This window comes from Kluyvera georgiana, assembly GCF_050990895.1.
Taxonomy (GTDB): Bacteria; Pseudomonadota; Gammaproteobacteria; order Enterobacterales; family Enterobacteriaceae; genus Kluyvera; species Kluyvera georgiana.
This window is the reverse complement of sequence record NZ_CP158865.1, coordinates 2305642-2420984: the sequence shown is the minus strand read 5'-3', so window position 1 is coordinate 2420984 and position 115343 is coordinate 2305642. Positions and strand designations below refer to the sequence as shown.

The window sequence follows — 115343 nt, the reverse complement described above, 5'->3', positions numbered from 1 at the left end:
CATTGGCGGGCGCGGCGCGTCTGACCAGGAAGGCGGGATGGCGTCGATGGTCTACGCTGGCAAAATTATTAAAGATCTGGGGCTGGAAGACGAATATACCCTGCTGGTGACCGGTACTGTGCAGGAAGAAGACTGTGATGGACTTTGCTGGCAGTACATTATCGAACAGTCCGGCATTCGTCCGGAGTTTGTGGTCAGTACCGAACCGACCGACTGCCAGATCTATCGTGGCCAGCGCGGACGCATGGAGATTCGCATCGATGTCTCCGGCGTCAGTTGCCACGGCTCCGCGCCGGAACGCGGCGATAATGCCATCTTTAAAATGGGGCCCATTCTCAACGAACTGCAGGATCTTTCCCATAAGCTGGGCAACGACGAATTCCTGGGTAAAGGCACCCTCACCGTATCAGAAATCTTCTTTACCTCACCAAGCCGCTGCGCGGTAGCCGACAGCTGTGCCGTCTCCATTGACCGCCGTCTGACCTGGGGCGAAACCTGGGAAGGCGCGCTGGAGGAAATTCGTGCCCTGCCTGCGGTACAAAAAGCCGGTGCGGTGGTCTCTATGTACAACTATGACCGTCCATCATGGACCGGGCTGGTGTATCCGACCGAGTGCTACTTCCCAACCTGGAAGGTGGAAGAGAATCACTTCACCGTGCGTGCGCTGAGCAATGCCTATGAAGGCCTCTTCGGCAAAGCCCCGGTGGTCGATAAGTGGACCTTCTCCACCAACGGCGTCTCGATTATGGGCCGTCACGGCATTCCGGTCATTGGCTTTGGTCCAGGTAAAGAACCGGAAGCCCACGCGCCAAATGAAAAAACCTGGAAGTCTCACCTGGTCACCTGCGCCGCAATGTATGCCGCAATTCCGCTGAGCTGGCTGGCCACCGAGTCACTGTAGTCCTCTATTCCTCCCGCCGCTCGCGGCGGGAGTCTGGAGTTTATATGCGCGTACTGATTAAAAACGGCACTATCGTCAACGCCGACGGACGGGCCAGACAGGACCTGCTCATTGAAAATGGCCTGATCAGCCAACTGGCCGAAGAGATAACCGTTGAACAACCCTGTGAAGTCATTGACGCCAGCGGCTGCTACGTGATGCCCGGCGGCGTGGATGTTCATACCCATTTCAATATTGATACCGGTCTGGCCCGCAGCTGCGACGATTTTTTTACCGGCACCCGCGCAGCGGCCTGTGGCGGTACGACCACGATTGTCGATCATATGGGATTTGGCCCAGCGGGCTGTCGATTGCGCCATCAACTGGAAACCTATCTCGGTTACGCCGCCTACAAAGCGGTAATTGACTACAGCTTTCACGGCGTCATTCAGCACATCAATCATGCGATCCTCGATGAAATTCCCCTGATGGTCGATGCGGGGATCAGCAGCTTCAAACTCTATCTAACCTACCAGTACAAGCTGAGCGATGACGACGTACTTCAGGTGATGCGTCATCTGCACAGCGCTGGCGCACTCACTACCGTGCACCCGGAAAATGACGCCGCCATTGCCCGTAAACGTGCTGAATTTCTTGCACAGGGTAAAACCGCGCCGCGCTATCACGCCCTGAGTCGACCACTGGAATGCGAAGCGGAGGCTATCGCGCGCATGATTAATCTGGCGCAGCTCGCCGGCAATGCGCCGCTGTACATCGTGCATCTGTCGAACGGACTGGGGCTGGAATACCTGAAGCTGGCCCGCTCGCGTCATCAGCCGGTGTGGGTAGAAACCTGTCCGCAGTATTTGTTGCTTGATGACCGCTGCTATGAACGTGAGGATGCGCTGAAATATCTGCTCAGCCCGCCGCTGCGCAACGCCAGCAACAATGATGCGTTGTGGTGCGGTGTGCGCGATGGTTCCATCGATGTGATAGCCACCGATCATTGTGCCTTTTCAATGGCCCAGCGTCAGCATCTGTCAAACGGCGATTTTAGCCGCTGCCCGAACGGTCTGCCGGGGGTAGAAAACCGTCTTTTACTGCTGTTCTCTCACGGCGTGATGACCGGACGTATTACGCCCGAGCATTTCGTCGCCCTCACCAGCGCTAACCCGGCGAAGCTGTTCGGCCTGTGGCCACATAAGGGCGTGCTGGCGGCTGGTGCGGACGGCGACGTCGTTATTATCGATCCGCGCCGAACCACCACTATTCGTCACGAAATGCTGCACGACAACGCCGACTATTCACCGTGGGAAGGTTTTATCTGCCAGGGCTCTATTCGCCAGACGCTATCGCGCGGCCGGGTCATCTTCAGTAACGGCACCTTCTGCGGCGTCGCCGGTCAGGGCCGTTTCCTGCGGCGCAGCCCTTTTTCTTCCGCTCCGATTCCCATGAGCGGAATACCCATTTAAAGAGAGGATGTCATGAGTAAAAAAATCGTACTCGCTCTGGGCGGAAACGCGCTGGGCGACGATCTGGCCGGGCAAATGCAGGCCGTTAAACAAACCGCGCAGGCGATTGTCGACCTGATTGCTCACGGCCACCAGGTGGTGGTGACGCACGGCAACGGCCCACAGGTGGGGATGATCAACCTGGCCTTTGAAGCCGCGGCAAAAACCGATGCCCATACGCCAATGCTACCGATGTCCGTTTGTGTGGCGCTGAGTCAGGGATATATCGGTTATGACCTGCAAAATGCGATACGTGAAGAGCTACTGTCACGCAATATGCATATTCCGGTCGCCACGCTGATTACTCAGGTAGAGGTAGACGCCAACGACCCGGCATTCAACAACCCAACCAAACCGATTGGTTCCTTCTTCAGCAAAGAAGAGGCGGAACAGCTGGCCCTGAAGGGCTACATACTGAAAGAGGACGCCGGGCGCGGATATCGCCGCGTGGTCGCTTCACCGCAGCCTGTCGATATTATTGAAAAAGAGACGGTGAAAGCGCTGATGGATGCCTGCCATGTGGTGATCACCGCCGGCGGTGGCGGGATCCCGGTGATCCGCGAAGGTAACCATTTGCGCGGCGCCAGCGCGGTTATTGATAAAGACTGGGCTAGCGCGAAGCTGGCGGCGATGATTGATGCCGATATGCTCATCATCCTGACAGCGGTGGAGAAAGTGGCCATTAACTTTGGTAAACCCAACGAACAGTGGCTGGATAAACTCACGCTTAGCGACGCCGACCGCTTTATTGCAGAAGGCCACTTCGCAAAAGGTTCCATGCTGCCGAAGGTGGAGGCTGCGGCCTCTTTTGCCCGTTCTCGTCCGGGGCGTAAAGCGTTGATTACCGTTCTGAACAAAGCGAAAGAAGGTATTGAAGGAAAAACCGGCACGATCATCGAGGGATAAAAACGTCACAACGTGACGCCGGGGTTAGGCTTTGAGCCTCCCCGGCGTGGGTTTATGCCTCTACCGGGCGACGATTCTGCTGTTTAATGCGCTGGTTTGTTAGCGTCATGAGTGCCTCCAGCACGCCACCGCCAATCGCCCTCGCCTTATCCGATACGCTGGTATAGTCCGCGTTGTCACCTCGAGGGTCGATATCACCGATTTTAAACCCAATATCCACCACCAGACCGTCATTCAACAGCCCGCGCACCATGCCACTCAGCGGCGCCAGGATCTCAATGTCACCAACTGTCGCAATCACATCACCTTCGTTTACCAGGTCCCCCAGCTTCACGCGAGCGCGCATCACGCCCGCACCGGGCGCGCGGATCACTCGTTTTGCGGTGTGCCCCATAATATTTCCCGGCACGCCGGTGTTCTCCTGCGCGCGGCCCTGATAGATAACCTGCCCCAGCCAGTGTCCGCGGTTGGTTTCAATCACCGCATGACAGTCGGTTCCGGCACAGAAACCCGGGCCAAGCGCAATCACCGATGGGGCCAGACCACAGTGAGTCCCCAGATTCTCTTTCGCAAGGATCGCATCGACCACACAGTCTGGCTTCAGCTCACGCAGCGATTCGCACAGCGGATCAACCAGCACCGGAACGGTACCGCTCTCCGCCACCCGCATAGCCTCCTGTACAGAAACAACGCGGCGCGCGCTGACGCCTTCTACCGTCATTTCACCGTCAAAAACCGCCTGGGCAAAGGCCACTGTACGGCGAATTACCGTCGGTTTCTCCACCTCCAGCATCACCACTTTAAAACCGGCATGCCACAGTCGCAGCGCAACCCCCGTCGCAATGTCTCCCGCCCCGCGAATAGCCACCCGCAGCGGCTGCGTTGGAGAGTCGCTGGCCATCATCAGCCCGCCAGGTGCGTGATTTTTAACCTGTAGTATTTCCGCCAATACGCTGATGGCGATTTCATTCGGCGTCTCGGCGCCAATGTTATAGCCCACCGGTGCGTGCAGCCGGGCGATGTGTTCCTCTGCAACGCCATTCTCGCGCAGCTGGCGTAAAAACACCTGCACTTTACGACGGCTGGCGAGCAGGCCCAGCCAGGCGGTAGGCTGCACGATCAGCTTATCCAGCGCTTCGCGATCCTGATTATTGGTGGCGATCAGCACATAGTTATCCGGCTGAACGGCCAGTTTATCCACGGCTGCGCCAAAGCTCTCGGCGTGGACCAGTTGGGTGAACGGCGGGAAATGTTCAGGATTGAGGCTTTCCGGATAAATATCCGCCACCGCAAGTTCAAAACCCAGCAGCGCAGCGCTGTGGGCTACTGCACGATTCACATGACCGGCGCCAATCAATACCAGTCTGGGGCGCAGGCCATGAACGCTGATGTAGACTGACATCGCACCGCCGCAATCCGAACCCACCGCATCGGCCCCGGTACGGGCCATTCGGCCATGAAACATGCGCGAAGCCTTTTCGCGCAGGGCATCGAGGGCCTCATCAATGACCCGGCGCTCAACCATGCCGCCGCCGATGGTACCGACAATACTGCCGTCATCACGGATCAGCATCTGCGCGGAATGTCGGGGAGTGGAGCCACGACTGTCGACGATCTGTGCCAGCGCGAACGGACGGTTTTGTGCTTCGAGTCTTGCCGCTTCTGAGAAAATATTCATAACAACCTCAAATGGATATCCCTTCATTACCCCAGAATGGAGTCACTTTCTCACTCGTCTGCGCGTAATCGCCGGGCGCGACTGGACCGACCCGGCCCAGATGGCGTCGACATCCTTTCTCATTATCAAATTGCCAGACTGCAAATTCTCATTTTGAGAAAGTTGGTTGAGCAACCAAATGCGCCGACAGCCGCTCGGTACACCTTTAAATGCGCCATTCGGATGCTGAACCAGGCGATGCAGCATCGGCCACGTGAGCACGTCATGTGCAGTGGCCCCGGTAATGCAGGAAAAAAGTGGCCAGCGGTGGACATAGGCTGGCCCAATCGGTTTTCCGAGCATCCCTGCCCCTGTAATGGCAACTACGCAACAACAGGAATGAGGGATGCAAGGTTCGTGCACATCTGGTGCTTTAAGTGCAAAACCGTGAGCGCCGTCAGCTTCTACCAGCACCACGTCCACCAGTCCACTCGCCATGAGCGCGTCCAGTTGGGCTGGCGTGAAGCCTCTGACCTTTCCTGACTCCGGCAGCCAGGCTGAAAAACAGGCCTGTAGCGGCTGTTGCCAGAATGCGGAGGGCAGCGTCTGCGGAGCGAGACAGAGGGTTACCGGCAACGTGTTGGGCACAAACATGTGGGTGGTGGTGGTCAACAGCACGCGACGTCCTGCCTGCTGAAACAGTTCCGCCAGCCAGAACAAGGTACTGGTTTTCCCCCCCGCCCCCACGGCGGCAATCAGTAAAGGGCTGGCAGTGGCATTTAAATCACATAACAGATCGTCAACGTGCGGTATATTTTCCATGTTACGCCAATTCCCTGGATTGAGGAGCAAAGATAAAAATGGAGGTCGATTGCATTATTACCGCCGCTGGGCTGTCCTCTCGGATGGGGCAATGGAAAATGATATTACCCTGGCAGGATGGCACAATACTTGATGCAAGTATTAAAAATGCGCAGCGCTGCTGCTCGCATATTATTTTAGTGACGGGGTTTCGGCATCGGGAACTCATGACACGTTATTCAGACATACCCAATATGACCCTGATTTATAATCCAGACTTCCGTCAGGGACTTTATTCTTCAGTGAAGGCGGGTATTCAGGCATTACGCCATGATTATTGCTTTATCACTCACGGTGATTTGCCCTGCCTCGACGATGGCGTTTTTCATGATCTTTGGCAGCAGCGCTTCGAAGGCACGCTGTTGCCTTATTACGCGGGCGCTCCGGGGCACCCCATTCTCACGTCTACCGGTAATTTGCAGCAGTGCTTAAGTGCCACCCACCAAACCTCGGTACGACAATGTTTACTCACCGGCCCCTATCGTAAGCTAACGCTCAATAATCCCGCAATCATCCTCGATATTGATACGCCGGAAGACTTTATTCGCTTAAATAAGAGCACCAATAAATTAATGCACAAATGATATTATCAATTTGATAGACCGCTATCATTATTGATAAATAAGTAAACCGCCTTTGTGTGAGTGATTTTAATTCTCATCAACTAGCTGAATCACGCTGCATTATGCCGTTTTAACTTTAGATCTCTCTCACATTTCCACACTAATTATCTCTATTATCTCAATATCTGGTGTGATTGTTGCTGACCTCCTCTTATCCGTCGGAATTATCGCAATACCGGCCACTATGATTTAACAGGTAAGTCTAAGGAGAGGATTATGGGCGATATCATGCGTCCCGTTCCGTTTGAGGAACTTTTAACGCGTATTTTTGATGAATACCAGAATCATCGTTCCATCTTTGGTATCCCGGAACAGCAATTTTACACGCCAAACGCCCCGCATAAGGTCAGCGTATTTGGTGAAACCTGTGCAACGCCGATTGGCCCGGCTGCCGGGCCGCATACCCAGTTGGCGCAAAACATTATTACGTCCTGGCTGACCGGCGGACGGTTTATCGAACTCAAAACGGTACAGATCCTCGACCGCCTGGAACTGGAAAAACCCTGTATCGACGCCGAAGATGAATGTTTCAATACCGAATGGTCCACCGAATTTACCCTACTGAAAGCCTGGGATGAGTATCTGAAAGCGTGGTTTATTCTGCATCTGTTGGAGGAGATCCTACCGCTGACGCCGGTCAAAGACGGCAAGTCGTTTATCTTCAATATGAGCGTGGGCTATAACCTCGAAGGTATCAAACAGCCACCGATGCAACAGTTCATCGACAACATGATGGACGCAGGATCGCAGCCAAAATTTGCCCAGTATCGCGATACACTGACCCGCTGGCTGCAGAAAAATCGACCAGAAAAAGCGGCGCTGGCGAGCCGCATTCCGGCAAAACTGGTTCAGGGCGTCACGCTCTCCACGATGCACGGCTGTCCGCCTGACGAAATTGAAGCCATCTGCCGCTATATGCTGGAAGAGAAGCAGCTGAATACCTTCGTGAAACTCAACCCGACGCTGCTGGGCTTCGCGCGGGTACGTGAAATTCTCGATACCTGCGGCTTTGGCTATATCGGCCTGAATGAAGCCTCCTTTGACCACGATCTGAAAATTGAGCAGGCGCTGGAGATGCTTAAGCGTCTGATGACGCTGGCCAAAACTAAACATCTTGGCTTCGGCGTGAAGCTGACTAATACCCTCGGTACGGTGAACAACAAGGGCGCGCTACCGGGCGACGAAATGTATATGTCCGGGCGCGCGCTGTTCCCGCTGTCGATCAACGTGGCCGCTCTCCTGTCGCGTGAGTTTGACGGCAAGCTGCCCATCTCCTACTCCGGCGGCGCCAGCCAGCTTAACATTCGTGATATTTTCGAGACCGGCATTCGTCCGATCACCATGGCCACCGACCTGCTCAAACCCGGCGGCTATCTGCGATTAAGCGAATGCATGCGCGAACTGGAACAGGCCGATGGCTGGCAGATGACGCAGGTCGACGTGAAGCGCCTGAACGCGCTGGCGGAAAAAGCGGTCAGCATGGAGTATACCCAGAAGCACTGGAAGCCGGACGATCGTATCGATGTCGGTGAAAAATTGCCGCTGACTGACTGCTACGTTGCCCCCTGCGTGAGCGCCTGTGCCATCAAGCAAGATATCCCAGAGTACATTCGATTGATGGGTGAACAGCGTTATGTCGACGCGCTGGAACTTATCTATCAGCGCAACGCGCTGCCGGCCATTACCGGCCATATCTGTGACCACCAGTGTCAGTACAACTGTACGCGCCTCGACTACGACAGCGCGCTGAATATTCGTGAATTAAAGAAAATCGCCCTCGAAAAAGGCTGGGATGAATATCAGCGTCGCTGGCATAAACCAGCCGGTTCCGGTACCCAGCATCCGGTGGCGGTGATTGGCGCAGGGCCAGCAGGTCTGGCTGCGGGGTATTTTCTCGCGCGCGCAGGTTACAGTGTCACGTTATTTGAACGCGAAGCCAACGCGGGCGGCGTGGTGCGGAATATCATTCCGCAGTTCCGTATTCCCGGCGAGCTTATCCAGCAGGATATCGACTTTGTGGTGAGCCACGGCGTCAACATTGTCTACGGCTGCGACCCGCACCTGACGGTGGAAAAACTCCAGCAACAGGGCTTCCGCTACGTTCTGGTCAGCACCGGTACCGATAAAAATAGCGGCGTGAAGCTGCAGGGCGATAACCCGAACGTGCGTAAATCGCTGTCTTTCCTGCGCGAATATAACCGCGGCGATAACCTGCAGTTAGGTAAGCACGTGGCCATTATAGGCGCGGGGAATACCGCGATGGACTGTGCCCGTGCCGCCCTGCGCGTGCCGGGTGTCGAGCAGGCAACCATCATCTACCGCCGTTCGCAGCAGGAGATGCCTGCCTGGCGCGAAGAATATGAAGAAGCGGTACACGATGGCGTCACCTTCCGCTTCCTGAATAATCCAGAGCGATTCGATGCCGACGGTACGCTAACCGTACGCGTCATGGCGCTGGGTGATGTCGATGAAAAAGGCCGTCGCCGCCCGGTAGAGACAGCAGAAACCTGTACGCTACAGGTCGACACGCTGATTACCGCCATTGGTGAAAAGCAGGACGGTGAAGCGCTCGCTGCGATGGGCATTCCGCTGGACGTAAACGGCTGGCCGGAAGTGAACGCCGACGGTGAAACCAGTAAATCGGGCGTTTTCCTGATTGGCGACGTTCAGCGCGGCCCGTCGTCAATTGTTTCTGCCATCGGTAACGCCCGCCGGGCAACGGATGCCATTCTGGCGCGAGAAAACATCCGCAGCCACCATGGTGACAAGCACTGGAACAACGTCGATCCCGCCGAAGTTTACCGGCGTAAAGGGGCCATCGTGGTTGCCAACGTCGGCAAAGACGATCGCGATGCTTTCGTTGCACAGGAAGCCGCCCGTTGCCTGGAATGCAACTATGTGTGCAGCAAATGCGTGGATGTTTGCCCGAACCGTGCCAACGTTTCCATTGCCGTTCCCGGCTTTGAAAACCGCTATCAGACGCTGCACCTTGACGCCTACTGTAATGAATGCGGCAACTGCGCCCAGTTCTGCCCCTGGCAGGGTAAACCGTACAAAGACAAAATCACCGTTTTCAGCCTGCCGCAGGATTTCACCAACAGCAGCAATCCAGGCTTCCTGGTTGAGGGAAATCGCGTCCATATTCGTCAGAATGAACAAACCTGGCTGCTGACCCTCGACGACAGTGGGGAGTTCAATCAGATACCACCGCAGCTGGACGCCATGTGCCGCATCATCAGCCATGTCCATCGTCATCACCACTATCTTCTGGGGGCCGTTGAAGTATGAGCCAGTTACTGCTGAAAAACGCCACCATCGCCCAACTCTATCCGGCAATGGTGCAGGAAAATGTCGATATCGTGATTGAACATACGGATATCGTCGCGGTCGGGCACGATCTTTGCCATCAATACCCGCAGGCAAAAATCAAAGAGATGCACGGCAAGCTGGTGATGCCGGGGATGGTCTGTTCCCACAACCACTTCTATTCGGGATTATCGCGCGGCATTCAGGCCAATATCGCCCCGAGCCCGGACTTTATCTCCACGCTGAAAAACCTATGGTGGCGGCTGGACCGCGCGCTGGACGAAGAATCGCTGTACTACAGCGGGCTTATCTGCGCGATGGAGGCGATTCGCAGCGGCTGTACGGCGGTCATCGACCATCATGCCTCGCCAAATTACATTGCCGGGTCGCTCAGCCAACTGCGTAACGCTTTCCTGAAAGTCGGTCTGCGCGGCATGACCTGCTTTGAAACCACCGATCGTAACGGCGGTCAGCAAGAGCTACAGGCCAGCGTGGAAGAGAATATCCGTTTTGCGCGCGAAATAGACCGCGCGCGGGAAACGGGGAAAGAGCCCTATCTGGTCGAGGCGCATATCGGCGCACACGCGCCGTTCACCGTGACCGATGAGGGTTTATCCATGCTCAGCGAAGCGGTAAAAGCGACCGGGCGCGGGCTGCATATCCACGCGGCGGAGGACAGTTACGACGTCTCGCATAGCCACCATCACTACGGTAAAGATTTGCTGGTTCGCCTGGCGGAATTTGACCTCATCGACAGTAAAACGCTGATTGCTCACGGCCTGTATCTCTCTGATGCCGATATCGCCTTGCTCAATGAGCACGATGGTTTCCTGGTTCATAACGCGCGTTCCAACATGAATAACCACGTGGGCTATAACCACAAGCTCACCCGCTATCGCAATCTGGCGCTGGGTACCGACGGCATAGGTTCCGACATGTTTGAAGAGCTGAAGTTCGCCTTCTTTAAACACCGCGACGCCGGTGGCCCGCTTTGGCCAGACAGCTTTGCTCGCGCGCTCAGCAATGGTAATACCCTGCTCAGTCGCAACTTCAATGCACAGTTTGGCCGTATTGCAGCGGGATATAAAGCGGATCTCACCGTCTGCGATTATCTGCCGCCTACCCCGCTAGTGGCGGAGAACATCGCCGGACATATCGCCTTTGGCATGGGATCGAGCAGCGTGCACAGCGTGATGGTCAACGGCGTGATGGTGTATGAAAACCGTGAGTTTACCTTCGACTGCGAGCCGATCTTTGCCGAGGCGCGCAACGTAGCGGCGAAGATGTGGAAACGGATGGATGGGCTAGACTGATCCACAATCAATGGCCGGTAAACGCAAGGTTTACCGGGCCAACTAAAACAAATTGCTATACCTATTGTTGCCGGGGAAGCCACTCGTCCCCGGCAATCACGTCAGAACGCGGTGGTTATCTTGCGCTGCTTTTGCATTTCCGCCAGCGCCTCGCCGGTGATTTTGCTTAACGCAGAGGTTGGGCAGACGTCAATACAGGCCGGGCCGCGCTCGCGGTCATGACACAAATCGCACTTCACAATTGTTGCCAACTGATTTTTGCTCACCTCTACGGTAATCACACCAAACGGACAGGCCACCACGCAGCTCTGGCAACCAATACAGCGGGCGGCATCGGCTTCCACTCGCTCGTCCCCCATGCTTAATGCGCCAACGGGGCATGCCCCCACACAGGGGGCATTTTCGCATTGATGGCACATTACCGGCACGCTAAGCGTATCCAGACGCAGCACCGTTAAGCGCGGCGCGAACGCCGCGTGTTCTGTGGCATGCTCCAGCGCGCAGGCTATCTCGCAGGTGCGACAGCCGATACAAGCCGCTGGATTTGCCATGATAAAGCTGGTCATGCCTCCTCCTTGCTGTTGAACAGCGTCAACATTTCACTGGCGGCCTGACGCCCCGCCGCCATCGCCGTGACGACAAGGTCTGCGCCGTGTACCGCGTCACCGCCGGCAAAAATCTTGTCGTTGCTGGTTTGCGTGGTGCCGCGACCGGCTCCACCGGTACGGATTTGCCCCCAGCGGTCCAACTGTACGCCCTGGCCGCGTAGCCACGGCATATCGTGGGCCTGGAAACCAAATGCCATGATCAGCACATCCGCCTGTAGCTCAAAGCCAGAGCCGACAATCGGTCTCGGGCGACGACGTCCGTCCGGGCCCGGCTCGCCCATGTCGGTGCGGATCATGCCGACCGCGCTGACCTGCCCCTTGCGGTTGCGCTGGATATACTGCGGCTGGACGTTGAACTGGAATTCCACGCCTTCCTCCCGCGCGTTGACCACCTCTTTTTTTGACCCCGGCATGCTCAGCTCGTCACGACGATAAGCGCAGGTCACGCTCGCGGCCCCGCGTCGCACTGCCGTACGCAGGCAGTCCATCGCGGTATCGCCGCCGCCCAGCACCACAACGTGCTTGCCCTGGATGTCGATAAGCGGATACTCAGGACTCTCTTCCAGACCCATCACCTCACGGGTACTGGCGATCAGGAACGGCAGCGCCTGGATCACGCCCGGCGCGTCTTCACCTTCGAGCCCCGCCGCCATCAGGCCATAGGTACCGACGCCGAGGAACACCGCGTCGTAACTGGCGACTAAATCGTTAAAGTCGACATCACGGCCAACTTCCTGGTTCAGATGGAATTGAATGCCCATTTCGCTGAAGATCGTCCGGCGCATACCGAGGATCCCTTTATCCAGCTTGAAGGGCGGGATGCCGAACGTCAGCAGCCCGCCAATTTCCGGATGCTTATCAAAAACATCCACCTGCACGCCCGCACGCGCCAGCATATCAGCGCAGCCCAACCCCGCAGGCCCCGCACCAATAATGGCAACCCGCTCCTTACGCGGCGTCACGCCAACCACCTGCGGACGCCAGCCCATCGCCAGCGCGGTGTCGGTGATGTAGCGTTCGAGATTACCAATCGCGACCGAGCCGCCCTCGTTTTTCAGCGTACATGCCCCTTCACATAAACGATCCTGCGGGCAAACGCGGCCACAGATTTCCGGCAGCGAACTGCTTTGGTGGCATAGTTCCGCCGCTTCAATGATTTTTCCTTCATTAACCAGGCGAATAAAATCGGGAATGTGGTTGTGGAGCGGACAGGTCCAGTTGCACCACGCTTTCTGCGCGCAGCTCAGGCAGCGCTCGCTCTCATATTCGGCGTCTGAACAGGACAAACCGTAATAAATCTCCTCGAAATCCGTTTTGCGCTGCGCGGCGTCCATCTTCCTGGCCCCGACGCGAGGCGGTTTTGCCAGAAACATTTCGCGACGGCCAGGCTGACGCGGTTGCACCGGCTGTCCGAGCACAGTACGCGTCTGGCGTTCACGGCGTAATTTTTCGAGCTGTTGTGCATCCATCAAGCGCAGCGCCTGCGTTGGGCAAGTTGCCACACAGGCCGGTTGACCGCTGGGATGTTCGCTACACAGGTCGCATTTCTGCGCCAGCGGCGGCGCGTCTTCGTTGGCTGCCACCATTTCGATGGCCCCGAATGGGCAGCTGATGACGCAGTTCTTACAGCCAATGCACTTTTCCTGCTTCAGCTGGATGCTGTTATCGGCGAAATAAAGGGCGTCTGTTGGGCAGGAAGCCACGCAGGGCGCGTCATTACAGTGGCGACAGGTGGCGGTACGGCTCTCTTTGCGGAGGAAAACAACATGAATACGCGGCATGAAATCGTGGCGATGTAGCGGCCAGTTATCCTGATGATGGGCGGTAACGCAGGCAATCTCGCAGGCATGACAACCAATACAGCTGGTAGCATCAGCAACAATAAATCGGTTCATTGGCTTCCCTTTTATTATTCAGATATTCTTCAAGGGTCGCGATGCAATATTCAGGCGCTTTCTTCCTTTCTTGCTAAATGAAGTTTATTTTTGCCAACGGCATCAAAAAATGATGATGAAATCGCCGCAAAAAAAATTACGCTATCAGCATGATATGAATCATATTGCGAGTCATAATGATTAAACCTTCTCATTCTGAGAAATAGCACTACCCGTCCTCTCATAAAAGCCTGCTTTCAGCGTTAGGCAATGTCACTTTCTGTGATTAAAAACGCATTTCCACAATCAAATCACCATCGGATAAAAAACTGGCATTACCTAAGCATAGATCTCAGAGATTTCATCGCTGTTCGTTGATAACACCGTTAGCCATGAATGGCCAACGGTGAAACATTAAGGAGAAACATATTATGAGCGCCATTGATTCTCAGCCACCATCGGTCACTGGTAGCAACAAAGCGGTAGATGAGGTGGAGCGTGTCCTTCCCCCGGGCAAGCTGGTCATTCTTGGATTACAGCATGTCCTGGTGATGTACGCGGGAGCTGTTGCCGTTCCCCTCATGATTGGCAACCGGTTAGGGTTAAGTAAAGACACCGTTGCCCTATTGATAAGCTCCGACCTCTTCTGCTGCGGCGTAGTGACACTATTACAATGTATTGGCATTGGCCGATTTATGGGTATTCGTCTGCCGGTGATTATGTCAGTCACGTTCGCCGCAGTCACGCCGATGCTGGCGATTGGCGTGAATCCCGATATTGGGTTGATGGGTATTTTCGGCGCAACAATCGGTGCGGGGATTATTACCTCGCTTATTGCGCCGCTGATCGGTAAATTAATGCCGTTATTTCCGCCTCTCGTTACCGGTGTTGTTATTACTTCTATAGGTTTAAGTATCATCCAGGTTGGTATTGACTGGGCGGCGGGTGGTAAAGGTAACCCGGAATATGGCAGTCCCGTTTATCTCGGCATTTCATTTGCGGTATTACTATTTATTCTACTGGTAACCCGATTTGCGAAAGGTTTTATGTCTAACGTCGCGGTGCTGCTGGGGATTATTTTCGGCTTTATCCTGTCAATGATGATGAATGAGGTCAGCCTCGCTGGATTATACGACGCGAAATGGTTTGCCATTGTGACTCCGCTGGCGCTCGGCACCCCGATTTTTGATCCGATCTCTATTCTTACGATGACTGCCGTGGTCATCATCGTCTTTATTGAATCGATGGGGATGTTTTTAGCCCTGGGTGAAATCGTGGGTCGCAAATTAACGCCGCAGGATATCGTACGTGGTTTACGTGTCGATGGTTTTGGAACGCTATTTGGCGGCATTTTCAATAGTTTCCCTCACACGTCATTCTCGCAGAATATTGGGCTGGTGGGTGTCACCGGTGTTCATAGTCGTTGGGTCTGTGTCGCGTCCGGCGGGATCCTGATTTTATTTGGCATGGTACCTAAAATGGCAGTGCTGGTGGCCTCGATTCCGCAGTTCGTCCTCGGGGGGGCGGGGTTGGTCATGTTTGGCATGGTTCTGGCGACAGGGATCCGTATTCTGGCCCGCATCAACTATTCAACTAATCGTTATAACCTCTATATCGTCGCAATAAGTCTGGGGGTTGGCCTCACGCCAACGCTTTCCGCCGATTTTTTCTCGAAGTTCCCCAGCGCGTTACAACCGCTGCTGCATAGCGGAATTATGCTTGCCACCTTCAGCGCCGTAACGTTGAACCTGTTTTTTAACGGCTACAACAAGCATACCGGCCTGATTCCCGATTCTCATGTTTCTCACCGCCAGCCGCGCACCATGCGCATGCTGCTGCTGATGCGTAAGGTCAAAAAACAGCAAAATCAGGAAGAATAATCGCTGATTCGCAGGCGTCGTTCGGCGACGCTTGCCACACAGGGAGGCCACCATGCTATTACGTTTAACGATCGCCGCTTTCGTGCTGGTACTGCTCAGTATGCCGGTTGTCCAGACGGCTGTGGCATTAGGAATTCAGAGTCGGTTTTGCTGGTTTTCCTTTTTTTAGCCGTTTCATCGACCGACCCTTTTTAAGGAGAAGATGTTCACCATGAAAAACGTCACTACCATATGCCCCTACTGTGCCGCTGGTTGCAAAATAAGGCTGGTTATCGACGACGGTAAAATCGTGCGCGCCGAAGCGGCGATGGGCAAAAATAACCAGGGTACGCTATGTCTGAAAGGCTACTACGGCTGGGATTTTGTCCACGATACCCGCATTCTGACGCCACGTTTGCAAACGCCGATGATACGTCGCCAGCGCGGCGGCAAGCTGGAAGCCGTTTCGTGGAACGAGGCGCTGGATTATGTCGCCACGCGGCTTAGCGAGATCAAAGCCCAATATGGCCCCGATGCCATTCAAACGACCGGATCTTCGCGGGGTACCGGCAACGAAACCAACTATGTGATGCAAAAGTTCGCCCGCGCGGTCATCGGCACGAATAACGTCGACTGCTGCGCGCGCGTCTGACACGGCCCTTCGGTTGCAGGTCTGCACCAATCGGTCGGTAACGGCGCCATGAGCAATGCCATCACCGAAATTGATAACAGTAACCTGGTGTTTATCTTCGGCTACAATCCGGCAGATTCTCACCCTATCGTCGCCAATCATGTGCTTAATGCGAAGCGAAACGGCGCAAAAATTATTGTCTGTGACCCCCGGCGTATTGAAACCGCCCGGATTGCCGATATGCATCTGGCCCTAAAAAATGGTTCGAATATCGCGCTGTTAAACGCCATCGGCCACGTCATTATTGCGGAGGATCTCTACGACAAATCTTTTGTTGCCCAGCGGTCTGAGGGTTTTGAGGAGTACCGCAAAATTGTCGAAGGCTATCCGCCGGAGTCGGTTGAAGAGATTACCGGCGTTAGCGCGCAGGATATTCGCGCGTGCGCCCGACTGTATGCCCGCGCCACGACGGCCACCATTCTGTGGGGTATGGGCGTCACTCAGTTCTACCAGGGCGTAGAGACGGTGCGCGCGCTAACCAGCCTGGCGATTCTGACCGGCAATCTGGGCAAAGCGAGCGTCGGCGTCAACCCGGTTCGCGGGCAAAATAACGTTCAGGGAGCCTGTGATATGGGCGCCCTGCCGGATACCTATCCGGGCTATCAGTTCGTGAACGTCGCCGAAAACCGCGAGAAGTTCGCAAAAGCCTGGGGCGTCGAAAACCTGCCGGCGCATACCGGCTATCGTATTAGCGAGCTACCGCATCGTGCGGCCAATGGGGAAGTCCGCGCGGCGTACATTATGGGCGAAGATCCGCTACAAACCGACGCCGAGCTGTCGGCGGTGCGTAAGGCGTTTGAGACGCTGGAGCTGGTGATTGTGCAGGACATTTTCATGACCAAAACCGCCGCAGCGGCCGACGTCATCCTCCCCTCGACGTCGTGGGGTGAACATGAGGGTGTTTATACCGCCGCAGACCGCGGATTCCAGCGTTTTTTTAAAGCGGTAGAGCCGCAGTGGGATCTGAAAACCGACTGGCAGATTATCAGTGAAATTGCCACCCGTATGGGCTATCCGATGCACTACCGCAATACCCAGGAAATTTGGGATGAACTAAGGCTGCTATGTCCCGATTTCTTCGGCGCCACCTATGAGAAAATGGGCGAACTCGGATACGTACAGTGGCCATGTCGGGATGAATCGCCGGAGGATAAGGGAACCTCATGGCTGTTTGAACATCGCTTCTCCACGCCCAACGGGCTGGCGAAACTCTTCACCTGTGATTGGGTGGCGCCAATCGATAAATTAACCGAAGAATTTCCAATGGTGCTCTCTACGGTACGTGAAGTGGGACACTACTCCTGCCGTTCGATGACCGGCAACTGTTCGGCGCTCTCGACGCTGGCCGACGAACCGGGTTACGCGCAGATCAATACCGCCGACGCAGCGCGTTTAGGTATTGTCGATGAAGCGCTGGTGTGGGTGAACTCGCGTAAAGGGCGAATTATTACCCGGGCCAAAGTCAGCGAAAGGCCCAATAAAGGGGCGATTTACATGACCTACCAGTGGTGGATCGGCGCCTGTAACGAGCTGGTCGCGGAAAATCTTAGCCCCATCACCAAAACGCCGGAATACAAGTATTGTGCGGTACGGGTAGAGGCGATTGCCGATCAGGCGGCAGCAGAACGCTATGTCATAGAAGAGTATGCGAAGCTCAAAGCACAGCTGCGGGAATGCAGCGAGAGTCACGCGTAACCGGCGTTGGGGAGGTTTCAACCTCCCCGGCGCGCCATACCCGCATTATGACTTTAAGGCGTGGTGGATTGAATCAAGAATCGGCTGGTAGCCGGTGCAGCGACAAATATTCCCTTCCAGCACATCCTTTAGCTGTTCATCGCTCGGCTGCGGGACGTCTTCCAGTAACGCAGTGGTGCTTACCAGCACGCCCGGCGTACAGAATCCGCACTGAACGCCGCCTTTCTCAACAAAGGCTTTCTGCAATTTTTGGGTGATCGGGTTATCGTTTAACCCTTCCAGGGTGGTAATTTCGGCCTCGTCGCATTGTTCTGCCAGCACCAGGCAGGAACAGACCGCTTTGCCGTCCATCATCACCGTACAGGCACCGCATTCACCAATAGAGCAACCTTCTTTTGTCGCGGTTAGCTTCAGCGTGTTGCGAACCAAATCCAGCAGACGCATATTGCCTTCTACTTTGGCTTCCACCAGTTTGCCGTTGACCTTAACTTTAATGATACTCATCGTTTTATCCTCGACAGGGCGCAGAGCGCCCTGCTTTCATTGATTATTGAGTGGATGCCTGCGTCATCATGTCGCGGAACATGCTGACAAAAACCGGCTGCTTATAGGCGGCAGACCAGCGTTTGCCGATCGCGGCATAAATCAGCTTGTCCAGTACCTCGCAGGCGCTATCAATGGTTTGCGGCGTGATGCGCTGACCCAGCAGACAACGCTCAACGTCGAGCAGACGCTGCGGTTTGCTGAACAGCGCACCGTCAACCAGGCGGCAGTAGCTCACGGTACCGTCAGCGGCGAACTCCAGCAGCGCGGTTAAGCTCTGACGGGTAATGTTCAGCGCGTTGCGTCGTCCAAGCTGATGATAGAATCCCTTCGCTTTTGGATGCGCTGGCGGCGGAAGGATCACGCAGGTGAGCAACTCATCCGGCTGGCGTTGGGTTTTGTAGCCTGAGAGCAGGAACTCGGCCAGCGACATGCGCCGCGTGGCAGCGTGGGAACGCAGTTCAACGCTGGCGTCGTAGAGAATCGATGGTGGGATTGAGTCGCCGCACGGCGCGGCGTTGACGATATTGCCGCCGATGGTGGCGCGGTTACGAATCTGATGAGAGCCGACGGTATGACAGGCCTGCACCAGCAGCGGGTAACGTTCACGCAACAAAGGATGATCGGTAATACGGTTAAAGGTAACCGCCGCACCAATAGACACCTCATGGCTGTCCGGATCTTCCGTCACCTGGGTCAGTTCACTGAGACGAGAGATATCAACCAGCTTCATCGATTTGGTTTGCAGACGCCCCTGAACTATCACATCGGTACCGCCCGCGATAGCCGTGACACCGTCACTTTTCAGTAGTGACAAGGCTTCATCCAGCGTCTTCGGCCGCGTCACGGTCACGTCGGTCAGCCGTAGCACCTGCTTTTTGTTCTCCTGCTCAATCATCAGTTCACTCTGCCGCGCCGGTTTCTTCAGGTTGTAGCCAAGAATCACCTGTTCCAGCGTCAGCGGCAGCTTATTAAAACGCGTGCCTAGCGCAAAGCTCACGGCGTTATTGATGGCCGCCGCCGCCAGCTCAGTCGCCGGTTCGCCGATACCTTTTGCCCCCAGCGGGCCCGCTTTATCCGGGTTTTCCACCCCGATCACCGTAATGGCGGGAATGTCTTTGATGGTTGGCAACAGGTAGCTATCAAAGTTCTCCGACTTCACCTGCCCATGCTCAATGTTAAAATCTTCCAGCAAGGCGTACCCGAAGCCCTGTGCCACGCCGCCGCACACCTGGCCTTCAAAACCGACAGGATTAATCACATGCCCCACATCATGCGCGGCGGTGACGTGCAGCAGGTCGGTCTTACCCGTGCTGATGTTCACCCGCACTTCCGCCACCTGGCAACCATACACCCATGTGAAGTACGGGCTGCCGCAGCCTTTTTCCTCATCCCAGTGAATCGGCGGCGGCACAAACCAACCGTATTCCGTCAGGCTGACGCTAGCCCATTTGGTTTTGTTGACCGCGTCATTAAACGCAATCCGCTGGCTATCATCCTGTTTATTGATGATAAAACCGTCCTGCCAGCGGGTATCTTCAAGCCGCGTCGCGCCGATGGTCTCACCCACGACGCTCAGAATACGTCGCTTTATCTTTTCTGCCGCGTCCAGAATTGCCCCGCCGCCCACCATCGTCCCGCGCGTGGCCGCTGTCGATCCCCCGTCACCAATGACCGAGGTCGGCGGTTCACTAAAGTGAATATCGCACAGCGCAATCCCGAAGGCTTCTGCAGCGATCAAAGACATGGTGGTTTGTAACCCCTGACCATTCTCCGACACCGACGTGGAGAGGTTAACGCTGCCGTCCTCATTCACCTGAATCAATGCCGTTGAGGTATCGACCCCTTCCGCGCCAATGGAGCAGCCGCGATAGCTGAGCGCTAACCCAATGCCGTAACGATAGACGCCCCCCTGTTCGTTCAACACATGGTAATGCTTACGCTTGGCCATAAACTCTGCCGAGGCGGCGGCCTTTTTCAGCACCTCACGTGCCGACACGGTATGCTGATCGAAAACCTGGCCAGTTACGGACGTATCACCTTGACGTAACGCGTTGATTTCACGTATCTCAACCGGTGAAATATTCAGATACTCGGCAATTTCATCCATCAACGATTCATTCGCATAAACCACCTGCGGTGAACCAAAACCGCGCATCGCCGAGGTATAACTGTTGTTGGTGTATATCGCTTTCACATCGATATGCACGTTAGGAATGGCGTAAGGCCCTGCCGCCTGTACGGAAGAACGCCAGGTGACAAACGGCGATGAGGCCGCATAGCCGCCGCTGTCGGCCAAAATATCGACTTTCATTGCCTGAATACGTCCGGCATCGCTAAAGCCGACTTTGTATTTCATTTTGTACGGGTGGCGCTTGCAGCTTTCAATGATGGAATGTTCGCGGGTATAGGCGAACTTTACCGGTTTTCCGGTCAACCGTGTCAGCAGCGCGGAGCGGCAGGCAAGATGGTCAATCACATCGTCTTTACCGCCAAATGAACCGCCCATCACCGCGCGCTTGACGTTAATCTGGCTCTGCGGGCAGCCCATAAATTTGGCCACAAAGCTGCGCACCCGGTGCGGGTTCTGAATGGAACCTGAAATAATCAGGCTGCCATCGGTAGGATCAAGCCAGGTCAGCACCACTTCCGGCTCAATATAGGCGTGTTCCTGGAATCCCACCTCATATTCACGCTCAAGGATATGCCGGGAATCGGCAAATCCCTTTTCGATATCACCTTTAATCGTGTGGTGATGCGCAGCAATATTGTCATCACGATGCGGATGAATTCGCCGTGCATCCGGCGCCAGCGCGGATTCCACGTCGGTTAGCGGCGCATAAGGCGTGTAGCGCACGTGGATTTTGTCGGCTGCTTCGCATGCCGCCTCATAGGTGGTCGCGGCGACAACGGCGATAACGTCGCCGTGAAAGACCACCTCATCTTTGACGATAGGCAGGTAATCTTTAACGATAACGCCGACCACCGGCGTGCCGGGAATATCCTGCCAGGTCGCAATCCTGACTACGCCCTCTACCGCCAGCGCCTCGTTGAGATCCAGCTCTTCGATTTTGCCCGCTGGGATATCCGCATAGCGGCAAACGCCGTAGAGCATATCCGGCAACGTAATATCATCGCCGTATATGGCGGTTCCTTTGACTTTCGCCAATCCATCCACGCGTCCTGGCGACGCTGAACGCAAAGCACACATAACGTTCCCCCTTATTATCAATCCTGTAAGTCGTTACGGGAAAAGCCCATCGTTACGTACGAATCCAAGATTTGTGCCAGAAATCAACGAGGTGGATGTTAGAGTGCGTTTTTGTGATTGCGCCCGCGTTAATGGTAAATCACAGGGCGAAAACGGTCTGTCGAACGAGGAATGGGCAGAATTCGTGCCGTGCTGTACGGAAATTATCAAAGTAATAATCGGTTTTTATCAAAATTATAATGGCTTAGCGCGCATTAACCGAACATTCGCTGGTCAGGGTCAGTAAAGGTCACGCTCCCTGCTGGCTAAGCGATTGACTTCGCCGCAAATAGTACGAAAATGTTCCCCACTCGTGACAACCCGAATAACGGCACCTATGACTTCCAGCTCTTTTCGTTTTTCCCGCCTCTCCACCCTGAAAAAGGCCAGCGCGCTGATCCTTGCCGCGTTCTTACTGGTTAGCTGCGATTCGAAACAATCGACGACGCCATCCTCTACCGTGAAACCGGGTAGTTCACAGCAGAGCAACGAACCGATGCGTGGCGTCTGGCTGACGACGGTCTCGCGTCTGGACTGGCCGCCGATAAGTTCCATCAGTGCAGGAAACGCCAGCCTGCGCGTTGAACAACAGCAGGCAGCGCTGCGAGCGAAGCTGGATAACTTGAAAAGCCTCGGTATCAACACCGTTTTTTTCCAGGTGAAACCGGATGCGACGGCGCTGTGGAAATCGGACATTCTCCCCTGGTCTGATGTGATGACCGGGAATATTGGCGAATATCCTGGCTACGATCCGCTGCAGTTTATGCTCGACGAAGCGCACAAACGCGGCATGAAAGTCCATGCCTGGTTCAACCCGTATCGGGTTTCGACCAATACCAAACCTTCTACCGTCACCGCGCTCAATAACACTTTGTCTATGACGCCTCCGAGCGTGTTTGTGTTACATCGTGACTGGATTCGCACGGCCAGCGATCGTTTTGTCCTCGACCCTGGCATTCCGGAAGCGCGTGATTGGATCACCAGCATCGTTGCCGAGGTGGTTTCACGCTATGACATCGATGGCGTGCAGTTTGACGATTATTTCTATACTGAAACCGCCGGTTCCTCTCTAAACGACACGGTTACCTTCCGTCGTTACGGTCAGGGGTTTGCTTCTAAAGCAGACTGGCGTCGACACAATACGCAGGAATTAATCGCCCAGGTCTCCCGCACCATTAAACAGTTGAAGCCGAATGTCGAGTTTGGCGTGAGTCCTGCCGGCGTGTGGCGTAACCGTTCGCACGATCCGGCGGGTTCGGAGACTCGCGGTGCGGCAGCCTACGATGAATCCTATGCTGATACCCGTCAGTGGGTGCAACAAGGTCTGCTCGATTATATCGCCCCGCAGATTTACTGGCCGTTTGCCCGTGATGCAGCGCGTTACGACGTGCTGGCCAAATGGTGGGCTGATGTGGTTAAACCGACCAACACGCGCCTGTATATTGGCATCGCGCTGTATAAAGTGGGTGAACCCTCCAGGAATGAGCCAGACTGGACCATCGAAGGCGGCGTGCCCGAGCTGAAAAAGCAAATCGACCTGAATGAATCAGCTGCCAACATCAACGGTACGATTCTGTTCCGTGAAGGCTATCTGGAACAGCCGCAAACGCAGAAGGCCGTCGATTATTTAAAAAGCCGCTGGGGGAAATAATAACCACAAGGAATCAGCCACTACTGGCTGATTCCTTTAATAAAAATAGAGATAAGTTACATCGGTGTGAATTATATTCATTAATATCTTCTTATCTCACGAATAATAAGAAAAAAAGCTTGCAGCCGCCGCTGCGGTCCCCGTAATATTGAAAACAAGCATTATGAATAAATAATAAAAAGACCTCATCCCTCTACATTTCCTTCCCGTTTGGATACCCAATAATTCGCCCATTAACGTTCGCGTTATTCTCGATATATATGAGTACTATGACTAAAGACACCGTAATATCTCGTCCTCAATGGACGAAGAAGGACACCATCTGGATGATGGGTGTGTATGGCGCTACCGTCGGAGCAGGTACGCTTTTCCTGCCGGTAGAAATCGGCACGCGTGGTCCGCTCGTCTTTATTCTCCTGCTCCTACTCGGTTTCCCGCTATCGTTAGTGCCGCATGTACTGATTTGCCGTGTTTTTATGCGTGATAACGCTGGGCAAACGCAAAACGACCGCACGCTGCCGCTCTTTGGCTCTTTCTTCAGCGCCAAAGGCCGTCAGGCGATGAAGCTGTTTTTCTGTGTTGCGCATTATCCAGTCACGTTGGTGTACGCTGTTTCGCTCATAAACGCCCTCAGCCATTTTCTGAACGAACGCCTTCATTTTACCGGCTTCAACCGCGCGTCACTGACGCTGGTGGTGCTCGCTATTTTGCATCTCGTTCTCAGTAAAGGCCGCGATAAAGTGGTCAGCACCATGAGCGCACTGGCGCTGCCGTTTGCCATCGCCATTATCGTGGTGGCCGCTTCGCAAATCCCGGCGTGGAACATCAGCAATATTACCCACGCCTGGCAACTGACACACGCCACTTCGGTAGGTAATTCGCTGAAGGATTTGTGGCTAACGCTGCCGCTGATCGCCTTTTCACTCTGCTCCGCGCCGCTGATTCCGGCGTTGGCATCCTGGTATCGCGAACCGGGCAACGGTGGGGAAACCCAATCCGTTCGCGTTATTCGTCGCGCCTATGGTCTGATATTTTTCAGCATTATTTTCTTCGTGCTGAGCTGCATTTTAAGCACCCCGCGTGAAACCTTCGAAATGGCCAAAGCGCAAAACCTCAACGTGCTGTCGGTTATCGGCGGTAATGACGGTATGAATGTGATGATCTATCTGGCACCACTGATTGCGATTCTGGGGATGACTAAATCATTTTTAGGTATTTCAATGCCGGTGGCCGAAACATTTAACGTCTTAGCAACGGACCTGTTGGGCATTAAGCGGACCAGCCATATTAAGCAGATTAAATTAATGATTTCGGTCTTAATGTTTATTGTCACATCGCTGGTGGTTTATATTAACCCGGATGTCATTAATATGATCGAAACGCTTTGTGGTCCGTTAATCGCTATTTTCTTGTTTATTATTCCTACCTGGCTAATCTTTACCCGGGCTGCGCTGAAACCGATGCGCGGTGTGATCTCAATCATGGTGATGGTCAGCGGAATTCTGACGGTATCAGCGCTGCTTTACGGGATGTTCTGAAAACAAACTGATTCAAGGGTGGCATAGCATCCTATGCCACCCTTCACGAATTAACGATAAACGTACATCCCGCCTTCCTTACCGCGGCTGAACAGCACCTGCCAAAGTTCGATATCACGGGCGCGAAATGCGCCAGCACAGGCACACAGGTAGTAGTTAAACATTCGACGAAAACGTGGAGTGTAACGTAGGGCCAGTTCGGGCCAGGCATCGTTAAAACGTTGATGCCACGCCATCAACGTTTTGTCGTAATCACTGCCAAAATTGTGCCAGTCTTCCATGATCAGTCGTTTTTCGCTAACGCTGGCGATTTGACGAATCGACGGCAGACAGCCGTTCGGAAAAATGTACTTGTTGATCCACGGGTCGACGTTTACGCCGCTTTCATTGCTGCCAATGGTATGCAACAAGAACAGTCCATCTTTCTTCAGACAGCGATCGACTACGCTAAAGTAGGTGTCATAGTTTTTCGGCCCGACGTGCTCGAACATTCCCACAGACACAATGCGATCGTATGTTTTATCCAAATCGCGATAATCCTGAAGCAGGATCGTAATGTCTAAACCTTCGCCACGCTGCTGTGCCATTTTCTGCTGTTCTTGCGAGATGGTCACGCCATCAACGCTAACGCCATAGTGTTGCGCGGCGTAGGCTGCCAGTCCTCCCCAGCCGCAGCCAATATCCAGCAGACGCATACCGGGCTTGAGCTGTAATTTTTCACAAATCATCTTCAGCTTGGCGTTCTGTGCCTGTTCAAGCGTATCCGCTTCTCGCCAGTAAGCGCAGGAATACTGCATGTGGGGATCAAGCATGCGAGCGAAGAGATCGTTGCCAATATCATAGTGTTCTTTGCCAACAATCCAGGAACGCCGACGCGACTGAAGATTAAATAATCGTGCACCGGCAATGCGCAGAATATCTTTCAGATTTCCCGGCATCTGTTTATCCAGTTTGCCTTTGAGAATTTTATAGAACAGAACATCCAGTCGGTCACAATCCCACCAACCGTCCATATAACTTTCGCCAAAACCAAGAGAACCCTGCTGAAAAACGCGCTTAAAAAAATCAGCGTGATGGACCTGAATATCCCAGGGGCGCGAACCGTTAATTTTGATATCCGCCTGCTGAAGCAGTTCGTTAGCCATTCGCGACCAATTATCATTCAATTCTTCAACATTTATTACGTCAGAGCAAACCGTCGCCATAATCCTAATCCGTCATCAACATTATATTCTGCGTGAGATTATCATTGATAACACGATGGTATGTATTATGATGTCAGGACATTATTTATCGAGTAGACGCCATTATGGTCGACAAGCGCCCCCCTTTTACCAGCATACAGCCTAAGAAGTGGTTTTCATCGCAGGACGATTCGATGAAAGAGCTGCCGCAGTCGGTTTATTTTCGCTCGTATGTGCTTGAAGCCAATAATCATGTTGCCGACCACAGCCATGCCTTCGCTCAATTTCACTTTGCCCGTACCGGCAGCATGCGCATCGATGTAGCAGGAAAATGTTGGGTGATTCCGGCGCATTATGGAATCTGGATCCCGCACAATATCACGCATGCGGTATGGGCGCTGGATGATGTCCATCTGGAGAGTGTGGATATCGAACCGGCATTTTTACCCGTGCCGATTAACGAGTGCAAAATGGTGACAATCAGCGATTTTGCCCGCGAATTCATTCATTATGCCACCACAAACACGCCAGAGCGCTATGACATTTCCGGTAAAGAGGGGCAACTGGTGAGCGTGCTGCTTGACGTTATTTTGCAGCTGCCGGAGGTGGAGTTGATGCTACCGTGGCCGCATAATGCCGCACTGATAGAAGTATGCAGAACGATTCAGGAATCGCCGGGACTGGAGCATTCAATGGAATATTGGGCCGATCATCTGGGAATGTCGACCCGTACTTTTTCCCGCCATTTCAAAAAAGAGACCGGTCTTCCCTTTAGCGCATGGAAACAGAAAATGCGAATTCTGGAATCGGTCATGCTGCTGAAGAAAAATAAGAATGTCACTGCCGTTGCTCTGGAAGTGGGTTATTCCAGCACGGCTGCATTTAGCTATGCTTTTCGCCAGGCATTCGGTGTTCCGCCATCCGGTTACTAATGGATAGGTTTGCTTCGTGGATTATATTTATAGATAAACGCACTCGATCTCCCGGTGATAAGCTGGATTTCTTTAATGCTATATCCCTGCTGTAGCAACTGCTGAATTCTTATTTTATCCCGCTCAATGTGTTGCCTCTTATCGTTTCCTGTAAGTGCAACCGCAGGCGATTTTATTAGTAAATGTAAACTGCAGGTATCTATTTTCTCCGCTGCCAGTCGGCACTGGGTTTTATCGGCGTCAAAATGTGTCGAGACTTCCCGCCAGATACGTAAAGCGCGGCGGTAAAAACCTTTTGTTTCGTTAAGTTGGGCGAGCACAATGAGTGCATTAACTTCTGCGGACATAATCAAAGACCCAGTAATGAATGAATAGTACGCGTATGCGCTATGGCTGACTTCATTTGTATGATAAATACAAATTCCCTTCACTGTCTACGGACAACCAGCTCTTTTTACATACTGATTTTTCATACTTTCCATGCCTGAATGGCATTGTTTCGACAGCAGATAGAAAAAAATTGGCCCAATTTCATCGAAAACTGGCTTTCAGCCAATGGCTGAGTTTTTAGCGCTGCCCCATACTCTCTTCACTGACCGCAATACAGGATTTTGATGATGAACATCATGCAAATACGCAATGCAACTCAATTGATCGCTTATGCGGGTAAACGTTTCCTTATTGACCCAATGCTGGCGGAAAAAGACGCCTATCCAGGCTTTGCAGGCACCGCACGCGCTCACCTTCGTAACCCGTTGGTCGAGTTACCCGTCCCCATCGAGCGCCTGCTGGATGTAGACGCCATCATTGTGACACATACTCATCCCGACCATTGGGACGATGCGGCGGCGGCTGCGATTCCGAAATCCATGCAGATTTACGTTCAGAATGCCAGCGACGAGGCCATTCTCCGCGCTCAGGGGTTTACCCAATTACGCCAGCTTTCCGACACCAGCCGGTTTGGCGATATCATGTTGACCAAAACCCATGGTCAACATGGCTCTGACGCAGCCTATGCGATTCCTGAGCTGGCTCAGCGTCTTGGGGAGGCCTGCGGTGTGGTATTCCAGCATCCTGATGAAAAAACGCTCTATCTGATTGGCGATTCAATCTGGACCAAAGGTATCGAAGAGAACCTGCGCCGTTATCAGCCCGATGTGGTTATCATGAATACCGGTTGGGCACACCTGCTGGGCTTTGGCCCCATCATCTTCGGAATGGAAGATGTCCTCAAAGCCCACTGCCTGTTACCGCAGGCGCAGATCGTCGCCACTCATATGGAGGCTCTCAATCACTGTCTTGTTACGCGCAGTGCCTTGCTGGAATACGCGCGAGATAATGAGATTGAAACCTTTGTCAGCGCTCCTGCAGATGGTGACACTGTCACATATTAACGAGAGAAAACGCTATGACCGCCACCTCGATTGCTATCGTCGCCAGCGAAGGCTTCAGCACATTCCATTTTTCGGTGCCGCTGATTCTCTTTGGCGATAGCGTCAGCAGTGAAAAGCGTTTCACACGCTATATATGCGCAGAAACGCCAGGGATGATCTGGTCCAGGGAAGGCACAGCGGTCATCGCTGATGCTGATTTTTCTACCCTTGCTCAATGCGAGATCGTCATTGTTCCCTTCTGGCGGAATGTGGATGAAAAACCCTCACCCGCGCTGCTTGACGCGCTGGTCGCTGCACGTCATAACGGCGCCACGCTGGTCGGTCTGTGCCTCGGCACCTTCGCATTGGCTTATGCAGGGTTACTGGACCAGCATCGCGCCGTGACTCACTGGGAGTATGAAAACGCGTTTCTACGCTTATTTCCCCACGTGCAGCTCGACGTTAACGTGCTTTATACCGACGACGATGGTCTTATCACCTCCGCCGGTACCGCCGCGGCGCTGGACTGTTGTCTCTATGTTATTCGTCAGCGTTTTGGCACAAAGGTCGCCAACCAGATAGCCCGACGTATGGTCACACCGCCTCATCGGGAAGGCGGCCAGGCACAATACATTGAGCAAACGTTGTCGCAACGGAGCTACGATAAGCGCATCACTAACCTGCTGGATTTCTTACAGCAGAATCTCGGAACACCGCTCAGTATTGATACGCTAGCCGCACGCGCAGCGATGAGTCGCCGTTCCCTGACCCGCCATTTCCAGAAGGCCATGGGGATGTCAATTGGTGAATGGGTGACAGCAGAACGACTACGACGTAGTCAATGGCTACTGGAAAGTAGCCAGCTGTCTATTGAACAGGTTGCGGAACGTGCGGGCTTTCAGTCATCTATCACGTTTCGTCAGACCTTTCGTGAAAAAATGGGCGTCAGTCCCGGCGAGTGGCGTAAAACGTTTCAGGGTTGAAACGGCCAATGTTATCCACAGAAACGGTGCACAACCTTGTGGGTAATTAGCCTAAAGCCGTTGATTATTGGCATGTTCATGCAATGGACATGGGCGCAGCAGGTTCTGCGCCCGTATTGACAGTTTTCGCTATGCCTGTTTTAACTTACCAGCTAAAAGAACGAACCAGCGACAGGTCCCAGGCGGTAGCAAACAGTGAAATGAACAGGATGATGTTCACAGTAGTCTCGATGCGCCTTTCCATTTTGATTCTCCTCATGTCGCTGCAACCATTAAACACGGAAAACCTAATAATTTATTCTGTGTATCTGGTTTAAAGCCTAACACAATATCGTACGTAATCATCCGCGGCGATGAATTCATCATAAAGCTTACGCGCAGGATTATGAATACGAGTATGCCAGTAGAAACGTGACCATCCCTGCTCTTTACCCTCATTTAGCACGAATTGCATGAGCTGACGAGCAATGCCTAAGCCGCGAAATGCCGGATCAACAAACAAATCTTCCAGATAGCAAATCGGTGAACTGACCCAGGTACCTTCATGTAAAACACACAGCGCAAAGGCCGCCACGCGTCCATCCACCACGGCAACCCGGCCAAAAATAGGCGATTCAGGACTCAGTATCCGCTGCCAGGTATGCTCGGTGATCTCATCAGCAAGATTGCTGCCATAAAAGTCGTTATATCCTTTCCACAGCGCGAGCCACTGGGCTTTATCTTCTACCTGAATGGGACGGTTCACGACGTTCACGGGTCACCTCTTAGCTGAGTTGATAATACTTGTCGACGGTAAGGCGCGCAGGTATCTCCGTAGCATCGTTCATTTGCAGCAGGTCGATCTCGATGGCATTGCAGATAGCATCCAGCGGTAAATCATTATTTTCCATACCGAAGGGTTCTTCAAGCTCTTCCGCTAACGTGTCAAGAGAGATAAAAGTGTACGAAATGAGCACCGAGATAAATGGCGTCATATAGTGCAAATCGACAACCAGTGCGAACGGCAGCATGATGCAGAACAAATAGACGGTACGGTGCAGGATCAGCGAATAGGCGAACGGTACCGGCGTATTGGCAATACGCTCACAGCCCGCCAGCACGATAGACATATCGTTGAGACGAATATTCAGACTGTGGAACAGAATATCCGACAGCTCACCCGCCCGACGGCGCTGCGCCAGCCAATCCCCCATAATCAACAAAATTCGGTTTGCCGGAGACTGCGCGGCCAGTACCTGATTGAGATGCGGCTCGCTGAGATATTTTGCCAGCACTGCGCGCGTCGGCTGACGGCGGAGGGTCAAACGAAGGCAATGCGCAAAGGCAATCTGCAGACCGACAAATTCACTCACATGCGGATCGTCAGAGAGCGTATTTTTGACCTCGCGCAGCAAAGAACGCGAGGCAATCATCAATTGTCCCCACAGCTGCCTCGCTTCTACATAGCGTGAATAGCAGGCGTTATTACGAAAACCAAGAAAGATAGCGATGGCCACGCCGAGAATACTGAACGGCGCGACGGTCAACTTTACGCCAAGCGATGAATACCACGGCAAAATGAGGAGCACCACAATCGATAGCAGAAAATTGAGCAGTAAACGCGAGAAAATTTTCGGCAGTACCGAGCCGTGCCAAACAAAAATGCGAGCCAGCCAGTGCTGGTGAGGACGAACGATCATTTTTATATCAATCAGGTTAATAAGTTGTGTATTAAACGTGATCTTCATCATGTATTCAAGCGCTGATAACGCTGCAATGGTATGCTTTGCGGGGTTCTCTCTTGCTGCAAGACCCTTTTGCTCGGTGTTTCAGGGAGATAATAAGACAAGAAAAATGTATGTTGTAACTAATAAAGGGTGCCGGCAACGATACATCGCCCTCTTCGCGTTTAGCCACGCGACAAACAAAAAACCCGGCGAGTGCCGGGTTTAAAGAGGCGATCGGGCCGCGATTAGCAGAGCGGCTGCACCGCTTTACGCATACCCTGAGTCAAAATAGCGTCGAGATCGGAAGAAACCTGTTCGACCAATCCGGAAACCTGTGTAAGATCTTGTTCCCAGTGCTCGCTGACGGACAGTACCGCGCTGACCAGATCGGTAGTGCTAATCTGTTGGTCACGATGCTGCGCCCACAGCTGCTGGTAACGTTCGATCCAGTGCGCATCATCCTGCACCGGGTAGGCTTCGCCGTTGCGTTCTGCACGATAGAAGGCAATCAGCGCGGCCAAAGCAAAAGTCAGACGCGCAGGCAGTTTACCGCTGGCCTTCTGGCCCGCCAGCAGCTGAGGAAGAATACGGGTACGGAATTTCGTCATCCCGTTCAACGCGATAGACAGCAGTTGGTGCTTGATGTACGGGTTACGGAAACGACCTGTTACCGCACTGGCAAAAGACTCCAGCTCGTCTTTCGGTAAATCCAGTACCGGGATAATTTCCTGATGAATCGCTTTTTCAACGAACGCGCAAATTTCTGCATCGTTCATTGCTTCCCCCACCGTATCAATACCGGCCTGGTAGGCGACCGGCACCAGTGCGGTGTGTGCGCCGTTCAGAATCGCAACTTTACGTTCTTTATACGGTTTGATGTCGTCAACGATCAGCACGTTCAGCGCCAGTTTATCCAGACGCAGTTCGCTGGCCAGCGATTTCGGCCCCTGAATCACGAACAGATAGAAGTGCTCAGCGGTATCGAGGAAACCGTCTTTATAACCCAGCTCGGATTCCAGCTGAGCGGCTTCATCACGTGGGTAACCGGTCACGATACGGTCAACGAGGGTTGAACAGAAAGCGTTAGACTCGTTCAGCCAGGTCATGAATTCAGCCGGCAGCGCCCACTCCTGCGCGTAGCGAACCACCAGCTCGTGCAGGGCTTCACCGTTATAATCAATCAGTTCGCAAGGAATGATTACCCAACCTTTATCCGCTGCACCGTTGAAGTGGCTGAAGCGCTCGAACAACAGACGCGTCAGTTTCGCCGGATAGCTAACCGCCGGCGCGTCGTCAAACTTATCGCCAGCGTGGTAGCTAATACCCGCTTCGGTAGTATTGGAAAACACAAAACGCATGTCCGGGTTGTGAGCCAGCTTGAGGAGTTCTGCGTAATCTTTATAGGCGCTGATTTCACGATTTACCGAACGGATCAGGCGCGCATCGCTAACCGCCTCCCCCTTATCATTCAGGCCACGAATAATCGTGGTGTACAGGCCATCCTGAGTACTCAATGAAGGCGGAAAATCGCTGTCGATCGGACGAACGATAACCACGCCTGAATTCAGGTCGGTATGTTCGTTCAGCAGATCAATCTGCCAGTCAACAAACGCGCGCAGGAAGTTTCCTTCGCCAAACTGGATAATACGTTCAGGGTATTGGGCACCGGGGAAATCATGGCGGTTAAGTGTTTTCACAATGGGTTCCTTTCTGGATTAGTCATACAGCCTGCTCAATTGGTCTAATAACTTATCAGATTTTCCGCTTATGAAACCCTGTTTTGATCAAAACTGCGAGAATAAATAGTGAGTCTATAAAAATTTGTAAAAAATCGAGGTCGCCGTCAGCGCGCCGTCTGGCATAAGGGCATAGCGCGGAACTTCGCCCACTTTCTGCCATCCGCAGCGCTGATAGAAGTTTTCCGCCCCGCTGCCAGTGGCAGTATCCAGCACCAGCACGTTTTTCCCCGCATCAACCGCAACCGCTTCCAGGCGCAGCATCAACGCTCGCGCAATACCGCCGCGACGGGCGCGTTCGTGTACTAACAGTTTTGCCACATCGGCACGATGCGGTTGGTTTTCTGGCTGATCGATAATCAGTTGCACGGTACCGACAATCGTCTGGTCGACATCTTTGGCCACGAGAACCACGCGTTCATCGCGCCCAACGCTGGCGGCAGTTCGCCGCCAGAATGCCAGCGCGGTATCGTGATGAAAAGGCAGCATAAAGCTAACGGATGCACCGCCGTTGACGCAGTTGGTCAGTACGTCAGACAGCGGATCAAGATGGGCAAGAATATCCGTTTCAGAAAAGGTATGCAGCGTGAATGATGAATTCATAATGGCCTCCAGAAAAATAAGGCCACTACTATTACGTTAACCTTTTGATAACACAATAGGTTAAATCATCGCATTTACTTATGATGCGCTAATGCGCAAAAATCTGGTTTTTACCACGGCGCTTTGCCTCATACAGCGTGCTGTCCGCCGCCTGTAGCCAGTCGGAGACTTCCAGCATTTCCGGCAAGGCGTCGGCAATCCCAATGCTCAGCGTGAGCGTCTGGCGATCGTTCGGGCGCTCCGTCACCACCGCCGTGGCGTCCATAATTCGCTGGGCGATTGACCGTCCTTCCTCAAGCGTGGTATCCGGAAGCAGGATTACGAACTCATCGCCGCCCAGGCGGGCCGGAGTATCGGTTGGGCGAGTCGCCATCTGCAAAATTTGCGACACGGTTTTGAGCATCACGTCGCCCACCTTATGGCCGTAGCGATCGTTAATTTCTTTGAAATTGTCGAGGTCGATAAACATCAGCAGCGAATGGCCGCAGTCCCGTTTTAATCGAATCAATTCCCATGAAATACGCTGCTCCAGCAGACGACGATTGGCGATGTCCAGCAGCGGGTCGAGCATCGCAATTCGTTCAAGTTCCTGGCTCTTGAGCCGCAGCTTAACGGCTATGCTATCGGTAAGCAGACTCAGCGCCAGCACATATAATGAAATCAGCGGCAGCGTCGCCAGTATCGTGCGTTGACTCACCTCGCCGTGAAACGGCATGCCCATCAGCGCCCAGCTAATCGCAAATCCCCCCAGCATCGCTAGCGCGGCTTTACGCATCAACGCTTTACCGCCTGCGGAGAGCCTGTCGGTGAGTAGGATCGTCGCAATCGCGACTGACGGAAGCGGATTCAACGCCATCATCGCTATCCAAAAGCCCCCGACGCCGGCATCCCATAACAGATTCTGTTGTTCAACCAGTCGAGGCACCGGCGCCAATATGGCGCGCATATACGCCACCGTTGGCCAGAGAAAAGCGTTCAGCACCAGTAAAATCTGCAAAAAATGAGGCCGATGAAGTTCGGTAAGTACTGATAAAATAGGGAGAAAACAGAGGAAGGTGCCAAGCATCCGCATCAGATACATCCGTCTGACAAACCGGGTTCCTGCCACCCCATTACTCGTAATAAGTTTGCCAAATCTATTCATAACACAATTTATTCCGATACGACGCCCGGCTTATCATATTGAGCGCAACATGTCGAATCAAGCTATCAAAATAGATAGCTTTTCAGAATAAACTTAGCCGTGTTAACGATCGCGGCGGTTCATCTGGATGACCAACCAATGGTGGATAACACTAACGATGTAACGTTGTTGATCCGCCGTCAGCGCCTGTCCCTGCGGGATATGGTGCCATTTCTCCAGACAGCCGCGACAGCAGGTGGCGGTGGCGTGCTGAGCGATAAACACCGGATGCCCGCGCATGGGAGTCTGCTTACCGTCATTATTGGGCTGCGCGGGCGCCAGTCGCCCGGCGATAAAATCTGCCGCGTGGCTATCGATAACCTCCGGGCCTTTATCAATACAATACTGCCGCTCTTTTACGCCAAGGCGAAAGCGACTGCGGAATGTGGATCGCTGCAGCCGCGCAAACAAACTGTCGAAGGTATCCATCAGTAAACCGAACGTCCTATCTGCTGCGTGAGTTTTTCCAGCGCTGCCACGCCCGCCAAAGAGTTACCCGCGTCATCCAGTTCGGGGCTCCAGACGGCAATCGCCATTTCGTGCGGTACGATTGCGACCACGCCGCCGCCCACGCCAGATTTTGCCGGTAGTCCGACTCGCCAGGCGAACTCTCCGGCGTTCTGATACATGCCGCTGGTTGCCATCAGGGCGTTGACCTGTCGCGTCTGCATGGGGGTGATGACCGGCGCGTCGAGATGCAGCGCCTGCCCCTGGTTAGCCAGGAACAGGAAGGTTCTCGCCAGCTCTGCGCAGTTCATCTCCAGCGCACAGTAATGGAAATAGTTTTGCAGCACGGTCGCCACATCATGATGAAAATTACCAAAGGACTTCATCAGCCAGGCGATGGCCGCATTACGCGCCGAATGTTCAAACTCCGAGCGCGCGACCTGCGCGTCGTAGCCGATATTCGACACGCCGCTCAGCTTACGCACGATCTCCAGCATCCGCTGGCGCGGTGCGCTAAGCCGCCCTTGCAGCATATCGCAGACGACCAGCGCGCCAGCGTTAATAAACGGATTACGCGGAATACCCTGCTCGATTTCCAGCTGTAAAAGAGAGTTAAACGGCTGGCCAGAAGGATCTTTACCCACACGCGACCAAATCTCCTCCGCCTGATAGTGATTCATCGCCACGACCAGACTGAGAACTTTGGAAATCGATTGAATAGAGAATCGCTCGTTGGCGTCGCCAGCGCTAAAGTGCTGCCCATCGACGGTACTGATCGCGATCCCCAGTTTTTTGCCGCTAACGCAGGCCAATGCCGGAATATAGTCCGCCACCTTCCCCTGCCCAATCAGCGGCCTGACGTCGTCGAGGATCGACGCCAGCATGGCATTATTGATAACCGTAGCCACTTACCACTCCTTGCCCACAGGCTATTTTCGGCCAGGGAGTATAGCAGAGCGTAAGGGCTACGTCGTTTCGCTTATCGACGATCTTTCCATACCGTCTGAACGTTACAGAACTCGCGCAGGCCAAAATGCGACAGCTCACGGCCAAAGCCGCTTTTTTTCACGCCGCCGAAGGCCACGCGCGCATCGCTGGCACTGTAGCCGTTGATAAACACGCCACCGCACTCCAGCTCGTCGGCAAAACGCTGCGCCTGCGTCGGATCTGCGGTAAAGACCGTTGCCGACAGACCAAACTCACTGTCGTTCGCCAGCGCCAGCGCATGTTCGGCATCGCGTGCGACGGTGATCGCGGCCACCGGGCCAAACATCTCCTGGCGGAAGGCGGTCATCGTCGGAGCCACATTCGCCAGCACGGTAGCCGGATAATAGTTGCCTTCACTGCTCAGCAGCTCGCCGCCCAGCAATAGCGTCGCCCCTTCGTTAATCGTCGCCATCACCTGACCATGCAGCTCATCGCGCAGATCGAAACGGGCCATCGGGCCGAGATAATTTGCTTCATCGCGCGGGTCGCCCATTTTCAGCGCCGCTACGGCAGCAACAAACTTGTCGGTGAACTGCTCGGCAATGCCCGCTTCAATGATAAAGCGCTTCGCCGCCGCACAGACCTGTCCGGTATTCTGATAGCGGCCAATCACCGCCGCTTGCACCGCCGTGTCGATGTCCGCATCGTTGAGTACGATGAACGGATCGGAACCGCCCAGCTCCAGTACGCATTTTTTCAGCGCAGCTCCTGCCTGCGCTCCAATCGCCTTACCCGCACGCACGCTGCCGGTAACGGTCACAGCAGCAATACGTGGATCGTTAATGATTTGAGAAACACCGTCATTGGTGGCGTTCACCCAGTTAAAGACGCCTGCCGGTACGCCCGCTTGCGCGACGATATCACCAATCAACGCCGCACAGCCCATGACGTTCGGCGCGTGCTTGAGTAGATAGCTGTTGCCGGCCAGCATAATCGGCACCGCGCCGCGCAGAACCTGCCACAGCGGAAAGTTCCAGGGCATTACCGCCAGCACCGGCCCCAACGGACGGTACTCGATCACCGCCTGATGGTTTTCCACCAGGGTTGCTTCAGTCGCCAGCATCGCCGGGCCATGTTCGGCATACCAATCGCACAGATGGGCAGATTTTGCCACTTCACCGCGCGCCTGATTAATGGGTTTACCCATTTCCCGGGTGATGCACTGCGCCATCTCTTCAGCCCGTTCACGCAGAACACGGGCAATGGCGCGCAGAGCATCGGCACGTTGAGCGACGGACGTTTTGCGCCACTGACGAAAAGCGTTATCGGCCAGGGTAATCGACAGATCTACGTCAGTAGAGGACGCCCACGGCAGCGCGGAGAGTGTTTCGCCATTGGCCGGGTTAACGGAGACGGCATGGGTTGCAGGTGAAGTCATCTTTTTCTCTCTGATTGATTGCATCATGGTGACATCCTCACCTATTCTTCCGTTTATGAAAACTGAATAATATTAACCAAACCATTCACGAAATGAGAAAGTCATGGATTTAACCCAGTTGGAAATGTTTAACGCTGTCGCCCAAACGGGCAGCATTACTCAGGCCGCGCAGAAGGTTCACCGCGTACCCTCTAACCTGACTACCCGCATTCGCCAACTGGAAGCCGATCTTGGCGTCGAGCTGTTCATTCGTGAAAACCAACGCTTGCGCCTCTCGCCAGCCGGGCACAGCTTTCTGCGCTACAGTCAGCAAATTCTCGCGCTGGTTGATGAAGCCAGAATGGTCGTCTCTGGCGACGAGCCTCAGGGGTTGTTTGCACTCGGGGCGCTGGAAAGCACCGCCGCCGTGCGCATTCCGCAGACGCTGGCGTGCTATAACCGTCGCTATCCGCGGATCCAGTTTGATCTGGCCACCGGCCCCTCCGGTACCATGATCGACGGCGTGCTGGAAGGCACACTGAGCGCCGCTTTTGTCGATGGCCCGGTGATGCATCCCGGTCTCGACGGCATGCCGGTCTATCAGGAAGAGATGATGATTGTCGCCGCCCACGGCCATCCGCCGATTACCCGCGCCAGCGAGGTCAACGGCACCAGCATCTACGCGTTTCGCGCCAACTGTTCCTATCGTCGTCATTTTGAGAGCTGGTTTCATAGCGATCAGGCAACGCCGGGGCGTATTCACGAGATGGAGTCTTATCACGGCATGCTGGCCTGTGTGATCGCCGGAGCCGGGTTGGCATTAATGCCGCGTAGCATGCTGGAAAGTATGCCTGGCCATCATCAGGTCTCCGCATGGCCGCTGGCCGAGAAATGGCGCTGGCTAACGACCTGGCTGGTGTGGCGGCGAGGGGCAATGAGCCGCCAGCTGGAAGCGTTTATTGCGCTGCTTGATGAACCTGCGTTACCAGCGACTTTGTCATAAATACGCTTAGCGGATCCGGTTGATACGGTGCGAACGCCTCGCAAATTTGATAGCCGCAGCGCGTGTATAGATTAATGGCCGCATGCTGATGAATCCCGGTTTCCAGCTGCAACGTAATGCACCCGCGTTGCAGCGCCACCGCCTCCAGCGCCGCCAGCAGCTTTTCGCCCAGTCGCTGGCCGCGGTGCGCCGGGTCAATAAATACGCGCTTCATTTCACCGTAACCGTCTTCATCCAAAACAATCGCACCGCATCCGACAGCCGTTTCATCCTGACGAATTAGCATAACGATAATCTGATTTTCCGGCAGCGCCGAGAGGTCAATCAGGTGGTTGCTTTCTGCCGGATAGAGCGTGCTCTGGTATTTATCCAACTCGTGAATCAGTGCGCTAACGTGCGGATTGGCGGGAGAAGTGATGGCGATCGTGTACATGGCAGGCTCCTGTTTATTGTTATCCTCCCACTCTACCATTCGCCCTCCTCGCGTCTCATAGTATTAACTTATATTGTGGGTTGAGTATTGCGCTAACCACTTGTTAACGAGTAGCTTTATCCCCTGTCGTTTGTCCATGAAATGGAATAACCATGAACACTAAAGCCCGTAAAGTCATGATCATCGGCGCCGGAAACGTTGGCGCGTCAGCCGCTTATGCGCTGCTGAATCAGAATATTTGCGAAGAACTTATCCTGGTCGACCTCAACAAGACCCGCGCCGAAGCGCATGCTCAGGATCTGAGCGATGCCGCCGCCTATATGCCCGGTATGATGACCATCTCCTGCCGTGACGCCAGCGACTGCGCCGATGTGGATATCGCCGTGATCACCGTGTCCGGCGGCGCATTAAAGCCGGGGCAAACCCGCCTGGATGAGCTAAAAAGCACCGCCAAAATCGTCCACAGCATCGTGCCGCAGATGATGGCCGGCGGCTTCAACGGCATCTTTCTGATCGCCACTAACCCGTGCGATATCATCACCTGGCAGGTTTGGCAGCTTTCCGGCCTCCCTCGTAGTCAGGTGATCGGCACCGGCGTATGGCTGGATACCACGCGTCTTCGCCGCAAATTAGCGCAGGATCTGGATATCGGCGCACAAAGTATTGACGCCTTTATTCTCGGCGAGCACGGCGACAGCCAGTTCCCGGTCTGGTCACACTCATCCGTCTATGGCTCGCCAATCGAACAGGTTTATCGGCACCGTACCGGCCGCGAACTTGACCGCCAGGCGATGGCCGACAGCGTGCGCAAGCTGGGTTTTGAGATCTACGCCGGTAAAGGCTGTACCGAGTACGGTATTGCGGGAACCATTGCCGAGATCTGCCGCAATGTCTTCACCGGCAGCCACCGTGCACTGGCCATCTCCTGCATTCTGGATGGCGAATATGGCGTAAACGGCGTCGCTATCGGCGTGCCGGCCGTACTGGCGCAAAGCGGCGTTCAGCAGGTCATTGAGCTGCAACTGGAGGCGGACGAACAGGAAAAGTTCGCCCGGTCGGTTGAGGTGATTAAAGCGAATATTGCGCTGCTACCGTAGTCCTGAGTCAGTCACCCGGCTGAGCACAGCGACGTCGGGTTAATCCAGAAACACCTTGCCCTGCAAATAGGTTCTCGCCTTCCCGCTCATGAGGACCCGCTCTCCCCGCCACTCGCAGCGCACATCGCCGCCGCGGGCGGAGACCTGACGCGCCAGCATCTGCGTTTTCCCTAACGTCTCGCCCCAGTAAGGAATCAACATCGTGTGCGCCGAACCGGTCACCGGATCTTCCCATACCGCTTCACCCGGCGAGAAGAAACGGCTGACAAAATCGTATTCGCCGTCGCCTTTCGCTGTTACTGAGACTTTATGTTCGCCCGGTATCATCGCGCCGATATCCGGTTGCAGTGCTTCAACCTGTTGCCGATTCTCCAGTTCAATAACCCATGCTCTGCCTTGACGCGCCTGGCGATACTCGCTGATACCGAGCGCACGCAGCATCTCTTCTGGCGGCACAGCTTCTTCGGTCACGCTGATGGGGAAATCCAGCGTCAGCCATTCACCGCTACGCGTCACGGTTAAGCGCCCGGAGAGCGTCTCGAAATGAACCCGTTCATCCGGATAGTCGAGATAGTTGAACACCACATGGGCGCTGGCCAGCGTGCCGTGACCACAAAGGTTAACCTCATCCCGCGTGGTAAACCAGCGCAACGCAAAGCCGCCCGGCTGCTTAACAATAAACGCGGTTTCCGACTGATTATGCTGTTGCGCCATCTTGAGCAGCAGATCATCTGCGGGCCATTCTTTCAGCAGACAGACGGCCGCCGCGTTGCCGCCAAAGGCCCGGTCGCTGAAGGCATCAACCATAAAAAAATCAATCTCGTACATATTATTCCTCTGCGTTGTATCCACGTTATCGCAAACTGACACAAAATCTTAACAACGACAAGCCCCTTTCCCCTCATATTATGTGACACTGTCACTATGAAATAAAAATGAGATCCAAATCACATAATGATTGTATTTGCAGCAATAATAGCTTTAAGATCCCACGTCTCTTCATTTATCTAACGCCCCCGGTGCATTATCTATGACAACAAACGCCGTCTCTCGTCGGATCGCGTGGCTTCGGGTAGTCACGCTGGCCGTCGCTGCCTTTATTTTTAATACCACTGAGTTCGTTCCGGTTGGCCTGCTGTCGGACATCGCAGACAGCTTTGGCATGCAGACCGCCGAAGTCGGTATTATGTTGACCATCTACGCATGGGTCGTCGCGCTGATGTCGCTACCGTTTATGTTGCTGACCAGCCAGATGGAGCGCCGTAAGCTACTCATTGGCCTCTTCGTTCTGTTTATCGCCAGCCACATCCTCTCTTTTCTGGCGTGGAACTTCACGGTGCTGGTCGCCAGCCGCATCGGCATCGCCTTCGCCCACGCGGTGTTCTGGTCGATTACCGCCTCGCTGGCCATTCGTATGGCTCCTGCGGGAAAACGCGCGCAGGCGTTGAGCCTGATTGCGACCGGCACGGCGCTGGCGATGGTTTTCGGCATCCCGATTGGCCGCATCGTCGGCCAGTACTTCGGCTGGCGCACCACCTTCTTCGCCATCGGCGTCGGCGCGCTGATTACGCTGCTGGCGTTAATTAAGCTGCTGCCGCGTTTGCCAAGCGAACATTCCGGTTCGTTGAAAAGCCTGCCGGTGCTGTTCCGCCGCCCGGCATTGATGAGCATCTACCTGCTGACCGTCGTGGTGGTCACCGCTCACTACACCGCCTACAGCTATATTGAGCCCTTTGTCCAGACCGTGGCCGGACTGAGCGGCAACTTTGCCACTGTGCTGCTGCTGATTCTTGGCGGCGCAGGGATCATCGGTAGTGTGCTGTTTGGTAAATTGGGTAACCTGCATGCTTCCGGGCTCATCAGCAGCGCGATTGGCTTGCTGCTCGCTTGCCTGCTGCTGCTGTTGCCCGCGGCACAGGATGCCGCACATCTGGCGGTGCTAAGCATCTTCTGGGGAATCGCCATTATGGTGATTGGCCTGGGCATGCAGGTGAAGGTTCTGGCGCTGGCACCGGATGCCACTGACGTGGCGATGTCGCTATTTTCAGGTATTTTCAATATCGGGATTGGGGCTGGCGCCCTGCTGGGCAGCCAGATTAGCACCCATTTTTCGATGTCATCTATCGGCTATGTGGGGGCAGTACCTGCGCTGGCGGCGTTTATCTGGGCGGTGGTCATTTTCCGCCGTTGGCCAACGGCATCGTTAGAAGAACAGGCTCATCAGCATTAAAACGCGTTATCAGGCCGGGAGTGAGTCCCGGCCTGACAGCCATTAAGCGGGATAGGTTTTAATAATTTCCAGCACGCCGTTAATAATAAACTGCACCCCCATGCACACCAGCAGGAAGCCCATCAGGCGGGAGATCGCCTCGATGCCGCCCTTACCCACCAGACGCATAATGGCGCCAGAACTGCGCAGGCAGCCCCATAAAATCACCCCCACCAGCGCGAAGATAATCGGCGGCGCGACCAGTACAACCCACTCCGGGAAGTTGACGCCGTGCTTCACCGTTGAGGCCGAACTGATAATCATTGCAATGGTACCAGGGCCTGCGGTGCTGGGCATCGCCAGCGGCACAAAGGCGATATTGGCGGTCGGCTCTTCCTGAAGCTCTTCGGACTTACTCCGCGCTTCCGGTGAGTCATGCGCCTTCTGCTGCGGGAACAGCATGCGGAAACCAATAAAAGCGACAATCAGCCCGCCGGCAATACGGAGGCCAGGTATTGATATCCCAAATGTATTCATCACCACCTGGCCCGCATAGTAGGCCACCATCATGATAGCGAAAACGTAAACGGAAGCCATCAATGACTGCCGGTTACGCTCCGCGCTGTTCATATTCCCCGAAAGGCCAAGGAATAGCGCGACGGTGGTTAGCGGGTTAGCCAGCGGTAGCAACACCACCAGACCCAGCCCAATTGCCTGAAAGAGTTCCTTCATAAGCGTTTAAAAATCCTGTCTGTTTTACGGAAAAAATCGGCCTGTACGCCTGGTCGCCGCCCTTTTGTACAGCATCTCTTGCTACGGGTTGCTCCTCTACAGGATATCCTATTTAGGCCTTCCTGAAGCGTTTTAGCAATTCGTGGCATCGCTCAACCCATTCAGTTGACTTATGGTTGCGTGAGAAATAATATCCATCGCAACTAAAGTACTTGCCAGGGCAACCATTGTGAACAGCACAAGCGATCTCTTCAATGAAATGATTCCACTTGGGCATTTGATTCACCTGGTTAACCAAAAGAAAGATCGCTTACTCAACGAGCATTTATCGCCAGAAGACATTACCGCCTCACAGTTTAGGGTGCTGTGCTCTATTCGTTGTAAAGGCAGTATCACCCCCGTGGAATTGAAAAAAACCTTGTCGGTGGATCTGGGCGCGCTCACCCGCATGCTTGACCGTTTGCTGTGTCGGGACTGGATAGCCCGGTTACCCAATCCAAGCGACAAGCGGGGTGTATTGATTCAGTTGACGCCGGAAGGCGCAGCCATTTGTGAACAATGCCATCTGCTCGTTGGGCAAAACCTGCACCAGGAATTAACAAAAAACTTAACGGCAAATGAAGTTGCAACACTCGAGCTTCTGCTTAAAAAAATATTGCCGTAAACAGAAGAAGAGGTAAGACGATGTCCAGACGTAACACTGACGCTATTACTATTCATAGCATTTTGGACTGGATCGAAGATAACCTGGAATCGCCGCTGTCGCTTGAGAAAGTGTCCGAACGTTCCGGTTACTCCAAATGGCACCTGCAGCGAATGTTTAAAAAAGAGACCGGTCATTCATTAGGTCAGTACATTCGCACCCGTAAGCTGACGGAAATCGCCCAGAAATTAAAAGAAGGTAATGAGCCGATTCTGTATCTGGCCGAACGCTACGGATTTGAATCTCAGCAGACGTTGACGCGGACGTTTAAAAACTATTTCGACGTGCCGCCGCACAAGTACCGCGTCACCAATATGCACGGAGAGTCTCGCTATCTCCACCCTATTAATCACTGTGTTTGTTAATCGCCTGCAATAAGACGTATCGAGGAAATAATGAAACTGTTCGCTTCCGTTGCCTTCGCCCTGCTAGCGATGGCCTCTTCGCAGAGCTACGCGGAGCAACTTCCGGCTCATAAAACCGCGCACGACACCATGCTGATGCCGTCCGCCAGCAGCCAGTCACCGTTTGATTTCAATCATATGGGTGCTGGCAGCGATAAATCTGATGAGCTGGGCGTACCGTATTACAATGATAATAATCGCTAAACATTCATTGCCCTGCTATCGCGGGGCTTTTTTTAGCCCTTCACCACCCGTCGCATCCCTGGCAAACGCAGACCAAAGACGTTAATAAACAGTCCGGCCATAATTAACAGCGCGCCAATCAACTGCATTGCCGACAACGTTTCATCAAGCAACAGCGCTGCACTGGCCAGCCCCACAACCGGCACTAACAATGATAGCGGCGCCACGCGCCACGTTTCATAACGGCCAAGCAGTGAACCCCAGATGCCGTAACCCACAATGCTGGCAATGAAAGCGAGATATGCCAGCGACAGCACGGTCGTGAGGTCAATATGAATCAGGCTTTGCGCCATCAGATGCGGGCCCTCGAAAACCCACGAGCTGAGCATAAACGGCAGAATGGGAATCAACGCGCTCCATACTACCAGCGACATCACACCGGGTTTCGAATCATGGTGCAGGATTTTCTTGTTAAAGATATTACCGCACGCCCAGCACAGCGCCGCCGCCAGCGTCAGCATAAAGCCCAGCAGCTTAACGTGTTGCCCGCTCATACTGGTTTCAATCAGCACCAGCACGCCAAACACCGCCAGCGAAATCCCCACCAGCTGTTTACGCTGTAGACGCTCACCAAAGGCGAAAGCGCCAAGGATGATGGTAAAGAAAGCCTGCGCCTGAAGCACCAACGAGGCCAGCCCAGCCGGCATGCCGAAGTTGATGGCACAAAACAGGAAGGCAAACTGGCCAAAACTGATGGTGAGCGCATAGCCGAGCAGCAGCGGTAGCGGAACCCGCGGACGAGGAACGAAAAATAACGCCGGGAAAGCGACAAATAAAAAGCGTAGTCCCGCTAATAGCAGCGGTGGCATACCGTGCAGGCCTACTTTGATGACCACAAAGTTCAGTCCCCATACCACAACCACTAACAGAGCCAGTAGCCCATCTTTACGCGTCATTCCTCGCCCCAACTTTTTTTAAATTTATGTAAACCTAACCAAAGTAACGAAAAATTCAGACGAGGAATAGATCATTATTTTTGGCAGTTCAAAATCGCACTCCCCAACACGACCACGGCTATACAAGCTGCTTATGGCATGATATTTGTGAAAGAGATAACAAAAAACAATACTACGACATCTATCAGGCAGGAAAATGAAACCAACGACCAGACGATCTACGATCGCGCTACTGGCATCGTCGTTACTGTTAACTATCGGACGCGGTGCCACACTTCCCTTTATGACCATTTATCTCACGCGTCAGTACGCAATGACGGTAGATACCATCGGTTATGCCATGTCCATTGCGCTGGTGGTTGGCGTCATGTTCAGCCTCGGCTTCGGGATTCTGGCCGACAAATTCGATAAAAAACGCTATATGCTGATTGCCGTTGCCTTTTTTATCTGTGGTTTTGTCGCGATTCCTCTCGTCCATAGCGTTGTTCTGGTCGTTTTTTTCTTCTCGCTGATCAACTGCTCATACTCGGTGTTCTCCACCGTGTTGAAAGCCTATTTTTCTGATACCCTCGCCCCCGCGACCAAAGCGAAGGTTTTTTCGCTGAACTACACGTTTCTTAATGTCGGCTGGACCATCGGGCCGCCTATCGGAACGCTGCTGGTGATGCAAAGTATTAACCTGCCATTCTGGCTGGCCGCGATTTGCGCGGCATTTCCGCTGCTGTTTATTCAACGCTATGTTGAGCGCCTGAAACCCGCGGAAATCGCGGAAACGCCAATTGCATGGTCACCATCAGTATTGCTACGCGACCGGGCACTGCTGTGGTTCACGCTGTCTGGCCTGCTGGCGTCCTTCGTTGGCGGTTCCTTTGCCTCCTGCCTCTCTCAGTATGTGCTGGCGGTTGGCGACAGTAGCTTTGCTGAAAAGGTCGTGGCCGTGATTTTGCCGGTGAACGCCGCCGTGGTGGTAACGTTACAGTACGCGATTGGCCGCAAGCTCACGGCCAATAATCTGCGTCCATTAATGACCTTTGGTACCGTTTGCTATGTGATAGGTCTGGCAGGATTTATGCTGTCTGGCGACAACCTGTGGTTCTGGGGGCTGGCGGCAGGCGTCTTCACGTTGGGGGAAGTGATCTACGCGCCAGGCGAATATATGCTGATCGATAACATCGCACCGCCGGGAATGAAAGCCAGCTATTTTTCCGCTCAGGCGTTGGGTTGGTTGGGCGCTGCGCTGAACCCGCTACTGACCGGGCAGATTCTGACCCATTTCCCGCCAATGATGCTGTTCCCCATCATGATGGTGATCATTGTATTGGCGTGGCTGCTGATTTTCCGCGGAATTAAGGCAAGCACCTGGGGCACGACAATCAGCGCGGCGTGAGGTTACCCGGGGCCACTCTGGCCCCGGGAATACATTATGCTGACCAGATATCAGCGGCAACCCCCGTCACCAGACGAACTTTATCCCACTGCTGTTGCTCGCTCAGGCTGTTGCCCTCTTCCGTTGAGGCAAAACCGCACTGTGGGCTGAGGCAAATCTGTTCCAGGGCAACGTAGCGTGCTGCTTCCTTAACGCGCGCTTTCACCCCTTCCGGGTTCTCCAGCTCGCCGTTCTTGGTGGTAATGAGCCCCAGTACCGCCTTCTGATGACCAGGACGAATGAAGCGCAGCGGCGCAAAGTCACCCGAGCGATCGTTGTCGTACTCGAGGAAAAAGGCATCGACGTTGACGCGGCCAAACAAAATCTCCGCCACCGGCTCATAGCCGCCTTCAGAAATCCACGTTGAGCGGAAGTTACCACGGCACACGTGCAGACCGACGATCAGATCGTCCGGCTTGCCTTCCAGCGCGCGGTTAAGCACGTTGGCATAGATAGCTGCCAGTTGATCCGGGTCATCACCGCGTTCACGAACCTGACGACGCTGGTCTTCCGAGCACAGATAGGCCCAGACGGTGTCATCCAGCTGAAGATAACGGCAACCCGCATCGTAGAAGGCACGAATAGCATCACGCCATGTGTCGGCCAGATCGTTGAAATAATCAGCCAGATCCGGATATACCGTGGCATCAATATCCTTACGTCCCCCGCGGAAATGCAGCACGCTTGGGCTAGGAATGGTCATTTTTGGCGTTGCGTCGCCGCTAATGCTTTTCAGGAAACGGAAATCCTCCAGCATCGGATGGTCACCAAAGCCAAGTTTACCGGTCACACGAATACCGTGTGCGCGGGTCTGCACGCCGTTAAACTGGATGCCTTTATCTGAATCATAGCGCTCCACGCCCTGTAAACCGTCAAAGAAATCGAAGTGCCACCAGGCGCGGCGAAACTCGCCGTCGGTGACCACATGCAGACCACAGTCGCACTGATGCTGCACCACGCGGCGGATTTCCGCGTCTTCTACCGCTCGCAGCTGCTGCGCACTGATTTCTCCGTCGGCGAGCTGCTGACGAGCCTGCTTAATGGTCTGCGGGCGTAAAAAACTGCCGACGATATCGGCGCGGTACGGGGCGTGTTGATGCGGCATGAGATTCTCCTGTTTCACTCAGGCAAACTGGTTGCCCTGAGTGATAATTTATTATTTGAACTTTTTAGCCTTCTGGATGGCTATATGTCCAGATAGTGTCATCCGTGCGCGCCACAGGCAAACGAGAATAATTCATGGCAGATGAAAAAAAATCATGTTCCGTGGCTGAAAGCAAAACCTTCATCTTCCCAGCCGGTAATACCACCGAGCATGATCTTCACCGGACGACCCAGCGTTGCCAGCTTTAATGCCGCCCGATCGGCGCCATTACAATGGGGCCCCGCGCAGTAAACCACGAATAATGTCTCTTGCGGCCACTCCTGCATCCGTTCTGCGCTCATCTCCGCATGGCGAAGATGGATCGCGCCGGGTAAATGGCGTCGAGCAAAAGTCTCGGCGCTGCCGACCACATGCAGTAGGACAAAATCCACTTCCGGCTCCTGCATGGCGGCATGCACGTCGGCGCAGTCGGTTTCGAACCCCAGACGCTGGCGAAAATGGGCTGCGGCGTCGGCCGCGCTGGCCGCCGGAAATTCGGTGACGTAACTCATCATTGACTCTCCCGTTATGTATTACCACTATGGTAACGATGCGATGAGTATAAACAGGCACCCGCTGCGAGGACTGCCCACAGAGATGACAGAAAACAGCCAAAAAATGACAATCCGCGCCCCGCTCGTGGTCGCGCTGGCCTACGATGGGCTATGTACCTTTGAGTTTGGTGTGGCGGTAGAGGTGTTTGGGCTGCCCCGGCCCGAAATGGGTGACCACTGGTATCGCTTTGCCGTTGCTGCCGTCGATGAAGGCGCACTGCGTGCTACCGGCGGCGTGCGGGTAATGGCCGACGGTGACCTGCGTCTGCTTGAAGAGGCCGATACCATTATCATCCCCGGTTGGCGGGGTGCAGATAGCCCGGTCCCGGAAGCCTTGAACCAGGCGCTCAAGCGAGCACATCAACGCGGATGTCGGATGTTATCTATCTGTTCTGGCGTGTTTGTGCTGGCGGCGGCCGGGCTGCTTGACGGTAAACGAGCCACCACGCACTGGCGGTATACGGCCTCGCTACAGCAGCGTTATCCTGCGCTTAGCGTTGTGGATGATGTGCTTTACATAGCCGAAGATAACGTACTGACTTCTGCGGGCAGCGCTGCAGGCATCGACCTTTGTTTACACGTCGTGAGGCTCGATTTTGGTTTGGAGGCTGCCAACCGGGTTGCCCGACGGCTGGTAATTCAGCCACATCGCGACGGCGCGCAGAAGCAGCAGGTCTCGCGACCTGTCGCCCGTTCACGAGAAAGTCAGCGATTAGGGATGCTATTTGATTTTCTCCACCAGCACCTGGCGGAGAACCATAGCGTACGTTCGCTGGCTGACAAAGTCGGTATGAGCGAACGCACGTTCCTGCGCCGTTTCCAGGAAGCGACCGGGAAAACGCCTGCCCGTTGGCTGCTTGATGAGCGCTTATTGCAGGCTCAACATCATTTAACTACTGGCAGAGACAGCGTAGAAAAGGTCGCGGAAATGACCGGGTTTGGTAATGCCAAAAATCTCCGTCTGCGCTTTCAGCAACATTTTGCTATCAGCCCGCTGGCTTATCGAAAAAGATTTACCGCAACAAATAATTAATTCACAAATGACGGCGTTAGTCTAAGTTTAAGAGAGTACGCTAATCGATGTTGGTAGTGAAATCGTTAAAGAGGAGGTCATCATGCTGGATAATATGCAAGTGTTTCTGGTTGCCGTGGGACTGATTCTGTTTTCCGGTTTTCTGACAGCTTTTTTAAGCGGTAAATGGAACGACTAACCGACGCTGTAATAATCCCCATGGAAAAAGAAATAAAAAAAACCGCCAGCATAACTGGCGGTATAAATGCTTGCATGGATAGGTTTCTACTTCTGCGGCTACCCGCTCTCCTTGATTGGGTAACCGTTGCTGTAAAATAATCCTACCACCGTTTTATTCAACTAAAGCTAAACGGCGAGCGCATTATTTAAACCATAATTTTTCCACGCTTTTTTACTCTGACAGCCGGCCTGACGGCCTGCCCACAATCTGCCGGAACGTGATTCCTGTAAGTCCTGATGCTCAGGACGGGTAGACCAGATGGACTCGCGACGCGTTTTACGCTGGGATTTATTCATTAGTGCCTCCGGGCAGATTGTCGATATTAAATCCATTAACTCAACGATTTACGCAACAATACTAGCAAGTTGAATGGCGAGTTTCTTCAACAACTGCACGTATTTGTAAAGGCCCCGTGAACCAGCGCACTTAACACGCTGCACGATGATACCCTACCGAAAATGTTAGGTTACGAAACTGTGAACGTTACGTAAGATTGCTTCTACTATCCTTCCCTCCCGGAAGGATAGTGAGAATGCTCTATATTATTGTGGTACTTAACCCGCCAGCCCTGTGTGCGGGTTTTTTTTATCCTTTCAGCTTCGTCCGGTGCGTAAAAACAGACGACAGAAAGCCTCTTTAACAATCGGTTTAATCACTTAAACCACGATTTTTAAGCATCGGGGAAATTAATGGATCGTGCCCGCGCCAGTCACGATACAATTTTTCTAAATCGCTACTGTTGCCTCGCGATAAAATAGCATCACGGAATCGCTGCCCGTTTTCACGATTTAAACCGCCGTGTTCAACAAACCACTGGTAGCCGTCATCGGCCAACATTTGTGTCCACAGATAAGCGTAATACCCCGCCGCATAGCCGCCGCCAAAAATATGTGAGAAATAGCTGCTGCGATAGCGTGGCGGCACCGCGACAAGATCGATGTTTTCGCGTCGTAGCGACTCAGCCTCAAACTCATCCACACTTTTCGGTAATTCGTGGCCGGATAAACTATGCCAGTTCATGTCCAATAGCGCGGCGCTGAGCAGTTCAGTCATGTCGTAACCTTTGTTAAAACTTGAAGCGCGGAACAGATTTTCGCGCAGCGCATCCGGCATCGGCTCACCGCTTTCATAGTGACGAGCATAGTGGGCAAACACGTCGGGATGACTCGCCCAATGTTCATTAATCTGCGACGGAAACTCGACAAAGTCGCGCGGCGTATTCGTGCCGGATAAAGTCGCATAGCGCTGTTTCGCAAACAATCCGTGCAGCGCGTGGCCAAACTCATGGAAAAGCGTGATCACATCATCCCAGGAGATAAGCGCACGCTTCCCGGCGGCGGGTTTCGGGTAGTTACAAACATTGTAGATAACCGGACGGGTTTCCAGGAGGGTGGACTGCGGCACAAAATTGTCCATCCACGCCCCGCCGCTCTTGCTATCGCGCGCAAAGAAATCGCCATAGAACAGCGCCATGCCTTCACCATCGGCATCGAAAATCTCCCACACGCGTACGTCTGGATGATAAACAGGCAGATCAAAACGCTCAACAAAGCGGATACCGAACAGCTGGCTAGCGGCCCAGAAAACGCCGTCGATCAGTACGCGATCCAGCGCGAACCAGGGTTTAATTTGCGCTTCATCAATGGCGAATTTATGCCGACGAACCTGTTCGGAATAATAGAGCCAATCCCAGGACTGCGCGGTGAAAGACGACGAGCCACCGTCGATCAGCGCCTGAATATCTGCCAGTTCGCGTTCCGCTCTGGCACGTGCCGCAGGCGTAATTTTTCGCATAAAGTCGAACGCGGCTTTGGGATTTTTCGCCATCTGATCGGCCATACTCCAGCTCGCGTAATCGGCGTAGCCCAATAGCTCCGCTTGCCGGGCGCGGACAGCCACCAGTTTGAGAATACGTTCTCGCGTATCGTTGGCATCTCCACTCTGGTTACGCTGCCATGCCGCGTTAAACAATTTTTCCCGGGTATCCCGCGAATGCAAGGAGGCCAGCGCAGGCTGCTGTGTGGTATTGACTAGTGGTATCAACCAACGGCCCGTCAGCCCGCGTTCTGCTGCGGCCATGGCGGCCGCAGCCACTTCATCGGCACTCAGGCCGGCTAATGCCGCCTCATTATCGACGACCAGCCCACCGCTTTTTGCCGCCCCGAGCAAACATTGATGAAACTGGCTACTCAACGTCGCCGCTTCGGTATTCAGCGTTTTAAGTTCGGCCTTTTCCTCGTGACCAAGTCTCGCGCCGGCCAGAATAAAACGCTGATAAATCACCTCGATGAGGCGATGAGACTCGCTGTCCAGACCCAATGTATCGCGCTTTTCCCAAACGGCCTGAACCCGCCTAAACAGCGCGTCATTGAGATAGATATCATTTGCCAGCCCGGCAAGCTCCGCCGAGAACGCTTCATCAAGCCGTTGAATCTCATCGTTACTATTCGATGCGGCCATCGCAAAGAAAACGGAAGTCACGCGCGCGAGCATTTCACCGCTTTTTTCCAGCGCGATAAAGGTGTTCTCGAAGGTCGCTTCCGCAGGATTCCGGGCAATGTCGGCGATGTCCTGGCGTTTACGTTTCAGCGCTTCGTCAAAGGCCGGACGATAGTGCTCGTCTTTGATCAGATCAAACGGCGGCGCCTGATAAGGTAAAGTGCTGCTGGCGAAAAAGGGATTCATAGCCGACATGTCATGCTCCTGAAGAAAACGGTTAACCCTGGCAGAATAAACAAATTGAGGCCGCGCTGCTCGATTATCTCTTCAGAAGGCAGAAGGATTGGGTGCATTGAGGATACTGAACAACGGCGGAAATGGCGGGGAGCGCTCCCGCCTGACTCCTACCTGGTTTCGTAAGCCATGTGAGCCACGACCTCCGTTCCGCCGCTTCGGAAGCTAACATCACAGAGCTGTTTGTTGTTAAGTAGCAGTACGCCCAGAAGCGTGATGCCGATAACGACGAGCGCCAATAGCGCCATTCTTTGTGGCTTCATAGCCTTCTACTCCTTGACCCGAAGGTCGGTAAGAGGCTAACTTTATGTTGTAGAGCATAGGGGCCTCAGATGAATGTTTAACGTCTTGCTGGACGTCAAATGTTTTCTGGGGCTTTTTTCTACCTGCCTTTCGGCTATGCCTGAGACAGATAGCCTCAAGCACCCACCGCAATGTTACCTCATATACCCTGCTTCAAGGCTGGCTTTGCACGCCCTTGAATCAATTTCGGAGAACATCAAGACTTCATATCCAAGGTAAACCTTTTGGTCTTATCATTGATTGAGACCACAATGGGCTGTTCTAATCGGTAGGCGGCAGCCAGATCTGGCGCGTCAGATGAAGGCCAGAATCCTGTCGCTTTAAACAATGCAGCGGTTGTCATCAGAGGGGATACTTCTGCATTTTCTAGTGCTTACCGGTAGTTAAAAATCTCATTACAAAACAGATGATTAAAAACTGGGTGATCTGCTATGGTAATGCAACACTTAAGCGTTGAAGGAACAGAGAAATGATCGTACTGGTAACAGGAGCAACGGCAGGCTTTGGCGAAAGCATCACCCGCCGTTTTATTGCCAACGGGCACAAAGTTATTGCCACTGGCCGTCGTAACGAACGTTTGAAAGCGCTAAAAGATGAGTTGGGTGACAGCGTGCTGACCGTACAGCTGGACGTGCGCAATCGCGCGGCCATTGAAGAGACAATCGCTAACCTGCCTGCTGAATGGCGCGATATTGATATCCTGGTCAACAACGCCGGGTTGGCGCTGGGTCTGGAGCCTGCGCATCGCGCCAGCGTGGAAGATTGGGAAGATATGATCGATACCAACAATAAAGGTCTGGTGTACATGACCCGCGCCGTCCTGCCGGGTATGGTCGAGCGCAATCGTGGTCATGTCATCAATATCGGTTCAACTGCTGGCAGCTGGCCCTATGCAGGTGGTAACGTCTATGGCGCAACCAAAGCTTTTGTGCGTCAGTTTAGCCTGAACCTGCGTACCGACCTGCACGGCACCGCCGTTCGCGTAACGGATATTGAGCCAGGTCTGGTCGGCGGCACTGAGTTCTCCAACGTCCGCTTCAAGGGTGACGATGCAAAAGCTGGTAAAACCTACGAAAATGCCAACGCGCTGACGCCGGAAGATGTTACTGAAGCCGTATGGTGGGTCGCGACGCTGCCGAAACACGTTAACATCAATACCGTTGAGATGATGCCGGTCAGTCAGACTTACGCTGGCCTTAGCGTTCATCGCGGAAGTTAACATTTTATCCGGACCCGACCCTCGGTCGGGTCTGTGCGTGGCGGCAAAAAAAGCGTAAAATAACAGCTTAATCAGCTGATAAGAACGACTCAATGGCCGCCGAAACACAACTGAACCCAACACAGCCCGTCAATCAACAGATTTATCGCATCCTGCGCCGCGATATTGTGCACTGTCTTATTCCACCGGGGACGCCGTTATCGGAAAAGGAAGTCTCCCTGCGCTTTGATGTTTCCCGCCAGCCGGTACGTGAAGCCTTTATTAAACTGGCCGAAAACGGACTTATCCAGATTCGTCCTCAGCGCGGCAGTTACGTCAATAAGATCTCCCTTTCACAGGTTCGCAACGGCTGTTTTGTGCGTCAGGCCATTGAATGCGCGGTGGCACGCCGTGCAGCAACGATGATCACCGATGCCCAGATCTATCAGCTAGAACAAAATCTGCATCAGCAGCGAATTGCTATCGACCGCCAGCAGCTAAACGATTTTTTCCAGTTGGATGATGAATTTCATCAACTGTTGTCAAATATTGCGGATTGCCAGCTTGCGTGGGACACCATCGAGAATATTAAAGCGGCCATCGACCGAGTGCGTTATATGAGCCTCGATCACATTTCCTCGCCGGAAATGCTGCTGAGACAGCACCATGAAATATTCAGTGCGCTTGAAAAGCGTGATGCTGATACGGTGGAAAAAGCGATGACTTTGCATCTGCAGGAAATCAGCGAATCCGTGCTGCTCATTCGTCAGGAAAATCGCGATTGGTTTAGCGAAGAGTGATAAAAAAGGCCTTCAATATTGAAGGCCTTTTTTTAACGAATAACCATCGTTGGAATATTGGCGTAACGTAAAATAGACTCCGCGTTCGATCCCAGCAGATGCGTTGTGATCCCTCTCTGACGGGAACCAATCACAATCACGTCATACTCACCCGTTTTGCTTAACGCGAGCACTTCATCACGAATATTGCCAAAACGAACTTCGGTGTGTATGCGCTCTGCAGGCATATCGAATAGCCGCTGCAGGTTCTTCATTTTCTTTGCCGATTCCGACTGCATATAGTCTTCGAATTTTTTAATATCCGAAGCAAAACCGCGCAAAATTGATCGATTGCTGTTGGGTAATACGTTCAGCAGCGTAATTTCACCCGACTCGCCCGCCAGATATACCGCATGACGAATAGCCTTATCACTCAAATCCATTTCAAAAATATCTACAGGCATGAGAATTTTTTTATACATAGCCCGAGCTCCTTATTCCAGAGGATCCATTTTTTGTTTCGCAATAACCATGCCATATTTATGCCTATTGATATAGCATTAATTCACAAAACTGATAGTTTCGGCGTGAAAATAATCGTCCATTATTTCAAGTTACTTAAAGGAACACAAAGAAGTGTCGCCCTGCCACTTGCCACCCTCATATAGCGAAAAACGCTGCCCTTCGGCAGCGTTTATTATCGATATTGCTTACGATAATGCGGCCAGCGGCACTTTGGCGACAATCTTTCTTACCTGCTGCGGCGTTTGTCGATGACACAGAGGTGCGTGAATATCCCACGGAAAAAAGATTACGTAGTCACCAGCGCATAGCGACATCTCATGCAGGCTTAGATCTTCACGTGAATAAAAGTAGTTATCCTGGTCTTCAACAGACTCGCACGGCAATACTTTTTTTCGCGCGGCGAACTGTACCCGCTCATAACCCGAAATAACATACTGAACGTCGATATAATTCTGATGGGTCTCCGGTCGTCGGTTAATCGCCAGCTCCGTCGTTGCGGTGAAGGTTTTATAGATAACGCCGTCAATCTCACGTTGGCCATCCTGTAACCGTTGAAAATCAAAAGTCGCTATCGTTTTCAACACTGATCCAACAAGAGGCGGCAGCTCGGCTAAGCTATGTTCCAGCTGCGCTATACTTCCGCTAATCATGACCCTTTTCGCTCCGCTAGCTGCTGAACTTCTGCCCAAACGCCATCGTCAACGGGGATCCCGGAGCGCATAAAGTTGGCGCGGTTGCGCATTTCCATTTCCCCTGGATAGAAGACTTCGTGATTACCTTCTGCGGGCGTTGAGGTTTTGACATAGTTCGCCACGCTTTTCGCCATCGTTTCGCTAAACTCAGCGCCGCCGAAATGAGCTGGATCAAAGACCATATAAACCTGGCTTGCCCCGGTACAGCTGCCCTGCTGGATCTTATCAATCTCATTGGTGGGTGAACCGGCAGTCAGGAATGCCGCCATCGCATCAAGTAAAATCGCCATACCTGAACCTTTCCAGTAACCGGTTGGCAAAATACGCATTGATTCTTCGATCGGCCCCGGCTCATCCGTCAAATTCCCCTCTTTATCGTAACCGCCTGGGAACGGTAGTTTTTCGCCTTTTAAACGGGTCACCTGAAGTTTACCGTAGGCATATTGCGACATGGCCATGTCCAGCACCATCGCGCCTTCTTCCATAGGAACCGCCATAACAAAGGGGTTATTTCCCAGACGGGTATTTTTTGCCCCCCAAGCCGGCATACAAGATTCCGTATTGGTCCAGCACATTGCCGCATAGCCCTGCTGTGCAGCTTTCCAGCCATACGTCCCCCCACGCATCCAGTGAGTCGTATTGCGCATGCCGACAATGCCAACACCGTATTCTTTCGCTAACATCATGGCTCGCTCGGTGGCAAATAACGCGTTGGTAATACCAATACCGCGATGCCCATCATATATTTCCATCGAGGTGAGCGATTTCACAATTTCCGGTTCTGCATGGATATCGACCCAACCTTTATTGACGTAATCAACAAAGCGGGCGACGCGATTAAGTCCATGAGAAAATATTCCATCACAGCTGGTTTCTGTATGAATCTGAGCACAAATATCTGCCTGCCTCTCACTCAAACCGACATTAAGCAATGCTTGTTTAACCGTACTCTTCATTTCATCAAATGAAATTTTTGTCATGAATCAATCTCCAGTTTAATTGTTAATCAGTATATTAAAGATAAAATCATCGCTTCCGTACTCTATTTCAGAGTTCAGTTATCGACAAATTACAAATAAACACTTCGATTACATAATGTCTAAAATAATTTTGCAGCAGGTTCGGGAATCGTGTTCAAATAACTCCATTGCTGGTAAGACGTTTTCTAAGATAAATCTATGGGTGATAAGCTTTTCGGGAAAGACCTTGCCAATCGAAAACCACTCAATGACCTGAGGGAATTGGTTATCGTTGAGGCGCGAGGTATAAATAGTAATCTCCTTACTGGTTATCTCCTTTTGTATTAATGTGCCAGGGGTATCGGAGAAACCTAATAATCCAATCCGCGCTGCTGGAGAGGCAATCTTAATGGCTTCGGTCAGGATCGAAGGATGACAGGCTGCATCGATAATCAGCGTCGGTTGTTCCTGCAAGATCTCGGCTAATGCGATCTGCGTATTATTGATAATTTCATCAGCACCATTTTCTTTCGCCAGCGCTAAGCGCTCGTCAAGGCGGTCGGCGACAATAATTTTTTTCACATGATAGACGTGGCGTAATACTTGTATTGCGGTTAATCCCATAGGCCCAGCGCCATAGATTAGCGCGGTATCGAGCGACGTTGGTTTCATTTTTCCGCAGATATTGGCGCCAATGGTGAACGGTTCAATCAGGCTGGCAATTCGGTCGGGAATAGAATCCGGTAAAACCCAGGCATTTTTCTGCGGTACGCAGGCATATTCACTAAATCCGCCATCACGATGTACGCCAATAACCGACAGTGATTTGCAGACATTTGGTTTACCGACCAGGCACGGATAGCAGTGCCCACAGCTCACCACCGGGTCGACCGCCACCCGTTGCCCAATCCGCTGTCTATCAACACCTTCACCTACCGCATCAATAATACCGGCAAATTCATGACCGATGACCCGTGGATATTGTGCAAATGGGTTATGCCCATGCCAAATATGAATATCGGAACCACAGATGCTGGCCGTTTTAATTTTAACTCTGACTTCATCTTTGCCTGGCTTGGGTAAAGGCCGCTCCTCTATCACTAATTGATTAGGCTTTTCGATTACTACACTTTTCATTTTCTCGGCTCCTTCAGCTTACAACAGAAAGTCATCAGTTTATGTTTACCTCTCAACCTCTGCGCTACTACCATACAAGTATGAGCACATTAAAAAAGCAATGCCGATCACAAAATGACCGCTCGTGGCGCGAATAAACGATGAGACATCATGCAGTGGAATGTTATGACGAGAAAAATGACGGGAAAATAGACGAAAAGCGTGCCACCAGAAATGGTGGCACGTGGAGGTGTTTACTTAGCCATTGCAGCTACGGTCGCTTTCGCGCCTTTACTCAGCAGAGACAGGTAAGCATTTGTCACCTGATCAACAAACTGGCCTTGCTGCGGCAGATCCTTACCGAAGATAGCTTCGATGGCCAGCAGCGCTTTCACGCGGGACTCGCCCTCTTCGCTCTGCTGCACCGCAGCCTGGATCACCGGCAGCAGCGGATCGCATACTTCAATGGCATTGCCCTGCTCGTCTACGCCGCCGACATAGCGCATCCAGCCCGAGACACCCAACGCCAGCAACGTGAAGCTGCTGTTATCCGCAAGGTGCCAGCGCACGGAATCCAGCATACGCTGGGGCAGTTTCTGGCTACCGTCCATCGCGATCTGCCAGGTACGATGGCGCAGCGCCGGGTTGGTATAGCGTTCGATCAGCAGATCCGCGTAACGCGCCAGATCGACGTTCTGTACTTTCAGCGTCGGCGCCTGCTCTTTCAACATCAGGTCATGCGCTGCGCGGCGGTAGTTGTCGTCACCCATGCAGTCGTTGATGTGCTGATAGCCCGCCAGATAGCCCAGATAGGCCAGGAACGAGTGGCTGCCGTTCAGCATACGCAGTTTCATCTCTTCGAACGGAATCACGTCGCTCACCAGCTCGGCACCCGCTTTTTCCCATTCCGGACGTCCCGCCACAAAGTTATCTTCAATAACCCACTGGCGGAAAGGTTCGCACGCCACGCCTGCCGGATCGCGGACGCCGGTCAGTTGTTCAATTTTGTCCAGTGTTTCAGGCGTCACCGCCGGTACAATACGGTCAACCATGGTTGACGGGAAGGTCACGTGTGACTCAATCCAATCAGCCAGGTCAGCATCGACGGCGCGCGCATAGGCACACACGACGTTACGCATGACATGACCGTTCTCCGGCATGTTATCGCAGGACATCACGCTGAATGCCGGCAGACCCGCCGCTTTACGACGCGCCAGCGCTTCTACCACTACGCCCGGCGCAGATTTAGGCTGATGCGGGTTTTGCAGATCGGCCACGATGAGGGGATGATCGAGCATCAGTTCGCCGGTTGCCGGAGAGTGGCAATAGCCTTTTTCGGTGATAGTCAGGGAGACAATCGCTACCTGCGGCTCACACATTTTTGCCAGCACGGTTTCCAGACCATCCGCCTGGGCGTGCAGCGCTTCTTTAACAACGCCCACCACGCGGGCAGTCCATGCATCCGCAGACATTTCCGCCACGGTGTATAAATTGTCCTGATGATTCAGGTCGGCAATCTGCTGCTCACCGCCAATCAGGTTAACTTCGGTATAACCCCAATCGCTGCCGTGTTCTGAGGCGAGGATATCGGCGTAAACAGCCTGATGGGCGCGGTGGAACGCGCCAAAGCCCAGGTGCACAATACGTGACACCAGTTTGCTGCGATCGTAGGTCGGGAGAGTTGCCTTAGCGGTTAATAGCGTATTCTGCATCTTTTTGACTCACTGTAGAGAATGTTGATTGCCATACTAGATTAACGAGTTCATCTGAGGAGATTTTGATTTGCATTAATATATTGGTGATTGGTATGACATGATTTTTAAGTTGTGTGACAGCATAGGCAAAGTCGACGCTATTACCTATGCTGTCACGGCTGGACGTTAGTTCACCTGTGCCGGTCGGCTCAGTTTGTTGTCGACTTGCTGCGGTTCATTCCACAGATCGTCGTAAGAGTGCCCGGTCAGATCTTCAACAATAAGACGGGTCTCCGGCGTGACGTCTTGTTTTGACCCTTTCGCTTTCAGACGCTCAACTTCATCCACAAAGATTTTATGCGTGCGTTTGTTGAGACGGAAGGTCACCGCCTGCCACAGTGCAATCAGCAGCAAACCTGCGGTACCGATGAACAGCAGCATTGCAATAGTATTCACCGCGCTCTCAGGCTGCACCTGGCTGCCCTTCACAAAGCCCCCTTCCTGCAGCATGACGCCCACGATAAAGGTTGCGATCGCCACCGTCGTTTTACGGGAGAAAGTCATCACCGCAGCGAACAGTCCTTCACGGCGCTGGCGAGTGATCATCTCATCAATATCCGGGATAAACGGGAATACGTTCCACGGCGTAAATTCCAGCACGCAGCGACCGACCTGGTACAATGCGGCCAGCACAACCAGAATGGTGACTTTATTGTCGGTTGGGAACTGGTAAACCATGAACAGCCCCACCAGGCACAGCATCATCAGGGTATAGGCGAAAACGTACAGACGCGATGGGCCAAACTTGATGATGGCCACCCCCGCCAGCAGCGTAACCGGCAAACCAACGATACTCATTGACAGCAGCGTGCCGGACAGCGATGGCGACACGTTCAGGCAGTACACGCAGAAGAAGACAAACACCGTGTTATAGACATCTTTCGCCGTAAAAGAGAACAGATAGATAGCCAGATGTTTTCTGAATGCGCGTACTTTTAAGGTCGAAAAATACTCTTTAAACAGACTGCCGACGGCGCTGATTTTTTCAGCAAAAGAGCGTGGTTGACGAGTGCGTTCCAACTCCGCCAACATCTCCGGCGTGAGCTCGCGCTCCCAGGTGACTTTCCAGGAAATAAATACGCAGATCATGAACAGCACCGCAAAAACCACGCCGTTGATAAAGTAAGCGTGCGGGTCGTGTTCGCCAAAATAGCTGATTAACAAACCCGGTATAAAGGTGGCGAGGAAGGTCCCGGATGCCGAAAGGAACATACGGCAGGTTGATAGCTTGGTACGGGAGTTAAAATCCTTAGTCATTTCAGACGGCAGCGTTTCCCATGGAATCAGCACTACGGCCGCAATGATTTCAAAGGCCAGATATACCGCCAGATAGAACCAGAAACTCATTCCGGTTACCCATAGCAGAATATAGACCAGCATCAGCGGCGCGCCGATCAGCAGGAAGAAACGGCGACGGCCAAAACGCTTGCCCAGCGGATTTTTATAAAAGTGATCGGTAAAGCTGCCCATGAACAGACTCACCACGGCATCAACAATACGGGCGATGGCGACAATGGATGCCGCCTCAACCGGCGATAAGCCGACGAACGTCGTGTAAAAAAATAAGAGCCAGGCGCCAATAACGGTAAACGCACCGCCCCCCATAATATCTGTTAAGCCATAACCAATACTGACGGGAATTGTTATTTTTCTATTAGTACGAGACATGTTCTACCCTCATGTAAGGAAGGACGTTAGAATCTGAAATAATTAACTGCGTTATCGTGACAAATATTTTTTACCATCCGCGTTAAGATTTTCTCATTATCCGGGACCTCACCGCGGTCAACCCACCCACCAATTAAATTACAAAGAATACGACGAAAATAATCATGGCGAGGATAAGAAACCAGGCTGCGTGAATCAGTCAACATGCCGACGAAATGCATTAATAATCCCTGATCGGCCAGACTATTAAGCTGATTCTCCATGCCTCGACGCGTATCGTTAAACCACCAGCCAGAACCAAACTGCATAGGGGACTTCACACCATCTTCACCGGATTGAAAATTGGCGATAGTGGTCGCCACAATGTCGTTATAGCTGGCATTGAGGTTATAAAGAATGGTCTTCGGCAGGCCGTTACTCTGAGCCATCGCATTTAGCAGGCGGTTTAATCCTGCGGCAAGATTTCTCTGGTCGGCAATAGAATCAAAGCCGGTATTAATACCCAGTTTCTCACGCATTACGCCGTTGTTATTACGGATAGCGCCAAAGTGAATTTGCATAGCCCAACCGCGTTTTTTGTACTCTTGCCCCAGCATCACAAACATCGCGCTATTGAGTTGTGCGGTCTCCTCTTCATTCAAGCCCGCGCCGTGGCGTTTTTGAGTAAACAACGCATTCACACGTGCGGCATCGGCAGGCTGATACTCGACGCTTACCGGCCCGTGGTCTGAGATTCGGCACCCTACCTCATGGAACACGTCGATACGCTGGGCAATTGCCGTGGTGAAATCGTCGAAGCTACCAATTTCACACGCGGTGATCTGCGCAAGCTTATCGATAAAGAGGGCAAACTCACTGGCGTCCTCGGCAAAAATATCGTCCGGACGGAAAGTTGGCAGCACTTTCGTGGTAAAACTCGGGTCCTGTTGCAGCAGGCGATGATATTCCAGTGAATCCAGCGGCGCATCGGTTGTACAAATCACTTCGACATTAGAACGCGTAATTAAGCTGCGGGGTTTAAACGCCTCGCCTGAGATCAGGTTATTACAATGCTGCATAACATCCTGCCAGTTATCGCTACCCAGCATTTCATTACAGGAAAAATATTGACTCAGCTCTAAATGCGTCCAGTGGTACAGTGGATTACCAAAAGCGGCTTCAACCGTCTCTGCATAGGCTTTAAATTTTTCTTCTGGCGTAGCGTTGCCGGTAATATATTTTTCGGCAATACCATTTGCCCGCATTGCACGCCACTTATAGTGATCGCCTGCTAGCCACAGTTGAGTGATATTATCAAAATTTTTATTTTCGTAGATTTCTTTTGCATCAAGGTGACAGTGATAGTCGATGATCGGTAATTGTGCAGCAACGTCTTTATATAACCGAACACCGACTTCACTATCGATCATAAAACGATCGTTAATGAAGTCCATGTTATTTCTCTTGTTAAAATAAAGCTTAATTTAAAAAACTGCCGTGATTACCAGTTCCACAGCGTGCCATCTTCAAGACGCGCAACCGGCAGATAGGCAGGGTCATACGGATATTTCGCCGCCAGCTTTTCATCAAACTCGATGCCTAAGCCCGGTTTATCCCCTGGATGCATATAGCCGTTATCGAAGGTCCAGTTATGTGGGAAAACTTCCAGCATTTGCTCGGAGTAACCCATATATTCCTGCACGCCGAAGTTTGGCACCCACAGGTCGAAGTGCAGCGCTGCCGCCATGCAAACCGGAGAGAGATCTGATGGGCCATGTGAACCGGTACGGACCTGATACAGCGAAGCAAAATCGGCGATACGACGCATGCCGGTAATCCCGCCCGCATGGGTGATGGTGGTACGGATGTAGTCAATAAGCTGCTCTTCGATAAGCTGTTTGCAGTCCCAAATACTGTTGAACACTTCGCCAACCGCAATCGGCGTGACGGTATGTTGACGAATCAGACGGAAACATTCCTGGTTCTCTGCCGGGGTCGGATCCTCCATCCAGAACAGACGATAATCTTCAATGCTCTTACCAAAACGCGCCGCTTCAATCGGCGTCAGGCGGTGGTGCATGTCATGCAGCAGATGCTCGTCAAAGCCGAACTGATTACGTACCGCGTCAAACAGCTTCGGCGTGAAATCGAGGTATTTTTCCGTGGACCACAGTTGCTCTTCCGGCCATTGCCCTTTGGTCGCCGGTTCGTAGGCCAGCCCTTTCCCCTTGGACATACCATAGGTCGTTTTCATCCCCGGTACGCCGCACTGGACGCGAATCGCCTTGAAGCCCATCTCCTTGTGCCGCGCATAATCTTCCAGCACGTCATCAATGGTATGGCCGGTGGTGTGACAGTAAACCATCACGCCTTCGCGAGACGCGCCACCCAGCAGCTGATACAGCGGCATGTTGGCCGCTTTGGCTTTAATGTCCCACAGCGCCATATCCACGGCGGAGATAGCCGACATCGTGACCGGGCCACGACGCCAGTAAGCGCCTTTATAGAAGAACTGCCAGATATCTTCGATGCGGTGCGCATCACGCCCCACCAACTGCGGGCACAGATGATCTTTTAAATAGGATGCAACGGACAGCTCACGGCCGTTCAGCGTTGCATCGCCGTAGCCGATTAATCCGCTATCGGTGGTAATTTTCAACGTGACAAAGTTACGACCCGGACAGGTTACAAAAACCTCAGCACCCACAATTTTCATCTTCAATCCTTACATCTCATCGGTTAGTGAGGCAAACTTACGCCCTGAGCTACTACCATACAAGTATAAATATCAAAAATTACCGAGAGGGATCACAAAATCAAGGGGATGAGATCGGACAAATGCATGAGGGTTCACAAATAAATCGTGCTCAACCACCGCTGGCCGAGCACATAAAGCACCCGCGCTTATTTTACGCTCTGCCCCAGCCCGCCACGATAATCAGCATGCCGCACAGCGCCACCGCAGCGCCAAGCCAGTCGTACGTGGTCAGCTTTTCGCCTTCTACGACTCTCAGCCACAGCAACGCAGTAAAAATGTATACCCCACCGTAGGCCGCATACACGCGCCCGCTCGCCGCCGGATGCAACGTCAACAGCCAGACAAACAGCGCAAGCGCCAACCCGGCGGGCAGGAGCAATAACGGCGTTGCGCCGCGTTTAAGCCACAGCCACGGCAGGTAGCAGCCAATAATTTCACACAGTGCGGTGGCAAAAAACAGCAGCGAGGTCTTTATCATCGTTAATCATCATTTACTTACGGTGGGCTTATCATACGTAAAAATAAGCATCAATCGACCACGCTATTTTCGCGGGTATGCCAGCCCAAAGAGATGTAGTAGACTGCTTACAGGAGCCATTGTTTTTATCACGTTAAAGGAACCCGCAAATGAAAATTACACTTGGCAAACGCCTGTGCCTGACGGCAATGCTTGCGCTGGGTGCCATCGTGTACACCGCGTCTGCATCGGCTGAAACCAGCAAACTGATCATTGAATCCGGCGATAGCGCTCAGAGCCGCCAGAACGCGGCGATGGACAAAGAGCAGTGGAACGACACTCGCCAGCTGCGTCAGAAAGTGAATAAGCGCGCGGAAAAAGAGTGGGACAAAACCGACGTGGCATTTGACGCCCGCGATAAGTGTCTGCAAAGCCCGAACGTCAACGCCTACTGGGAACCCAACACCCTGCGCTGCCTTGACCGCTCAACGGGCCGCACGCTGAACCCATAATCGACGAGGGCGCCATTGGCGCCCTTTTTATCGTTGGCCAGTGTGAACGTCAGTAGTATTCAATCGTGTTTTTAATCGTATAGCGTTGGGTGGTGGCGGGCTTCACGCTCTCATCCACAATCGTCAAATCACAGCTCACCGGGTTATCATAACCGTCGTAATCGCAGCTTTGCGTCACGTTGCCAATAGGCTGCTTATTCAGCAGGCTCACCGAGGTATAATCGAGCTTCTTACGTACGTCCTGCGATGGCGTTGAGATAATCGACAGCGTTTTATCTTTCACGGTCGACGTTTTGCCCAGCGGATATCCTTCTGCATCATAGCGGTAGTCAACTTCGCTCTCTTTACCCAGCGCCTTCACGACAAAACCGTTATCGTCGGTTTCCCAGGTCACACCCGCTGACGGGAACTCGGCCAGCTGACATTTCCCCTGCAAGCGCACGCGTTTTTCATGCGTCACACCGTCGAGATAATAGTTCGCGTTCAGCACCAATAGTGCACCGGTATCGTCTTCAATGTTGTGGAACTCCAGCATATCGAAACATCCTTCCGGTGAAACCTGCGCGCTCACACGCTTTGCCACCTCTCCCTTTTCGTTGAGCAACGTTTGGCTGAAGTCTTTCACCGGCCCGCGCAATGGGTCGAAATCAAACTCATTGGAGAAACTGGCCATTTCCGGCGTGAACGCCGCCGGGGTATCGTTCTTCTCACAACCACTTAGCAGAGTCATCACTGACGCCAGCAAAATCACTTTCTTCACACCGTCATCCTGTTTCGGGAGTTTTCTCAATCATATGAGGAAATACAATTGTTTACACTAGTACTGCTATACTTTTTACGTCTTAAACGAAAAGGAGCCGAACATGAGAACTTCACGCTGGCTACTGGCACTCCTGCTGGCAGGCACCATGCCCGTCCTGGCGGCCGTACCGGATTCCTGTGAACGCGTTCGCAGCGACATTCAGCAGAAAATTATCCACAACGGCGTCGCGGAAAGCGCTTTTACTCTTGATGTGGTCCCTAACGATCAGGCCGACCAACCGGGTGCCCAGGTTGTCGGCCACTGCGCTAACGATACCTTTAAAATTCTCTACACCCGTACCGATAACGCTCAATGATGTTCTGCCGCCTCCGCTGGAGGCGGCCTCGCTTACGCCTTTTGCTCGACAATAAACTCCAGCGCCACCCCAATCAGCACACCGTCCCTCAGCGAACGATCGTCCGATAACGCATCCAGATCCCCCTGGAAGCGCAGCTTTTGCGTCGACGTATTGATCGTGAGTTTTGAGTGTAGACAGGGAAGCGCCTGCGACGTAATGGGATAGACCACTCGACCGGATACCAGCACTGGGATCTTGCGCAACGCCGTCTCCTGCAGCACACCAACCGTCGAATAAAGCACCGCCAGCGGCGTCACCGCCAAAACCGGTTGGTTTGTCACGCTGATAAAATCGAGCAAAATTTCGGGGCGTAAAAAATTTACCCCTTTATAAGGAACCGTGACCGTATCAATCGCGGGCATCGGGATAACTTGCGTAGCAATGTCCTGCATAGGGTTCTTCCATAAGCGTAGGATGAGGCCAATATTCCGGTCACCGATACCGCCGGGTGACCGTAAATAGCGTGTTTTATTGTTGTAAAACAATTATGCACAGCGCTCCCTTTACAGGCAAATGTCGCCCACAAAATCTCGACGCTGGGATCTCTTCAGAATTGACCGGGGTTAATACTTGTATACCACCACAAGGGTATCATTTTCGTCCCTTAGTCGGTTCTTAATTTCAGGTCGAAATCATCAAATAATAATGGAGTGAGCGATGTCTAATCAGGAAAAACCAGGGGGGCTAAGTCGACGTACCCTTATTAAATCGTCGGCGATAGGCTCCCTGGCGCTTGCCGCGGGCGGCCTCTCTTTGCCCTTCTCCCTGCGAGCAACCGCCGCCGCCGTGCAGCAGGCCGCTCAGGTCGAAGATAAAGTGGTCTGGGGCGCCTGCTCCGTTAACTGCGGCAGCCGATGCGCGCTGCGCTTGCACGTAAAAGACAATGAAGTTTATTGGGTTGAGACCGACAACACGGGCCACGATATTTACGGCGATCATCAGGTGAGAGCCTGCCTGCGCGGACGTTCCATTCGCCGTCGTATCAACCACCCGGACCGGCTGAACTACCCGATGAAGCGCGTGGGCAAACGAGGCGAAGGAAAATTTGAACGTATCAGCTGGCAGGAAGCGCTGGATACGATTGCCGATAACCTAAAACGCGTCGTGAAGGACTACGGCAACGAAGCCGTGTACATCAACTACTCTTCCGGCATTGTTGGCGGCAACATTACTCGTTCGTCCCCTTCTGGCTCTGCGGTGATGCGCCTGATGAACTGCTACGGCGGTTCGCTTAATCAGTACGGCACCTACAGCACCGCGCAAATTGCCTGCGCAATGCCGTACACCTACGGCACCAATGACGGCAACAGCACTTCTGACATCGAAAACAGCAAACTGGTGGTGATGTTCGGCAACAACCCGGCGGAAACCCGTATGAGCGGCGGCGGAATTACCTGGTATCTGGAACAGGCGCGGGAACGCTCAAATGCGCGCATGATCGTTATCGATCCACGCTATACCGACACCGCCGCCGGGCGTGAAGATGAATGGATCCCCATTCGTCCCGGCACCGACGCGGCGCTGGTCGCCGGTATTGCGTGGGTACTAATTGAGGAAAACCTGGTCGACCAGCCGTTCCTCGATAAGTACTGCGTGGGATATGACGAAAAAACGCTGCCGGAAGGCGCTCCGGCAAATGGTCATTATAAAGCCTATATTCAAGGCCTGGGCGATGATGGCGTAGCCAAAACGCCGCAGTGGGCCTCTCGCATTACCGGCATTCCGGCTGACCGCATTATCAAACTGGCGCGTGAAATCGGCAGTACTAAACCGGCCTATATCTGCCAGGGCTGGGGCCCGCAACGTCAGGCCAACGGGGAGCTTTCCGCACGCGCCATTGCCATGCTGCCTATTCTGACCGGCAACGTCGGTATTAACGGCGGGAACAGCGGTGCCCGCGAGTCGACCTACACGATCACCATTGAGCGTTTCCCGGTGCTGGAAAACCCGGTAAAAACCGCCATCTCCTGCTTTACCTGGACGGATGCAATCGACCACGGCGCGGAGATGACCGCCACCCGCGATGGCGTGCGCGGCAAAGACAAACTCGACGTGCCAATCAAGTTTTTCTGGAACTATGCCGGTAACACCATCATCAACCAGCACTCGGACATCAACAAAACCCACGAGATTTTGCAGGACGAAAGCAAATGCGAAATGATTGTGGTGATTGAAAACTTTATGACCGCCTCGGCAAAATATGCCGATATCCTGCTGCCTGACCTGATGACCGTCGAGCAAGAGGACATCATTCCGAACGACTATGCCGGTAATATGGGTTATCTGATCTTTATCCAGCCCGCAACCGCGCCGAAGTTCGAGCGTAAGCCTATTTACTGGATCCTCAGCGAAGTGGCCAAACGCCTTGGTGATGACGTGCATCAAAAATTTACCGAAGGCCGCACTCAGGCCGAGTGGCTGCAGTATCTGTACGCTAAAATGCGCGCGAAAGACCCGGCGCTGCCGAGTTACGACGAACTCAAAAAAATGGGTATCTACAAACGTAAAGATCCGAACGGCCATTTTGTCGCCTACCGTGATTTCCGCAACGATCCACAAGCCAACCCGCTGAAAACCCCGTCGGGGAAAATCGAAATTTATTCCAGCCGTCTGGCGGACATCGCCGCAAAATGGCAGTTGGAAAAAGATGAAACCATCAGCCCGCTGCCGGTCTATGCCTCTACCTTTGAAGGCTGGGACGACCCGATGCGCGACAAATTCCCGCTCCAGCTGTTCGGCTTCCACTATAAGGCCCGGACGCACTCCAGCTATGGCAACGTCGATGTGCTGAAGGCCGCCTGCCGCCAGGAAGTCTGGCTCAACCCGATTGACGCGCACAAACGCGGCATTCAGAACGGCGATATGGTGCGGGTCTTCAATGGCCGCGGTGAGGTGCGGATACCCGCAAAAGTCACGCCGCGCATCATGCCGGGCGTCTCAGCCATGGGCCAGGGCGCATGGCACGACGCGCAGATGGATGGCGATCGTATCGACCACGGTTCCTGCATCAACACGCTGACCACCCACCGCCCTTCACCGCTGGCGAAAGGCAATCCACAGCACACCAACCTGGTTGAGATCGAGAAGGTATAAGGACTAGCTGATGAGTACCCAATACGGATTTTTCATTGACTCAGCCCGCTGCACCGGTTGTAAAACCTGCGAGCTGGCGTGTAAAGATTACAAAGACTTAACCCCGGACGTCAGCTTCCGCCGTATTTACGAATACGCGGGCGGCGACTGGCAGGAGGATAACGGCGTCTGGAACCAGAACGTCTTCGCCTACTACCTGTCGATTGCCTGTAACCACTGCGAAGATCCGGCCTGTACCAAAGTGTGCCCTAGCGGCGCGATGCACAAACGTGAAGACGGCTTTGTGGTCGTTAACGAAGATGTTTGCATCGGCTGCCGTTACTGCCACATGGCCTGCCCGTACGGCGCGCCGCAGTACAACGCGGCAAAAGGCCACATGACCAAATGCGACGGCTGCCATGAGCGCGTGGCAGAAGGCAAAAAACCAATCTGCGTGGAATCCTGCCCGCTGCGCGCGCTGGACTTTGGGCCGATTGAAGAGCTACGTCAGAAGCACGGTCAGCTGGCGGCCGTTGCGCCGCTGCCGTCGGCGCATTTCACCAGGCCGAACATTGTGATTAAACCGAACGCCAATGCACGTCCGTGCGGCGATACCACTGGCTATCTGGCCAATCCGAAGGAGGTGTGAGATGGGCAACGGATGGCATGAATGGCCGCTGGTGCTGTTTACCGTACTGGGACAATGTGTGGCTGGCGCGACCATTATTAGCGGCATGGGTTGGCTGGCGGCACGTCATGAAGCCGCCGATCAGCGGCGCATCGTGCTGAGTATGTTCTTCCTGTGGGTCATCATGGGGATAGCCTTTTTTGCGTCGGTACTGCATCTCGGCTCACCGCTGAGGGCGTTTAATTCGCTCAACCGGGTCGGCGCTTCTGCGCTGAGCAATGAAATCGCCAGCGGATCCCTTTTCTTCGCCGTGGGTGGATTCTGGTGGCTGCTCTCAGCGCTCGGTAAAATGCCGCAGGCGCTGGGGCGCATCTGGCTCATCGTCAGCATGCTGCTGGGTCTGGTATTTGTCTGGGCAATGACACGTGTTTATCAGATAGATACTGTGCCAACCTGGTATAATGGTTACACGACAGCCTCGTTCTTCCTGACCGTGCTGCTCACCGGGCCGCTGTTTGCCACCCTGTTGTTAAAACTGGCAAAGGTGCCGTTTAACGGCAAATTCTTCGCGGCATTAAGCGTGCTGGCCTTGCTGGCAAGCCTGGCGGTGGTGGTTTTACAGACCAGCGAGCTGGGCTTCATCCACAGTTCCGTACAGCAGGCTAACGCGCTGTTGCCCGACTGGGGCGTCTGGCAGGTTTGGCGCTTCGTCCTGTTAGCGGCCGGATTAGGCTGCTGGATCTGCCCACTACTGCGCCGCGTTCCATCAACGGCGCTCGGTCTGACTGTCGGCCTGGTTCTGATGATAGCGGGAGAGCTGATCGGCCGCGGACTGTTCTACGGCCTGCATATGACCGTTGGTATGGCGATTGCCGGGTAATCTATCGGCGCGGGAACTGACCCGCGCCTCTTTAAGGAATTGCAGTAATGAATGACGTTCAGCACAACGACGCCTTAGCTTTTTCTGCTCGCGTATTGGGAGCACTGTTTTACTTCGCACCGGACAGCGCGCTTGCCGAGCCGCTGGTTGCCGCATTTCGTGATGGCGAATGGGCCGCTCAGTGGCCATACCCGGTCGCCAACGCCGATACGCTGTCCGCCGCTTTTGCCGCACCTGGTGATGAATCGCTGGCGGAAGCCTGGCAACGGCTGTTTATTGGCCCGTCGGCCCTGCCGTCACCGCCGTGGGGCTCCGTGTGGTTAGACCGCGAAAACGTTCTGTTTGGCGATTCCACTCTGGCACTGCGCCAGTGGATGCGGGAAAACCAGATTGCGTTCGACGTTGCGCAAAATGAGCCGGAAGATCATTTCGGTACCCTGCTGATGCTGGCAGCCTGGCTCATTGAAAACGATCGTCAGGAGGCTTGCGACCAACTGCTGGCCTGGCACCTGCTGCCGTGGGCACCGCGTTTCTTGAGTGAGTTTGTCGCAAAAGCCAATCACCCGTTCTTCACGGCGTTGGCTGAGTTAGCGCAGGACACCCTCGCCCAGTGGCAGTCACAGCTGCTGATCCCCGTTGCCGATAAAAAGCTGTACCGCTAAGCGTTTCGCATCACATGCAGCGTCTTCATCCCTATCCCGACATTAAGGCGATGCTCCGTCGCCTTCTCCTGGCCATCGTCATTGGCGTCCTCGCGGCGCTGGCGGTGGCACTGTTTCGTCACGCCATGTACCTGCTGGAGTGGCTATTTTTAAGCAACGACAGCGGCAGTCTGGTCAATGCGGCGGAAGGTTTGGTCTGGTGGCGACGCCTTATCACTCCTGCTCTTGGCGGTCTGGCGGCCGGAACGCTGCTGTGGAGTTGGCAACGTTATACGCGTCAGCGCCCTCATGCGCCAACAGACTACATGGAGGCTCTGGAGAGCGACGAAGGCAGGTTCGACACCGGCTCCAGCCTTGTCAAATCAACCGCCTCTCTGCTGGTCGTAGCCAGCGGCAGCGCGATTGGCCGTGAAGGGGCAATGATTTTGCTGGCGGCGCTAGCGGCTTCATTTTTCGCCCAACGCTTCACGCCAAAAGCGGAATGGAAACTGTGGATCGCCTGCGGAGCCGCTGCCGGGATGGCTAGCGCCTACCATGCTCCGTTAGCCGGTAGCCTGTTTATTGCCGAGATCCTCTTCGGCACGCTCATGCTCGCCTCGCTCGGGCCGGTGGTGATTGCGGCGGTTGTCGCTCTGCTCACAACGCAGGCGATGAACGGCGGCGCAGAACTGCTTTATCGGGTCGGGGCCATTCCCGCGCTCACTGCCACGCATTATGCGCTGATACTGGCCACGGGTCTTCTGTGCGGGCTCGGGGGCCCGTTGCTGATGTGGTTAATGGATACGACTCATCGCGGTTTCCTGGCGCTGAAGTTGTCTCCACCGTGGCAGCTCGCCCTGGGGGGGCTTGTCGTCGGGATTCTGTCGCTGCTCACCCCCGCGGTATGGGGTAATGGATACAGCGTCGTGCAAGGGTTCTTACTGACGCCGCCCGCTCTGAGCATCATCGCTGGGATCTTCGTGTGCAAACTGCTCGCCATTCTCGCCAGCAGCGGTTCAGGCGCGCCCGGCGGGGTGTTTACTCCCACGCTATTTATTGGTTTAGGGCTAGGTATTGTGTTTGCGAATACGTGGAGTCTGGGATTTCCGGGTCACGAAGGTATCGCGATACTGCTGGGGATTACTGGAATGGCTACCCTGCTGGCGGCCACGACGCATGCGCCGATTATGTCGACGCTGATGATTTGTGAAATGACCGGGCAATATACGCTGCTGCCCGGTTTACTGGTTGCCTGCGTGTTGGCTTCAGTGCTGTCGCGTACCTTACGCCAGAATTCTATCTACCGTCAGCACGTTACGGAGCATCGCTAAATCAACATACTGGCTGAGCTCGCGCTGTTCCGGACGCGGCAGATACGGCAGTTCGCCGATCAGCGGTGCGGGCAGTTTTTTGCTCAGCACATCAATAATTTCCGCGTAGTGCGCCAGCCCTGGGTTGATACGGTTGGCCACCCAGCCAATGAGCGGCAGACCGTCGTTGGCGATGGCCTGAGCGGTCAGCAACGCATGGTTGATGCACCCTTCCTGAATCCCCACCACCATCAGCACCGGCAATTGCTCCTGCACCACCCACTCAGAAAGCGGACGCAAATCGTTCATCAGGCTGCGCCAGCCCCCCGTTCCTTCCACCACCACGTTATCAACCTGGCGGCTCAGATTCGCCAATCCGTCGGACAACAGCGTGTAGTTAATGGGACAGCTATGGGCAACGCTGCTCTCTTCTTCGCTCAGCGCGATAGGGTTAATCGCCTCATAAGGTAACGCCAGCGATGACACGCTTTGCAGCACCAGCGCATCTTTGTTGCGTAGCCCCTCGGCGGTCTCTCGACTGCCCTTGGCTACCGGCTTATAGCCTGCCACCCGTTTCCCGCTGGCGGCGAGCGCCTGCAATAGCGCACGAGAAACCACCGTCTTGCCGACAGAAGTATCAGTTCCAGTAATAAAGAAACGATTTAGCATCACTAACTAGCCCCACAATTTTGCCGACAGAATATCAAGACAATGAATAATTCAACGGGGTGAAAGTTTACGTGATGCGCCAGGAGGTCGGATTGAGATAGCGCAATTTTTTGCAAAATGGCAAAAAATGTTAACCCTGTAACAGTCTGATCAGCAGCGTTCCATTATATAGCGCATCTTTTACCAGCGCCGCTCCGGCCATCGTGCCGCGGTTGGAAAACTGCGTTTGCTCTACGGCGATATGTTTACTGTAGGCCGGCAGCGACTGCTGGCGAATACAGTCGCCAATCGCCGGAAAGAGGATGTCCGCCGCCTGGTTAAACGGAGAACCAATGAGAATTTTTTGTGGATTGAACAGATTGACCATAATCGCAAGGATACGCCCAACGTTGGTGCCGATGCTGCTGATGATGTCTTTTGCCAGCAGATCGCCTTGCAGCGCCGCCTGGCACAGCCAGTCTACGGTAAGCGGCTTTTGATGTAACATCGAACTCATTGATTGCTGCATCCGCACTTGAGTGAGCTCAAGCACGCTCTCCACGCTGGCTATCGTTTCCAGACAGCCGTGATTGCCGCAGTAACAGCGCTTGCCATAGGGGTCAACCTGAGTATGGCCAATCTCGACCAGGCTGCTGCTTCCGGCATGCAGTAAGCGACCATCGGTAATCACCCCTGCGCCCACGTTATGGTCAATCACCACCTGAATCACGTCGCGCGCACCCCGAGAAGCCCCGAACAGCGCTTCGGCCATGGTCCAGGCGCTGATGTCGTGCTGGATATACACCGGCACGCCGGTATGCGCCTCCAGCGTTTCCCCCAGCGGAACATCTTTGACGTCATAAAAGGGCATGCGATGAATAATGCCATTTTCGGTATCGATGATGCCCGGCAGCGTGATAGCAATGGCCGTTAAGCGTTCCAGCAGATTTTGATGACGAATAAAGAACTGGTCGATATGCGACAGTACGCGGTTAAGGAAAGGCGTTTCGTCTACCAGCGCCAGCTCAAGCTGTTCTTCTACCACCAGTTTGCTGCTAAGGTCGCGCAGCGCCAGATGAATATCACCGCGGCTGATGCGCACAGCGAGGTAGTGCCAGGCTTCGGTTTCCACCATTAGCCCTACTGCAGGGCGCCCGCGACTCCCCGCCTCCTGGATTTCCGTTTCCTGTACCAGATGAGCTTCCAGCAGTTCACGGACAATTTTGGTAATACTGGCAGGGGCCAGTTGCGCAAGTCGGGAAAGGTCAATACGCGAAACCGGGCCAAGCTGATCAATGAGACGATAAACCGCCCCTGCGTTGGTCTGCTTGATTTGATCAATATGGCCTGGCTGACTGTCCGCTACCACCGTAAACTCCCTTATTTTCGCGCTTCGAAATAAACTGTGGACTATGGTGAAGTACTTCAATGGTCGACGTCAAATATTTACTTAGCCTTGTGATTTAACGCACATTTTTTCACACTTTTGGCGGCTAAACGCCGACCTTTGCCGCGTTTAACAAGTGCTGCTTAAAGCGCTGCGCCGCCTGGCTAAGCTCATGGTGTTTTGACCAGACCAGCCACATTTCCGACACCGCGTCCTCTTCTGCTATCGGTACCCAACGCATTTCATACAACTGAACGCGACGAAATGATGCGGGTAAAATCGACACCCCCAACCCCGATGCCACCAGACCGATAATCGTCATCGCCTCCCCGACCTCCTGGGTAATCACCGGCGTCACGCCATAGCGGCGCATCAGACCAAGAATATCGTCATACAGCCCGGTGCCGACGTGCGGATCAAAAAAAACAAACGGCTCTTTCGCCAGCTCGACAAGGCTGACCGACGGCTGACTGGCTAACGGATGGTCGCGGTGAATCATCGCCAGCAGCGGCTCGCGCAGAATGATTTGCCAGTCAAGCGTATCGGGGAGCTGCGTGTTGCGCATCAGCCCCAGCTCAAGCGCACCTTCCGTCAGCGGTGAGATCTGTTCACGGGTATTAGTCTCACGCGTCTGAATATGCACGTCCGGATAACGCTGGCGAAATGTCGACAGCGTATCGGAAACGGCCTTAATAAAGGGGGCGGATGAGGTAAAACCAATGTGAAGTTCACCCGTTTCCCCATGATGCAGACGGTTGGCACGTGCCGCGGCTTCGTTTACCTGTAGTAGGATCTGCCGGCTATCGGCGAGAAACTGCCGTCCCGCCTCCGTCAGACTCACGCTGCGGTTGGTGCGGGCAAACAGACGTGCACCGACCTGCTGTTCCAGAATCTGAATTTGCTGACTCAGCGGCGGTTGCGAAATATTCAGACGGGCGGCAGCACGGCCAAAATGCAGCTCTTCCGCAACGGCCACGAAATAGCGCAGATGACGAAGCTCGATATTCATATTTTATAAGTATCAATTGAGATTATTAATATATTAGACAGAATATTTACATTTTCCTACTCTGATTATGTGACCTATGTCGACATTACTCGTTGTTTTTAGCCAAGGATCTTCCCGTGAGCCGCACAACTACCGCAGACCATACGCCCGTTATTGATGTCCGCGACGATACTCCCGCTTCCAGCAATACGTTTATCCGCCGCGGCACGCCGGCTTTCATTCGCGTTACGCTCGCCCTCTTCTCCGCCGGACTGGCAACATTTGCCCTGCTGTACTGCGTGCAGCCCATTCTGCCGGTCCTCTCTCATGAGTTCGGTATTTCACCGGCGGGGAGCAGCATTTCGCTGTCAATTTCCACCATCATGTTGGCGACTGGCCTGCTGTTTACCGGGCCGCTTTCCGACGCCATTGGACGTAAACAGGTGATGGTCACCGCGCTGCTGCTGGCTTCCTGCTGTTCACTACTGTCGACGATGATGACCAGCTGGCATGGGATTCTGCTGATGCGCGCGCTGATTGGTCTTTCGCTGAGCGGCGTGGCGGCTGTCGGCATGACCTATCTCAGTGAAGAGATTCACCCGAGTTTCGTCGCCTTCTCGATGGGGCTATATATCAGCGGGAACTCGATTGGCGGGATGAGTGGACGTCTGCTTACTGGGGTGTTTACCGATTTCTTCGGCTGGCGCGTGGCGCTGGCGGTAATCAGCCTCTTTGCGCTGGCCTCAGCCATCATGTTCTGGCGCATTCTGCCGGAATCCCGCCACTTCCGCCCCAGCTCGCTGAAGCCAAAATCGTTGCTCATTAATTTCCATCTGCACTTTCGCGATCGCGGCCTGCCGCTGCTGTTCGTCGAGGGTTTTCTGCTGATGGGGGCGTTCGTCACCCTGTTTAACTATATTGGCTACCGCCTGATGCTCTCTCCCTGGTCGCTCAACCAGGCGGTGGTAGGTTTACTTTCCGTCGCTTACCTTACCGGCACCTGGAGCTCGCCAAAAGCCGGCGTGATGACGACTCGCTACGGTCGCGGCCCGGTGATGATCTTCTTCACCGGCGTGATGTTACTAGGTCTGCTGCTCACGTTGTTCTCGCCGCTGTGGGTGATCTTCCCCGGCATGCTGCTGTTCTCCGCAGGGTTCTTTGCCGCGCACTCGGTCGCCAGCAGCTGGATTGGCCCACGCGCGCGTCGCGCCAGAGGTCAGGCGTCGTCGCTGTATCTCTTTAGCTACTATCTCGGTTCGAGCGTTGCCGGGACGCTCGGCGGCGTGTTCTGGCATAAATACGGCTGGAATGGCGTGGGGGGATTTATTGCCCTGCTGCTGGTCGGCGCGCTGCTGACCGGCTATACGCTGCATAAACGCTTACGCTAATCATAAGCGGCGGAGCAAATCTCTCCGCCGCTTATTTACCTTGTACAATGATCAGACATTCCAGAAATCACATTATACGATGGTGTAAATAAAGATATCCGTACTAATTGCCTTAACATTAGAACTAATAAAAATAGTGCGGATACTAACTCAGCGCTTAATTTATACAAAAACATCCAGAAAATATTTAACGCGTTGTTTTTTAACTGATTTCAATACAACATTGATTTTATGAAAATAATTAAGGGAAGTTATTACACTTCCCTTAATACACACTTTGAGAAATTTTCAAACTATTCATACAAGGTATATATGAATTTTATTCAATAGGCAAATTGTGCTGTTTTAAGAAAGATAGCTTATCCCAATAGCCTCTTTGAAATATAATTTTATTATTTACTATTTGAAAAAAACCGCAACCTCTCAAACCTAATGGGGAACGCCACTCTAAAATCGCCCATTGTCCATCTTCGAAAATGTTTTCAACGATACAAACCATTTCTGGAATAGAAAAGTCTTGTTCAAACATTTTCTTTATAGCCTGTTTCCCAATAACGGGTTCATTGGCTACTTGATGGTTTATTGCATTATCATCATATAATTCTGAAATAATTTCTACATCTGCATTATTAAATGCGTCAACCCATTGGCAAAGTATTTCCTTTGGCTTCATATAAATTACCTCCAGACCTGTAAGTATTCACCCCTAGCATAACATCAAAATCCTTTCAAGCTCAAAATTTATTTAAAGCATAGGAAAACGTTTAAAGTGCAATAATAACTCTGATCGGCTCTCCACAAATTGATGCAGATAAATGCTAGCAACGTCTGCTCCTGGCACAAGCGGACTAGGTGTTCGAATAAAATCATCCGTCCCTGAGAAGATCAGAGAATCTTGTATCCCGGGCCGTAGACACGCTTAAACTCACGGGTAGACTTCTCCCCGCGCTAACCCTCATTCGAGACGTTTACCTGCATGATGACAAGCTGAGTATTGAGTAAGAAAAGTGCAGAAGAACAGACATATCTGACACTCAATTAACAACAGGCCAAAAAATGCCGCAGCGCCCTAAACGCCGAGGCATTTTCTATTTACAGTCCATACTGATGTTTAGCAGGAAAAGCTGGTCAGAGGACTTATCCATTTTCATAAAATAGTACGTAACAAGCAACAGCCCTACCATAAATGGAATTTCATACAACTCTTCCATAAGGTCAGCATATTGAGGGTTATGAACAAACAGCGGTGCCAGCAGACGATGGTGCTCAACGATATCGGAAATGACAAACGTACAAATAGTCACAGCCAGCAACCACAGCGGCATTGTCACTTCCTTAATCCTGCGGACGATGTCCTTGCGTAATGGCCCGGATAACAGAGAAAGCACTAAACCTCCGATCAGAATGACGGAAATCACTCTAAATACAAGATGAGGTTGCTCGGGGAAATAAGCCCGCCCCCAACTCGTACTTCGTCCTAGCAGCGCCATCCACCACAGCACGGCCCACATCCAGAACTGTTTTTCTCCTTCAGGCCTCGAAAGCGGTTTGATATACCAAGCGGTAAACAACGCGCCAAACAGCAGCCACAGCGCCTGAGCGTTTTCAATCAGCGTCACTAAGGCACCGCCAAGCAACGGTAGATGCCAGTCTGCGGCAAACGGAAATAACAGGGAGAGAACCACCATAACAACAACAGAAAAGGGTAAATGCGTATCAAATTTCATAGAAATCATTCAAGTTAATAATGAATTACAGATAGTAGCGTTTAAGAAATTTATTCCATTAACATTGAATGCGATCTTCTTAAGGTTATCTTAATGTTTCTATGATCGTTCAATTCATCGTTTGAAGCACCCCAGGTAATCTGTAATCGCCGCTCTCGCTTCGCCAAACCCATAGCACACTTCCGCTCGAGATCCTGCCCCCATAGCCCCCCTTTGTGATTATTCGTGCGCATGAAATCCTAATAACTTCAAGAGAATACCGACAGGTTCTATAATGGACCCACTTTTTGTCTTTCCTGTTCCGTTTATGACTACCTACACCAGTAATACCCAGCTTAATCTGCGCATTATTTCGATCGTGGTTTTCACCTGTATTTGCTACCTCTCCATCGGCCTGCCGCTGGCGGTACTCCCCGGATTCATCCACTACGATCTTGGCTATAGCACGCTGGTTGCCGGCGCGGTGATTAGCCTTCAGTACATTTCCACTCTTGTCAGCCGCCCGCATGCCGGGCGCTATACCGACATCTGGGGGCCGAAGAAGGTTGTCAGCCTGGGCATTATCTGCTGCATGATGAGCGGCCTGTTCACGCTGGCTGCCGCGGCCGCGCACGCCAGCCCCATTCTGGCAGTTGCGCTGCTGTTGGTCGGCCGCGTGTTCCTCGGTGTAGGCGAGAGTTTTACCTCTACCGGCTCCACGCTGTGGGGGATTAAAACCGTCGGCGCAATTCACACGTCCCGCGTCATTTCCTGGAACGGAGTCGCCACCTATGTCGCTATGGCCGCCGGTGCGCCGTTGGGGGTGATGCTCAATAGCGCGTTTGGCATCAGCGGCTTCGCAGCGCTGATTGTGATTATCGCCGTCATTGGCCTGCTCTTTGCCCGTACTCGTGCTGACGTCAGCGTCAGCGCGGGCATCAGAGCCCCTTTCCACGTCGTAGCGCGTAAAATCTGGCCTTACGGTTTGGGTCTAGGCCTGGGTACGGTAGGCTTCGGGGTGATTGCGACATTTATCACGCTTTACTTCTCCGCGCACGGCTGGCAAGGCGCCGCCTTCACGCTGTCACTGTTCAGTATTGGCTTTATCTGTATTCGTCTGGTGCTGGGTAACACCATCACCCGCTTTGGCGGCATTCGCGTATCGCTGGTCTGCTACGTCTTTGAGTGCCTGGGGCTGCTGATTATCTGGTTTGCCCCTAACGCCTGGATCGCCGGGCTGGGCGCCTTCCTTACCGGCTCTGGTTTCTCGCTGGTCTTCCCGGCGCTGGGCGTCGAAGCGGTCAAACAGGTGGAAGAACAAAACCAGGGGACCGCGCTGGGTACCTATTCCGCCTTTCTTGATTTGGCGCTTGGCATTACCGGCCCCGTCGCCGGCTGGATTGCCGGCTACCAGGGCTTAGACAGCATTTACCTGCTGGCCGCGGTGGTCGTGGCAATGGCCTTCGCGCTCATTCTGCGCGTTTACCTGATGCAACGCGCCAGCCGCACGCCTTGCGCGAACTAACCTGTTGAGGGGCGAAGACCCATCGCCCCTGTACGTTTGTGCAACACCTCTCGTACATTACGTTACACGCCGATACCAATCACTCACGGAAAGACCAATAGCCCACAGGTATAGTTCTTTCAACGGCCCCGCAGTGGGGTTGAATGAAAAAACCAATTCGAGGGTATGAGAATGAAAAAAGTATTAGCTCTGGTTGTTGCCGCTGCTATGGGTCTGTCTTCTGCTGCTTTCGCTGCTGACGCGACGGCAACGCCGGCTCCGGCTGCTACTGCGACCGCCACTCACGCGGCTCCGGCAAAAACCACTCACCACAAGAAACACAAAAAAGCAGCACCGGCACAGAAAGCGCAGGCTGCCAAAAAACACAAAAAAGCGGCTGCTAAACCGGCTGTAGAGCAGAAAGCACAGGCCGCTAAAAAGCACAAAAAAGCAGCAACTAAACCCGCTGTAGAGCAGAAAGCTCAGGCCGCTAAAAAACACAAAAAAGCTGCAGCTAAACCGGCTGTAGCGCAGAAAGCGCAGGCTGCTAAAAAACACAAAAAAGCCGTAAAACACGAAGCCGCTAAACCGGCTGCACAACCGGCTGCTTAATTATTTTGATACGCAATCGGCGCGATCTTCGCGCCGATTCAGGCAGACAGGAACATTACGTCGCGTCGCCCCCCCGACGCAGGTGTTAGCCCTTCTGGCTGAGGTGATCAACTATCCGCATCGGCGCGACTACAGCGCCGATTTTTTCCCGGAGAGCCAACCATGTTGCGGCGTTATCGTTTCGAGCTCATCCTGGCATTACTGATCGTTTGCGCACTTATCGCGACTCAGTTCTTCTTTTACTGAATGTAGTTCGCTGATTTTACTCCCACTTTTCATGTCTCCCGTCTATAGTAGTCTCACTGGGTTTAGTTTTTATAATCATAATTGCCCCATCAGAGAGTGATATGCGTACAGCCTTTGTGTGTTGTTTACTGGGATCGTTATCCGTTCTGCCTTTCATAACTCATGCTGATGACGGTGATAGCGGCATTAGCGCGAAAGATATTAAGACCCTGTTTTTTGGTCAGGACGATCGCGTTCTCGTCAGCCACCCGGCACAAGAACCGTGGGACGCCATCGGGCAACTTGAAACCGCCAGCGGTAATCTGTGCACCGCGACGCTGATTTCCCCACATCTGGCCTTAACCGCCGGACACTGTCTGCTGGAGCCGCCAGGCGGCAAGCTGGACAAAGCGGTAGCCCTGCGCTTCGTATCGCAAAAAGGCAGCTGGCGCTATGAAATTCATGGTATTGAGGGACGCGTTGACCCTTCGCTGGGCAAACGACTGAAGCCCGACGGCGACGGTTGGATTGTGCCATCCTCAGCGGCACCGTGGGATTTTGGCCTGATCGTCCTACGCTACCCGCCTTCCGGTATTACGCCACTGCCGCTGTTCACCGGCGACAAAGCTGAACTCACTGCCGCGCTGAAAGCCGCCGGGCGAAAAGTGACGCAGTCAGGTTACCCCGTCGATCATCTGGATTCACTGTACAGTCATGAAGATTGTACCGTCACCGGCTGGGCGCAGTCTTCGGTGCTTTCGCACCAGTGCGATACGCTGCCGGGTGATAGCGGTTCCCCGCTGCTGTTGAAAACGGATGCCGGCTGGCAGCTGATCGCCGTACAAAGCTCAGCACCGGCAGCCAAAGATCGCTGGCGTGCCGACAATCGCGCCATCGCCGTGACCGGTTTTCGCGACAAACTGGAAGCGCTTGCCGCGGGTAACTAGCTCAGACGCTGCTGGTGGCGCAACGCCAGCAGCGAAGATAGCGGCATCGGCTCGCTGAAATAGAATCCCTGAAGCTGATCGCAGCCTGCCAGCCGCAGCAGTTTCATCTGTCTCTCCGTTTCGACTCCTTCGGCAATCACCGTCATGCCTAACGCGCTGGCAATCCTGATTGTTCCTCCCACCAGTGCGGCAGCCTGGTCGTCATCATCCACCAGCCCGGCCAGCGATTTATCAATTTTTATCGTGTCGAAATTGAAACGACGCAAATAGCCGATGCTGGAATAACCGGTACCAAAATCATCCAATGCAACGGCGGTACCCAGCGCTTTCAGATTCGCGATCGCCGCACGCGCGCGCTCCGGCTTTTCCAGCACGTAGGTCTCTGTCACCTCAAGCTGTAGCCTGGACGGCGGAAAACCGGATGATTTCAGCACGCTGGAAACCTTATTTTCAAACTCAGGGTCGCGGAATTGCGCAGGCGAAATATTCACCGATAGTTTGAGATCGTTGTGTGTCAGCAGATCGTGACACGCGCGAGCCAGCACAAACTGCCCAAGCGAATAGATAAGCCCACTGGTTTCGGCGATAGCAATAAACGCATCGGGCATCAGCTCGCCTTTCTCCCGTCGTGGCCAGCGCACCAGCGCCTCAACGCCAATCATCACCTGCGTCCGGGCGCAGACGATAGGCTGATACCAAACCTCAAACTCATTGTTTTCCAGCCCGTGACGAATGTCATTTTCAATAGCGACCTGGTATTCGCGCGCGCTGTTAAGCTCAGCGTCGTAGTGGGTGATGCGACCTTTGCCGGTAATCTTCGAGTGATACATGGCGATATCTGCCTGGCGGAAAAGCTCGGAGCTGGAGCTCTCCTGCAATTTACCGCTTGCAATACCTATACTGGCGCTAATATGCAACGTACGGCCGTCGATGCGGATTGGCGTATTAAGATAGTCCAGCACGCTTCCCGCGAATGCCGCCGCGCGCGCTTGCGAGTGCTCACCGCCCACGGTCATCGCAAACTCATCGCCTCCCATGCGCGCGAGCATTCCGCCGGGAGGCACCAGCGTTTGTAGCATCGCGGCGATGCGAATAATCAGAATGTCGCCGACATCATGGCCATGAATGTCATTAACATCCTTAAAACCATCAAGATCGATAAACACCACCGTTTTCACGTCGCGATCTCCGCGCTGGCTGATGCGCTCAAGCTGTTCAATCAGCGCACGCCGGTTGGGCAGATGGCTCAACCAGTCGGTCAGCGCAATTTCTCGCGCCTGACGTTCCCCGCGCGCCAGCTTCCACAAGCCTAAACTGCTGAGCAGGATAAACAGCAGAATTAACCCGGCCGCAAGCAGGACAATTTCACGAATTTGCGGTGACGCCGCGCTCGCCGCTTCTGCCCCCGGCTGTCGGAGTTGCCAATCAAGCCAGCCCACCACCTTTCCCCCGGTGGTTCGCACCGGAATGTTGTACTGGTTCTGCGGCGCATTGGCCAGGGTCAGATTTTCAATCTGAAATGTGTTTCCCAGATTGTTGAGTAAGCCAGGATTGATATGCCGGGTGATCACCAGATAACGCCGCGTTGCGTCGTACACCTGTAAACGTCCAACCATAGGACGAATCAGCCCGATCCCCACAAAGGCAATCCCCGCTCGCGTCTGAGTAATGCCAGCAAAAACATTGCTTCCCCGACGTAATGCATCCTCATTTTGGCTAATAAGCGCTTCCAGCCCCTCACCAAAAAAATCGAGATTACGTTCGCTAAACGGCGAGCTATGAAACGAGCCCCAGAGAACACGATAGTTTTCATCGAGGACGAATGTGCCATCGTAGAGATTATTAATTTTGAAGCCTGCGCCCCAGGTATTATACAGCCACGTGGTGTCCAGCTTCGGAGCGTAAACCTGACGGACGGCGTCATCCCAGATAGAGTTGTCGGTGACAAGTGAGAGCACGCGGTTAATGGATGTCTGAAGGGCCCCATCAACAGAAAGTGCTGAACGGCGGGCATCGATATCGTTAGTTTTGCTACTGATTAGATTCTGCGACAGGTAGAGCAGTGAAATAATAGAAAAGATCAGGCCAACGCCTGCTAAAAAAATCATCACGAACAGCGTTCTGGCCGTGGCAATATTACGCCAGCGTGACGGATTAAACATGCCTCACCCTCGCAGTCACAAAGCGAACCCTTTGTAACAAGCGTAATACAGACCGCGGATTTCGCTGCCCGATTTCCGGGCAGCTATCACATCAGGCGAGTTTAATCATCACCATACCGATCAACAGCAGGCCAAGTCCAACCCAGCCCTTATTATTCAGGCGCTGACCAAAGAGGACCCACCCCGCCGCCAGCGTGGCCGCAACGCCGAAGCCCCCCCAGATAGCATAGGCGACCGACAGGTCAATCCCCTTTACGGCCTGCGACAGCGCGCTGAACGCCGCCAATACCGCAGCTAGCGAGAGGAATCCGTACAGTTTGTTACGGAAGCCGTCAGAGAACTTCAGGAAAATATTAGCGACAATTTCTAGTACGATGGAGCCCGCCAGCCAGAGACCGTGAATCAATTCAAACTTAGGCATGATTCACCTCTTTATTGATCACAACGCTTTTCTTCGGCGCTTTACGCGTACCCGATTTGATCAGCACAATCCCGGCGATAAGCGTTGCCAGACCTGCTGCCTTCATCACCGTCAGACTTTCGTCAAAGACCAGAACGCTGAAAAGCGTAATCAGCACGATACCGATACCTTCCCAAAGCGCGTAGGCGACACCAAGGGCGATTTTCTTAACCGCAAACGAAAGAAAAATATAAGACAGTGAGATCATCACCAGCATTAAAATAAAGCCGGTATTACCATCGCTTACGCTCGCCCATTTCATAGACAGCGTACCCGTAATTTCGGCCACAATAGCCAGGGCTAATAAAATCCAGTAAAACATGGTCCTTCTCCTGCATGAGAATATAATCCGTAGCAGTTCGCGACGTAGCGCAAACTGAAATAAAATGATTAAAATTTAGCTCAGACGAAGAAAAGGACTACAGCGCGTTGCGCCAGTGGTGCTCACCGCAGAAGGCAGAAAAGGAAGGAAAAACAGTGGATTGAGTAGAAATGCACGTCCTGAACATATTGTCCATAAAATTACAATTATCCGCGGTATTGCTTCTCATCATTGCGGATTAAAATTGTCCTCAGTAGTTAAACACAGTTAATTTCTAACACAGTTGTCGAAGTATCTCAAAATGTTTTCAAATCTTTACTGATGTTGTTTGATGTACATTCATTTATTATGAGCCAATTCGCAATTATCATAATCAGCAGAGTTTATAGCAGGAGCTATCATGTCCAGGCCGATCATTACGCTTAATGGATTAAAAATCGTCATCATGCTCGGCATGCTGGTTATCATTCTGACAGGGATCCGTTTTGCTGCGGAGATCATCGTCCCTTTCGTGCTGGCGCTGTTTATCGCCGTGGTGCTCAACCCGGTCGTTCAGCTGTTGGTGCGCTGCCGCGTACCGCGGGTCCTCGGCATCTCGCTACTGATTGTGGTAATTATTCTAGTGGCCGTACTGCTGCTGGCCTCGCTTGGTACATCACTTAACGAACTGACCCGCACGCTGCCACAGTACCGCTCGTCGCTGGCTGTCCCCATCTATAACCTGCAGCCGTGGATGCAACGCTTTGGTATCAGCGTCAGCCCCGAAGAACTGATTAAATACATTGACCCCAATGCCGCCATGACACTGGTTTCACGGCTACTGTCGCAACTCTCGAACGCCATGTCATCCATTTTTCTGCTGCTGCTGACAGTAGTGTTTATGCTACTGGAAGTACCGCAGCTACCGGCAAAACTTCAGCAGATCATGTCACGTCCGGTAGAGGGAATGGCGGCGATTCAGCGAGGGCTGGACAGCGTATCGCACTATCTGGTGCTGAAAACGGCGATTAGCCTGGTAACGGGTCTGGTCGTATGGGGCATGCTGGAGCTGCTGGGCGTGCGCTTTGCCTTTCTCTGGGGGCTGCTGGCCTTTGCGCTCAACTATATTCCGAATATCGGCTCGGTGCTGGCGGCGATTCCCCCTATTTTGCAGGTTCTGGTCTTTAGCGGCTTTTACGATGCGCTTATCGTACTTGCGGGGTATCTGGTCATAAATCTCGTTTTTGGCAATATTCTCGAGCCCCGCATCATGGGACGCGGCCTGGGGCTCTCCACGCTGGTGGTGTTCTTATCGTTAATTTTCTGGGGCTGGCTGCTGGGCCCGGTCGGTATGCTGCTGTCCGTGCCGCTCACCATTATCGTAAAAATCGCGCTGGAACAGACCGAGGGCGGTAAAAGCATCGCGATTCTGCTCAGCGACCTCAGTAGATAGCCGTCAGAATAGCGACAGCAGCAGCGCAACGGGAAAGCTGAACGGCCACGTTGCGCCAATTAAAAAGGTGGCAATCAGACGAATTGAGGTGCTTTCTTTGGTGAGAAACCAGGTAATTCCGCCGCAAATAACCGCCATGATGGCGTAGAAAATGAGCATATGTTGGTACAGCGTCACCAATTGAGTCCTTACCATTGATCGTTAAAGCGGCGCAATATGCTACGTTTTTTGACGTACATCAAGTTTTTCGCCGCTTATCGCGTGAAGCTATTCAATCCACGCAGATCTATCTCCAGATAAATTAACTGCGCGAACACTTAAAACTAAAGTCACGGTACGCCTCTTTAGTTTTTCATGCTGTGATTTAGCTTACACTTAGCGTTTTGGTTTGGAGGCGGCAAAAATGCTGTCGGTGGTAGGGTCGCTCACATAATGATTCGGATCGTACTGCGGGATGAAATTGACTTTTTCGACATCCCAGGCCTCGGCCAGGCAAGCAGCCGTTACGTGGTTATCACCATCACAGGCGGCAATACGACCTGCTGAATAATAAATACCTATACCCATCACGGCCGCCACGACGGCAGCGCTAAATACCATACTCTTTTTCATTTCTCTGACTATGCCCGGTTTTACAACGGCGCGGATCCTCGCACGTTGCTTAGGGCATGTCAAAAAAGCCGCGCGACGCGGCAGGTTTTTCCCCTACCGCGAAGGGGGTAATCAGTGTTTAATCATGACATGCCGCACCACGGTGTAATCCTCCAGCCCGTACATCGACATATCCTTGCCGTAGCCCGACAGTTTTTGCCCACCGTGTGGCATTTCGCTCACCAGCATAAAGTGGGTGTTGACCCAAGTGCAGCCGTACTGCAAGCGCGCGCTCAAGCGATGCGCGCGGCCAACGTCCTGCGTCCACACCGATGAAGCCAGCCCATATTGCGAATCGTTAGCCCACGCCAGCACCTGCTCTTCGCTGTCAAAGACGGTCATGCTGACAACCGGGCCAAACACTTCGCGCTGGACGATATCATCTTCCTGGCGAGCGCCCGCCAGCAGCGTTGGCTGGAAATAGAACCCTTTTCCCACCACCTTCTCACCGCCGGTTACCACTTTGACGTGCGGTAAGGCTTTAGCGCGGGCGACAGCATCGCTAACGCGCGTAAGATGCGCCTGCGAGCTCAACGGCCCCAGTTCGGTGCTCTCATCTTCCGGTGCCCCCACCTTCAGGCTGGCCACCGCTGCGCCAAGTTTGGCGACCAGCCGGTCATAAACGCCCTGCTGCGCGTAGATACGACAGGCCGCGGTACAGTCCTGCCCGGCGTTATAGAAACCAAAGGTTCTGACACCCTCCACCACCGCATCAATATCGGCATCATCAAAAACGATTACCGGCGCTTTCCCGCCCAGTTCCATATGCGTGCGCTTAATCGATGACGCCGTGTGCGCCAGAATATGCTCGCCGGTAGCAATCGAGCCCGTCAACGAAACCATCCGCACCCTGGCATGCCCGGTCAGCGGATCGCCCACGGTTGCGCCGCGACCAAATAGCACGCTCAGCACGCCTGCCGGGAAGATATCTTTTGCCAGCTCGGCCAGCTTCAACGCCGTAAGCGGCGTGATCTCAGAAGGTTTTAGCACCACGCAGTTACCCGCCGCCAGCGCCGGTGCCAGCTTCCACGCGGCCATCATTAGCGGATAGTTCCACGGTGCGATAGACGCCACTACGCCAATCGGATCCCGGCGAATCATGGAGGTATGGCCTTCCAGATACTCCCCGGCAGCCAGTCCGTTCAGGCAGCGCGCTGCACCGGCAAAGAAGCGGAACACATCCACCACCGCGGGAATTTCATCATTCGCCACGCAGTGCAGCGGTTTGCCGCAGTTGAGCGATTCGAGTCGGGCGAAGGTCTCTGCGTGCGCTTCAATAACGTCTGCCAGCTTTAACAAACACTCCGACCGCTGTTTCGGCGTCGTTTGCCCCCACTGGACAAATGCGCGATCGGCGGCATTCACCGCTGCGTCAACCTGTGTAGCCGAAGCCTCGGTGATCGTCAGCAGGATCTCACCCGTCGCCGGGTTATAGACCGGCTGCGCTTCGCCTTCACCGGCCACCAGTTCACCGTTAATCAGTAACTTATGTTGCATAGCATGATCCTGTTCTATTTAAATGTCGTCCCACCGCCAGCGGCCGACTCGTCTTCGCGCGTCAGCCACCACGCCCCTAAAATCGGTATCATCGTCAGCACCATGACCAACAACGCGACCACATTAGTCACCGGCACGTCGCGCGGCCGGCCCAGTTGGTTCAGCAACCACAGCGGCAGCGTGCGCTCGTGACCTGCGGTAAACGTGGTGACGATAATTTCATCAAACGATAGCGCAAACGCCAGCATGCCTCCTGCCAGCAGCGCCGATCCAAGGTTCGGCAGCACCACATAACGGAAGGTTTGCCAGACGTTGGCGCCTAAATCCATCGACGCCTCCACCAGACTCCACGATGTGCGGCGAAAGCGGGCAATGACATTGTTAAATACCACCACGACACAAAAGGTCGCGTGACCAATCACAATCGTCAACAGCCCCGGTTCAAGGTTCACCGTTTTAAACGCCGTCAGCAACGCCAGGCCAGTGACGATGCCGGGTAAGGCAATGGGAAGTAACAGCAACAGCGATATCGCGCTTTTACCAAAGAAATCCCGTCGCCAGAGCGCTGCTGCAGCAAGCGTGCCAAGTACCAGCGCAATCGCCGTCGACAACGCGGCAATTTTAAGTGACAGTGTCACTGCATCATAAATATCGCTGCGCCCTGCCGCCTCGCTAAACCAGCGCAGCGTCAGGCCTTGAGGGGGAAAACTGAACGCGGCATCCTCGGTGTTGAACGCGTACAGCGCAATAATGGCCAGCGGGAAATGGAGGAAAATCACGCCGCCCCACGCAGCAACTTTGAGAAACCGCGGTGCTCGCTCAGAGTGCATCGAACGCTCCCAGACGTTTCACGAACGCCAGATAGAGGGCAATCAGCACAATGGGCACGAGGGTAAACGCCGCCGCCATCGGCATGTTGCCGATAGCCCCTTGCTGGGAATAAACCATGTTGCCAATAAAGTAGCCCGGCGGCCCCACCAGCTGCGGGACGATAAAGTCTCCCAGCGTTAGCGAAAAGGTAAAAATCGACCCTGCGGCAATCCCCGGAATCGCCAGCGGTAATACCACATGACGGAAGGTCTGACGCGGCAGCGCCCCCAGGTCAGCGGAAGCCTGTAATAACGAGCCGGGAATGCGCTCCAGCGCGGCCTGCAACGGCAGAATCATAAAGGGTAGCCAGATATAGACGAACACCAGAAAACGCCCCAACCCGGACGTCGAGAGGGTATTCCCTCCAATGCCCGGCAGCGTCAGCACGGCCGCCAGCACCGGCTGTAAGCCCAGATAGTTCAGGAACCACTGCGCGACGCCGTCCTTTGCCAGCAGCAGCGTCCATGCGTAGGCTTTCACAATGTAACTGGCCCACATCGGCAGCATCACCGCCACGTAAAAGAACGCCTTCTGTTTACCGCGGGTGTAGCGCGCCATATACCACGCCATCGGAAAGGCCAGCAGCGCGCTGGCAACGGTCACCGCAACCGCCATGACCAGCGTACGCAGGATGATGTCGTAGTTGGCCGGGTTAAATAACGCGTAGAGGTTTGCCAGCGTTAGCGTTGGCGTAATCGACATCGTGAAATCATCAAAAGTGTAAAAGCCCTGCCACAGCAGCGTGAGCAGTGAGCCAAAATAGACGATGCCAAACCACATCAGCGGCCCAAGCAGCAGTAGAAACAGACCTAGCGTTGGCTTACGCCAGAACAGACTGGATATTTTCCCGGCACTGCGGGAGGGAGGAACCGGCGCCATGCTCATCTCCATTCACCTCCCTCCATCTAACGCCACCATGGCGTCGCGCGGCCAGGAAGCCAGAACTTCGCCTCCTACCGCCGGCCCTTCAGCGTTTAGCCCGACGGAGAAATTAGCCTGGCTGACCAGCAGCTTATCACCGCTTTCCAGCAGCAATTCATAGCGCGTCGCCGCGCCCTGATACTGCACCGCCTGTACCCGACCTTTCACCTGTACTTCACCAACTTCGTTCAGGCGAATATGCTCAGGACGCAGCGCCCAGTTTCCACTCATGCCGCACAACGTTTCTGACATGGTTGGACTAAATACGTTCGAGGTGCCCACAAAGCTGGCGACAAACGGCGTACGTGGCCGCAGATACAACGCGCGCGGCGTGTCTACCTGTTCGAGACGCCCGTTGTTGAACACCGCCACCCGATCGGACATCGACAGCGCTTCCCCCTGATCGTGCGTCACGAAGATAAAGGTAATGCCGAGCTCCTGCTGGAGCTTTTTCAGTTCGAACTGCATCTGCTCACGCAGCTTAAGATCCAGCGCGCCGAGCGGCTCATCAAGAAGCAGTACACGTGGTTCATTCACCAGCGCACGGGCAATCGCCACCCGCTGACGCTGGCCACCGGAAAGCTGCGAGGGTTTTCGCATCGCGACAAATCCCAGCGCCACCTTTTCTAACGCCTGCGCCGCTTTCGCCTGACGCTCTTTTTTGCCCATCCCCTTAACCATGAGCCCGTAGGCTACATTATCGAGCACCGACATATGGGGAAACAGCGCATAGTCCTGAAACACGGTATTGACGTCGCGCTCCCACGGCGGAAGCTCACTGGCATGACGACCAAAAATCGAAATCGCGCCGCCGGACAGTTGTTCAAACCCGGCAATCAGCCGCAGACAGGTGGTTTTGCCGGAGCCTGACGGCCCCAGCATGGAAAAGAACTCACCGTCATGGATAGCAATGCTCACGCCATCTACCGCCCGAACGTCGCCATAAAATCGCGAGACGTCATGAAACTCTACTGCATAGGTCATGATGGAGTCCCCGACTGATTAACGACCGCCCATAATGGCGATATAGTCCTGCGTCCAGCGGCTATAGGGAACGTACTTTCCTCCCTCGGCAATCGGGGTTTTCCAGAAGGCAATTTTATCGAAGAAACTGTAGCCATTGGTTTCACACCCTTTGTCGCCGAGCAACGTACTGGCTTTACATCCTTCTGGCACCACCGGCAGTGAGCCAAACCAGGCCGCGACATCCCCCTGCACCTTTGGCGTCAACGACCAGTTCATCCATTTATAGGCGCAGACCGGATGCTTAGCGTCGGCATGAAGCATGGTGGTATCCGCCCAGCCGGTCACCCCCTCTTTCGGGAACACCGTGGCAATCGGCTGACCTTCGCCTTTCAGGCCGTTAGCCTGATACGGCCAGGCGCTGGACGCGACCACGCCTTCGTTTTTGAAGTCGCTCATTTGCACGGTGGTATCGTGCCAGTAGCGGTGAATCAGCGCGTGCTGATCGCGCAGTACCTTGAGCACGGCCTGATATTGTTCTTCAGTCAGCTGGTAGGGATCGCTAATCCCCAGCTGCGGCTGCGTTGCTTTGACAAACAGCGCCGCATCGGCAATGTAAATCGGGCCATCATAAGCCTGCACGCGCCCCTGATTCGTCTTGCCGTCCGGTAGGTCTTGCTTCACAAAGACCACGTTCCAGGAGTCCGGCGGCGTGGGAAATGTTTTGGTGTTGTACATCAGCAGGTTTGGCCCCCACTGGTACGGCGTACCGTAGACTTTTCCGTCAACGTTAAACCAGGCGCCTTTGGCGAGCCGGGGATCAAGCGTTTTCCAGTTTTCGATAAGCACGGTATTAATCGGCTGCACGCGTTTGCCCATAATCAGGCGCAGCGAGGCATCACCGGATGCGGTGACCAGGTCATAACCTCCTTTTGCCATCAGACTGACCATCTCGTCCGACGTGGCCGCCGTTTTGACGTTCACCTGACAGCCGCTCTCTTTTTCGAACGCCGTCACCCAGTCATACTGTTTATCGGTCTGGCCGCGTTCGACATAGCCCGGCCAGGCAATAATGTCCAGCCGTCCTTCGCCCTTTCCCAGCGATGTCGGCGGTTCGGCGGCGTGGGCAGTGGCGATCGTCACGACCAGCGCGCACAGGCTGCTGTGGGCAAATTTCTTGCTCATAAAGTTTTTACTCCTGTCACAATGAAATTGAGCGGCAGCCGTGCCGTTAAAAATATCTCCCTGTTTAAAAATAGACGTCACTAAGGCACTCACCTGCACCGCAGATAAAAATTTGCACAGGTTGTGACAAAGGGCGCATTCCGCAAAATGAATAAATTGATGCTGATAATATGGATTATAGACAAGGAGTTACCGGTCGATGGCGCTATGCGTATTTCCTATGACCGGCGCAATGAAATATCCCCTTAATTAGCATGAATATCATTAAGGGGATAATCGGGAATAAGCGTTTGTGATTAATTCAGCATCTGGCGAATAAGCTTACCGAGGGTTTCCACCGCATGGTCTTCTCTTTCCCCCCAGCCCCAGGCGGTATTAAAGCGAAAGAATGACGCCCAGCTATCGGTGGTTGAAAACATTTTGCCCGGTGCAATACTGATCTGATGCTCCAGCGCTTTTGTGCTTAATGCGCCCGCATCCATTCCCGCCGGTAGCTCCAGCCAGAGAAAATAACCGCTGTCGTTGTGATGAATACGCACCTCAGGCGGCAGCGAGCGCATTAGCGACTGCCACGCCATCTGCTTGCGTTCCGCTAACTGACGGCGCAGACGGCGAAGATGCGCGTCGTAGCGTTTGGTCGCCAGATAATCGACCAACGCCAGCTGCATTGGAGAGCTGGTGGAAAGCGTGCTCATCAGTTGTAAATGCTGAATACGGCGAGCGTGCTTGCCCGCAGCGACCCAGCCAATACGAAAGCCCGGCACCAGACACTTAGAAAATGAACTACAGTGCAGCGTCATATCCTGCTTGTCCCATGCTTTCGCAGGCAGCGGCTTTTCGCGGCCAAAATAGAGTTCGCTGTAGACATCATCTTCAATCAGCGTGACGTTATGCGCCGTGAGGATCTCGACCAACCGCGCCTTTTTCTCCGGCGTCAGCGTAAAGCCCAGCGGATTTTGGCTGTTGGTCATCAGCCAGCAGGCTTTTACCGGATAATGTTGCAACGCCTGTACCAGCGCATCAAGATCGATCCCCTCTTTCACATCGGTCGCAATCGACAGCGCCTTGAGCTTCAGCCGTTCTAACGCCTGCAGCGCGCCGTAGAAACACGGGTTTTCCACGATAACCCAGTCGCCGGGCTCCGTGACCGCCTGGAGGCTCAGGTTCAACGCCTCCAGAGCCCCGGCGGTAATGACAATTTCATCCGGAGAGATCGTCATTCCCTGTAGCGCATAGCGTCGCGCAATCGCATGGCGCAGCTCATCATTACCCGGCGGCAGGTTTTCAATCACGCTCATGGCCGTCGCGGTTTTACTCACCTGGGCCAGCGAGCGGTTCAACTGCTGCAGGGGAAACAGCCGGGGATCGGGAAATGCGGACGCAAACGGCAGCACCGCCGCGTTGCGGCTGGCCTGAAGAACCTCAAAGATATAGGTGTTAATGTCGACAGCGTTATCAGGCATGACCTGCGGTGCCGAGGCCGCGGCACGCGGGGCAACGGGATGCGGCGCCACATAGTAGCCGGACTGCGGGCGCGCGACGATTCTTCCCTGACTCTCCAGCAACTGATAAGCATGACTTACCGTCATAAAACTCATCCCGCTGTTGGCCACCTGCTCGCGTAGCGAAGGCAGCTTATCACCCGGCAGCCACACACCGTGGGCGATCTGTTCCGTCATCTGCTCAGCAAGGCGCTGGTACTTTTTCATGATCAATTCCGCTAGCTCAGTCTGACTGCTATATTATATCAGCGTTAAAAAAAATGCATTTTTATGTAACTGATATGGATAAGTGACTGTACATGGCAGGATCAGATCATCCTCTTCGGCCGACCAACGGTAACTTTCAGGCGGTGAATTAACGATCTTTATTTAGCGTTTACTTATGCAAAATAAATAAGGCCGCAATATAGCGGCCTTAAACCAACAGAACAAAAACATCAGGTTCTACGGGTAACTTCAAATACGTTTGGCGCAACTTCGATAACAGCAAATTGGCTGTAAGATGTTCCTGATGAAGTATAAGGTTTAGCCTCAACATCGCGATCGGGAAGTTCAATAGTTGCGTTAATTCTGGTTAGTAAACAAAGACCTCGAGGGAAAGAGGCGCTTTGCCCCGGGCGAATGTTAAAATGATCGGTACTGCACGCTGCATATTTAATTTCGCCGTGAATACGGTATTTGGTTGTATTCACTACACAGGCCTGCGGGTACGCACCATCAACTTCCTGATCTTTCAGGTCAACAACATTATCCATTTCCATTTTATTCCCTTACCATTTAGAAAATCATATTTGGCTTGTCCGGAAATTAATTTATCATTCCGTAAATAACATTCTGTGATAAATATCACGCCAACCAGCACCACGATATATTTCATACATAACGGTGATAAAGCAAATAAAATACTGAGCCTTCATCTCTGCGCCGATATATAATAATTGTATGAAATAACGAAATTATATTTATTGTTTTTATATTTTGCTTACCCTCCTGCTCAATATCCCAACGTCCATCCCGCAGCGTAAACTGTTATCAATTTATAACGGCTGACTGTCTCTGCAACTGCACCGCGTTGCACTTTAGACTGCTAGCGAGTTTCTTTTTTCCGGAGTCAGCATGTTCGGTCTTGATGCGTTTCACCTCGCGCGAATTCAATTTGCCTTTACCGTTTCGTTTCACATTATCTTCCCCGCCATCACGATTGGCCTGGCAAGCTATCTGGCCGTGCTGGAAGGGCTATGGCTCAAAACCCGCAACCCGGTCTGGCGCTCGCTGTACCAGTTCTGGTCAAAGATCTTCGCCGTTAACTTCGGCATGGGGGTCGTTTCTGGCCTGGTCATGGCCTATCAGTTTGGCACCAACTGGAGCGGTTTCTCGCAGTTTGCGGGCAGTATTACCGGCCCGTTACTGACCTACGAGGTGCTAACCGCTTTCTTCCTTGAGGCAGGTTTTCTTGGCGTCATGCTGTTCGGCTGGAACCGCGTCGGGCCGGGCCTCCACTTTTTTGCCACCTGCATGGTAGCCCTGGGTACGATCATCTCTACCTTCTGGATCCTCGCTTCCAACAGCTGGATGCAGACCCCGCAGGGGTATGAAATCGTCAACGGTCAGGTTGTTCCGGTTGACTGGTTCGCGGTGGTGTTTAACCCATCCTTCCCGTATCGACTCCTGCATATGTCTATCGCCGCATTCCTGAGCAGCGCGCTGTTCGTTGGGGCGTCGGCGGCCTGGCATCTGCTGCGCGGCAACACGTCACCAGCCATACGCGTCATGTTTTCCATGTCGCTGTGGATGACGCTCATTGTCGCCCCCATTCAGGCGATGGTCGGCGATATGCACGGTCTTAACACCCTGAAACATCAGCCGGCAAAGATTGCCGCCATTGAAGGACACTGGGAGAACCCGCCGGGAGAGCCCACGCCGCTGCTGCTGTTCGGCTGGCCGGATATGGAACAGGAACGTACCCGTTATGGGCTGGAGATCCCCGCGCTCGGCAGCCTGATCCTCACCCACAGTCTGGACAAACAGGTTCCTGCGTTGAAAGAGTTTGCCAAAGAAGACCGGCCAAACTCGACAATCGTCTTCTGGTCATTCCGCATCATGGCTGGGTTGGGCATGCTGATGCTGCTACTCGGCGTTGTCGCTCTGTGGCTTCGTAAGAAGCAAACCCTCTATACCTCACGTCCGTTCCTGTGGTTTGCGCTGCTGATGGGACCATCCGGTCTGGTGGCGATCCTTGCGGGCTGGGTGACCACCGAAGTGGGCCGCCAGCCGTGGGTGGTTTATGGTTTGCAACGCACAGCAGATGCGGTTTCCGCACATGGCGATCTGCATATGAGCATTAGCCTGGTGGCTTTCTTCGTGGTGTACAGCTCGGTCTTTGGCGTGGGCTATAGCTACATGATGCGGCTGATTCGCAAAGGGCCGCAGCCCTTTACCCCGGAACCGCACGGTACCCCCGCACGTCCGCTCTCTGCCGCCATTGAGCCACAACAATCTCAGGAGGAGCGCGTATGAGCCTCGATCTGTCCATTATCTGGTTTGTGATTATCGTCTTTGCCACCCTGATGTATATCGTGATGGATGGCTTCGACTTAGGGATAGGCATTCTGTTCCCCTTCACCAAAACGACCCAGGAGCGAGATGTCATGGTGAACAGCGTGGCCCCGGTGTGGGATGGCAACGAAACCTGGCTGGTACTCGGCGGCGCAGGGCTATTCGGCGCGTTTCCGCTGGCCTATGCGGTGATCATCGACGCGTTAACGATTCCGCTTTCACTGATGCTGGTGGGGCTGATTTTCCGTGGCGTCGCCTTTGAGTTTCGCTTTAACGCCACGCCTTCTCATCGTCCGTTCTGGGACAAAGCGTTTATGGGCGGTTCCATTCTGGCTACGTTCTGCCAGGGTATCGTCGTGGGGGCGGTGATCAACGGTTTTCAGGTGACCGATCGCGCATACAGCGGTGGCGCATTTGACTGGCTGACGCCGTTTACGTTGTTTTGTGGCCTTGGGCTGGTTATCGCCTACGCGCTGCTCGGCGCCAGCTGGCTGGTGATGAAAAGCGAAGATGCGCTGCAAACCAGCATGCGACGCGCCGCGCGCGGCCTGCTGCTGGCGCTGCTGGCCGCCATGGCGGTCATCAGCCTGTGGACGCCGCTGCTACATTCGTCAATTGCCACACGCTGGTTCAGCCTGCCGAATCTCTATTATTTGCTGCCCGTGCCGCTGCTGGTACTGGCCGCCAGCGCGCTGCTGTGGCGCCATCTGGGGCAACCGGAAAGCCACGTGCCGCCGTTTATTCTGACGCTGGCGCTCATCTTTCTCGGCTTTAGCGGGTTGGGCATCAGTATCTGGCCGGCGATTATTCCACCGTCTATCACCCTGTGGCAGGCTGCTGCACCGGTGCAAAGCCAGGAATTTATGCTGATTGGCGCGATATTTATCATCCCGGTAATTCTGGTGTACACCTTCTGGAGTTACTACGTTTTTCGCGGCAAAGTGCCGCAGAATGAGGGGTACCACTGATGAAAAATCGCTGGATGTCGCGAATATTCTGGCTAGTTGCGCTGTGGGGCGGCAGCGTACTGGCGCTGGCGGTAGTAGGCAGTTTATTTCGTATACTGATGACCGCTGCCGGTTTTAAATCCTGATAGAACAATCAGATACCTTCCTTTTTTGCTATCCCCAGAGAAATCCTAATTCTCTGGGGCTTCACATTTCCTCCACTTTTTATTGGTCAACTACCCCCACTGCACGAAGCAATGTATGGAGTACATGATGAAGAAAATTATCGCACTGTCTGCTTTCCTGGCAATGGGTCTGTGTTCAACGGCATTCGCCGCCGATCATCAGGAACCGTCGAAAAAACCACCTGTAGAACAACAGCATAACGGTCAGCCACCGCAGGATAACAAAGGACCACACCAGCACGATAGCAAAGGCCAGCCGCCACGCGACAATAAAGGTCCGCAGCACGATGGCAAAGGCCAGCCGCCAAAACACGACGGCGACAATAAACTGCCACCACCAAACGGTCAGCATAACTAACTAAAAAAGGCCGGAGAGCGTAATCGCTTTCCGGCCTTTTTCGTTACCCGCGGGTAGCGTTGCTGCTCGCAAACGGACTACAAAGGTGCGTTTTTACGCTTTGGCAGCGTCTTCAGCAGATCGTCAGGGCTCACCGACGCCACCACGCTCCCCGGCAAGGGCATTTTCAATATGTGGTTTTTGATTTTGCCAATCACGTGCATTTCGCATGGGCGACAATCAAACTTCAGCGTCAGCACTTCATCGCCGTTAATCAACTGCATCGGCGTCGCCTTCCAGCTTTTAATCGACCCTTTCGCCTGTTTCGGACACAGATTGAACGCAAAACGCAGGCAGTGCTTGGTGATCATCACCGGGACGTCGCCCTTCTCCTCATGCGCTTCGTACGCGGCATCAATCAGCTGCACGCCATAGCGATGATAGAACTCACGCGCTTTATGGTTGTAGACGTTCGCCAGGAAGCTGAGATGGCTTTCCGGATAAACCGGCGTCGGGCTGGCCACCGCTTTACGGCTACCGCGAACATAGGCGTCAAGACGCGCCCGATCGAGCAAATCGACGGTTTCACGACGCAGCTGGTTGAGCTGGCTGTTTGGGACAAACAATGCTTCCGGTAGCATCACTTCAACGCTGCGTGCGTAGTACAGCGTTTGCCCGAGTTTAGCGACGCCGTCATGCAGCTGGCTGAGCGCTTTTTCAGCGTTGTTTGCCGTAGCAAACTCGCCGTCTAACGTGTGGGTCACCGTGACGCCATCTTCACTGGTCAGCGTCAGCACCAGCTGTTCCTGCCAGCCGGAAAGCTCGATATCCACTGCGATACGACGCTCGCTGGAAGTTTTCAGCAGCGCCTGCTGCCAGTTATGGTCGAGGTTACGGTTCAACACCTGATGCGGCCGCGCCTTATGCAAGTCCGCCGGCATTTCGTTCGGCCATACGCGATAGCGATTTTCACCGATTTTTTCCACCGTGTTGGCACGAAAACCGACGACTTCACGTTTGATCAGCACATTCAGGCCATCGCCGTTCGCCAGCGCTTCGCTCACCTCAACATCCAACGTATCTTTGTTGACCTTCAGCACTTCGCCCACTGGCAGGCCAACAAATTTCGGTGAGTCGAAGGCGCCGATGTTCATCTGCCGCTGGTTGACGAAGTAGTCCGTGCTGCCGCGATGGAAGGTTTTATCTGTCGACGGGACAAAGAAATGCTCGGTACGTCCAGCAGAGGCGCGGGCTAAATCACCGCGTTCTTCAATAATCGCGTCGAGCATCTGGCGGTAATGGGCGGTGATGTTCTTCACGTAGCTCATATCTTTGTAGCGACCTTCAATCTTGAAGGAGCGCACGCCCGCATCAATCAGCGCACCAAGGTTGGCGGTCTGATCGTTATCTTTCATCGACAGCAGGTGTTTTTCAAAAGCGACCACGCGGCCCTGATCATCTTTCAGGGTATACGGCAGTCGACAGGCCTGAGAACAATCACCGCGGTTAGCGCTACGCCCGGTCTGGGCATGCGAGATATTGCACTGACCTGAATAAGCCACGCACAGCGCGCCGTGGATAAAGAACTCGATAGTGGCATCGGTGGCTTGATGAATCGCATTAATCTGCTCAAGATTCAGCTCGCGAGCGAGCACGATCTGACTAAAGCCGACGTCGGAGAGAAACTTGGCTTTTTCTACGCTGCGGATATCGCATTGCGTACTGGCGTGCAGCTCGATGGGCGGAATGTCCAGCTGCAAAATCCCCATATCCTGCACGATCAGCGCATCGACGCCCGCATCATAAAGGCTGGTAATCAGCTTCTGGGCGGGTTCCAGCTCATCATCATGCAAAATGGTATTGAGCGTAATGAAGATTTTGGCGCCAAAGCGATGGGCAAACGGCACCAGCTCAGCAATATCCTGCAGACTGTTGCTGGCGTTATGGCGGGCGCCAAAACCGGGTCCACCAATATAGACGGCGTCTGCGCCGTGGAGAATCGCTTCGCGGGCAATCGCCGTATCGCGTGCCGGACTGAGGAGTTCAAGATGAGCGTTTTGCTGGCGCATACAGTCGGAGTTATCCAGTAGGGTCACAAAATGGCGGCTATTGTAGCCATAAGCCGCGGTAGACGAAAACAGTTTCCATCGCTTCTGCGCTGCGGTTAGCTGAATTTCGGCAACCTATTGCCGAAATGCTCATTTCCGCTTGTATCATCAATAGGTTAGAGTCAGTTCCGTATTCCGGACTTTCCTCGTAACGGCCACGTTATGGTTCATTGTCGTGATTTGCCGCAGGTCTGCCTGCGGCTTTTTCTTTCGGATAATGAATAATAGAGTGGAAATGTACGGTTTGCTCGCCGCTATTGCGATAAGCGTGGGGGAGATCGCCTGCGAACCGCAGCCCTTCTCCCGCCTCGAGCCGACGCCATTCCCCCTGAACGCACATATCCAACTGGCCGCCGATCACCACCACATGTTCAATCACCCCTTTTTCATGCGGGGTCGATTCACTTAGCGCGCCAGGCGCCAGAGTGATCGAGAAATGGTCAAAGCACAGTTCAGGATCCCAGGGAAAGATCGGCGTCACCACCATCGCTTGCTGTTGGGGATCGAACGACTGCTCCCCATCTGTTTCCGGCGGAGTAATGAAAACGGAAAACGGGACGTTCAGGCCGGTGGCGATTTTCCACAGCGTCGCCACCGTCGGGCTGGATTCATTACGTTCAATCTGCCCCAGCATCGCCTTGGATACACCGGTTTCTTCAGCAAGCTTTGACAGGCTCCATGCCCGTTCCTGACGCAAATTTTTCAGCGTTACCGCCAGATGTTGCGCAATATTCATTCAGCCTCCATGTTTTATATTGCCAAAGTATACCTTACCTACGCGCTATTTACGTCCGCGAAGCACAACATTGTGCGTTATAACGCACAATGGTATAGTGCGCGAACGCTATAACGCACAAGAGGTCATTGATATGCGCGCCGCTTTTATCCCTTTTCCTACCCTGCTGGCCGGATTTGTTGCCGTGCTGGTTGGCTATGCCAGCTCTGCCGCCATTATCTGGCAAGCCGCTGCCGCCGCAGGCGCCAGCGCACAGCAAATTTCCGGCTGGATGACGGCGCTGGGTCTGGCCATGGGGCTCAGCACGCTGGTGCTGACATTGTGGCGTAAGGTGCCTATTCTTACCGCCTGGTCAACTCCAGGGGCCGCGCTGCTGGTCGGTGGTTTACAAGGCGCTACCCTCAATGATGCGGTAGGCATCTTTATCTTCGCCAACGCGCTGATTGTCATTTGCGGGTTGACCGGTTGGTTTGCCAGATTGATGAAGCTGATTCCCCATTCGCTGGCCGCAGCCATGCTGGCGGGAATCCTGCTGCGTTTTGGTCTTCAGGCATTTGCCACGCTACAGGGGCAACTGTTGCTGTGCGGCAGTATGCTGGTTAGCTGGCTGCTGTTTAAGGCCCTCGCGCCGCGCTATGCCGTGGTTGCCGCGCTGGTGGTGGGAATTATTGTCGCCCTACTAAAAGGTGACGTTGTCACAGATGCGTCCACTCTGGGGTTTGTCGCGCCTCAATTTATTGCGCCCCATTTCTCGCTAACGCAAATGATCAGCGTGGGTATTCCTTTCTTTCTGGTCACCATGGCTTCGCAGAACGCCCCCGGTCTCGCCACGCTTCAGGCCTCTGGCTATCGCGTGCCGGTGTCGCCGTTGATTGTGATTAGCGGCGCCTTTGGGTTGCTGCTGGCACCCTTTGGCGTCTATTCCGTGTGTATTGCCGCTATTACCGCCGCCATTTGCCAAAGCCCGGATGCACACCCGGATCCGCAAAAGCGCTGGCTGGCTGCCGCCGCAGCCGGTGTTTTCTATCTTCTCGCGGGCGTATTTGGTGGCTCAATCACCGCGCTGATGGCGGCCTTACCTGTCGTATGGATTCAGATGCTTGCCGGGCTGGCATTGCTGGGTACGCTAGGCGGCAGCCTGTTCCAGGCGCTCACTTCCGCATACGAACGCGACGCCGCGATGGTGACGTTTCTGGTGACGGCGAGCGGCATCACTCTGGCGGGGATTGGTTCGGCGTTTTGGGGACTGGCTATCGGTGGTGCCAGCTTTGCACTGCTATCGCGCCAGGCCCGCGCGTAGCTGCGACGGCGTGGTGCCGGTCACCGCTTTAAAGCGATTACTGAAGTGGCTGGCGGAGCTAAAGCCGCAGCTTAAGGCAATATCGGTTAGCGGTAGCGCGGTGTGGCGCACCAGCTGTTGCGCTTTATCCATACGACGCTGCATCACATATTGATGCGGGGCTAAACCGACGGACTGACGGAACATGCGCGCAAAATGGTATTCGCTGAGCGTCGCTTGCGCAGCCAGCGCCGCAAGCGTTAAGGGATCGCCAAGATGCGCATCGATAAAATCGAGCGTATTACGCAGGACGCCCGGAGCCAGCCCGCCCGTCACCGTCGGTAGGCGCCACTGCACATTGGCGTAGTTCTGCAGCAGGTGGGTAAGCAGCAGCGTGCTGGCGCTGCTGAGGGTCAGCTGATTGGCCGGCTGCTGCCAGTCGCAGCCAAGCAGAAACTGGCGGTACAGCAGCGTAATTTTGGGGTCGTCACCAAAAATTTGTTCATCCAGCGCGATCGTCGCCGGACTGCGGTCCCACACCTGCTCACCTACCTGACGCAAGTGCTCATCGGTGCAATAAAGATGCACAAACGAAAGATCATCACGAATATCCCACGTCGATTCGCTGTCCTCCGGCATCAGGCAGAAACGATTTGGCCCACCGCCGTTTTTCCAGCCGTGCGGCGTTTTCTGATAACTTTCATAGCCATCGGCCACATACAAGCTCAGCGTGTGGTGATCGCTTTGTACCGTCAGCGTGTCGCGTTTGTTGTACCACGCGGCAAGCTGAATACCTGAATTGAGCGCGACGGTTTCCCGCAGAATGGCCTTCTGGCTCCTTAGTCTCTCAAACGTCGCGTAGGTGTGTGCCATTAACATTTCAGTCACGATGATAGATAAGCCCAGTCTAGGGCTTGTCGCGCATGGATGCTAGCTTTCAGCCCTGCCGGATATAAAAAACCGCAAGAATTTGCAAGTGTGCCGCAACTCCTTGCAAGCCCCGCTCGCCAGTACGCGTCAAACTTTGCTTTCTATCGCTGTTATCGTTGTGAGGAATTATGAACGCGCTGCTCTACACGCTGGTCGTTGTTATCTGGGGAACCACCTGGATTGCCATTTTTTTACAGCAGGGCCCGGTGCCTGAAGCCGTCTCCATTTTCTGGCGTTTCGCCATCGCCAGCGGCACCATGTTAACGATTTTGCTGTGTCTACGCCGCCTACGACCGCTGGCACTACGCGATCATCTGTTCTGCATGGTGCAGGGCTGCTGCGTGTTTGGCTTCAACTTTCTCTGTTTTTACACCGCCGCGAAATGGATTAATACCGGCCTGGAGTCGGTGATTTTCTCCATGGCGGTGCTGTTCAACGCCATCAACAGTTTTATTTTCTTCCGCCAGACGCCGCCAAAGCGCTTTTACCTTGCCGCCCTGCTCGGATTAGCTGGTATCATCACACTCTTCTGGCACGACCTGCAGGCAGTGGGTATGAGCAGTACTCTACTGGCGGGCATTTTACTCAGCGCGCTGGGTACCTACGGCTTTTCGCTGGGCAATATGCTGAGCTTACGCCACCAGCGCCGGGGCCTGGAAACATTGACCACCAACGCCTGGGCGATGCTCTATGGCACGATCGTTATTGGCATTGTGGCGCTGCTGCGCGGCGATGATTTTACGCCGCAGTGGACGGTGAGCTATATGGGGGCGCTGTTCTACCTTGCACTGTTCGGTTCAGTGATTGCCTTTGGCGTCTATTTCACTCTGGTGGGGCGTATCGGCGCCAGCAACGCCGCTTACAGCACCCTGCTGTTTCCACTGGTGGCGCTGACGCTGTCCACGGTTTACGAAGGCTATCAGTGGCATGCTAATGCGGTGATCGGGCTGGTGCTGATTCTGCTGGGCAACCTGGTGATGTTCGCGAAACCGCAGTTCTGGCGCTTACCGCTCCTCAGCCGCGCCTGATGCGGCATCGCCAATCAGGGAGGCATCGCGTGCCTCCCTTTTGTATCACACTGTATCTGGCGTTTGCGCCGATACAGTCGCTGGCAAAATCCCTTCTTATGCACACATCCGCGACACTTCCGCTTGTTTTTATTATCTGGTCGCGATAGCCCACTATACTTCGTTCGCTATCGTTTTTGATTTGATGCCAACAACCTCGTGTGTGCAGGAGAAATCTATGAACGTTTCAGCGTCCCCGGTATTTCGCTTTAAAACTCTGTTGCTGGCCAGCGTGCTGCTGGCGCCCGCCTTGCCGGCCCTGGCTGCGCCGGATTACGCCGCCGAATTTAAAACCGTTCACCAAATTAACGCCGGCGACCTGAATATCGGCTACGTCGATATTGGCCCGCGCGATGGCCAGCCGGTCATCCTGCTGCACGGCTGGCCGTACGATATCAACAGCTACGCTCAGGTCGCGCCTGCTCTGGCCAGTAAAGGCTTCCGCGTCATTGTGCCCAGCCTGCGCGGTTACGGCACCACCCGATTCTTATCCGCCGCCACGCCGCGTAACGGTCAGCCGTCCGCGCTGGCGTCTGACGCCGTCGCGTTAATGGATGCGCTGCATATCAAACAGGCCGATTTCGCCGGTTTCGACTGGGGCGCACGCACGGCGGATATCGTCGCCGCGCTGTGGCCGGAGCGGGTGAAATCGCTGGTTTCGGTCAGCGGCTATCTGATTAGCAGCCAAAAAATTGGCGAGCAGCCGCTGCCGCCGCAGGGCGAACAGCAGTGGTGGTATCAGTTTTATTTCGCGACCCCGCGCGGCGCGGCGGGCTATGCCAAAAACACCCACGACTTTGCGAAGCTCATCTGGCAGCAAGCGTCACCGGGCTGGAAGTTCAGCGAGGACACCTTCAATACCAGCGCCAAATCGCTGGACAACCCGGATCACGTGGCGGTGACCATCAGCAACTACCGCTGGCGTTTAGGGCTGGAGAAAGGTGAAGCGAAATATGCTAAATATGAGCAGAAGCTCGCCACGTTGCCCTCCATTACCGTCCCGACCATCACCATTGAAGGGGGCAACAACGGCGCGCCGCACCCGGATCCGAAAACCTACGCCGCCCGCTTTACCGGCAAATATGAACACCGTACTTTCGGCCCAAACGTGGGGCATAACCCACCGCAGGAAGATCCGGCTAACTTCACTAAGGCCGTCATCGACGCCGATAAACTGTAACCCCACGGCTGCCCCGGCCTGACCTGGAGTCAACATGGAACACATCGATAATATCCTGGTGGTGGATGACGACCACGACATTCGCGAGCTGGTTGTCGACTACCTGCTGAAATCAGGCTATCGGGCGACGGGGGCCAGCAACGGCAAGGCTATGCGCAGCTATCTTGCCAGTCATCAGGTGGATCTGGTGGTACTGGACATCATGATGCCCGGCGACGATGGTCTGACGCTGTGCCGCCAGCTGCGCAATGACCGGCAGAATATTCCCGTACTGATGCTGACCGCGCGCGGTGACGAGGCGGACAGAATTCTGGGGCTGGAAATGGGCGCCGACGACTATCTGGTTAAGCCGTTTGTCGCCCGTGAACTACTGGCACGTATTAAGGCCATTCTGCGCCGCTACCGCGCCCTGCCGCCGAATCTGCAAATTACCGAGGCCGGACGGCTGATTGCCTTTGGCCGCTGGCAACTGGATACCGCCGCCCGTCATCTACAGGACGACGAGGGGCTGGTGGTGGCACTCAGCGGCGCGGAGTATCGCCTACTGCGCGTGTTTCTCGACCATCCCCAGCGCGTGCTTAATCGCGACCAGTTGCTTAGCCTGACCCAGGGCCGCGATGCCGAGTTGTTTGAGCGGTCAATAGATCTGCTGGTCAGCCGCCTGCGTCAGCGGTTGAACGACGACGCGCGCGAACCGGCCTATATTAAGACCGTGCGTAGCGAAGGCTATGTGCTGGCCATGCCGGTCACCCTGCGGGAACTGCATGAATGAGGCTGTGGCCAAAAACGCTGCTATACCGGTTAGTGCTGATTGTGCTGGGCGGGCTGCTGCTGGCCAACAGCCTGACGCTGGCGGTGCTGCTCTATGAACGGATGAGCAGCGCCCGCAGCGTGATGCTCAACAACCTGAGCGACGACGTCGCCACCAGCGTGGCGATTCTCGATAGGCTGCCCGCCAGCGAGCGTAGCGCCTGGTTACCCAGGCTATCGCGCGGAAATTATCAGTATCTGACCAACATCGGTGAATCGGGGCCGCCGCCCGACAGCTGGCGCTCGCGCAGCATTGTGCAAACGCTGCATGACGCACTGGATGAAAAATATACGCTAACCATAAGCGCTCTCCCTGGGCCACGGGAGCACCTGCAGGCGCATCTGCGCTTAAGCGACGGTCAACCGTTAACCATTGATATTCGTCCGCAGCTTCCTGCTCTGGCGCGCTGGCTGCCGATTGTGCTGGTCGCCCAGCCGCTGCTGCTGCTGATTTGCGCATGGTTGGCGGTGCATCAGGTTGTGCGCCCGCTCTCCCGCTTTACCCGCGCCGTCGAATCATTAGAACCCGCAGACACCTCGCCGCAGCCAATGGAAGAAGATGGTCCGCGGGAAGTCCAGCAAACGGCCCGCGCTTTTAACGCTATGCAGGCGCGCGTTCAGCACTACCTCCAGGAGCGTACGCAGATCCTCGCCGCCATTTCTCACGATCTGCAAACGCCGATTACGCGTATGAAGCTGCGGGTGGAGATGGCGCAAGATACGGCACTGCAAGAAAAGATGATGCAGGATCTTGATGCCATGGCCCGTCTGGTGCGCGAAGGTATCGCCTACGCCCGCAGCAGTGAAAACGTTCAGGAAGCGAGCCTGCGTCTCGATCTCAACGCCTTTCTCGACTCCCTCGCCTGCGATTACGTAGACACCGGCCAGCCGGTCACTTTCGAACCGCTGGCAAGCCTGCCTCCACTCACGACCTATCCCCAGGCTCTGCGTCGGGCGATCGCCAACCTGGTCGACAATGCGTTGAAATATGGCAATAACGACGCGCTCTTACGTATCACCCCCGTTGACGAACGCTGGCTGACTATTGACGTGCTGGATAGCGGCCCGGGGATCCCGGCGGCGGAGCTGGACGCCGTACTTCAGCCTTTTTATCGGCTGGAAACCTCGCGTAATCGCCATACCGGCGGCACCGGATTGGGGCTGGCAATCGCCTCCCAGCTAGCCGCCCGCTTACGGGGTCGCTTAACGCTGAGCAATCGCCCACAGGGCGGGCTGGAGGCCAGGCTCTGGCTGCCTTTGTATCCTGATGTATCCAGAGCAGATACGGATAAATAGCCTGACAAAACGGCCCTTTGACGACACACGCCCTATACAGCGGCGCGATTAAATCGCCTCACCGCCTGCAAGGCAGGCTGATATCAACATGAGGTGATTTATGACCAGAGTCCGTCAGTTTTTCCTTGGGGCCGTAGCGGCGATGCTGCAAACGGCAGCCTGCGTCGCCGCAGACAATCAGGCGCTGCGCGCCGCCCTTCTCGCTACACCGTCCGCCACCGTCGCGCAGACGGCCGATCGCCCACGCCGCGTGCTGGGAGGTGCCTGATGACCGTTATCATTGCGTTTCTGGGGGGCATGCTCACGCTATTAAGCCCCTGCACGTTGCCCGTCATCCCCTTTTTGTTCGCCAGCATGAAGGGGCAAAAACGCCATCTGGCGGCGCTGCTCGGCGGTATAGTGCTGATGTTTACCGCGCTGTCGCTGCTGGTGACCGTGGCCAGCGCGTGGGTCACCCAGATTTCAGCGGCGGGTCGCTGGCTGGCGCTGGCGTTTCTCACCGTGGTGGCGCTGTCGCTGATCTCACCACAGATAGCACAGCGGCTAGCGTCGCCAGCAGTCCGTCTCGGTAATCAGGTCAACGACCGCAGCCTACGTCGTCAAGGAGTGCTGTCGGCGCTGCTGGCCGGGATTGCCACCGGCCTGCTTTGGGCACCCTGCGCGGGCCCAGTGCTGGGGGCCATTCTCAGTCTGGAAGTGGTTCAGGGAAACACCGTATCCAGCGGTGTTTTGCTGGCCGCCTATGGCGGCGGCTGCGCCGTTATGCTGGCGCTATTGTGGCTGGGCGGCCAGCGGGTGATGCGCAGGCTGCGCGCCAGAACTACCGTGGTTGAGCTGCTGAAACGGCTGGGCGGGGTCGCTATGCTGGCCTCGGTGATACTTATTGCTTCGGGCGCCACCAGCGTATTTCAGGGGGCCAATACGCTCTCCCTGCGGCTAGAACAGCATCTGGTGTCGTGGGTTCCCGCCACGCCCGTTAAACTGCAGCCCGTCGCCGACAGCGCCCTGCCGCCGCTCACTGGCGGGACCGGGTGGGTCAACAGCGCGCCGCTCAGTCGCGAGACGCTAAAAGGCAAAGTCGTGCTGGTCGATTTCTGGACTTTTGACTGCATTAACTGCCAGCACACCTTACCGCATGTCCGCGAATGGGCGGAAAAATATCGACCACAGGGGCTGGAGGTGATTGGCGTACACACGCCGGAGTATCCGCACGAGAAGAATTTGGCCGCGGTAACGGCCGCAGTGAAAAAATGGCGGCTGAGCTACCCGGTGGTCACGGACAATAATTATCAAATATGGCGCGCTTTTGGCAATCAGTACTGGCCAGCCCACTATCTTTTTGATGCGCGCGGTCAGCTTCGCTATACGTTCTTTGGTGAAGGGAATTACAGCGAACAGGAACAGGCCATCGCGCAGTTATTAAAAGAAACGCGTACCTGATTAAAATAAGGGGGCACTCGCCCCCTTATTTATTGTGGAATTAATATGAACTTATTTCTGCGACGGGTCGAATTTCACCGCATCGATGGCCATATCATCAATAACCTGTTTCAATGTATCCAGCGTCAGCTGCGCGTTAGAGTTAGACAGATCTTTGCCTTCACCCTTACGCACCACTTTAATGACCGGCTTATTGGTGGCGGCGTCAATCAGTTCCGCCTCAAAGTACAGGTTGGTGTTCATCGTACGGTGGCCCGTCGCGGCTTCAGTGCCCGCAACAACCATCGCAATTGGAATCACTTCGTAGAACTGCAACCCTTCTTTGCTGGAGTCAACGGCAGTAATCGCACCGCGGAAGATCAGGCTATGCGGGCCAGCTTTGGTTGCCAACGGTTTGCGCTCGCTGATGGCTTTTTTCAGCTCGGTATTGGTGTAGTTCAGAATATCGGTCAGCGCTTTCTGCCCAACCTGAGTGGTCGGTTTTGGTACCGGATAGTAGGTTACCGGGTTATAAACAACGTTAGCATAATTGGCCGATTTATAGTCCGGAGAAATCCAACGCAGTTCCGTTTTCCCCGACGCCGTGGTGGTTTCTTTCAGACCGGAATAGTCTTTTAAAAAGCCGGAGTACTGCTCCGGAGTGGTGGTCTTCGATGCACAGCCCGCTAATGCCAGAGCGCCCACAAGGGCCGCCGCTTTGAAAAACGCTTGAGTACGCATGAGAATAATCCCTGATAAATGCACAGATGCCCGTAAGTTATAGCAAATGAATCAGGAGTTTGTCGCGGCAAAAATGGAGGCTGCTCTCATTATTTATAAAAATGATTCAGCATATAACGGGCTTTTGCCCGTTATATAAATAACAATTATGATTCCCTGCGCGCCAGCATCGTCGCGAAGCGTAATTTAATGCGGTTGCCCTTTTCATCAGTACGATGCAATTCGCCGACGTCTTCGTTATATTTCAGCAAATTCCAACCTTTATAATAGTTTTTCAGCTCACCTGTTTTAAAGGCAAACGGGAAGCCAACCGTACAGGGGAAATCATCGGTGTCCATCGCCGCGACAATCAGGTTGTAGCCGCCCGGTTTGGTACAGCGCTGCATGTTGTCGATAAGACGCGGAATCGTATTCGCTTCAAGGAACATCATTACCACGGTAGAAAGAATAAAATCATACTCACCGTCAAAGCTAAGCGTATTGAGATCGTGAATAGCCACCTGCAGATTGTCCAGCCCTTCCGCTTCACGAATCGACCGCAGGTTCTGAATGCTCATCGGGTTCTTATCCCACGCCGTTACGTCGTAGCCGTTCGCCGCCAGATAGAGGCTATTGCGCCCGTTACCGCAGCCCAGATCGAGGGTTTTCCCCGGCTTAACGAGAGTCGCGGCATCCACCACTTCTGAATGGGTTCGGGTCAGGCCGTATTTGTCGGTAAAGTAGTTTTCATCACGAATGGTCATTGGTCATCCTTCGGTTTCATCAGTGTCGACGGCGCAACACGCGTCAAAAGTTTACCCTGAAGCAGCAACAGCAGCGTTTTTATCAGCAGCAGGCCGATCACGATATTAGTGAAAATAAAGAGCGGCAGCGCCAGATTATGGAAGAAGCCGGTTCCACTGGCATGTCCCAGATGCAGACCGGTAGAAGCCAGCGCGGAAATACCGAACGAGAAGCTCCAGAACGAGGCGTTAAACGCCTGACGCAGATACCAGGGCATCAGGCGTAACATAAACAGCAACTGTAATAGCCCGTAGCCGAACAACATTTTCGCGAACACATCGGCATGTCCGCCGTTAATGCTCAACCACGCGTTACAGGCGACCAGCGCCGGTGCCAGCTGAATGCCGAGTGAGGTCCGCAACGGCACGGACAGCGTGCCGCCGCTGCGCAGACGTTGCACGATAGCGGGCTCCAGCGTAATCCAGGAAATGACGCCAGCGCCCAGAAAGACCAGTCCGGCATCGTTAAATCCCAGCGCCCCGCAGGCCATGGCGCTGATAAAATTGTTGGCGACCGTCGGCAGATACAGTCCTGGCGTGGTGGCATCTGCCGGATGCTCGCCGCGCCACAGCCCCGCCGTTTGCCATGCGGCATAGCTCAATTGCAGCACCACGCCGATAATAAACAGCGCCTGCGCCAACGTTCTCAGCCACGGTGTGACGCCGATGGCGACCAGCATAGTGGTCGCCGGAAACAAACTCACAAAACTGCTGGCGATGGGGTGGCGCATCTCCAGCCAGACGCTGTAGGGAAAACGTATCGCACGGGTGATAAATGCCACCGTCAACAGCGCCCACATCACGATCGCCAATATCACCAGCCCTTCGCCAATCGCCGGGCTCACCGGCCAGATAGTGCTGGCATAACGCCAGGCGAAACCCATGCCAATGGTGCCCAGCACCATCCCAAAATAGCCTGCAGGTAAATTCAATACCCGCTGCCCATCGGTTTTATTATGCATTTTGTTTATTTAATCAAATTTATTTAAGTTGCATTTTAAATGATTCTTTTAGGCAGCGCTAGCGCCAAAAGCTGGCCCCAGAAAACATCAGCCGTTCGACCTGCTGTCGTAAAGGATTTGCTACATTTATTGTATCTATTTAGCAGAGGTCATCATGAAAAAATACCGTCTTAGCGACGCTTCACGCAGCGTTCAGGTAGGCGAACCCGGCGCGCGGGAGAGCATCGTGATGCGGCAGGTTATCGCCCTTCGGGATTTCGCCGACGTGACAACCGGCACTCCGGGCGGCTGGGTCGATGATGAGAACGCACTGAGCCACGACGGCGACTGCTGGATTTACGATGAAAACAGTCTCGTTTACGCCGGGGCAAAGATAGAAGAAAACGCACGGCTGATAGCCCCCTGCGAAGTGAGTCATCAGGCGATTATCAGCGGCAACGCCCGCGTGCAGGCCAGCCGGATCGGCCAGGGTGCGCGGCTGAGCGGCAATGTCACCGTCGATAAGGCGCGAGTACACGGATACTGCCACCTGTTTGGCGATGCCCATATCGGCGAGGGCTGCCAGATTGTCGGGGCAAAAGGACTCACCGCCGACAACGAACGGCTGCTGCAAATCTACGATCGCGCCCGCCTGACCGACTGCCGGGTCGTACATCAGGTACACATTTACGGCGACGCCAGGTTAAACCACGCTTTTGTGGAACATCGCGCAGAAATTTACGACAGCGCGCGCCTGGAGGGGAATGAGGAAAACAATATCTGGGTCTGCGATTGCGCCAAAGTCTACGGCAACGCGCGCATTATCGCCGGGTCCGGTGAAGATGCAATTCCAACGCTACGCTACAGCTCACAGGTGGCGGAGAACGCGGTCATTGAGGGCAACTGCGTGCTGAAACACCACGTACTGGTTGGCGGCAACGCCCGGCTTCGCGGCGGGCCTATTTTGCTCGACGACCACGTGCTGATTCAGGGTGATGCGCGTGTCGAAGGCGATGTGCTGATCGAGTATCACATCGATATTACCGATAACGTGGTTGTAGAAGCCCTGCCCGGCGAAGCGATTCACCTACGCGGGCGCAAGGCCATCACCGGATCGCAGCGGATTACGCGTACTCCGCTATTCGGCGCGCTATGACCGCGTGTTATCGATGATGCGCGCGTAAATATTCTGGTCGTAAAACACGCCATTCAGAAACTCGGCCTGGCGCAGGCAACCTTCCAGCTGAAAACCATTACGTTGCGCCACTTGATTGCTGCGCAGGTTGTCCACCCGGCACTTAATCACGAAACGGCGAATTTCCCCCAGTTCAGCGTAATAGCGGATAAACGCCTGCAGCGAGGCGGATAAAATCCCTTTCCCCTGCACGGCCTCGTCCAGCCAGTAGCCGATATAACCCGTTTTGTTAGACGGTTCAATCTGGTTAAAAGAGAGCACGCCCGCCATTTTCCCCTCGACAAAAATCAGGAACATTTTGGCAATGCCGCGCTGGTGCAGCATCATATTGCCCTGCACATTCTGGCGGGTGTCCTGTTCGCTTTTGACAAACTGCGGCCAGTTGAGCGTTTGCTGTAGCCAGTCGCGATTGCGCAGCACCATCTGATGCAGCTCGGAAACGTGCGACTCATTCACGGCCTCAAGGGTAATGGCGTCGGAGACGACGATCGTTTCAATGCGGGTCATATGCAGGCTCTCGGTCAAAAGGAAAACCCGGCGTCGCGCAGCTTGGCCGGGTCTCTGCTGGGTTATTTCATAATACGGTCGTCAACGTACTGACGTTTATCCGGCGCTGGCGGGAAGTACTGATACAGCCAGGTTTCGCTGATGGCGTCGCCACGACAGCGCAGGAACAGGCGCATATCCACCGGGTCGGTGGAGTCTGATGTGGGGTACCAATCGAACAAAATACGGTAGCCGTCAAACGGTTCAACGTAGAGAATTTCGATCTGCTTCGCTTCACCGCTGGAAAGCGTAATCACCGGTTCAATGCCTTTCGGCGCAGCGGCTTTCAAATCACCACCGACAAAGTCGATAGCAAAGCGACGGGACCATTTGTCCGGATAATGTTCGCCCGGCGCCCAGCCTTCCGGGAAGCTGCCCATTCCGGTGCGGGTTGCCAGTACGCGGGCTAACGGCGAACGGACCGGCGGCATCGCGCTCCAGTACAAGCGATAGCTAAAGTTCAGCTGGTCGCCCGCTTTCATCGGTTTTTCCGGCTGCCAGAAGCAAACGATGTTATCCAGCGTTTCGCCGGTCGTCGGGATCTCCATCAGGCTTACCGCCCCTTTGCCCCACTGATTGCGCGGCTCGACCCACAGGCTTGGGCGCTTGTTGTACCAGCCCATCACGTCCTGATAGTGGGTGAAATCACGGTCCAGCTGCAGCAGGCCAAAGCCTTTCGGGTTCTTATCCTGATAGGCATTGAACTGCAGCTTTTGCGGGTTGTTCAGCGGACGGCAGACCCACTCGCCGTTGCCGAGCCACATCGCGAGACGATCGGAATCGTGGATCTGCGGGTGAATGGTGTCGCAGACGCGGCGCTCATTGTTGCCGCAGCTGAACATACTGGTCATCGGCGCGATACCCAGCTGTTTGATATCTTTGCGCGCATAGATATGGTTTTCCACATCCATAATCACCTGCGCCTTCTCGCAGTGCACCACGAATTTATAGGCACCGGTCACGCTGGCGCTATCGAGCAGCGCGTAAACCGTAAAGGTGGTGTCGCCCGGTTTAGCCGTTTCAAACCAGAAGGAGGTAAAGTCCGGGAACTCTTCGAGTGAGTCGGTATAGGTGTCAATCGCCAGACCGCGTGCAGACAGGCCGTACTGATAGGTGCTGTCGACCGCGCGGAAGTAGCTCGCGCCCAGGAAGGAGACGATGTCGCGACGCGCCAGTTCTGGTGCCTTAAACGCGCGGAACCCCGCAAAACCGAGGTCGGTCTGCCCTTCCAGCTGTTTCGTATCCACGCCAGCATCGTTGTACTGGAACAGCTCCGGGCGGAAGTGGATTTCACGCGCCTGCTGGCTGGCCGGGTCGAGTGAGAACATACGCACGCGGCGGCGGAACCCCATGCCAACGTGGAAGAACTGAATATCCAGCTGGCGATCTTTCACGTTATTCCACAGGGAGTGCGCCGCATCGTACTGGATGCTGTTGTAAGCCTGTGGCGTCAGATTTGCCAGCGTCTCCGGCAGCGCGCGCGGCGCGCCGCTCCACGGCTGACGTGAGAGATCGTGAGCCATTGATTGCAGCACGCCAAAGTCAAAGCGACGGGTCTGGCCGTCGGCAATGTCAGACTCCTGTGCCAGCGCGGCCTGGGAGAAAAGCGATGCAAAACCGGAAGTCCCGCACACGGCGGCAACAGCCATTGAAGATTTTAGAAAGTGTCTGCGATTCATGCCTGGCAAAGCGTCCTTTTTATAGTCGGAATGCTGCAAAAAAATAACGGCGATACTGTCGCCCACTCTAGACAAAATTGACTGATAATCCAATTGGTAGCGCAAGAAAATCTGCTAATCCAGGCTCACATGGTGTTTCATCACGCGTTTAAACAGCGCCAGCCGCGCGCGCATAAAACGGTTTTCCATACGGAAGCCAACGTGCTTATGTAGCCCAATACGCAGCAATCGGTCACGGCCACGTACCGAGGCCGGCCAACGTACGGGGCCCGTCAGAATCGTATGCTCCGCGCTGGCATGACGCGCGAAGTTCACCCAGTAATCGGCCACCTGGGCGGCAAAGGCTAAATCGCGCGGCGTGACATAGTCGCAGGATGGCGGTATGTGTCCCAGCGTATCGAAAACATAAGGCACTTCATTGCCATGCCACGCGCCGTGAGGATAGGTGTCGTGTTCCGCTTCGGCAACGTAGTCGAACCAATAGCGCCAACACGGTTGGTTCAACCGCTGCTGCGCCTGCATCACCACGTAGCCGAGCGTGGTAAACGCCATGTCGCGGCACACCTGACGCCCCAACTCCTCATCGCCCTTCACGCCGGGATAGAGCAGTTTGATTAATCCCAGTCCCAGGCGGCGCTCGCGGCGTAGCTTCTGGATTTCTCCGGCCAAATCAACGCCAAATACAGCCATGACGCTCGCTTCGTCACTGTTGGAACCCACGAGTACCGGCATGGGATGCTGCTTTGCGGCGAAAAAAACAT

General features: G+C 54.0%; 110 protein-coding genes and 1 pseudogene (2 of these 111 only partly in view). 48 read left to right on the top strand and 63 right to left on the bottom strand.

The window, feature by feature from the left end; translation table 11 throughout:
• The 3 genes in view from ABTW00_RS11460 to arcC are tightly spaced (at most 44 nt apart) and all read left to right on the top strand, a layout consistent with a single transcriptional unit that may run on beyond the window.
• A protein-coding gene (locus tag ABTW00_RS11460; RefSeq protein WP_064545433.1) for a YgeY family selenium metabolism-linked hydrolase crosses the window boundary here: on the top strand, positions 1–901 show its 3' portion. The gene continues 317 nt to the left of window position 1, outside the view; the window shows 901 of its 1218 coding nt (coding positions 318–1218); its start codon lies beyond the left edge, outside the window; it ends in the stop codon at positions 899–901.
• A 44-nt stretch (positions 902–945) separates the two neighbouring features.
• Complete coding sequence (gene hydA, locus ABTW00_RS11455) at positions 946–2352, top strand: dihydropyrimidinase (RefSeq protein WP_433640816.1); 1407 nt, start codon at positions 946–948, stop codon at positions 2350–2352.
• A gap of 12 nt (positions 2353–2364) precedes the next feature.
• The gene (gene arcC / locus ABTW00_RS11450) at positions 2365–3297 is read left to right on the top strand and encodes a carbamate kinase (RefSeq protein ID WP_065357747.1); all 933 of its coding nucleotides are present in this window, start codon (positions 2365–2367) and stop codon (positions 3295–3297) included.
• Positions 3298–3349: 52 nt separating this feature from the next.
• Here arcC and yqeB read toward each other — a convergent pair whose 3' ends face one another.
• Both yqeB and yqeC read right to left on the bottom strand, forming a co-directional pair.
• Positions 3350–4975, bottom strand: a complete 1626-nt coding sequence (yqeB, locus tag ABTW00_RS11445; RefSeq protein WP_433640813.1) for a selenium-dependent molybdenum cofactor biosynthesis protein YqeB — start codon at positions 4973–4975, stop codon at positions 3350–3352.
• Between the two features lie 42 nt (positions 4976–5017).
• Positions 5018–5776, bottom strand: a complete 759-nt coding sequence (gene yqeC / locus ABTW00_RS11440; RefSeq protein WP_433640811.1) for a selenium cofactor biosynthesis protein YqeC — start codon at positions 5774–5776, stop codon at positions 5018–5020.
• Between the two features lie 38 nt (positions 5777–5814).
• On the opposite strand from yqeC, the gene ABTW00_RS11435 reads away from it, so the two are divergent.
• The 3 genes from ABTW00_RS11435 (at position 5815) to ssnA (ending at position 11057) form a co-directional block, all read left to right on the top strand.
• Entirely contained in the window at positions 5815–6399 is a 585-nt protein-coding gene (locus ABTW00_RS11435; RefSeq protein WP_433640809.1) for an NTP transferase domain-containing protein, read from the top strand.
• 255 nt (positions 6400–6654) lie between these two features.
• Positions 6655–9726, top strand: coding sequence for a putative selenate reductase subunit YgfK (gene ygfK / locus ABTW00_RS11430; protein WP_433640807.1), 3072 nt, complete (start codon positions 6655–6657; stop codon positions 9724–9726).
• A complete protein-coding gene (gene ssnA / locus ABTW00_RS11425; RefSeq protein ID WP_065357752.1) occupies positions 9723–11057 on the top strand; it encodes a putative aminohydrolase SsnA in 1335 nt (444 codons plus the stop codon). Before ygfK ends, ssnA begins: the two co-directional genes overlap by 4 nt.
• A gap of 101 nt (positions 11058–11158) precedes the next feature.
• On the opposite strand, the gene ABTW00_RS11420 is transcribed toward ssnA, so the two are convergent.
• Both ABTW00_RS11420 and ygfT read right to left on the bottom strand, forming a co-directional pair.
• The gene (locus ABTW00_RS11420; RefSeq protein WP_064545418.1) at positions 11159–11623 is read right to left on the bottom strand and encodes a 4Fe-4S dicluster domain-containing protein; all 465 of its coding nucleotides are present in this window, start codon (positions 11621–11623) and stop codon (positions 11159–11161) included.
• A complete protein-coding gene (gene ygfT, locus ABTW00_RS11415; RefSeq protein WP_433640804.1) occupies positions 11620–13560 on the bottom strand; it encodes a formate-dependent uric acid utilization protein YgfT in 1941 nt (646 codons plus the stop codon). The genes ABTW00_RS11420 and ygfT overlap by 4 nt, the downstream gene beginning before the upstream one ends.
• A gap of 410 nt (positions 13561–13970) precedes the next feature.
• Between ygfT and ABTW00_RS11410 the strand changes: the two genes are divergently transcribed.
• Together ABTW00_RS11410 and fdhF are read left to right on the top strand one after the other, a co-directional pair.
• Positions 13971–15419, top strand: a complete 1449-nt coding sequence (locus tag ABTW00_RS11410; RefSeq protein WP_433640802.1) for a nucleobase:cation symporter-2 family protein — start codon at positions 13971–13973, stop codon at positions 15417–15419.
• A 211-nt stretch (positions 15420–15630) separates the two neighbouring features.
• Positions 15631–17784, top strand: a complete 2154-nt coding sequence (fdhF, locus tag ABTW00_RS11405) for a formate dehydrogenase subunit alpha (protein WP_433640800.1) — start codon at positions 15631–15633, stop codon at positions 17782–17784.
• Between the two features lie 45 nt (positions 17785–17829).
• Here fdhF and ABTW00_RS11400 read toward each other — a convergent pair whose 3' ends face one another.
• Together ABTW00_RS11400 and ABTW00_RS11395 are read right to left on the bottom strand one after the other, a co-directional pair.
• The gene (locus tag ABTW00_RS11400; RefSeq protein ID WP_064545409.1) at positions 17830–18288 is read right to left on the bottom strand and encodes a (2Fe-2S)-binding protein; all 459 of its coding nucleotides are present in this window, start codon (positions 18286–18288) and stop codon (positions 17830–17832) included.
• Between the two features lie 43 nt (positions 18289–18331).
• Positions 18332–21538 (bottom strand): molybdopterin cofactor-binding domain-containing protein, encoded by a 3207-nt coding sequence (locus ABTW00_RS11395; protein WP_433640797.1) that lies wholly within the window; start codon positions 21536–21538, stop codon positions 18332–18334.
• Between the two features lie 376 nt (positions 21539–21914).
• On the opposite strand from ABTW00_RS11395, the gene ABTW00_RS11390 reads away from it, so the two are divergent.
• On the top strand, positions 21915–23228 hold the full coding sequence (locus tag ABTW00_RS11390) for a glycoside hydrolase family 10 protein (RefSeq protein ID WP_433640795.1): 1314 nt from the start codon (positions 21915–21917) through the stop codon (positions 23226–23228).
• A 269-nt stretch (positions 23229–23497) separates the two neighbouring features.
• Positions 23498–24766: an amino acid permease gene (locus ABTW00_RS11385; protein ID WP_433641015.1), complete on the top strand. Its 1269-nt coding sequence runs from the start codon at positions 23498–23500 to the stop codon at positions 24764–24766.
• A 50-nt stretch (positions 24767–24816) separates the two neighbouring features.
• Here ABTW00_RS11385 and cfa read toward each other — a convergent pair whose 3' ends face one another.
• Positions 24817–25971: a cyclopropane fatty acyl phospholipid synthase gene (gene cfa, locus ABTW00_RS11380; protein WP_065357759.1), complete on the bottom strand. Its 1155-nt coding sequence runs from the start codon at positions 25969–25971 to the stop codon at positions 24817–24819.
• A gap of 173 nt (positions 25972–26144) precedes the next feature.
• On the opposite strand from cfa, the gene ABTW00_RS11375 reads away from it, so the two are divergent.
• The gene (locus tag ABTW00_RS11375; protein WP_083965150.1) at positions 26145–26882 is read left to right on the top strand and encodes a helix-turn-helix domain-containing protein; all 738 of its coding nucleotides are present in this window, start codon (positions 26145–26147) and stop codon (positions 26880–26882) included.
• On the opposite strand, the gene ABTW00_RS11370 is transcribed toward ABTW00_RS11375, so the two are convergent.
• Positions 26879–27229, bottom strand: coding sequence for a PerC family transcriptional regulator (locus ABTW00_RS11370; RefSeq protein ID WP_433640792.1), 351 nt, complete (start codon positions 27227–27229; stop codon positions 26879–26881). The two genes, ABTW00_RS11375 and ABTW00_RS11370, sit on opposite strands and share 4 nt — an antisense overlap.
• A 270-nt stretch (positions 27230–27499) precedes the next feature.
• Between ABTW00_RS11370 and ABTW00_RS11365 the strand changes: the two genes are divergently transcribed.
• A complete protein-coding gene (locus tag ABTW00_RS11365) occupies positions 27500–28276 on the top strand; it encodes an MBL fold metallo-hydrolase (RefSeq protein WP_064545453.1) in 777 nt (258 codons plus the stop codon).
• A 14-nt stretch (positions 28277–28290) separates the two neighbouring features.
• Complete coding sequence (locus ABTW00_RS11360) at positions 28291–29238, top strand: GlxA family transcriptional regulator (RefSeq protein WP_433640790.1); 948 nt, start codon at positions 28291–28293, stop codon at positions 29236–29238.
• Positions 29239–29551: 313 nt separating this feature from the next.
• On the opposite strand, the gene ABTW00_RS11355 is transcribed toward ABTW00_RS11360, so the two are convergent.
• From ABTW00_RS11355 to sad, 8 genes are all read right to left on the bottom strand, one after another.
• Positions 29552–29992 (bottom strand): GNAT family N-acetyltransferase, encoded by a 441-nt coding sequence (locus ABTW00_RS11355; RefSeq protein ID WP_065357761.1) that lies wholly within the window; start codon positions 29990–29992, stop codon positions 29552–29554.
• Positions 29993–30002: 10 nt separating this feature from the next.
• Positions 30003–30917 carry a bestrophin family protein gene (locus tag ABTW00_RS11350; RefSeq protein WP_433640788.1) on the bottom strand — a complete coding sequence of 305 codons (915 nt, stop codon included), beginning with the start codon at positions 30915–30917 and terminating at the stop codon, positions 30003–30005.
• A gap of 272 nt (positions 30918–31189) precedes the next feature.
• Complete coding sequence (locus ABTW00_RS11345) at positions 31190–32641, bottom strand: tagaturonate reductase (protein WP_433640786.1); 1452 nt, start codon at positions 32639–32641, stop codon at positions 31190–31192.
• A 114-nt stretch (positions 32642–32755) separates the two neighbouring features.
• Positions 32756–33283 carry a GNAT family N-acetyltransferase gene (locus ABTW00_RS11340; RefSeq protein ID WP_064545388.1) on the bottom strand — a complete coding sequence of 176 codons (528 nt, stop codon included), beginning with the start codon at positions 33281–33283 and terminating at the stop codon, positions 32756–32758.
• A gap of 88 nt (positions 33284–33371) precedes the next feature.
• Positions 33372–34364, bottom strand: coding sequence for a diguanylate cyclase (locus ABTW00_RS11335; protein WP_433641013.1), 993 nt, complete (start codon positions 34362–34364; stop codon positions 33372–33374).
• A gap of 165 nt (positions 34365–34529) precedes the next feature.
• Positions 34530–34895 carry a DUF4186 domain-containing protein gene (locus ABTW00_RS11330; protein ID WP_433640784.1) on the bottom strand — a complete coding sequence of 122 codons (366 nt, stop codon included), beginning with the start codon at positions 34893–34895 and terminating at the stop codon, positions 34530–34532.
• Entirely contained in the window at positions 34895–35797 is a 903-nt protein-coding gene (gene glsB / locus ABTW00_RS11325) for a glutaminase B (RefSeq protein WP_433641011.1), read from the bottom strand. Before glsB ends, ABTW00_RS11330 begins: the two co-directional genes overlap by 1 nt.
• Positions 35798–35892: 95 nt before the next feature.
• Positions 35893–37278: a succinate-semialdehyde dehydrogenase gene (sad, locus tag ABTW00_RS11320; RefSeq protein WP_433641009.1), complete on the bottom strand. Its 1386-nt coding sequence runs from the start codon at positions 37276–37278 to the stop codon at positions 35893–35895.
• 103 nt (positions 37279–37381) lie between these two features.
• On the opposite strand from sad, the gene ptrR reads away from it, so the two are divergent.
• On the top strand, positions 37382–38260 hold the full coding sequence (gene ptrR / locus ABTW00_RS11315) for a putrescine utilization regulator PtrR (RefSeq protein WP_064545380.1): 879 nt from the start codon (positions 37382–37384) through the stop codon (positions 38258–38260).
• Here ptrR and ABTW00_RS11310 read toward each other — a convergent pair.
• The gene (locus ABTW00_RS11310; RefSeq protein WP_064545379.1) at positions 38214–38693 is read right to left on the bottom strand and encodes a GNAT family N-acetyltransferase; all 480 of its coding nucleotides are present in this window, start codon (positions 38691–38693) and stop codon (positions 38214–38216) included. The genes ptrR and ABTW00_RS11310 overlap by 47 nt on opposite strands.
• A gap of 152 nt (positions 38694–38845) precedes the next feature.
• On the opposite strand from ABTW00_RS11310, the gene ABTW00_RS11305 reads away from it, so the two are divergent.
• Complete coding sequence (locus tag ABTW00_RS11305) at positions 38846–39790, top strand: L-lactate dehydrogenase (RefSeq protein WP_064545377.1); 945 nt, start codon at positions 38846–38848, stop codon at positions 39788–39790.
• Between the two features lie 39 nt (positions 39791–39829).
• Here the strand turns inward: ABTW00_RS11305 and ABTW00_RS11300 are convergent, their stop codons facing one another.
• Positions 39830–40618, bottom strand: a complete 789-nt coding sequence (locus ABTW00_RS11300) for a PhzF family phenazine biosynthesis protein (protein WP_064545357.1) — start codon at positions 40616–40618, stop codon at positions 39830–39832.
• Positions 40619–40820: 202 nt separating this feature from the next.
• Here ABTW00_RS11300 and ABTW00_RS11295 point away from each other — a divergent pair, with 202 nt between their 5' ends.
• A complete protein-coding gene (locus tag ABTW00_RS11295; RefSeq protein ID WP_065358074.1) occupies positions 40821–42020 on the top strand; it encodes a sugar transporter in 1200 nt (399 codons plus the stop codon).
• A gap of 42 nt (positions 42021–42062) precedes the next feature.
• Here ABTW00_RS11295 and ABTW00_RS11290 read toward each other — a convergent pair whose 3' ends face one another.
• Positions 42063–42731: a MarC family NAAT transporter gene (locus ABTW00_RS11290; RefSeq protein ID WP_065358073.1), complete on the bottom strand. Its 669-nt coding sequence runs from the start codon at positions 42729–42731 to the stop codon at positions 42063–42065.
• Positions 42732–42960: 229 nt separating this feature from the next.
• On the opposite strand from ABTW00_RS11290, the gene marR reads away from it, so the two are divergent.
• From marR to marB, 3 genes are read left to right on the top strand one after another with little or no spacing between them, the layout of a single operon-like run.
• Entirely contained in the window at positions 42961–43395 is a 435-nt protein-coding gene (gene marR / locus ABTW00_RS11285) for a multiple antibiotic resistance transcriptional regulator MarR (RefSeq protein ID WP_433640779.1), read from the top strand.
• Between the two features lie 20 nt (positions 43396–43415).
• Positions 43416–43799, top strand: coding sequence for an MDR efflux pump AcrAB transcriptional activator MarA (marA, locus tag ABTW00_RS11280; protein WP_064545350.1), 384 nt, complete (start codon positions 43416–43418; stop codon positions 43797–43799).
• Between the two features lie 30 nt (positions 43800–43829).
• The gene (gene marB, locus ABTW00_RS11275; RefSeq protein WP_064545348.1) at positions 43830–44042 is read left to right on the top strand and encodes a multiple antibiotic resistance protein MarB; all 213 of its coding nucleotides are present in this window, start codon (positions 43830–43832) and stop codon (positions 44040–44042) included.
• Between the two features lie 32 nt (positions 44043–44074).
• On the opposite strand, the gene eamA is transcribed toward marB, so the two are convergent.
• Positions 44075–44977: an O-acetylserine/cysteine exporter gene (gene eamA / locus ABTW00_RS11270; RefSeq protein ID WP_433640776.1), complete on the bottom strand. Its 903-nt coding sequence runs from the start codon at positions 44975–44977 to the stop codon at positions 44075–44077.
• Between the two features lie 196 nt (positions 44978–45173).
• Here eamA and ydeE point away from each other — a divergent pair, with 196 nt between their 5' ends.
• Positions 45174–46364 carry an efflux MFS transporter YdeE gene (gene ydeE / locus ABTW00_RS11265; RefSeq protein ID WP_433640774.1) on the top strand — a complete coding sequence of 397 codons (1191 nt, stop codon included), beginning with the start codon at positions 45174–45176 and terminating at the stop codon, positions 46362–46364.
• A gap of 34 nt (positions 46365–46398) precedes the next feature.
• Here the strand turns inward: ydeE and ABTW00_RS11260 are convergent, their stop codons facing one another.
• A complete protein-coding gene (locus ABTW00_RS11260) occupies positions 46399–47508 on the bottom strand; it encodes a cobalamin-independent methionine synthase II family protein (protein WP_065358070.1) in 1110 nt (369 codons plus the stop codon).
• A 152-nt stretch (positions 47509–47660) separates the two neighbouring features.
• Positions 47661–48059, bottom strand: coding sequence for a rhodanese-like domain-containing protein (locus tag ABTW00_RS11255; protein ID WP_065358081.1), 399 nt, complete (start codon positions 48057–48059; stop codon positions 47661–47663).
• A gap of 85 nt (positions 48060–48144) precedes the next feature.
• On the opposite strand from ABTW00_RS11255, the gene ftrA reads away from it, so the two are divergent.
• Entirely contained in the window at positions 48145–49134 is a 990-nt protein-coding gene (ftrA, locus tag ABTW00_RS11250; RefSeq protein WP_433640772.1) for a transcriptional regulator FtrA, read from the top strand.
• 82 nt (positions 49135–49216) lie between these two features.
• A complete protein-coding gene (gene mgtS, locus ABTW00_RS11245; RefSeq protein WP_157093542.1) occupies positions 49217–49312 on the top strand; it encodes a protein MgtS in 96 nt (31 codons plus the stop codon).
• 167 nt (positions 49313–49479) lie between these two features.
• Here the strand turns inward: mgtS and ABTW00_RS11240 are convergent, their stop codons facing one another.
• From ABTW00_RS11240 to ABTW00_RS11225, 4 genes and pseudogenes are all read right to left on the bottom strand, one after another.
• On the bottom strand, positions 49480–49650 hold the full coding sequence (locus ABTW00_RS11240; protein ID WP_157093541.1) for a hypothetical protein: 171 nt from the start codon (positions 49648–49650) through the stop codon (positions 49480–49482).
• 352 nt (positions 49651–50002) lie between these two features.
• The gene (gene dcp / locus ABTW00_RS11235) at positions 50003–52048 is read right to left on the bottom strand and encodes a peptidyl-dipeptidase Dcp (protein ID WP_433640769.1); all 2046 of its coding nucleotides are present in this window, start codon (positions 52046–52048) and stop codon (positions 50003–50005) included.
• A gap of 149 nt (positions 52049–52197) precedes the next feature.
• Entirely contained in the window at positions 52198–52335 is a 138-nt protein-coding gene (locus ABTW00_RS11230) for a Hok/Gef family protein (protein WP_433641006.1), read from the bottom strand.
• A gap of 278 nt (positions 52336–52613) precedes the next feature.
• Positions 52614–52718: pseudogene (locus ABTW00_RS11225) on the bottom strand (hypothetical protein); the annotation flags it as partial.
• A gap of 141 nt (positions 52719–52859) precedes the next feature.
• Here ABTW00_RS11225 and ydfG point away from each other — a divergent pair.
• On the top strand, positions 52860–53609 hold the full coding sequence (gene ydfG, locus ABTW00_RS11220) for a bifunctional NADP-dependent 3-hydroxy acid dehydrogenase/3-hydroxypropionate dehydrogenase YdfG (protein WP_064545337.1): 750 nt from the start codon (positions 52860–52862) through the stop codon (positions 53607–53609).
• A gap of 92 nt (positions 53610–53701) precedes the next feature.
• Complete coding sequence (locus tag ABTW00_RS11215) at positions 53702–54388, top strand: GntR family transcriptional regulator (protein ID WP_064545335.1); 687 nt, start codon at positions 53702–53704, stop codon at positions 54386–54388.
• A gap of 32 nt (positions 54389–54420) precedes the next feature.
• Here ABTW00_RS11215 and ABTW00_RS11210 read toward each other — a convergent pair whose 3' ends face one another.
• From ABTW00_RS11210 to ABTW00_RS11170, 9 genes are all read right to left on the bottom strand, one after another.
• Positions 54421–54849 carry a universal stress protein gene (locus ABTW00_RS11210; RefSeq protein ID WP_064545333.1) on the bottom strand — a complete coding sequence of 143 codons (429 nt, stop codon included), beginning with the start codon at positions 54847–54849 and terminating at the stop codon, positions 54421–54423.
• 228 nt (positions 54850–55077) lie between these two features.
• Positions 55078–55542 carry a YhcH/YjgK/YiaL family protein gene (locus ABTW00_RS11205; protein WP_065358067.1) on the bottom strand — a complete coding sequence of 155 codons (465 nt, stop codon included), beginning with the start codon at positions 55540–55542 and terminating at the stop codon, positions 55078–55080.
• Positions 55539–56564, bottom strand: coding sequence for a 3-dehydro-L-gulonate 2-dehydrogenase (yiaK, locus tag ABTW00_RS11200; protein WP_065358066.1), 1026 nt, complete (start codon positions 56562–56564; stop codon positions 55539–55541). The genes ABTW00_RS11205 and yiaK overlap by 4 nt, the downstream gene beginning before the upstream one ends.
• 108 nt (positions 56565–56672) lie before the next feature.
• Complete coding sequence (locus ABTW00_RS11195) at positions 56673–57680, bottom strand: Zn-dependent oxidoreductase (RefSeq protein ID WP_433640765.1); 1008 nt, start codon at positions 57678–57680, stop codon at positions 56673–56675.
• 233 nt (positions 57681–57913) lie between these two features.
• Entirely contained in the window at positions 57914–59371 is a 1458-nt protein-coding gene (locus tag ABTW00_RS11190) for a mannitol dehydrogenase family protein (protein WP_433640763.1), read from the bottom strand.
• 168 nt (positions 59372–59539) lie between these two features.
• Positions 59540–61081: an MFS transporter gene (locus tag ABTW00_RS11185; protein ID WP_065358063.1), complete on the bottom strand. Its 1542-nt coding sequence runs from the start codon at positions 61079–61081 to the stop codon at positions 59540–59542.
• A gap of 26 nt (positions 61082–61107) precedes the next feature.
• Positions 61108–62514, bottom strand: coding sequence for a glucuronate isomerase (uxaC, locus tag ABTW00_RS11180; protein WP_433640761.1), 1407 nt, complete (start codon positions 62512–62514; stop codon positions 61108–61110).
• 47 nt (positions 62515–62561) lie between these two features.
• Positions 62562–63776, bottom strand: a complete 1215-nt coding sequence (gene rspA, locus ABTW00_RS11175; protein WP_065358061.1) for a starvation-sensing protein RspA — start codon at positions 63774–63776, stop codon at positions 62562–62564.
• Positions 63777–63969: 193 nt separating this feature from the next.
• A complete protein-coding gene (locus ABTW00_RS11170) occupies positions 63970–64296 on the bottom strand; it encodes a YnfA family protein (RefSeq protein ID WP_065358060.1) in 327 nt (108 codons plus the stop codon).
• Between the two features lie 149 nt (positions 64297–64445).
• Between ABTW00_RS11170 and ABTW00_RS11165 the strand changes: the two genes are divergently transcribed.
• Positions 64446–64787 carry a DUF1283 family protein gene (locus ABTW00_RS11165; RefSeq protein WP_064545301.1) on the top strand — a complete coding sequence of 114 codons (342 nt, stop codon included), beginning with the start codon at positions 64446–64448 and terminating at the stop codon, positions 64785–64787.
• Between the two features lie 49 nt (positions 64788–64836).
• Here ABTW00_RS11165 and ABTW00_RS11160 read toward each other — a convergent pair whose 3' ends face one another.
• Positions 64837–65547 carry a YnfC family lipoprotein gene (locus ABTW00_RS11160; protein ID WP_271448226.1) on the bottom strand — a complete coding sequence of 237 codons (711 nt, stop codon included), beginning with the start codon at positions 65545–65547 and terminating at the stop codon, positions 64837–64839.
• 103 nt (positions 65548–65650) lie between these two features.
• Here ABTW00_RS11160 and ABTW00_RS11155 point away from each other — a divergent pair, with 103 nt between their 5' ends.
• The gene (locus ABTW00_RS11155) at positions 65651–65905 is read left to right on the top strand and encodes a DUF1161 domain-containing protein (protein ID WP_065358059.1); all 255 of its coding nucleotides are present in this window, start codon (positions 65651–65653) and stop codon (positions 65903–65905) included.
• A 32-nt stretch (positions 65906–65937) separates the two neighbouring features.
• Here the strand turns inward: ABTW00_RS11155 and ABTW00_RS11150 are convergent, their stop codons facing one another.
• Positions 65938–66339: a hypothetical protein gene (locus ABTW00_RS11150; RefSeq protein WP_064545297.1), complete on the bottom strand. Its 402-nt coding sequence runs from the start codon at positions 66337–66339 to the stop codon at positions 65938–65940.
• Between the two features lie 265 nt (positions 66340–66604).
• Here ABTW00_RS11150 and ynfE point away from each other — a divergent pair, with 265 nt between their 5' ends.
• Genes ynfE through clcB form a run of 5 tightly spaced genes read left to right on the top strand, consistent with a single transcriptional unit; the run spans position 66605 to position 72499 of the window.
• Positions 66605–69040, top strand: a complete 2436-nt coding sequence (gene ynfE / locus ABTW00_RS11145) for a selenate/tellurate reductase subunit YnfE (protein ID WP_433640757.1) — start codon at positions 66605–66607, stop codon at positions 69038–69040.
• Positions 69041–69050: 10 nt separating this feature from the next.
• Complete coding sequence (locus tag ABTW00_RS11140) at positions 69051–69668, top strand: DMSO/selenate family reductase complex B subunit (protein WP_064545292.1); 618 nt, start codon at positions 69051–69053, stop codon at positions 69666–69668.
• 1 nt (position 69669) lies between these two features.
• Positions 69670–70527, top strand: a complete 858-nt coding sequence (locus ABTW00_RS11135) for a dimethyl sulfoxide reductase anchor subunit family protein (protein ID WP_064545290.1) — start codon at positions 69670–69672, stop codon at positions 70525–70527.
• 47 nt (positions 70528–70574) lie between these two features.
• Entirely contained in the window at positions 70575–71189 is a 615-nt protein-coding gene (gene dmsD, locus ABTW00_RS11130) for a Tat proofreading chaperone DmsD (RefSeq protein WP_065358056.1), read from the top strand.
• 14 nt (positions 71190–71203) lie between these two features.
• On the top strand, positions 71204–72499 hold the full coding sequence (gene clcB, locus ABTW00_RS11125; RefSeq protein ID WP_433640753.1) for a voltage-gated ClC-type chloride channel ClcB: 1296 nt from the start codon (positions 71204–71206) through the stop codon (positions 72497–72499).
• On the opposite strand, the gene bioD is transcribed toward clcB, so the two are convergent.
• From bioD to ABTW00_RS11110, 3 genes are all read right to left on the bottom strand, one after another.
• The gene (bioD, locus tag ABTW00_RS11120; RefSeq protein WP_064545283.1) at positions 72452–73147 is read right to left on the bottom strand and encodes a dethiobiotin synthase; all 696 of its coding nucleotides are present in this window, start codon (positions 73145–73147) and stop codon (positions 72452–72454) included. The genes clcB and bioD overlap by 48 nt on opposite strands.
• A 130-nt stretch (positions 73148–73277) precedes the next feature.
• Entirely contained in the window at positions 73278–74495 is a 1218-nt protein-coding gene (gene mlc / locus ABTW00_RS11115; RefSeq protein ID WP_271448230.1) for a sugar metabolism global transcriptional regulator Mlc, read from the bottom strand.
• A gap of 124 nt (positions 74496–74619) precedes the next feature.
• Positions 74620–75522, bottom strand: a complete 903-nt coding sequence (locus ABTW00_RS11110) for a LysR family transcriptional regulator (protein ID WP_065358053.1) — start codon at positions 75520–75522, stop codon at positions 74620–74622.
• A gap of 116 nt (positions 75523–75638) precedes the next feature.
• On the opposite strand from ABTW00_RS11110, the gene ABTW00_RS11105 reads away from it, so the two are divergent.
• Positions 75639–76889 carry an MFS transporter gene (locus tag ABTW00_RS11105; RefSeq protein ID WP_433640750.1) on the top strand — a complete coding sequence of 417 codons (1251 nt, stop codon included), beginning with the start codon at positions 75639–75641 and terminating at the stop codon, positions 76887–76889.
• Positions 76890–77208: 319 nt separating this feature from the next.
• Here the strand turns inward: ABTW00_RS11105 and ABTW00_RS11100 are convergent, their stop codons facing one another.
• On the bottom strand, positions 77209–77562 hold the full coding sequence (locus ABTW00_RS11100) for a nuclear transport factor 2 family protein (RefSeq protein ID WP_433640748.1): 354 nt from the start codon (positions 77560–77562) through the stop codon (positions 77209–77211).
• 415 nt (positions 77563–77977) lie between these two features.
• The gene (locus ABTW00_RS11095; protein WP_433640746.1) at positions 77978–78616 is read right to left on the bottom strand and encodes a hypothetical protein; all 639 of its coding nucleotides are present in this window, start codon (positions 78614–78616) and stop codon (positions 77978–77980) included.
• A gap of 307 nt (positions 78617–78923) precedes the next feature.
• On the opposite strand from ABTW00_RS11095, the gene ABTW00_RS11090 reads away from it, so the two are divergent.
• The 3 genes from ABTW00_RS11090 to ABTW00_RS11080 all read left to right on the top strand — a co-directional run bounded on the left by ABTW00_RS11090 (position 78924) and on the right by ABTW00_RS11080 (position 81883).
• Complete coding sequence (locus ABTW00_RS11090; RefSeq protein WP_433641004.1) at positions 78924–80120, top strand: MFS transporter; 1197 nt, start codon at positions 78924–78926, stop codon at positions 80118–80120.
• Between the two features lie 171 nt (positions 80121–80291).
• On the top strand, positions 80292–80711 hold the full coding sequence (gene asr / locus ABTW00_RS11085) for an acid resistance repetitive basic protein Asr (RefSeq protein WP_065357110.1): 420 nt from the start codon (positions 80292–80294) through the stop codon (positions 80709–80711).
• A gap of 347 nt (positions 80712–81058) precedes the next feature.
• Positions 81059–81883, top strand: coding sequence for a trypsin-like serine peptidase (locus tag ABTW00_RS11080; RefSeq protein WP_065357111.1), 825 nt, complete (start codon positions 81059–81061; stop codon positions 81881–81883).
• Here the strand turns inward: ABTW00_RS11080 and ABTW00_RS11075 are convergent.
• The 3 genes from ABTW00_RS11075 to mdtJ all read right to left on the bottom strand — a co-directional run bounded on the left by ABTW00_RS11075 (position 81880) and on the right by mdtJ (position 84827).
• Complete coding sequence (locus ABTW00_RS11075; RefSeq protein WP_433640743.1) at positions 81880–84045, bottom strand: bifunctional diguanylate cyclase/phosphodiesterase; 2166 nt, start codon at positions 84043–84045, stop codon at positions 81880–81882. The two genes, ABTW00_RS11080 and ABTW00_RS11075, sit on opposite strands and share 4 nt — an antisense overlap.
• 91 nt (positions 84046–84136) lie before the next feature.
• Positions 84137–84466, bottom strand: a complete 330-nt coding sequence (gene mdtI / locus ABTW00_RS11070) for a multidrug/spermidine efflux SMR transporter subunit MdtI (RefSeq protein ID WP_065357113.1) — start codon at positions 84464–84466, stop codon at positions 84137–84139.
• Entirely contained in the window at positions 84459–84827 is a 369-nt protein-coding gene (mdtJ, locus tag ABTW00_RS11065; protein WP_065357114.1) for a multidrug/spermidine efflux SMR transporter subunit MdtJ, read from the bottom strand. The genes mdtI and mdtJ overlap by 8 nt, the downstream gene beginning before the upstream one ends.
• A gap of 400 nt (positions 84828–85227) precedes the next feature.
• On the opposite strand from mdtJ, the gene ABTW00_RS11060 reads away from it, so the two are divergent.
• A complete protein-coding gene (locus tag ABTW00_RS11060) occupies positions 85228–86259 on the top strand; it encodes an AI-2E family transporter (protein ID WP_433640740.1) in 1032 nt (343 codons plus the stop codon).
• 3 nt (positions 86260–86262) lie between these two features.
• Here ABTW00_RS11060 and ABTW00_RS11055 read toward each other — a convergent pair whose 3' ends face one another.
• The 9 genes from ABTW00_RS11055 to ABTW00_RS11015 form a co-directional block, all read right to left on the bottom strand.
• Positions 86263–86436 (bottom strand): GhoT/OrtT family toxin, encoded by a 174-nt coding sequence (locus tag ABTW00_RS11055; protein WP_064545259.1) that lies wholly within the window; start codon positions 86434–86436, stop codon positions 86263–86265.
• A 198-nt stretch (positions 86437–86634) separates the two neighbouring features.
• Positions 86635–86871: a hypothetical protein gene (locus ABTW00_RS11050; RefSeq protein ID WP_433640738.1), complete on the bottom strand. Its 237-nt coding sequence runs from the start codon at positions 86869–86871 to the stop codon at positions 86635–86637.
• 111 nt (positions 86872–86982) lie between these two features.
• Positions 86983–88407, bottom strand: coding sequence for an aminobutyraldehyde dehydrogenase (gene patD / locus ABTW00_RS11045; RefSeq protein ID WP_065357116.1), 1425 nt, complete (start codon positions 88405–88407; stop codon positions 86983–86985).
• A gap of 14 nt (positions 88408–88421) precedes the next feature.
• Complete coding sequence (locus ABTW00_RS11040; RefSeq protein ID WP_433640735.1) at positions 88422–89237, bottom strand: ABC transporter permease; 816 nt, start codon at positions 89235–89237, stop codon at positions 88422–88424.
• Positions 89227–90156 carry an ABC transporter permease gene (locus tag ABTW00_RS11035; RefSeq protein ID WP_433640733.1) on the bottom strand — a complete coding sequence of 310 codons (930 nt, stop codon included), beginning with the start codon at positions 90154–90156 and terminating at the stop codon, positions 89227–89229. The genes ABTW00_RS11040 and ABTW00_RS11035 overlap by 11 nt, the downstream gene beginning before the upstream one ends.
• A gap of 12 nt (positions 90157–90168) precedes the next feature.
• On the bottom strand, positions 90169–91182 hold the full coding sequence (locus ABTW00_RS11030) for an ABC transporter ATP-binding protein (protein WP_064545249.1): 1014 nt from the start codon (positions 91180–91182) through the stop codon (positions 90169–90171).
• An 18-nt stretch (positions 91183–91200) separates the two neighbouring features.
• The gene (gene ydcS, locus ABTW00_RS11025) at positions 91201–92346 is read right to left on the bottom strand and encodes a putative ABC transporter substrate-binding protein YdcS (RefSeq protein ID WP_433640730.1); all 1146 of its coding nucleotides are present in this window, start codon (positions 92344–92346) and stop codon (positions 91201–91203) included.
• A 296-nt stretch (positions 92347–92642) separates the two neighbouring features.
• A complete protein-coding gene (locus tag ABTW00_RS11020; protein ID WP_065357119.1) occupies positions 92643–94055 on the bottom strand; it encodes a PLP-dependent aminotransferase family protein in 1413 nt (470 codons plus the stop codon).
• 230 nt (positions 94056–94285) lie between these two features.
• Entirely contained in the window at positions 94286–94609 is a 324-nt protein-coding gene (locus ABTW00_RS11015; protein ID WP_209438762.1) for a hypothetical protein, read from the bottom strand.
• Between the two features lie 355 nt (positions 94610–94964).
• Between ABTW00_RS11015 and ABTW00_RS11010 the strand changes: the two genes are divergently transcribed.
• The 4 genes from ABTW00_RS11010 (at position 94965) to ABTW00_RS10995 (ending at position 97894) form a co-directional block, all read left to right on the top strand.
• Entirely contained in the window at positions 94965–96365 is a 1401-nt protein-coding gene (locus tag ABTW00_RS11010; protein ID WP_064545244.1) for a cytochrome ubiquinol oxidase subunit I, read from the top strand.
• Positions 96362–97372 carry a cytochrome d ubiquinol oxidase subunit II gene (cydB, locus tag ABTW00_RS11005; protein ID WP_064545242.1) on the top strand — a complete coding sequence of 337 codons (1011 nt, stop codon included), beginning with the start codon at positions 96362–96364 and terminating at the stop codon, positions 97370–97372. Before ABTW00_RS11010 ends, cydB begins: the two co-directional genes overlap by 4 nt.
• Positions 97372–97497: a DUF2474 domain-containing protein gene (locus ABTW00_RS11000; protein ID WP_065357122.1), complete on the top strand. Its 126-nt coding sequence runs from the start codon at positions 97372–97374 to the stop codon at positions 97495–97497. The genes cydB and ABTW00_RS11000 overlap by 1 nt, the downstream gene beginning before the upstream one ends.
• 124 nt (positions 97498–97621) lie before the next feature.
• Positions 97622–97894 (top strand): hypothetical protein, encoded by a 273-nt coding sequence (locus tag ABTW00_RS10995; RefSeq protein WP_433640727.1) that lies wholly within the window; start codon positions 97622–97624, stop codon positions 97892–97894.
• A 77-nt stretch (positions 97895–97971) separates the two neighbouring features.
• On the opposite strand, the gene ABTW00_RS10990 is transcribed toward ABTW00_RS10995, so the two are convergent.
• Positions 97972–99942, bottom strand: coding sequence for a peptidase U32 family protein (locus ABTW00_RS10990; protein WP_433640724.1), 1971 nt, complete (start codon positions 99940–99942; stop codon positions 97972–97974).
• A gap of 199 nt (positions 99943–100141) precedes the next feature.
• Complete coding sequence (locus tag ABTW00_RS10985) at positions 100142–100717, bottom strand: helix-turn-helix domain-containing protein (protein WP_271447355.1); 576 nt, start codon at positions 100715–100717, stop codon at positions 100142–100144.
• 133 nt (positions 100718–100850) lie between these two features.
• Between ABTW00_RS10985 and ABTW00_RS10980 the strand changes: the two genes are divergently transcribed.
• Complete coding sequence (locus tag ABTW00_RS10980) at positions 100851–102017, top strand: benzoate/H(+) symporter BenE family transporter (RefSeq protein WP_433640720.1); 1167 nt, start codon at positions 100851–100853, stop codon at positions 102015–102017.
• On the opposite strand, the gene ABTW00_RS10975 is transcribed toward ABTW00_RS10980, so the two are convergent.
• Positions 101994–102869 carry a helix-turn-helix transcriptional regulator gene (locus ABTW00_RS10975; protein ID WP_433640717.1) on the bottom strand — a complete coding sequence of 292 codons (876 nt, stop codon included), beginning with the start codon at positions 102867–102869 and terminating at the stop codon, positions 101994–101996. The two genes, ABTW00_RS10980 and ABTW00_RS10975, sit on opposite strands and share 24 nt — an antisense overlap.
• Before the next feature lie 185 nt (positions 102870–103054).
• Between ABTW00_RS10975 and ABTW00_RS10970 the strand changes: the two genes are divergently transcribed.
• The 6 genes from ABTW00_RS10970 to ABTW00_RS10945 all read left to right on the top strand — a co-directional run bounded on the left by ABTW00_RS10970 (position 103055) and on the right by ABTW00_RS10945 (position 108719).
• Positions 103055–103954 carry a DMT family transporter gene (locus ABTW00_RS10970; RefSeq protein WP_065357127.1) on the top strand — a complete coding sequence of 300 codons (900 nt, stop codon included), beginning with the start codon at positions 103055–103057 and terminating at the stop codon, positions 103952–103954.
• 217 nt (positions 103955–104171) lie between these two features.
• The gene (locus ABTW00_RS10965; RefSeq protein ID WP_433640715.1) at positions 104172–105173 is read left to right on the top strand and encodes an alpha/beta fold hydrolase; all 1002 of its coding nucleotides are present in this window, start codon (positions 104172–104174) and stop codon (positions 105171–105173) included.
• Positions 105174–105207: 34 nt separating this feature from the next.
• Positions 105208–105945, top strand: a complete 738-nt coding sequence (locus tag ABTW00_RS10960) for a response regulator (protein ID WP_433640713.1) — start codon at positions 105208–105210, stop codon at positions 105943–105945.
• A complete protein-coding gene (locus ABTW00_RS10955; RefSeq protein ID WP_271447358.1) occupies positions 105942–107279 on the top strand; it encodes an ATP-binding protein in 1338 nt (445 codons plus the stop codon). Before ABTW00_RS10960 ends, ABTW00_RS10955 begins: the two co-directional genes overlap by 4 nt.
• A 100-nt stretch (positions 107280–107379) precedes the next feature.
• Entirely contained in the window at positions 107380–107547 is a 168-nt protein-coding gene (locus tag ABTW00_RS10950; protein WP_433640711.1) for a hypothetical protein, read from the top strand.
• Complete coding sequence (locus ABTW00_RS10945; protein WP_433640709.1) at positions 107547–108719, top strand: cytochrome c biogenesis protein DipZ; 1173 nt, start codon at positions 107547–107549, stop codon at positions 108717–108719. Before ABTW00_RS10950 ends, ABTW00_RS10945 begins: the two co-directional genes overlap by 1 nt.
• Positions 108720–108770: 51 nt before the next feature.
• On the opposite strand, the gene ABTW00_RS10940 is transcribed toward ABTW00_RS10945, so the two are convergent.
• The 3 genes from ABTW00_RS10940 to tehA all read right to left on the bottom strand — a co-directional run bounded on the left by ABTW00_RS10940 (position 108771) and on the right by tehA (position 111183).
• A complete protein-coding gene (locus tag ABTW00_RS10940) occupies positions 108771–109439 on the bottom strand; it encodes a DUF3313 domain-containing protein (protein WP_065357130.1) in 669 nt (222 codons plus the stop codon).
• Between the two features lie 146 nt (positions 109440–109585).
• Positions 109586–110182 (bottom strand): tellurite resistance methyltransferase TehB, encoded by a 597-nt coding sequence (tehB, locus tag ABTW00_RS10935; protein ID WP_271447359.1) that lies wholly within the window; start codon positions 110180–110182, stop codon positions 109586–109588.
• Complete coding sequence (tehA, locus tag ABTW00_RS10930) at positions 110179–111183, bottom strand: dicarboxylate transporter/tellurite-resistance protein TehA (RefSeq protein WP_433640707.1); 1005 nt, start codon at positions 111181–111183, stop codon at positions 110179–110181. Before tehA ends, tehB begins: the two co-directional genes overlap by 4 nt.
• Positions 111184–111337: 154 nt before the next feature.
• Here tehA and ydcK point away from each other — a divergent pair, with 154 nt between their 5' ends.
• On the top strand, positions 111338–112318 hold the full coding sequence (gene ydcK / locus ABTW00_RS10925; protein WP_433640705.1) for a YdcK family protein: 981 nt from the start codon (positions 111338–111340) through the stop codon (positions 112316–112318).
• Here the strand turns inward: ydcK and rimL are convergent.
• The 3 genes from rimL to ABTW00_RS10910 all read right to left on the bottom strand — a co-directional run.
• Positions 112313–112864: a 50S ribosomal protein L7/L12-serine acetyltransferase gene (gene rimL / locus ABTW00_RS10920; RefSeq protein ID WP_433640703.1), complete on the bottom strand. Its 552-nt coding sequence runs from the start codon at positions 112862–112864 to the stop codon at positions 112313–112315. The genes ydcK and rimL overlap by 6 nt on opposite strands.
• 62 nt (positions 112865–112926) lie before the next feature.
• Entirely contained in the window at positions 112927–114582 is a 1656-nt protein-coding gene (locus ABTW00_RS10915) for a glucan biosynthesis protein D (RefSeq protein WP_064545217.1), read from the bottom strand.
• A gap of 114 nt (positions 114583–114696) precedes the next feature.
• Positions 114697–115343 carry the 3' portion of a carboxylesterase/lipase family protein gene (locus ABTW00_RS10910; RefSeq protein ID WP_433640700.1) on the bottom strand. Its footprint extends 859 nt past the window's final position, so 647 of the gene's 1506 nt are visible here — the last part of the coding sequence; the start codon falls outside the window, past its right edge; it ends in the stop codon at positions 114697–114699.

Bases quoted from the DNA above. Each gene is read 5' to 3' on its own strand.
- hydA (WP_433640816.1), top strand. From the start codon at position 946: ATGCGCGTACTGATTAAAAACGGCACTATCGTCAACGCCGACGGACGG.
- arcC (WP_065357747.1), top strand. From the start codon at position 2,365: ATGAGTAAAAAAATCGTACTCGCTCTGGGCGGAAACGCGCTGGGCGAC.
- yqeB (WP_433640813.1), bottom strand. From the start codon at position 4,975: ATGAATATTTTCTCAGAAGCGGCAAGACTCGAAGCACAAAACCGTCCG.
- yqeC (WP_433640811.1), bottom strand. From the start codon at position 5,776: ATGGAAAATATACCGCACGTTGACGATCTGTTATGTGATTTAAATGCC.
- ABTW00_RS11435 (WP_433640809.1), top strand. From the start codon at position 5,815: ATGGAGGTCGATTGCATTATTACCGCCGCTGGGCTGTCCTCTCGGATG.
- ygfK (WP_433640807.1), top strand. From the start codon at position 6,655: ATGGGCGATATCATGCGTCCCGTTCCGTTTGAGGAACTTTTAACGCGT.
- ssnA (WP_065357752.1), top strand. From the start codon at position 9,723: ATGAGCCAGTTACTGCTGAAAAACGCCACCATCGCCCAACTCTATCCG.
- ABTW00_RS11420 (WP_064545418.1), bottom strand. From the start codon at position 11,623: ATGACCAGCTTTATCATGGCAAATCCAGCGGCTTGTATCGGCTGTCGC.
- ygfT (WP_433640804.1), bottom strand. From the start codon at position 13,560: ATGAACCGATTTATTGTTGCTGATGCTACCAGCTGTATTGGTTGTCAT.
- ABTW00_RS11410 (WP_433640802.1), top strand. From the start codon at position 13,971: ATGAGCGCCATTGATTCTCAGCCACCATCGGTCACTGGTAGCAACAAA.
- ABTW00_RS11400 (WP_064545409.1), bottom strand. From the start codon at position 18,288: ATGAGTATCATTAAAGTTAAGGTCAACGGCAAACTGGTGGAAGCCAAA.
- ABTW00_RS11395 (WP_433640797.1), bottom strand. From the start codon at position 21,538: ATGTGTGCTTTGCGTTCAGCGTCGCCAGGACGCGTGGATGGATTGGCG.
- ABTW00_RS11390 (WP_433640795.1), top strand. From the start codon at position 21,915: ATGACTTCCAGCTCTTTTCGTTTTTCCCGCCTCTCCACCCTGAAAAAG.
- ABTW00_RS11385 (WP_433641015.1), top strand. From the start codon at position 23,498: ATGACTAAAGACACCGTAATATCTCGTCCTCAATGGACGAAGAAGGAC.
- cfa (WP_065357759.1), bottom strand. From the start codon at position 25,971: ATGGCGACGGTTTGCTCTGACGTAATAAATGTTGAAGAATTGAATGAT.
- ABTW00_RS11375 (WP_083965150.1), top strand. From the start codon at position 26,145: ATGAAAGAGCTGCCGCAGTCGGTTTATTTTCGCTCGTATGTGCTTGAA.
- ABTW00_RS11370 (WP_433640792.1), bottom strand. From the start codon at position 27,229: ATGTCCGCAGAAGTTAATGCACTCATTGTGCTCGCCCAACTTAACGAA.
- ABTW00_RS11365 (WP_064545453.1), top strand. From the start codon at position 27,500: ATGAACATCATGCAAATACGCAATGCAACTCAATTGATCGCTTATGCG.
- ABTW00_RS11360 (WP_433640790.1), top strand. From the start codon at position 28,291: ATGACCGCCACCTCGATTGCTATCGTCGCCAGCGAAGGCTTCAGCACA.
- ABTW00_RS11350 (WP_433640788.1), bottom strand. From the start codon at position 30,917: ATGATCGTTCGTCCTCACCAGCACTGGCTGGCTCGCATTTTTGTTTGG.
- ABTW00_RS11340 (WP_064545388.1), bottom strand. From the start codon at position 33,283: ATGAATTCATCATTCACGCTGCATACCTTTTCTGAAACGGATATTCTT.
- ABTW00_RS11335 (WP_433641013.1), bottom strand. From the start codon at position 34,364: ATGTATCTGATGCGGATGCTTGGCACCTTCCTCTGTTTTCTCCCTATT.
- ABTW00_RS11330 (WP_433640784.1), bottom strand. From the start codon at position 34,895: ATGGATACCTTCGACAGTTTGTTTGCGCGGCTGCAGCGATCCACATTC.
- glsB (WP_433641011.1), bottom strand. From the start codon at position 35,797: ATGCTGGCGTCGATCCTCGACGACGTCAGGCCGCTGATTGGGCAGGGG.
- sad (WP_433641009.1), bottom strand. From the start codon at position 37,278: ATGACTTCACCTGCAACCCATGCCGTCTCCGTTAACCCGGCCAATGGC.
- ptrR (WP_064545380.1), top strand. From the start codon at position 37,382: ATGGATTTAACCCAGTTGGAAATGTTTAACGCTGTCGCCCAAACGGGC.
- ABTW00_RS11310 (WP_064545379.1), bottom strand. From the start codon at position 38,693: ATGTACACGATCGCCATCACTTCTCCCGCCAATCCGCACGTTAGCGCA.
- ABTW00_RS11305 (WP_064545377.1), top strand. From the start codon at position 38,846: ATGAACACTAAAGCCCGTAAAGTCATGATCATCGGCGCCGGAAACGTT.
- ABTW00_RS11300 (WP_064545357.1), bottom strand. From the start codon at position 40,618: ATGTACGAGATTGATTTTTTTATGGTTGATGCCTTCAGCGACCGGGCC.
- ABTW00_RS11295 (WP_065358074.1), top strand. From the start codon at position 40,821: ATGACAACAAACGCCGTCTCTCGTCGGATCGCGTGGCTTCGGGTAGTC.
- ABTW00_RS11290 (WP_065358073.1), bottom strand. From the start codon at position 42,731: ATGAAGGAACTCTTTCAGGCAATTGGGCTGGGTCTGGTGGTGTTGCTA.
- marA (WP_064545350.1), top strand. From the start codon at position 43,416: ATGTCCAGACGTAACACTGACGCTATTACTATTCATAGCATTTTGGAC.
- marB (WP_064545348.1), top strand. From the start codon at position 43,830: ATGAAACTGTTCGCTTCCGTTGCCTTCGCCCTGCTAGCGATGGCCTCT.
- eamA (WP_433640776.1), bottom strand. From the start codon at position 44,977: ATGACGCGTAAAGATGGGCTACTGGCTCTGTTAGTGGTTGTGGTATGG.
- ydeE (WP_433640774.1), top strand. From the start codon at position 45,174: ATGAAACCAACGACCAGACGATCTACGATCGCGCTACTGGCATCGTCG.
- ABTW00_RS11260 (WP_065358070.1), bottom strand. From the start codon at position 47,508: ATGCCGCATCAACACGCCCCGTACCGCGCCGATATCGTCGGCAGTTTT.
- ABTW00_RS11255 (WP_065358081.1), bottom strand. From the start codon at position 48,059: ATGAGTTACGTCACCGAATTTCCGGCGGCCAGCGCGGCCGACGCCGCA.
- ftrA (WP_433640772.1), top strand. From the start codon at position 48,145: ATGACAGAAAACAGCCAAAAAATGACAATCCGCGCCCCGCTCGTGGTC.
- mgtS (WP_157093542.1), top strand. From the start codon at position 49,217: ATGCTGGATAATATGCAAGTGTTTCTGGTTGCCGTGGGACTGATTCTG.
- ABTW00_RS11240 (WP_157093541.1), bottom strand. From the start codon at position 49,650: ATGAATAAATCCCAGCGTAAAACGCGTCGCGAGTCCATCTGGTCTACC.
- dcp (WP_433640769.1), bottom strand. From the start codon at position 52,048: ATGTCGGCTATGAATCCCTTTTTCGCCAGCAGCACTTTACCTTATCAG.
- ABTW00_RS11230 (WP_433641006.1), bottom strand. From the start codon at position 52,335: ATGGCGCTATTGGCGCTCGTCGTTATCGGCATCACGCTTCTGGGCGTA.
- ydfG (WP_064545337.1), top strand. From the start codon at position 52,860: ATGATCGTACTGGTAACAGGAGCAACGGCAGGCTTTGGCGAAAGCATC.
- ABTW00_RS11215 (WP_064545335.1), top strand. From the start codon at position 53,702: ATGGCCGCCGAAACACAACTGAACCCAACACAGCCCGTCAATCAACAG.
- ABTW00_RS11210 (WP_064545333.1), bottom strand. From the start codon at position 54,849: ATGTATAAAAAAATTCTCATGCCTGTAGATATTTTTGAAATGGATTTG.
- ABTW00_RS11205 (WP_065358067.1), bottom strand. From the start codon at position 55,542: ATGATTAGCGGAAGTATAGCGCAGCTGGAACATAGCTTAGCCGAGCTG.
- yiaK (WP_065358066.1), bottom strand. From the start codon at position 56,564: ATGACAAAAATTTCATTTGATGAAATGAAGAGTACGGTTAAACAAGCA.
- ABTW00_RS11195 (WP_433640765.1), bottom strand. From the start codon at position 57,680: ATGAAAAGTGTAGTAATCGAAAAGCCTAATCAATTAGTGATAGAGGAG.
- ABTW00_RS11190 (WP_433640763.1), bottom strand. From the start codon at position 59,371: ATGCAGAATACGCTATTAACCGCTAAGGCAACTCTCCCGACCTACGAT.
- ABTW00_RS11185 (WP_065358063.1), bottom strand. From the start codon at position 61,081: ATGTCTCGTACTAATAGAAAAATAACAATTCCCGTCAGTATTGGTTAT.
- uxaC (WP_433640761.1), bottom strand. From the start codon at position 62,514: ATGGACTTCATTAACGATCGTTTTATGATCGATAGTGAAGTCGGTGTT.
- rspA (WP_065358061.1), bottom strand. From the start codon at position 63,776: ATGAAAATTGTGGGTGCTGAGGTTTTTGTAACCTGTCCGGGTCGTAAC.
- ABTW00_RS11170 (WP_065358060.1), bottom strand. From the start codon at position 64,296: ATGATAAAGACCTCGCTGCTGTTTTTTGCCACCGCACTGTGTGAAATT.
- ABTW00_RS11165 (WP_064545301.1), top strand. From the start codon at position 64,446: ATGAAAATTACACTTGGCAAACGCCTGTGCCTGACGGCAATGCTTGCG.
- ABTW00_RS11155 (WP_065358059.1), top strand. From the start codon at position 65,651: ATGAGAACTTCACGCTGGCTACTGGCACTCCTGCTGGCAGGCACCATG.
- ABTW00_RS11150 (WP_064545297.1), bottom strand. From the start codon at position 66,339: ATGCAGGACATTGCTACGCAAGTTATCCCGATGCCCGCGATTGATACG.
- ynfE (WP_433640757.1), top strand. From the start codon at position 66,605: ATGTCTAATCAGGAAAAACCAGGGGGGCTAAGTCGACGTACCCTTATT.
- ABTW00_RS11140 (WP_064545292.1), top strand. From the start codon at position 69,051: ATGAGTACCCAATACGGATTTTTCATTGACTCAGCCCGCTGCACCGGT.
- ABTW00_RS11135 (WP_064545290.1), top strand. From the start codon at position 69,670: ATGGGCAACGGATGGCATGAATGGCCGCTGGTGCTGTTTACCGTACTG.
- dmsD (WP_065358056.1), top strand. From the start codon at position 70,575: ATGAATGACGTTCAGCACAACGACGCCTTAGCTTTTTCTGCTCGCGTA.
- clcB (WP_433640753.1), top strand. From the start codon at position 71,204: ATGCAGCGTCTTCATCCCTATCCCGACATTAAGGCGATGCTCCGTCGC.
- bioD (WP_064545283.1), bottom strand. From the start codon at position 73,147: ATGCTAAATCGTTTCTTTATTACTGGAACTGATACTTCTGTCGGCAAG.
- ABTW00_RS11110 (WP_065358053.1), bottom strand. From the start codon at position 75,522: ATGAATATCGAGCTTCGTCATCTGCGCTATTTCGTGGCCGTTGCGGAA.
- ABTW00_RS11100 (WP_433640748.1), bottom strand. From the start codon at position 77,562: ATGAAGCCAAAGGAAATACTTTGCCAATGGGTTGACGCATTTAATAAT.
- ABTW00_RS11095 (WP_433640746.1), bottom strand. From the start codon at position 78,616: ATGAAATTTGATACGCATTTACCCTTTTCTGTTGTTGTTATGGTGGTT.
- ABTW00_RS11090 (WP_433641004.1), top strand. From the start codon at position 78,924: ATGACTACCTACACCAGTAATACCCAGCTTAATCTGCGCATTATTTCG.
- asr (WP_065357110.1), top strand. From the start codon at position 80,292: ATGAAAAAAGTATTAGCTCTGGTTGTTGCCGCTGCTATGGGTCTGTCT.
- ABTW00_RS11080 (WP_065357111.1), top strand. From the start codon at position 81,059: ATGCGTACAGCCTTTGTGTGTTGTTTACTGGGATCGTTATCCGTTCTG.
- ABTW00_RS11075 (WP_433640743.1), bottom strand. From the start codon at position 84,045: ATGTTTAATCCGTCACGCTGGCGTAATATTGCCACGGCCAGAACGCTG.
- mdtI (WP_065357113.1), bottom strand. From the start codon at position 84,466: ATGCCTAAGTTTGAATTGATTCACGGTCTCTGGCTGGCGGGCTCCATC.
- mdtJ (WP_065357114.1), bottom strand. From the start codon at position 84,827: ATGTTTTACTGGATTTTATTAGCCCTGGCTATTGTGGCCGAAATTACG.
- ABTW00_RS11060 (WP_433640740.1), top strand. From the start codon at position 85,228: ATGTCCAGGCCGATCATTACGCTTAATGGATTAAAAATCGTCATCATG.
- ABTW00_RS11050 (WP_433640738.1), bottom strand. From the start codon at position 86,871: ATGAAAAAGAGTATGGTATTTAGCGCTGCCGTCGTGGCGGCCGTGATG.
- patD (WP_065357116.1), bottom strand. From the start codon at position 88,407: ATGCAACATAAGTTACTGATTAACGGTGAACTGGTGGCCGGTGAAGGC.
- ABTW00_RS11040 (WP_433640735.1), bottom strand. From the start codon at position 89,237: ATGCACTCTGAGCGAGCACCGCGGTTTCTCAAAGTTGCTGCGTGGGGC.
- ABTW00_RS11035 (WP_433640733.1), bottom strand. From the start codon at position 90,156: ATGGCGCCGGTTCCTCCCTCCCGCAGTGCCGGGAAAATATCCAGTCTG.
- ABTW00_RS11030 (WP_064545249.1), bottom strand. From the start codon at position 91,182: ATGACCTATGCAGTAGAGTTTCATGACGTCTCGCGATTTTATGGCGAC.
- ydcS (WP_433640730.1), bottom strand. From the start codon at position 92,346: ATGAGCAAGAAATTTGCCCACAGCAGCCTGTGCGCGCTGGTCGTGACG.
- ABTW00_RS11020 (WP_065357119.1), bottom strand. From the start codon at position 94,055: ATGAAAAAGTACCAGCGCCTTGCTGAGCAGATGACGGAACAGATCGCC.
- ABTW00_RS11015 (WP_209438762.1), bottom strand. From the start codon at position 94,609: ATGGAAATGGATAATGTTGTTGACCTGAAAGATCAGGAAGTTGATGGT.
- ABTW00_RS11010 (WP_064545244.1), top strand. From the start codon at position 94,965: ATGTTCGGTCTTGATGCGTTTCACCTCGCGCGAATTCAATTTGCCTTT.
- cydB (WP_064545242.1), top strand. From the start codon at position 96,362: ATGAGCCTCGATCTGTCCATTATCTGGTTTGTGATTATCGTCTTTGCC.
- ABTW00_RS11000 (WP_065357122.1), top strand. From the start codon at position 97,372: ATGAAAAATCGCTGGATGTCGCGAATATTCTGGCTAGTTGCGCTGTGG.
- ABTW00_RS10995 (WP_433640727.1), top strand. From the start codon at position 97,622: ATGATGAAGAAAATTATCGCACTGTCTGCTTTCCTGGCAATGGGTCTG.
- ABTW00_RS10990 (WP_433640724.1), bottom strand. From the start codon at position 99,942: ATGCGCCAGCAAAACGCTCATCTTGAACTCCTCAGTCCGGCACGCGAT.
- ABTW00_RS10985 (WP_271447355.1), bottom strand. From the start codon at position 100,717: ATGAATATTGCGCAACATCTGGCGGTAACGCTGAAAAATTTGCGTCAG.
- ABTW00_RS10980 (WP_433640720.1), top strand. From the start codon at position 100,851: ATGCGCGCCGCTTTTATCCCTTTTCCTACCCTGCTGGCCGGATTTGTT.
- ABTW00_RS10975 (WP_433640717.1), bottom strand. From the start codon at position 102,869: ATGGCACACACCTACGCGACGTTTGAGAGACTAAGGAGCCAGAAGGCC.
- ABTW00_RS10970 (WP_065357127.1), top strand. From the start codon at position 103,055: ATGAACGCGCTGCTCTACACGCTGGTCGTTGTTATCTGGGGAACCACC.
- ABTW00_RS10965 (WP_433640715.1), top strand. From the start codon at position 104,172: ATGAACGTTTCAGCGTCCCCGGTATTTCGCTTTAAAACTCTGTTGCTG.
- ABTW00_RS10960 (WP_433640713.1), top strand. From the start codon at position 105,208: ATGGAACACATCGATAATATCCTGGTGGTGGATGACGACCACGACATT.
- ABTW00_RS10955 (WP_271447358.1), top strand. From the start codon at position 105,942: ATGAGGCTGTGGCCAAAAACGCTGCTATACCGGTTAGTGCTGATTGTG.
- ABTW00_RS10950 (WP_433640711.1), top strand. From the start codon at position 107,380: ATGACCAGAGTCCGTCAGTTTTTCCTTGGGGCCGTAGCGGCGATGCTG.
- ABTW00_RS10945 (WP_433640709.1), top strand. From the start codon at position 107,547: ATGACCGTTATCATTGCGTTTCTGGGGGGCATGCTCACGCTATTAAGC.
- ABTW00_RS10940 (WP_065357130.1), bottom strand. From the start codon at position 109,439: ATGCGTACTCAAGCGTTTTTCAAAGCGGCGGCCCTTGTGGGCGCTCTG.
- tehB (WP_271447359.1), bottom strand. From the start codon at position 110,182: ATGACCATTCGTGATGAAAACTACTTTACCGACAAATACGGCCTGACC.
- tehA (WP_433640707.1), bottom strand. From the start codon at position 111,183: ATGCATAATAAAACCGATGGGCAGCGGGTATTGAATTTACCTGCAGGC.
- ydcK (WP_433640705.1), top strand. From the start codon at position 111,338: ATGAAAAAATACCGTCTTAGCGACGCTTCACGCAGCGTTCAGGTAGGC.
- rimL (WP_433640703.1), bottom strand. From the start codon at position 112,864: ATGACCCGCATTGAAACGATCGTCGTCTCCGACGCCATTACCCTTGAG.
- ABTW00_RS10915 (WP_064545217.1), bottom strand. From the start codon at position 114,582: ATGAATCGCAGACACTTTCTAAAATCTTCAATGGCTGTTGCCGCCGTG.